Source organism: Pseudomaricurvus albidus (genome assembly GCF_018863235.1).
In the GTDB taxonomy this organism is placed as follows: Bacteria; Pseudomonadota; Gammaproteobacteria; order Pseudomonadales; family Cellvibrionaceae; genus Pseudomaricurvus; species Pseudomaricurvus albidus.
Genome location: NZ_JAHKRS010000009.1, coordinates 57672 through 173014 on the forward strand (window position 1 = coordinate 57672; position 115343 = coordinate 173014).

The 115343-nt window shown below is 49.9% G+C and carries 98 protein-coding genes (2 of these 98 cut by a window edge); 61 read left to right on the plus strand and 37 right to left on the minus strand.

Annotation, left to right across the window (positions count from 1 at the left end):
• The 13 genes from murD to KOI40_RS14425 all read left to right on the plus strand — a co-directional run.
• On the plus strand, positions 1 to 192 hold the 3' end of the coding sequence (gene murD / locus KOI40_RS14365) for a UDP-N-acetylmuramoyl-L-alanine--D-glutamate ligase (protein ID WP_369413193.1). 1158 nt of this gene lie to the left of the window's left edge; 192 of the gene's 1350 nt are visible here — the last part of the coding sequence; the start codon falls outside the window, past its left edge; the stop codon is at positions 190 to 192.
• Positions 189 to 1433 (plus strand): putative lipid II flippase FtsW, encoded by a 1245-nt coding sequence (gene ftsW, locus KOI40_RS14370; RefSeq protein ID WP_216098222.1) that lies wholly within the window; start codon positions 189 to 191, stop codon positions 1431 to 1433. The genes murD and ftsW overlap by 4 nt, the downstream gene beginning before the upstream one ends.
• Before the next feature lies 1 nt (position 1434).
• A complete protein-coding gene (gene murG / locus KOI40_RS14375; RefSeq protein ID WP_233710289.1) occupies positions 1435 to 2565 on the plus strand; it encodes an undecaprenyldiphospho-muramoylpentapeptide beta-N-acetylglucosaminyltransferase in 1131 nt (376 codons plus the stop codon).
• Positions 2558 to 4051, plus strand: a complete 1494-nt coding sequence (gene murC / locus KOI40_RS14380; RefSeq protein ID WP_500797033.1) for a UDP-N-acetylmuramate--L-alanine ligase — start codon at positions 2558 to 2560, stop codon at positions 4049 to 4051. The genes murG and murC overlap by 8 nt, the downstream gene beginning before the upstream one ends.
• A 139-nt stretch (positions 4052 to 4190) precedes the next feature.
• The gene (locus tag KOI40_RS14385) at positions 4191 to 5117 is read left to right on the plus strand and encodes a D-alanine--D-alanine ligase (RefSeq protein WP_216098223.1); all 927 of its coding nucleotides are present in this window, start codon (positions 4191 to 4193) and stop codon (positions 5115 to 5117) included.
• Between the two features lie 7 nt (positions 5118 to 5124).
• Positions 5125 to 5976, plus strand: coding sequence for a cell division protein FtsQ/DivIB (locus tag KOI40_RS14390; RefSeq protein ID WP_216098224.1), 852 nt, complete (start codon positions 5125 to 5127; stop codon positions 5974 to 5976).
• Positions 5977 to 6090: 114 nt separating this feature from the next.
• The gene (ftsA, locus tag KOI40_RS14395; RefSeq protein WP_216098225.1) at positions 6091 to 7332 is read left to right on the plus strand and encodes a cell division protein FtsA; all 1242 of its coding nucleotides are present in this window, start codon (positions 6091 to 6093) and stop codon (positions 7330 to 7332) included.
• 100 nt (positions 7333 to 7432) lie between these two features.
• Complete coding sequence (ftsZ, locus tag KOI40_RS14400) at positions 7433 to 8602, plus strand: cell division protein FtsZ (protein WP_216098226.1); 1170 nt, start codon at positions 7433 to 7435, stop codon at positions 8600 to 8602.
• A gap of 577 nt (positions 8603 to 9179) precedes the next feature.
• Entirely contained in the window at positions 9180 to 10091 is a 912-nt protein-coding gene (lpxC, locus tag KOI40_RS14405; RefSeq protein WP_216098227.1) for a UDP-3-O-acyl-N-acetylglucosamine deacetylase, read from the plus strand.
• A 478-nt stretch (positions 10092 to 10569) separates the two neighbouring features.
• Entirely contained in the window at positions 10570 to 11502 is a 933-nt protein-coding gene (locus tag KOI40_RS14410) for a M23 family metallopeptidase (protein ID WP_216098228.1), read from the plus strand.
• Between the two features lie 287 nt (positions 11503 to 11789).
• Entirely contained in the window at positions 11790 to 14537 is a 2748-nt protein-coding gene (gene secA / locus KOI40_RS14415) for a preprotein translocase subunit SecA (RefSeq protein ID WP_216098229.1), read from the plus strand.
• Positions 14538 to 14637: 100 nt separating this feature from the next.
• Positions 14638 to 15858 carry a bifunctional glutamate N-acetyltransferase/amino-acid acetyltransferase ArgJ gene (gene argJ / locus KOI40_RS14420; protein ID WP_216098230.1) on the plus strand — a complete coding sequence of 407 codons (1221 nt, stop codon included), beginning with the start codon at positions 14638 to 14640 and terminating at the stop codon, positions 15856 to 15858.
• 18 nt (positions 15859 to 15876) lie between these two features.
• On the plus strand, positions 15877 to 16815 hold the full coding sequence (locus KOI40_RS14425; protein ID WP_216098231.1) for a Nudix family hydrolase: 939 nt from the start codon (positions 15877 to 15879) through the stop codon (positions 16813 to 16815).
• Between the two features lie 34 nt (positions 16816 to 16849).
• On the opposite strand, the gene yacG is transcribed toward KOI40_RS14425, so the two are convergent.
• The 5 genes from yacG to pilB are packed head-to-tail and all read right to left on the minus strand — an operon-like array spanning position 16850 to position 21555.
• On the minus strand, positions 16850 to 17044 hold the full coding sequence (gene yacG / locus KOI40_RS14430; protein WP_216098232.1) for a DNA gyrase inhibitor YacG: 195 nt from the start codon (positions 17042 to 17044) through the stop codon (positions 16850 to 16852).
• Between the two features lie 30 nt (positions 17045 to 17074).
• Positions 17075 to 17680, minus strand: a complete 606-nt coding sequence (coaE, locus tag KOI40_RS14435; RefSeq protein ID WP_216098233.1) for a dephospho-CoA kinase — start codon at positions 17678 to 17680, stop codon at positions 17075 to 17077.
• 30 nt (positions 17681 to 17710) lie between these two features.
• Positions 17711 to 18592, minus strand: a complete 882-nt coding sequence (locus KOI40_RS14440; RefSeq protein WP_216098234.1) for a prepilin peptidase — start codon at positions 18590 to 18592, stop codon at positions 17711 to 17713.
• Positions 18593 to 18610: 18 nt separating this feature from the next.
• Positions 18611 to 19822, minus strand: a complete 1212-nt coding sequence (locus KOI40_RS14445) for a type II secretion system F family protein (protein ID WP_216098235.1) — start codon at positions 19820 to 19822, stop codon at positions 18611 to 18613.
• A gap of 5 nt (positions 19823 to 19827) precedes the next feature.
• Positions 19828 to 21555, minus strand: coding sequence for a type IV-A pilus assembly ATPase PilB (pilB, locus tag KOI40_RS14450; protein WP_216098236.1), 1728 nt, complete (start codon positions 21553 to 21555; stop codon positions 19828 to 19830).
• A gap of 363 nt (positions 21556 to 21918) precedes the next feature.
• On the opposite strand from pilB, the gene KOI40_RS14455 reads away from it, so the two are divergent.
• From KOI40_RS14455 to KOI40_RS14510, 12 genes are all read left to right on the plus strand, one after another.
• Complete coding sequence (locus KOI40_RS14455; protein ID WP_216098237.1) at positions 21919 to 22356, plus strand: pilin; 438 nt, start codon at positions 21919 to 21921, stop codon at positions 22354 to 22356.
• 148 nt (positions 22357 to 22504) lie between these two features.
• Complete coding sequence (locus tag KOI40_RS14460; RefSeq protein WP_216098238.1) at positions 22505 to 24427, plus strand: tetratricopeptide repeat protein; 1923 nt, start codon at positions 22505 to 22507, stop codon at positions 24425 to 24427.
• Positions 24428 to 24452: 25 nt separating this feature from the next.
• Complete coding sequence (locus KOI40_RS14465; protein WP_216098239.1) at positions 24453 to 25310, plus strand: glycosyltransferase family 2 protein; 858 nt, start codon at positions 24453 to 24455, stop codon at positions 25308 to 25310.
• A gap of 39 nt (positions 25311 to 25349) precedes the next feature.
• On the plus strand, positions 25350 to 27062 hold the full coding sequence (locus KOI40_RS14470; RefSeq protein ID WP_216098240.1) for an ABC transporter ATP-binding protein: 1713 nt from the start codon (positions 25350 to 25352) through the stop codon (positions 27060 to 27062).
• 80 nt (positions 27063 to 27142) lie between these two features.
• Positions 27143 to 28141, plus strand: a complete 999-nt coding sequence (gene pseB / locus KOI40_RS14475) for a UDP-N-acetylglucosamine 4,6-dehydratase (inverting) (protein WP_216098241.1) — start codon at positions 27143 to 27145, stop codon at positions 28139 to 28141.
• Between the two features lie 2 nt (positions 28142 to 28143).
• Complete coding sequence (gene pseC / locus KOI40_RS14480; RefSeq protein WP_216098242.1) at positions 28144 to 29304, plus strand: UDP-4-amino-4,6-dideoxy-N-acetyl-beta-L-altrosamine transaminase; 1161 nt, start codon at positions 28144 to 28146, stop codon at positions 29302 to 29304.
• Positions 29301 to 30002, plus strand: a complete 702-nt coding sequence (gene pseF, locus KOI40_RS14485) for a pseudaminic acid cytidylyltransferase (RefSeq protein ID WP_216098243.1) — start codon at positions 29301 to 29303, stop codon at positions 30000 to 30002. The genes pseC and pseF overlap by 4 nt, the downstream gene beginning before the upstream one ends.
• The gene (gene pseG, locus KOI40_RS14490) at positions 29999 to 31102 is read left to right on the plus strand and encodes a UDP-2,4-diacetamido-2,4,6-trideoxy-beta-L-altropyranose hydrolase (protein WP_216098244.1); all 1104 of its coding nucleotides are present in this window, start codon (positions 29999 to 30001) and stop codon (positions 31100 to 31102) included. The genes pseF and pseG overlap by 4 nt, the downstream gene beginning before the upstream one ends.
• 16 nt (positions 31103 to 31118) lie before the next feature.
• Complete coding sequence (gene pseH, locus KOI40_RS14495; protein WP_233710290.1) at positions 31119 to 31628, plus strand: UDP-4-amino-4,6-dideoxy-N-acetyl-beta-L-altrosamine N-acetyltransferase; 510 nt, start codon at positions 31119 to 31121, stop codon at positions 31626 to 31628.
• A 3-nt stretch (positions 31629 to 31631) separates the two neighbouring features.
• Positions 31632 to 32690: a pseudaminic acid synthase gene (pseI, locus tag KOI40_RS14500; RefSeq protein ID WP_216098245.1), complete on the plus strand. Its 1059-nt coding sequence runs from the start codon at positions 31632 to 31634 to the stop codon at positions 32688 to 32690.
• Between the two features lie 56 nt (positions 32691 to 32746).
• On the plus strand, positions 32747 to 34015 hold the full coding sequence (locus KOI40_RS14505) for a hypothetical protein (RefSeq protein WP_216098246.1): 1269 nt from the start codon (positions 32747 to 32749) through the stop codon (positions 34013 to 34015).
• Positions 34016 to 34071: 56 nt separating this feature from the next.
• Entirely contained in the window at positions 34072 to 35169 is a 1098-nt protein-coding gene (locus KOI40_RS14510; RefSeq protein WP_216098247.1) for a glycosyltransferase family 4 protein, read from the plus strand.
• A 52-nt stretch (positions 35170 to 35221) separates the two neighbouring features.
• Here KOI40_RS14510 and KOI40_RS14515 read toward each other — a convergent pair whose 3' ends face one another.
• The 4 genes from KOI40_RS14515 to KOI40_RS14530 all read right to left on the minus strand — a co-directional run bounded on the left by KOI40_RS14515 (position 35222) and on the right by KOI40_RS14530 (position 39945).
• Complete coding sequence (locus KOI40_RS14515) at positions 35222 to 36361, minus strand: glycosyltransferase family 4 protein (RefSeq protein WP_216098248.1); 1140 nt, start codon at positions 36359 to 36361, stop codon at positions 35222 to 35224.
• A 27-nt stretch (positions 36362 to 36388) separates the two neighbouring features.
• The gene (locus KOI40_RS14520; protein WP_216098249.1) at positions 36389 to 38362 is read right to left on the minus strand and encodes an acyltransferase family protein; all 1974 of its coding nucleotides are present in this window, start codon (positions 38360 to 38362) and stop codon (positions 36389 to 36391) included.
• 82 nt (positions 38363 to 38444) lie between these two features.
• Positions 38445 to 39302 carry a carboxylating nicotinate-nucleotide diphosphorylase gene (gene nadC, locus KOI40_RS14525; RefSeq protein ID WP_216098250.1) on the minus strand — a complete coding sequence of 286 codons (858 nt, stop codon included), beginning with the start codon at positions 39300 to 39302 and terminating at the stop codon, positions 38445 to 38447.
• A 94-nt stretch (positions 39303 to 39396) separates the two neighbouring features.
• Complete coding sequence (locus tag KOI40_RS14530; protein ID WP_233710291.1) at positions 39397 to 39945, minus strand: retropepsin-like aspartic protease family protein; 549 nt, start codon at positions 39943 to 39945, stop codon at positions 39397 to 39399.
• Between the two features lie 342 nt (positions 39946 to 40287).
• Here KOI40_RS14530 and KOI40_RS14535 point away from each other — a divergent pair, with 342 nt between their 5' ends.
• The 4 genes from KOI40_RS14535 (at position 40288) to KOI40_RS14550 (ending at position 45450) form a co-directional block, all read left to right on the plus strand.
• On the plus strand, positions 40288 to 42780 hold the full coding sequence (locus KOI40_RS14535; RefSeq protein ID WP_216098251.1) for a DUF1631 domain-containing protein: 2493 nt from the start codon (positions 40288 to 40290) through the stop codon (positions 42778 to 42780).
• Between the two features lie 136 nt (positions 42781 to 42916).
• On the plus strand, positions 42917 to 43468 hold the full coding sequence (gene ampD, locus KOI40_RS14540; protein WP_216098252.1) for a 1,6-anhydro-N-acetylmuramyl-L-alanine amidase AmpD: 552 nt from the start codon (positions 42917 to 42919) through the stop codon (positions 43466 to 43468).
• 112 nt (positions 43469 to 43580) lie between these two features.
• Positions 43581 to 44417, plus strand: coding sequence for a regulatory signaling modulator protein AmpE (gene ampE / locus KOI40_RS14545; RefSeq protein WP_216098253.1), 837 nt, complete (start codon positions 43581 to 43583; stop codon positions 44415 to 44417).
• A 550-nt stretch (positions 44418 to 44967) separates the two neighbouring features.
• Complete coding sequence (locus KOI40_RS14550; RefSeq protein WP_216098254.1) at positions 44968 to 45450, plus strand: YajQ family cyclic di-GMP-binding protein; 483 nt, start codon at positions 44968 to 44970, stop codon at positions 45448 to 45450.
• 198 nt (positions 45451 to 45648) lie between these two features.
• Here KOI40_RS14550 and KOI40_RS14555 read toward each other — a convergent pair whose 3' ends face one another.
• Positions 45649 to 46647: an ABC transporter permease gene (locus KOI40_RS14555; RefSeq protein WP_216098255.1), complete on the minus strand. Its 999-nt coding sequence runs from the start codon at positions 46645 to 46647 to the stop codon at positions 45649 to 45651.
• Between the two features lie 75 nt (positions 46648 to 46722).
• The gene (locus tag KOI40_RS14560) at positions 46723 to 47601 is read right to left on the minus strand and encodes an ABC transporter ATP-binding protein (protein ID WP_216098256.1); all 879 of its coding nucleotides are present in this window, start codon (positions 47599 to 47601) and stop codon (positions 46723 to 46725) included.
• Between the two features lie 239 nt (positions 47602 to 47840).
• Between KOI40_RS14560 and KOI40_RS14565 the strand changes: the two genes are divergently transcribed.
• The 5 genes from KOI40_RS14565 to groL all read left to right on the plus strand — a co-directional run bounded on the left by KOI40_RS14565 (position 47841) and on the right by groL (position 53365).
• Positions 47841 to 49199: an AmpG family muropeptide MFS transporter gene (locus KOI40_RS14565; protein WP_216098257.1), complete on the plus strand. Its 1359-nt coding sequence runs from the start codon at positions 47841 to 47843 to the stop codon at positions 49197 to 49199.
• A gap of 112 nt (positions 49200 to 49311) precedes the next feature.
• The gene (locus KOI40_RS14570) at positions 49312 to 50409 is read left to right on the plus strand and encodes a DUF481 domain-containing protein (RefSeq protein ID WP_216098258.1); all 1098 of its coding nucleotides are present in this window, start codon (positions 49312 to 49314) and stop codon (positions 50407 to 50409) included.
• A 170-nt stretch (positions 50410 to 50579) separates the two neighbouring features.
• Positions 50580 to 51077: an FxsA family protein gene (locus KOI40_RS14575; RefSeq protein ID WP_216098259.1), complete on the plus strand. Its 498-nt coding sequence runs from the start codon at positions 50580 to 50582 to the stop codon at positions 51075 to 51077.
• Between the two features lie 240 nt (positions 51078 to 51317).
• Positions 51318 to 51611 (plus strand): co-chaperone GroES, encoded by a 294-nt coding sequence (locus KOI40_RS14580; protein WP_216098260.1) that lies wholly within the window; start codon positions 51318 to 51320, stop codon positions 51609 to 51611.
• Positions 51612 to 51718: 107 nt separating this feature from the next.
• On the plus strand, positions 51719 to 53365 hold the full coding sequence (groL, locus tag KOI40_RS14585) for a chaperonin GroEL (protein ID WP_216098261.1): 1647 nt from the start codon (positions 51719 to 51721) through the stop codon (positions 53363 to 53365).
• A gap of 219 nt (positions 53366 to 53584) precedes the next feature.
• Here the strand turns inward: groL and KOI40_RS14590 are convergent, their stop codons facing one another.
• Entirely contained in the window at positions 53585 to 53995 is a 411-nt protein-coding gene (locus KOI40_RS14590; protein ID WP_216098262.1) for a hypothetical protein, read from the minus strand.
• A gap of 210 nt (positions 53996 to 54205) precedes the next feature.
• Here KOI40_RS14590 and KOI40_RS14595 point away from each other — a divergent pair, with 210 nt between their 5' ends.
• From KOI40_RS14595 to KOI40_RS14615, 5 genes are all read left to right on the plus strand, one after another.
• A complete protein-coding gene (locus tag KOI40_RS14595; protein WP_216098263.1) occupies positions 54206 to 54937 on the plus strand; it encodes a response regulator in 732 nt (243 codons plus the stop codon).
• Entirely contained in the window at positions 54934 to 56382 is a 1449-nt protein-coding gene (locus tag KOI40_RS14600) for an ATP-binding protein (protein WP_216098264.1), read from the plus strand. Before KOI40_RS14595 ends, KOI40_RS14600 begins: the two co-directional genes overlap by 4 nt.
• Positions 56383 to 56829: 447 nt before the next feature.
• Positions 56830 to 57414, plus strand: coding sequence for a superoxide dismutase [Fe] (gene sodB / locus KOI40_RS14605; RefSeq protein ID WP_216098265.1), 585 nt, complete (start codon positions 56830 to 56832; stop codon positions 57412 to 57414).
• A 201-nt stretch (positions 57415 to 57615) separates the two neighbouring features.
• Positions 57616 to 58254, plus strand: a complete 639-nt coding sequence (locus KOI40_RS14610) for a urate hydroxylase PuuD (protein WP_216098266.1) — start codon at positions 57616 to 57618, stop codon at positions 58252 to 58254.
• A 244-nt stretch (positions 58255 to 58498) separates the two neighbouring features.
• The gene (locus KOI40_RS14615) at positions 58499 to 59353 is read left to right on the plus strand and encodes a LapA family protein (protein ID WP_216098267.1); all 855 of its coding nucleotides are present in this window, start codon (positions 58499 to 58501) and stop codon (positions 59351 to 59353) included.
• 84 nt (positions 59354 to 59437) lie between these two features.
• On the opposite strand, the gene KOI40_RS14620 is transcribed toward KOI40_RS14615, so the two are convergent.
• Positions 59438 to 59746, minus strand: coding sequence for a Lar family restriction alleviation protein (locus tag KOI40_RS14620; RefSeq protein WP_216098268.1), 309 nt, complete (start codon positions 59744 to 59746; stop codon positions 59438 to 59440).
• A gap of 470 nt (positions 59747 to 60216) precedes the next feature.
• Here KOI40_RS14620 and KOI40_RS14625 point away from each other — a divergent pair, with 470 nt between their 5' ends.
• Positions 60217 to 61734, plus strand: a complete 1518-nt coding sequence (locus KOI40_RS14625) for a fumarate hydratase (RefSeq protein WP_216098269.1) — start codon at positions 60217 to 60219, stop codon at positions 61732 to 61734.
• A gap of 114 nt (positions 61735 to 61848) precedes the next feature.
• Positions 61849 to 62190 carry a 4a-hydroxytetrahydrobiopterin dehydratase gene (locus KOI40_RS14630; RefSeq protein WP_216098270.1) on the plus strand — a complete coding sequence of 114 codons (342 nt, stop codon included), beginning with the start codon at positions 61849 to 61851 and terminating at the stop codon, positions 62188 to 62190.
• A gap of 56 nt (positions 62191 to 62246) precedes the next feature.
• On the opposite strand, the gene KOI40_RS14635 is transcribed toward KOI40_RS14630, so the two are convergent.
• The 8 genes from KOI40_RS14635 to KOI40_RS14670 form a co-directional block, all read right to left on the minus strand.
• Positions 62247 to 62960 (minus strand): electron transport complex subunit E, encoded by a 714-nt coding sequence (locus KOI40_RS14635; RefSeq protein WP_216098271.1) that lies wholly within the window; start codon positions 62958 to 62960, stop codon positions 62247 to 62249.
• A gap of 11 nt (positions 62961 to 62971) precedes the next feature.
• Positions 62972 to 63661 carry an electron transport complex subunit RsxG gene (rsxG, locus tag KOI40_RS14640; RefSeq protein WP_216098272.1) on the minus strand — a complete coding sequence of 230 codons (690 nt, stop codon included), beginning with the start codon at positions 63659 to 63661 and terminating at the stop codon, positions 62972 to 62974.
• A 2-nt stretch (positions 63662 to 63663) separates the two neighbouring features.
• Positions 63664 to 64725 carry an electron transport complex subunit RsxD gene (rsxD, locus tag KOI40_RS14645; protein WP_216098273.1) on the minus strand — a complete coding sequence of 354 codons (1062 nt, stop codon included), beginning with the start codon at positions 64723 to 64725 and terminating at the stop codon, positions 63664 to 63666.
• A 55-nt stretch (positions 64726 to 64780) separates the two neighbouring features.
• A complete protein-coding gene (gene rsxC / locus KOI40_RS14650) occupies positions 64781 to 67387 on the minus strand; it encodes an electron transport complex subunit RsxC (protein WP_216098274.1) in 2607 nt (868 codons plus the stop codon).
• Positions 67384 to 68007: an electron transport complex subunit RsxB gene (gene rsxB, locus KOI40_RS14655; protein WP_216098275.1), complete on the minus strand. Its 624-nt coding sequence runs from the start codon at positions 68005 to 68007 to the stop codon at positions 67384 to 67386. Before rsxB ends, rsxC begins: the two co-directional genes overlap by 4 nt.
• 26 nt (positions 68008 to 68033) lie before the next feature.
• Positions 68034 to 68609, minus strand: coding sequence for an electron transport complex subunit RsxA (gene rsxA, locus KOI40_RS14660; protein ID WP_216098276.1), 576 nt, complete (start codon positions 68607 to 68609; stop codon positions 68034 to 68036).
• Positions 68610 to 68809: 200 nt separating this feature from the next.
• The gene (metG, locus tag KOI40_RS14665) at positions 68810 to 70861 is read right to left on the minus strand and encodes a methionine--tRNA ligase (RefSeq protein ID WP_216098277.1); all 2052 of its coding nucleotides are present in this window, start codon (positions 70859 to 70861) and stop codon (positions 68810 to 68812) included.
• A 234-nt stretch (positions 70862 to 71095) separates the two neighbouring features.
• Entirely contained in the window at positions 71096 to 73465 is a 2370-nt protein-coding gene (locus KOI40_RS14670) for a TonB-dependent receptor domain-containing protein (protein ID WP_369413194.1), read from the minus strand.
• 293 nt (positions 73466 to 73758) lie between these two features.
• Here KOI40_RS14670 and apbC point away from each other — a divergent pair, with 293 nt between their 5' ends.
• Positions 73759 to 74868: an iron-sulfur cluster carrier protein ApbC gene (apbC, locus tag KOI40_RS14675; protein ID WP_216098278.1), complete on the plus strand. Its 1110-nt coding sequence runs from the start codon at positions 73759 to 73761 to the stop codon at positions 74866 to 74868.
• 22 nt (positions 74869 to 74890) lie between these two features.
• Here the strand turns inward: apbC and KOI40_RS14680 are convergent, their stop codons facing one another.
• Positions 74891 to 75364 carry a deoxycytidylate deaminase gene (locus KOI40_RS14680; protein WP_216098279.1) on the minus strand — a complete coding sequence of 158 codons (474 nt, stop codon included), beginning with the start codon at positions 75362 to 75364 and terminating at the stop codon, positions 74891 to 74893.
• A 182-nt stretch (positions 75365 to 75546) separates the two neighbouring features.
• On the opposite strand from KOI40_RS14680, the gene KOI40_RS14685 reads away from it, so the two are divergent.
• The 5 genes from KOI40_RS14685 (at position 75547) to KOI40_RS14705 (ending at position 80440) form a co-directional block, all read left to right on the plus strand.
• Entirely contained in the window at positions 75547 to 76740 is a 1194-nt protein-coding gene (locus KOI40_RS14685) for a BaiN/RdsA family NAD(P)/FAD-dependent oxidoreductase (RefSeq protein WP_216098280.1), read from the plus strand.
• Positions 76741 to 77090: 350 nt separating this feature from the next.
• Positions 77091 to 77693 (plus strand): SCO family protein, encoded by a 603-nt coding sequence (locus KOI40_RS14690; RefSeq protein WP_216098281.1) that lies wholly within the window; start codon positions 77091 to 77093, stop codon positions 77691 to 77693.
• A gap of 1 nt (position 77694) precedes the next feature.
• Positions 77695 to 79194 (plus strand): methyl-accepting chemotaxis protein, encoded by a 1500-nt coding sequence (locus KOI40_RS14695; protein WP_216098282.1) that lies wholly within the window; start codon positions 77695 to 77697, stop codon positions 79192 to 79194.
• Positions 79195 to 79382: 188 nt separating this feature from the next.
• Positions 79383 to 80243, plus strand: coding sequence for a VOC family protein (locus tag KOI40_RS14700; protein WP_216098283.1), 861 nt, complete (start codon positions 79383 to 79385; stop codon positions 80241 to 80243).
• Positions 80240 to 80440, plus strand: a complete 201-nt coding sequence (locus tag KOI40_RS14705; RefSeq protein WP_216098284.1) for a hypothetical protein — start codon at positions 80240 to 80242, stop codon at positions 80438 to 80440. The genes KOI40_RS14700 and KOI40_RS14705 overlap by 4 nt, the downstream gene beginning before the upstream one ends.
• A gap of 18 nt (positions 80441 to 80458) precedes the next feature.
• Here the strand turns inward: KOI40_RS14705 and putP are convergent, their stop codons facing one another.
• The 9 genes from putP to KOI40_RS14750 form a co-directional block, all read right to left on the minus strand.
• Entirely contained in the window at positions 80459 to 81919 is a 1461-nt protein-coding gene (putP, locus tag KOI40_RS14710) for a sodium/proline symporter PutP (protein ID WP_216098285.1), read from the minus strand.
• A 94-nt stretch (positions 81920 to 82013) separates the two neighbouring features.
• On the minus strand, positions 82014 to 83054 hold the full coding sequence (locus tag KOI40_RS14715) for a PA2778 family cysteine peptidase (protein ID WP_216098286.1): 1041 nt from the start codon (positions 83052 to 83054) through the stop codon (positions 82014 to 82016).
• 10 nt (positions 83055 to 83064) lie between these two features.
• The gene (locus tag KOI40_RS14720; RefSeq protein ID WP_216098287.1) at positions 83065 to 83466 is read right to left on the minus strand and encodes a PA2779 family protein; all 402 of its coding nucleotides are present in this window, start codon (positions 83464 to 83466) and stop codon (positions 83065 to 83067) included.
• Positions 83467 to 83680: 214 nt separating this feature from the next.
• The gene (locus KOI40_RS14725; RefSeq protein WP_216098288.1) at positions 83681 to 84571 is read right to left on the minus strand and encodes an alpha/beta fold hydrolase; all 891 of its coding nucleotides are present in this window, start codon (positions 84569 to 84571) and stop codon (positions 83681 to 83683) included.
• A gap of 437 nt (positions 84572 to 85008) precedes the next feature.
• Complete coding sequence (locus KOI40_RS14730) at positions 85009 to 85800, minus strand: enoyl-CoA hydratase/isomerase family protein (protein WP_216098289.1); 792 nt, start codon at positions 85798 to 85800, stop codon at positions 85009 to 85011.
• 61 nt (positions 85801 to 85861) lie between these two features.
• A complete protein-coding gene (locus tag KOI40_RS14735) occupies positions 85862 to 87001 on the minus strand; it encodes a CaiB/BaiF CoA transferase family protein (protein WP_216098290.1) in 1140 nt (379 codons plus the stop codon).
• Positions 87002 to 87107: 106 nt separating this feature from the next.
• Complete coding sequence (locus KOI40_RS14740; protein ID WP_216098291.1) at positions 87108 to 87878, minus strand: SDR family NAD(P)-dependent oxidoreductase; 771 nt, start codon at positions 87876 to 87878, stop codon at positions 87108 to 87110.
• Positions 87879 to 87952: 74 nt separating this feature from the next.
• Complete coding sequence (locus tag KOI40_RS14745) at positions 87953 to 90124, minus strand: 3-hydroxyacyl-CoA dehydrogenase NAD-binding domain-containing protein (RefSeq protein ID WP_216098292.1); 2172 nt, start codon at positions 90122 to 90124, stop codon at positions 87953 to 87955.
• Positions 90125 to 90167: 43 nt separating this feature from the next.
• Positions 90168 to 91376, minus strand: a complete 1209-nt coding sequence (locus KOI40_RS14750) for an acetyl-CoA C-acetyltransferase (RefSeq protein WP_216098293.1) — start codon at positions 91374 to 91376, stop codon at positions 90168 to 90170.
• Between the two features lie 236 nt (positions 91377 to 91612).
• On the opposite strand from KOI40_RS14750, the gene KOI40_RS14755 reads away from it, so the two are divergent.
• The 5 genes from KOI40_RS14755 to KOI40_RS14775 all read left to right on the plus strand — a co-directional run bounded on the left by KOI40_RS14755 (position 91613) and on the right by KOI40_RS14775 (position 96735).
• Positions 91613 to 92662, plus strand: coding sequence for an AraC family transcriptional regulator (locus tag KOI40_RS14755; protein ID WP_216098294.1), 1050 nt, complete (start codon positions 91613 to 91615; stop codon positions 92660 to 92662).
• 96 nt (positions 92663 to 92758) lie between these two features.
• On the plus strand, positions 92759 to 94306 hold the full coding sequence (locus KOI40_RS14760) for a 2-isopropylmalate synthase (protein WP_216098295.1): 1548 nt from the start codon (positions 92759 to 92761) through the stop codon (positions 94304 to 94306).
• Between the two features lie 21 nt (positions 94307 to 94327).
• The gene (locus KOI40_RS14765; RefSeq protein ID WP_216098296.1) at positions 94328 to 95215 is read left to right on the plus strand and encodes a hypothetical protein; all 888 of its coding nucleotides are present in this window, start codon (positions 94328 to 94330) and stop codon (positions 95213 to 95215) included.
• Positions 95216 to 95300: 85 nt separating this feature from the next.
• Positions 95301 to 95774, plus strand: coding sequence for a ribosomal protein S18-alanine N-acetyltransferase (gene rimI / locus KOI40_RS14770; protein WP_216098297.1), 474 nt, complete (start codon positions 95301 to 95303; stop codon positions 95772 to 95774).
• Positions 95775 to 96156: 382 nt separating this feature from the next.
• Entirely contained in the window at positions 96157 to 96735 is a 579-nt protein-coding gene (locus tag KOI40_RS14775; RefSeq protein ID WP_216098298.1) for an ANTAR domain-containing response regulator, read from the plus strand.
• A gap of 87 nt (positions 96736 to 96822) precedes the next feature.
• On the opposite strand, the gene KOI40_RS14780 is transcribed toward KOI40_RS14775, so the two are convergent.
• Positions 96823 to 97530 carry a type IV pili methyl-accepting chemotaxis transducer N-terminal domain-containing protein gene (locus KOI40_RS14780; RefSeq protein WP_216098299.1) on the minus strand — a complete coding sequence of 236 codons (708 nt, stop codon included), beginning with the start codon at positions 97528 to 97530 and terminating at the stop codon, positions 96823 to 96825.
• Positions 97531 to 98281: 751 nt separating this feature from the next.
• Here KOI40_RS14780 and KOI40_RS14785 point away from each other — a divergent pair.
• The 5 genes from KOI40_RS14785 (at position 98282) to KOI40_RS14805 (ending at position 104386) form a co-directional block, all read left to right on the plus strand.
• Positions 98282 to 99103: a hypothetical protein gene (locus KOI40_RS14785; RefSeq protein ID WP_216098300.1), complete on the plus strand. Its 822-nt coding sequence runs from the start codon at positions 98282 to 98284 to the stop codon at positions 99101 to 99103.
• Positions 99104 to 99852: 749 nt separating this feature from the next.
• Entirely contained in the window at positions 99853 to 101196 is a 1344-nt protein-coding gene (locus KOI40_RS14790) for a CmpA/NrtA family ABC transporter substrate-binding protein (RefSeq protein WP_233710308.1), read from the plus strand.
• Between the two features lie 35 nt (positions 101197 to 101231).
• Positions 101232 to 102230 carry an ABC transporter permease gene (locus tag KOI40_RS14795; RefSeq protein WP_216098302.1) on the plus strand — a complete coding sequence of 333 codons (999 nt, stop codon included), beginning with the start codon at positions 101232 to 101234 and terminating at the stop codon, positions 102228 to 102230.
• Between the two features lie 45 nt (positions 102231 to 102275).
• Positions 102276 to 103115: an ABC transporter ATP-binding protein gene (locus KOI40_RS14800; protein ID WP_216098303.1), complete on the plus strand. Its 840-nt coding sequence runs from the start codon at positions 102276 to 102278 to the stop codon at positions 103113 to 103115.
• 86 nt (positions 103116 to 103201) lie between these two features.
• A complete protein-coding gene (locus KOI40_RS14805) occupies positions 103202 to 104386 on the plus strand; it encodes an alginate export family protein (protein ID WP_233710295.1) in 1185 nt (394 codons plus the stop codon).
• Positions 104387 to 104491: 105 nt separating this feature from the next.
• Here KOI40_RS14805 and KOI40_RS14810 read toward each other — a convergent pair whose 3' ends face one another.
• Positions 104492 to 105388 (minus strand): kinase, encoded by an 897-nt coding sequence (locus tag KOI40_RS14810; RefSeq protein ID WP_216098304.1) that lies wholly within the window; start codon positions 105386 to 105388, stop codon positions 104492 to 104494.
• Between the two features lie 118 nt (positions 105389 to 105506).
• On the opposite strand from KOI40_RS14810, the gene nhaC reads away from it, so the two are divergent.
• Positions 105507 to 106985 (plus strand): Na+/H+ antiporter NhaC, encoded by a 1479-nt coding sequence (nhaC, locus tag KOI40_RS14815; RefSeq protein WP_216098305.1) that lies wholly within the window; start codon positions 105507 to 105509, stop codon positions 106983 to 106985.
• Here nhaC and KOI40_RS14820 read toward each other — a convergent pair.
• On the minus strand, positions 106982 to 107845 hold the full coding sequence (locus KOI40_RS14820) for a LysR substrate-binding domain-containing protein (protein ID WP_216098306.1): 864 nt from the start codon (positions 107843 to 107845) through the stop codon (positions 106982 to 106984). The two genes, nhaC and KOI40_RS14820, sit on opposite strands and share 4 nt — an antisense overlap.
• A 155-nt stretch (positions 107846 to 108000) precedes the next feature.
• Here KOI40_RS14820 and KOI40_RS14825 point away from each other — a divergent pair, with 155 nt between their 5' ends.
• Positions 108001 to 108360, plus strand: coding sequence for a MaoP family protein (locus tag KOI40_RS14825; protein WP_216098307.1), 360 nt, complete (start codon positions 108001 to 108003; stop codon positions 108358 to 108360).
• A 102-nt stretch (positions 108361 to 108462) separates the two neighbouring features.
• On the opposite strand, the gene KOI40_RS14830 is transcribed toward KOI40_RS14825, so the two are convergent.
• From KOI40_RS14830 to KOI40_RS14840, 3 genes are read right to left on the minus strand one after another with little or no spacing between them, the layout of a single operon-like run.
• Positions 108463 to 108999 (minus strand): response regulator transcription factor, encoded by a 537-nt coding sequence (locus KOI40_RS14830; RefSeq protein ID WP_216098308.1) that lies wholly within the window; start codon positions 108997 to 108999, stop codon positions 108463 to 108465.
• Between the two features lie 3 nt (positions 109000 to 109002).
• Complete coding sequence (locus KOI40_RS14835; protein ID WP_216098309.1) at positions 109003 to 110301, minus strand: sensor histidine kinase; 1299 nt, start codon at positions 110299 to 110301, stop codon at positions 109003 to 109005.
• Positions 110302 to 110358: 57 nt separating this feature from the next.
• Positions 110359 to 112464, minus strand: coding sequence for a TonB-dependent receptor plug domain-containing protein (locus tag KOI40_RS14840; RefSeq protein ID WP_216098310.1), 2106 nt, complete (start codon positions 112462 to 112464; stop codon positions 110359 to 110361).
• A 247-nt stretch (positions 112465 to 112711) separates the two neighbouring features.
• On the opposite strand from KOI40_RS14840, the gene KOI40_RS14845 reads away from it, so the two are divergent.
• A complete protein-coding gene (locus KOI40_RS14845; protein WP_216098311.1) occupies positions 112712 to 114070 on the plus strand; it encodes an MATE family efflux transporter in 1359 nt (452 codons plus the stop codon).
• A 422-nt stretch (positions 114071 to 114492) separates the two neighbouring features.
• Positions 114493 to 115343 carry the 5' portion of an ABC transporter transmembrane domain-containing protein gene (locus tag KOI40_RS14850; RefSeq protein WP_216098312.1) on the plus strand. It continues 769 nt past the right edge of the window, so only the first 851 of its 1620 coding nucleotides appear in the window; it begins with the start codon at positions 114493 to 114495; its stop codon lies beyond the right edge, outside the window.

A 115343-nucleotide genomic window follows, 5' to 3' on the forward strand; every position in this document is an offset into this window, starting at 1 on the left:
GCACAGTTTGAAGGGCTTCTGCCCACACGTTCGGCCACAACCATGCAGGAAGCGGTAGAACTTGCTGCACAACAAGCTGAAGCCGGCGACGATGTACTGTTATCACCTGCCTGTGCCAGTTTTGATATGTATAAAGGATTTGAGGATCGCGGAGATCACTTTGTACGGGTTGTAAAGGAGGTTGTTGCATGAACAGCATGTTGAAACCTGCCTTAAATTCTACAGCCTGGATGGACGCTATTAACTGGCAGCTGTTGACGTTGACGATGGTGCTGTCGTCCATAGGATTCGTTATGGTGACTTCGGCTTCCATGACTTTCGCTGAGGAGAACTACAACGACGCCTGGTTTTTTTCCGTACGCTATGCGGTGTACTGGATGCTTGGGATGGTTGGCGCTGTTCTGATCGCTTCAGTTCCGACGATTATCTGGGAAAAATACGGAAGCCTGTTTTTGATTCTGGCCTTGGTGATGTTGACTCTGGTATTGATCCCGGGGATTGGCCGTAAAGTGAACGGCAGTCAACGCTGGTTGCAATTGGGCCCGTTTGGTATCCAGGCCTCTGAGGTGGTGAAATTCTGCACCATTGTTTTCTATGCCAGTTTCCTGGCCCGTCGGGGGCAGGAAACATTGGGTGATTGGCGAGGGGTTTTCAAGCCCTTGCTGGTATTGGGGATGATGATTTTCCTGTTGCTGCTGGAGCCTGACTTCGGTGCCTCGGTGGTTTTAGCCTGTACTGTAATGGCCATGTTGTTTGTGGCCGGAGTGCGTTTGTGGCAATTCATTTTGTTATTTGCCGCTGCATTGGGCGGGTTGATTCTGATCGCCACCTTGTCACCTTACCGCATGCAGCGTTTGATCACGTTCCTGGATCCTTGGGCGGATCAGTTTAACAGTGGCTATCAGTTAACCCAGTCCTTGATCGCTTTTGGGCGTGGTCAGTGGACCGGCCTTGGGTTGGGTAACAGTGTACAGAAGTTGTTTTATCTGCCCGAAGCGCATACCGACTTTATCTTCGCCATCATTGCGGAAGAATTCGGCTTGGTTGGTGTCGCTGTTGTTATAGGAACATTTATTGCCCTGGTGATTTGTATCCTGAATATTGCTCAGCGGGCTATGGCTGCCGACAAGGTATTTGCCAGTTTTGCAACCTTTGGTGTGGCGGTGATGTTTGCCGGACAGGCTTTTATCAATGTAGGAGTGGCTTCTGGTTTGTTGCCTACCAAAGGCCTGACCATGCCGTTTATCAGCTACGGTGGCAGTAGTTTGCTGGCATCCTGCGCCTTAATGGCACTGGTTTTACGAATTGACTGGGAAATGCGGATAGAAGCTTTAAACCCACCGAAAAAGGTTTCAGGCAAATCTCGGCGCACCACCAGTAATATGCGCCAGCAAAATTTGTCTTCGGTTTCCGATACCGGGGAGGCCGTTTGATATGGAAAAGGTAGTTGAGCAAGTGCAGGCGGATGACACTCAATCCCAGATGAATATCGTCATCATGGCGGGGGGGACTGGCGGACACGTATTTCCCGCACTGGCCGTGGCAGAAAAGTTACGCAACAAAGGCGCCAAATTGAGCTGGTTGGGTACTGCCCGAGGTATTGAAGCTCAGCTCGTGCCGGCAGCTGATATTCCTCTGCATTGTCTGGATATTGAAGGTGTCCGGGGCAAGGGCATCTTGTCAAAATTGAAAGCCCCATTTTTGCTGATTGGTGCGGTATGGCAAGCGCGCAAGATCTTAAAGCGCGAAAAAGCTGATGTGGTACTGGGATTAGGCGGCTTTGCCTCAGGTCCCGGTGGTGTTGCTGCCTGGTTATTGAGAAAACCGGTGCTAATTCATGAGCAAAACGCGATTGCCGGAACTACAAATCGTTGGTTGTCGAAAGTGGCAAGTTGCGTGATGGAAGCGTTTCCCAACAGTTTGCCTAATGCAAAACACGTTGGAAATCCTGTGCGAGAGTCGATTGCCAAGGTTGCACCACTGGAGATCGATAAAGACCGTCCTCTTAAAATACTGGTTCTGGGAGGAAGCCTGGGTGCTTTGGCTCTGAATGAAATGATTCCGGTAGCGATTCGGCACTTGCCATTGAATATGCGGCCAGAAGTGAAGCATCAGACCGGTAAGCGTCATCTGGATGTTACCAGGAAAAATTATCAGGATGCAGGCGTGGTCGCTGAGGTGCTGGATTTTATCGACGACATGGCTGCTGTGTATGAATGGGCGGATGTAGTGATTTGTCGCGCAGGGGCGTTAACCGTTTCTGAATTGACTCTGGCCGGGAGAGGGGCATTGCTGGTGCCTTATCCCTATGCCATCGATGACCACCAAACCTTCAATGCCCAATGGCTGGAAGACAATGGTGCTGGAATCGTGAAACAGCAGCGTGACCTGACGGTTGAGGACCTTGCAGACTTTATCCGCAATGTTTCAGAAGATCGGGAACAGCTGCTTGTGATGGCGCAACATGCGAAAGCGTTGGCGATGCCTGAGGCGGCCAATGATGTGGCTGAAATGTGTGAAAAAGCCGCTTGCGGTATAGAGAATAGAGGCGGCTCAAATGGATAAGCAGAATATGAAAACGGCCAGTAGCGGTATCAACAAATACACCAGTGAAGTGCCGGAAATGCGACGCATCAAACGTATCCACTTTATCGGTATTGGTGGAGCGGGGATGAGCGGCATTGCAGAGGTCTTGTTGAATCAGGGATATAACATCTCAGGTTCCGATCTGCGTGAGTCCAATGTTACTCAGCGTTTACAGAGTAAAGGCGCAATCATTTATATCGGTCACAGTGAGTCAAACGTCGAAGCGGCCGATGTGGTGGTTAATTCTTCCGCTGTGGATGAAAACAACCCTGAAATGCAGGGAGCCAGGGATCGTCGTATCCCAATTGTACGCCGTGCAGAAATGCTGGGTGAGTTGATGCGATATCGTCACGGCATCGCAATAGCAGGCACCCACGGTAAAACCACGACCACCAGTCTCATGGCTTCTGTGCTGGCTGCCGGTGATCGGGATCCGACTTTTGTCATCGGCGGTTTGCTGAACAGTGCCGGAGCTAATGCCCAATTGGGGGCCAGCCGCTATCTGGTGGCTGAAGCCGATGAAAGTGACGCATCATTTCTGCACCTTCAGCCGATGGTTGCTGTGGTGACCAATATTGATGCGGATCACATGGATACTTATGAAGGTGATTTTTCAAAAGTGAAAAAGACCTTTGTGGAGTTTCTGCATAACTTGCCGTTCTACGGTCTGGCTGTGGTGTGTGGCGATGATCCCGTCGTGCAGGAAATTATTCCAGAAATTTCCCGTCCCATTGTTACCTACGGTTTTGAGGAGGGTAATGATTTTCGCGCGGTGAATGTGGTGCAAACAGCACTCTCGACCCGATTCACTGCACAGCGTCCTGATGGATTGGCCGACCTTGAGGTTACGGTCAATATGCCGGGGCAGCACAACGTGCTGAATGCCTTGGCAACCGTTGCTGTGGCTACTGATGAAGGTCTGGAAGACAGTGCGATTCAACAGGGATTAGAGAATTTTCAGGGTGTTGGCCGCCGCTTTCAGGTTTACGGTGAATACCCGGTCGTTGACAAACTGGCTGCAAATGATAAAGAGCAAGCTACGGCTACGGGAACAGCGATGCTGGTTGATGATTACGGACATCACCCCCGTGAAGTGGCGGCAACGGTTGCGGCTATCCGCGACGGTTGGCCTGAGCGTCGTTTGTTAATGATCTATCAGCCTCATCGCTATACGCGAACTCGGGATCTTTATGAGGACTTCGTGGATGTATTGTCCCACGTGGATGCGTTGATCATGTTGGAAGTGTATAGCGCAGGTGAAGACCCAATTCCGGGTGCAGATAGCAGGCACTTGTGTCGCAGTATTCGCGGTCGCGGACAGGTGGAACCTGTATTTGTGGAAGGTATTGATGGTGTCCCTGAAGTGGTGGCGGATCTCGTGCAGCCCGGAGACATAGTGCTGACTCAGGGGGCGGGTAATGTGGGTTTGCTGGCAGTTGAATTGGCCAAACGCAAACTGCAGTAACAGTTAATGGTATAGAAACAAAGGCTAGTGAATCGGCCATGTCTAAAGTGTCGCAGGTGAGCTAAAGAGTCGTAAAGAAAGCTGCGATAAGATCGACAACGATATGGCTAAACAAGCGTAATAAAGAGTAGACACGGTTATGAAAAGTGTAAATTCACAAGATTTCGGACGAGTCGCCGTTTTGTATGGCGGCCAGTCGGCTGAGCGTGAAGTCTCTCTGAACAGTGGTAAAGCAATTTATGATGCTTTGATTCGTCAGGGCGTTGATGCGTTTTTGATTGATGTTGACAAAAATATCGTAGAGCGGCTGCTGAAAGAAACTGTTGACCGTGTATTTATCGCATTACACGGGCCTGGTGGCGAGGATGGACGTATCCAGGCGTTGTTGGAGTTCATGGGATTGCCCTATACCGGCAGTGGTGTACAGGCTTCTTCCCTGGCCATGGATAAATGGCGAACCAAACAGATATTTACCGCCGCTGGCATCTCGACTCCGGAGTATCGGAAATTGGATGCCGGGAATCTTGATCGTGTTGTCGCAGAGATCGGTGAGTCACTTATGGTGAAACCCGCACACGAGGGTTCCAGTATTGGTATGTCAAAGGTGGCGAGTCGTGCAGAGCTGGATAGTGCGTATCAGGAAGCTGCAAAATTCGACAGCAGTGTCTTCGCTGAGCAAGTCATTGAAGGTGCGGAATATACTGTGGCTGTTTTGAATGGTGAAGCTTTACCTGCTATTCGTCTGGAAACAGATCATCAGTTCTATGACTACAACGCCAAATACATCGCCAATGACACCCGCTATTTGTGCCCCTGTGGTTTGTCAGATGTGGATGAGAAACGTCTGGCCAAGTTGTCTGTCGAGGCTTTTGAATCTCTGGGGTGCAGCGGTTGGGGACGTGTCGACTTTATGGCAGATAAAGATGGCAATTTTTACACGCTTGAGGTGAATACTGTACCGGGCATGACGGATCATAGCCTTGTGCCGATGGCAGCCAAGGCCAAAGGTTTAACGTTTGATGATCTTGTGATCACCATTTTAAAGCAAACCCAGATAGCGAGCTGATTACCGGATGGCCATAGTACGCAGCCAGAGCAATGTTCGTGAAGGTAGACAAACTGCCCAGCGAAACACTGCCGGAAAAAACCGGGCTGTGGGCGTACGTGGCGCAAGTCGTACTGGTAATAAAGCCGGTGGTGCTGCAGGAAAAAAAATACTTCGCTGGCTTGGTGTTTTAAGTGTTTTATCTATAGCGGCCTTGGGTTTCTATGGTGTAGGGCACTGGGTTTTAGGTCAGTTGGATCGCCCTGTGACCAGTGTGAAAATAAACGGTGAGTTCTCCCGTGTTTCGCAAAAAGTTGTAGCGGAGTCGGTGTATGACTCTATGGCAGACAGTTTTATGAGACTGGATTTGAAAGAAATTCAGTTTCGTCTGGAAGAAAAACCCTGGATTGATCATGTTCGAGTGGCTCGCCGCTGGCCTGATCAGCTGGAAGTGACCGTTATTGAGCACAAGCCTATTGCCCGTTGGGGCGAAAGTGATGCTTTGAATCATCGGGGAGAGGTGATCCGTCTAAGCAATCAGGAGACGGATAAACAATTACTGAAGGGGTTGCCTCAGCTCAGCGGTGAGGAAGGTATGGAGCAGGAGATGATGGCTCAGTATCAGACATTGAATAAAATGCTGGCCGAACATGGGATGTTGGTAAAACAGCTGGCCTGTAGTGCCGCAAAAAGCTGGACGATTACATTAAGTGATGGTGTTGTGGTCCGTATTGGTCGGGATGACATGATTGCGAAAATGGGGCGATTTTTGACCGTTTATAAATCTCAGCTGCAGACACGTTGGGCGGAGCTGAGCAGTGTAGATCTCAGGTACTACAACGGTGTTGCTGTTCAGTGGCGTGAGCCAGCAAGTGCATAAGCGGATTGAAGAAATGATAAAGCTGGAATTTATAACGAAGCATATGCTACACGGAAGCAGTTGCAGAAAAGATAACGACAACAGGGCAGTTCAGCCTAAAAGTGAGGTTGTGTAATGGCAGCGGCAAATGAAAGTCGAATGGTTGTTGGCTTGGATATCGGCACTTCCAAAGTGGTTGCCATTGTTGGAGAACTGTCTACAGATGGTGAACTGGAGATTATTGGAATTGGTTCGCATCGATCTTCCGGCCTCAAGAAGGGGGTAGTCGTTAACATTGAGTCGACTGTGCAATCCATTCAGAGAGCAATCGAAGAAGCAGAGTTAATGGCAGGTTGCCAGATTCACTCTGTGTATGCGGGTATCGCCGGTAGCCATATTCGCAGTCTGAATTCTCACGGTATTGTGGCGATCAAGGACCGTGAGGTGTTCAGTCAGGATTTGGATCGGGTTATCGATGCAGCTCAGGCTGTGGCTATTCCTGCGGATCAGAAGATTTTGCACATCCTGCCTCAGGAATACCTGATCGATGAACAGGAGGGCGTAAAAGAGCCATTGGGTATGTCCGGTGTTCGTCTGGAAGCAAAAGTTCATCTGGTCACCTGTGCAGTTAATGCCGCCCAAAATATTGAAAAGTGTATCCGTCGTTGCGGACTGGAAGTTGAAGACATCATTCTGGAACAACTGGCATCGAGCTACTCCGTTCTGACCGAAGATGAAAAAGAGTTGGGCGTATGTATGGTTGATATCGGTGGTGGTACCACTGATATTGCGATCTTTACCGAGGGAGCCATCCGTCATACCGGTGTGATTCCTATTGCGGGTGATCAGGTTACCAATGACATTGCCATGGCGTTACGTACTCCTACGCCTCATGCAGAAGAAATTAAAATCAAATATGCCTGTGCTTTGGCCAAGTTGACCGGGCCTGACGAGACCATCAAGGTGCCCAGTGTCGGTGACCGTGAACCAAGAGATTTGTCCCGACAAGCTTTGGCAGAGGTGGTCGAACCACGTTATGACGAGCTGTTTACTCTGGTACAGGCGGAGTTGCGTCGCAGCGGATTTGAAGACCTGGTGGCTGCCGGCATCGTGTTGACTGGCGGAACATCAAAAATGGAAGGTGTTATTGAACTGGCTGAAGAAATTTTCCACATGCCGGTACGCCTTGGAACACCACAGAACGTAAGGGGGTTGAGCGATATTGTTAATAATCCAATTTATTCAACCGGCGTTGGCCTTTTGCAGTATGCGAAGCGCCAACAAAATGAAGGTCGTGTCGCGCAGTATCCGGTAAAAACCGATAGCGGCAATAACTGGTGGGAGAAAGTGAAAACCTGGTTTCAGGGAAACTTTTAACAGTGATGTTAAACCATTTGTATCAGTAGACTTTTAGCAACAAAACTTAATCAAGTGTTAGTGAAATCAATTTAGTTTGTCAGGGAAAAGGGGAAAAACCATGTCAAAGTTCGAACTAGTCGATAGCGTACCTTCTAATGCAGTCATTAAAGTAGTTGGTGTCGGTGGTGGTGGTGGTAACGCTGTCAAACACATGATCTCCAATGACGTAGAAGGTGTAGAATTTATTTGTGCCAACACCGATGCACAGGCTCTGAAAGACGTTGAAGCACGCACTGTGCTGCAGCTTGGTAATGCGATTACCAAAGGCCTGGGCGCGGGTGCAAACCCGGAGGTTGGTCGTGAAGCAGCGATGGAGGATCGTGAGCGCATTGCAGAAGTTCTGGAAGGTGCTGATATGGTCTTTATTACTGCCGGTATGGGTGGTGGTACTGGTACCGGCGGTGCACCAGTTGTTGCCGAAGTGGCAAAAGAGCTGGGGATTCTGACCGTTGCTGTAGTGACCAAACCATTTCCTTTCGAAGGTAAAAAACGTCTGGCAATTGCCGAGGCCGGTATTCGTGAGCTGCAGGAACGTGTTGACTCATTGATTACAATTCCTAATGAAAAACTCCTGGCAGTACTGGGGAAAACCACCACATTGCTGGATGCCTTCAAGGCGGCAAATGATGTGCTGCTGGGTGCGGTTCAGGGTATTGCCGATCTGATTATGCGCCCTGGTATGATTAACGTTGACTTTGCTGACGTACGCACTGTTATGTCTGAAATGGGTATGGCCATGATGGGTACCGGTATCGCTCAGGGTGAGAACCGTGCCCGTGAAGCTGCCGAAGCTGCTATCCGCAGTCCTTTGCTGGAAGATATTAACCTGCAGGGTGCGCGCGGTATTCTGGTTAACATTACTGCCGGTCTGGATCTGTCTCTGGGCGAGTTCTCTGAAGTTGGTGATACCGTTGAAGAGTTCGCATCAGAAGGTGCCACAGTTGTTGTCGGTACAGTAATTGATCCGGAAATGAGTGATGAGCTGCGAGTGACGGTTGTCGCAACCGGTTTGGGTGAGCCTGTGGCAGCGGTAAAACCAGAGCCTACCAAAGTAGTTGTAGACAATACCCGTCGCAGTGGCGGACAGCCAGATTACGCGGCACTGGATCGTCCTACTGTAATGCGTAATCAACCCACACAGCGCGGATCAGCAGTGCAAAAGCCAATGGAAGAAAAGGATATGGAATATCTGGATATTCCTGCATTCCTTCGTCGCCAGGCAGACTAGGAGTCTGCCTGGGCAGTGAACTGTTTATATAGGTCAAGTTGTGTATAGACAGTGAACTCTGTTGTGGCAGGCAGGGTCTCTACTGGAAATGGTTCGATTTTGAGACTTAAGGCTTTTGGTATCCGAAAGGCTCAATCAATAGATACCAAGCAGCATCGGTGAACAGTGAATGTACGACTGCTGTAACCGGGTTTGAGTACGGCCTTGCGATTGTTGTATCGCGTTTGTGTCCGTTGAGGCACTAACGCACAGTTCGTAAGCCGTTATAGGGCCAGGTTGCCAGTAGAGTAGCCTTTGTTGAGTGTTTGAAAATTGGTCTGCAATATTGCCAAAGTTAATAATGAATCATGAGAAGTCATTTATTGGTAATGAGCAGCTTGTTAATAGATTTAAATGAGTTCAGGCAGTTTGCGCTTTTGCACCCGTCGGTTTGGGTCTTTTCGCGGACGCTGTGCCCCCTCACAGAGCAAGGAAGCGAGTCTGAGCCCAGTTAAAAAGTTATAAGTTGTTGGTTTATAGGTACTAACTTTGGTAATATTGTTCGATTAACTGCTCCATACTTTGGTAATACACATCAATGATTAGACAGCGTACGCTTAAAAATGCTATTCGAGCCACCGGTGTAGGCCTTCATACAGGTGAGAAAATCTACCTGACATTACTGCCTGCCCCAGTAGATACCGGAATTGTATTTCGCCGTGTGGATTTGGACCCTGTGGTCGAAATTCAGGCTAAAGCTGAAAATGTGGGTGACACGACCCTGTCCACAACCCTGGTGAAAGGTGATGTGCGGGTTTCCACTGTTGAGCATCTGCTATCAGCGATTGCCGGTATGGGTATTGATAACGCCATCGTTGAGGTGAGTGCTGCAGAAGTTCCGATTATGGATGGCAGCGCCGGTCCGTTTGTTTTCCTGATTCAGTCAGCTGGTATCGAGGAGCAGGCGGCAGCGAAGAAGTTTATTCGTATCAAGCGTCCGGTGGTTGTGGAAGATGGCGATAAAGTAGCCAGTTTCCTGCCATTTGATGGTTTTAAGGTTTCTTTTTCCATCGATTTTGATCACCCTGTGTTCAAAGGGCGTACACTCGATGCGTCAGTCGATTTCTCAAGTACTTCTTTTGTGAAAGAGGTCAGTCGTGCCCGTACCTTCGGGTTTATGCACGAAATCGAATATTTGCGTTCAAAAGGGCTGGCCAAGGGCGGTAGTGTGGATAACGCTATTGTTGTGGATGAGTACCGAATTCTGAACGAAGATGGCTTGCGCTACGAAGACGAGTTCGTAAAACACAAGATTCTGGACGCCATCGGTGATTTGTACCTCTTGGGTAATAGCCTGATTGGCGAATTTAAGGCCCATAAGTCTGGTCACGCCTTGAATAACAAGTCGTTACGTCAGTTGATCGCTCAGGAAGACGCTTGGGAAGTGGTGACTTTTGAAGACGAAAGTAAGGCACCTATTTCCTACGTTAAGCCAGTGTTGGCGGTCTGATCAGGCCAGCTTGCTCTGGATTTGGTCCATGCGGCCAAAAGAGAATTCCCAAGGCGGTATTTGTTAAGCTCTCTGGAGTCCTTTGTCGGGCTCCAGAGTCATTCTTGTCCCTCTTGCCCCCGCCTTTTTCCTGAATGCCCCTGTTTCTGGGTGTCTACCCCCATTTTTGATTCCAATAAGTATTGGTAATTCCTTATTTTATATGCCATATTGGCCGGCACGCTATCTTGTAGTTTGCCGGTTTTATGCTACCTGAAGGTTCAGTTTCGCCGGTATTGGCCGCTAACCTTACAACGATTGTCTTGGCTAAAGACGATCGTGATCTCGGTAAAGGTAGTGGGCTAACTTAGGTGGCCTGGAATGGATGCCAAAACAACAATAAGGACCTTATATCTTTAGGGCGCCAGTGTGCGTATTTGCTTATTTGATTTGAAATAAGCCATTGTCTGAATTTTTTGACAAAGCGGGACCCAGCACAGTGAAAATCATTGTCGTCAGCAAACATCATGGTCGAACACGAAGCTTTACCCTGGGTGGGTGGACTCGTGCGCTTTTGTCCGTGTGTTTATTGGGTATTCCCGTTGGACTGGGTGTTTGGGTCAATCAAGAACTCAATCACAGTGAAGGCGCTGACCTGTTTACCGGCGATTCTGCCCGAGCCTGGAGCGAAGCCCTTGCTAACCAGGAAGACGAAATAAAAGAGACCCGACAGCACGCTCAGGAGCAGTTGTCTGCATTGACGTTGCGAATGGCGGAGCTGCAGGCGCGATTGCTGCGGTTGGATGCTCTGGGTGAACGGTTGACCAATATCGCCAAGTTGGATCAGGGTGAATTTGATTTCAGTCAGCCTCCGGCCCTCGGTGGGCCGGAAAGTGCGGCTCTGGGCGAGGCATTTGAGCCGCCTGAATTCATTCAGGTAATTGATCAGCTGACCGATCAAATTGCCAACCGCGAACAACAGCTGGATACTCTCGAAGCCCTGTTGGCCAAGCGCAAAATCCAGCGGGATGTCTTTATTGCAGGGCGACCGATCAAGAAAGGGTGGATGTCATCCCGCTATGGTCGCCGAACTGATCCCTTTAGCGGGCATATCGCCTGGCACAATGGTTTGGATTTCGCCGGCAAACAAGGCTCGGACGTGATTTCTGTGGCTGCAGGCGTTGTGACCTGGGCCAGTGAGCGCCATGGGTATGGCAAGTTGGTCGAGATCAATCACGGCAATGGCTACACTACGCGTTATGGCCATAGTGCTGACATCCTGGTGAATGTGGGTGATGTGGTCAAAAAAGGCCAGGTTGTTGCTTTGATGGGCTCTACCGGGCGTTCCACCGGTCCTCATGTTCACTTTGAAGTTTACAAGCATGGTCGCGCTGTCGATCCTGCTGCCTATATTCATCGAACAATCCGCTAATTCCTATCTTTTGCTTGCTTCCGCAAGCACCTTTCGGTTTACTTGTGCCTTTTGCGCGCAGAGCGCCTTTGGCGCATACATCAACATTTCTGTGTTTGAATTTGACTGCCAGATTAACCCGGCAGGTTTTGTAACTTAGCAAAGACAGTTTCACTGACTTTGGTGAAGTGGTTAGGCGAAAGCCTGGACTTTGAGCGTAAGTGTTTGACGCAGCTCCACTTTTTTAATTACTCCTATTCAGACGTCAGCGACGTGCAGCAAACAGTTTAAAAAATTCGGTATTACTCATGATTGGTAAATTGGTCAAATCTGTGTTCGGGTCAAAAAATGATCGCGAACTCAAGCGTATGGGAAAGTTAGTCAAGCGAATTAATGAGCTTGAACCTGAGCTGGAAGCTCTCTCTGATACTCAGCTGAAACTGAAATCCACAGAGTTTAAAGAGCGCTTTCAAAAAGGTGAGACCCTGGACAGTTTGTTGCCGGAAGCCTTTGCCGCCGCTCGTGAAGCGAGTCGCAGAGCTTTGGGTATGCGACATTTTGATGTTCAGCTGATCGGCGGCATCACCCTGCATGAAGGGCGTATCGCTGAAATGCGTACTGGTGAGGGTAAGACGTTGATGTCGACTCTCGCGGCATACCTGAATGCCTTGTCTGGCAAGGGCGTACACATTGTAACGGTGAACGATTATCTGGCCAGTCGCGATGCCGAGTGGATGCGCCCTCTGTATGAGGCACTGGGGCTCAAGGTGGGCGTTATCCAGTCGATGCAGGACCCGGTGCTCAAACACGAAGCCTATCAGGCGGACATCACCTACGGAACCAACAACGAATTCGGTTTCGATTACCTGCGGGATAATATGGCGTTGCGTCTGGAAGACAAGATGCAGCGTCCGCTGAACTTTGCGATCGTCGATGAGGTGGACTCGATCCTGATCGATGAGGCGCGTACACCGCTTATTATCTCTGGTGCCGCTGAAGACAGTTCTCGGATGTATCAGCAGATGAATCTGCTGATTCCCAAACTGAGCAAACAGCTAAGTGACGGCGAGGAGATTACCCTGCCTGGTGATTACATCCTGGACGAAAAAAGTCGCACGGTTGAACTCACCGAAGCGGGTCATCAAAAAGTTGAAGATATGCTGATTGAAGTTGGTCTGCTGCAACCGGAAGACAGCCTCTATTCAGCCATGAATCTAAACCTGCTGCACCATGTCCACGCAGCATTAAAAGCACACGTTCTGTTTCAGCGGGATGTTGATTACATCATTCAGGACAATCAGGTGGTCTTGGTTGATGAGCATACGGGTCGTACCATGCCGGGGCGCCGTCTGTCCGAAGGCTTGCATCAGGCAATTGAAGCCAAAGAAGGGGTATCGATTCAGAATGAGAGTCAGACTCTGGCTTCAACAACATTCCAGAACTACTTCCGCCTGTTTCCAAAACTTTCCGGCATGACCGGTACCGCTGATACCGAAGCGTTTGAGTTCCGCCAGACCTACGGCCTGGATGTGGTGGTGATTCCCACCAACAAGCCTATTGCCCGGAAGGATTACAACGATCTGGTGTACCTGACGACGGAAGAGAAGTTTCAGGCGATTGCTGAAGCGGTTAAAGAGTTGCAAGAGGAAGGCAAGCCGGTTCTGGTTGGTACTGCCTCCGTTGAGGCATCTGAAGAGATGTCTTCTCGTTTGAAAAAGGCGGGTATCAAGCATCAGGTACTGAACGCCAAATTCCACGAAAAAGAAGCATCCATTATTGCTCAGGCCGGTCGTCCGGGAGCGGTAACGATTGCAACGAATATGGCAGGTCGTGGTACGGATATCGTGCTCGGGGGTAATTTCGACGCTGAAGTGGCGGAAATGGATAACCCAAGCGAAGAGCAGATTGAAAAAGCCCGCGAAGCCTGGAAAAAGCGTAATGCAGAAGTCTTGGAGGCGGGCGGACTGCATATCATCGGTACCGAGCGTCATGAATCACGCCGTATCGATAATCAGTTGCGCGGTCGCGCCGGGCGTCAGGGTGATCCGGGTATGTCCCGTTTCTATCTGTCGATGGAAGATAACCTGATGCGTATCTTCGCGTCCGATCGCGTGCGTGGCTTCATGCAGGCGCTGGGCATGGAAAACGGTGAGGCCATTGAGCATCGCATGGTGACCAATGCGATTGAAAAGGCCCAGCGCAAGGTTGAAGGTCGCAACTTTGATATTCGTAAGCAATTGCTGGAATACGATGATGTGGCCAATGACCAGCGCCAGGTGGTCTATCAGCAACGTAACGAACTGCTTGAATCTGATGATATAGCCGAGGCGATCACAGCCATCCGCTACGATGTGGTTGTGGATACCGTTGCAGGATTTATCCCGCCACAAAGTCTGGAAGAGCAGTGGGATATTCCTGGGTTGGAACAGCATCTGGAGTCCGACTTCGGTTTGCGTTTGCCAATCGGGCAGTGGCTGGAAGAAGACAAAAAACTTCACGAAGAGAGTCTGAGGGACAGAATTCTCGAAGAGCTGCAGAAAGCCTACGATGAGAAGTGTGAGCGCTTTGGGCCGGTTATGCGGGAAGTTGAGCGTCAAATCATGCTCAATGTGCTGGACATGCTCTGGAAAGAGCATCTGGCCAACATGGATCACCTGCGTCAGGGCATTGGCTTGCGGGCTTTCGCTCAGAAAAACCCGAAACAGGAATACAAGCGCGAGTCTTTCGAGCTGTTCCAGCAAATGCTGGATAACCTGAAGACCGAGGTTATCCGCATGCTCGCGAGAGTAGAGCCGGTAACCGAGGAAGAAATGACTCTGATGGAAGAGCAGCGTCGTCAAGCCATGGAGCTGGAGCAAAAACGTATGCAATTAGAGCATGCGCAAGCTTCGGGATTGGCGGCAGCACCAGAAGCTGACGCCATGGCAGAGGCTGGCCAAGAGGGTGTTCCCGAGGCGAAACCTTTTGTCCGGGAAAATGCTAAAATCGGACGCAACGATGCCTGCCCCTGTGGGTCGGGTAAAAAATTCAAACAATGTCATGGCCGGTTGGGCTGATTTTCGCTCAGGGCAGACACATTTATTCGAATGACAGGCTTCGCAAATCGGTTGTCTTTTATCGATTGACAGCCTCTCAGCGATTGAACAGGTAACGAATATGGCAGTGGGTCATTACCCTTTTCCTCAAATGGTTGCAGTTCCCGGTGTGCAATGGGGGACGGCAAGTGCAGGTATTAAAACGCCGGGGCGAATTGATCTGGTGGTTATGGGGCTGGCAGAAGGCAGTCGTGTTGCTGGAGTCTTCACCAAGAATGCTTTTTGTGCAGCTCCGGTGACTGTATCGAAAGAACATCTCGCCGCCGGAAATATTCGTTATCTGATTACCAACTCAGGTAATGCGAATGCCTGTACCGGTGCAGAGGGGATGTCCGATGCGCGTCTGACTTGTAACAAGCTGGCAGAAGCGGCTGGTGTTAAAGGTCAGCAGGTGTTGCCGTTCTCAACCGGGGTTATTGGTGAGCGTCTGCCAATGGCCAGATTGCTGGCGGCTTTGCCCCAGGCTCTGAATAATCTTGCCGATGATGGCTGGGCTGAGGCTGCCAAGGGTATTATGACCACGGATACCCGACCGAAAGGCGCGACAGTCCAGTTTGAGTTCGAAGGTGAAACCATTATTGTCAGCGGAATTGCCAAAGGCTCTGGCATGATCAAGCCCAACATGGCAACCATGCTGGCGTATGTTGCGACCAATGCCAAAGTGAGCCAGCCTCTGCTGGATCAGTTGGCGAAAAAGGCTTCTGATCAGTCGTTTAACCGAATTACGGTGGATGGTGACACCTCGACAAACGATTCGTGCATGTTGATCGCTACCGGGCAAACCAGTCTGCCGGAAGTCGACAACACCCAAGGTGAGCTATTCGCCAAGCTGTATAACGCGGTAGTCTCCGTTCATATTCAATTGGCGCAAAGCATCATCAGTGATGGTGAGGGTGCGACCAAATTCGTCACTGTCCAAGTGGAAGGCGCAACCACCAAGCCGGAAGCCCTGCAGGTGGCCTACGCTGTGGCTCAGTCCCCGCTGGTTAAGACCGCTCTGTTTGCCTCTGACCCGAACTGGGGCCGTATTGTGGCAGCTATTGGTTATGCCGGTGTAGAAGACCTGAAAGCTGAAGCCGTCAAGGTGTGGCTCGGTGATGTACTGATTGTCGAAAATGGCGGCCGGGCAATTACCTATACCGAAGAGCAAGGCCAGGTGGTCATGGATCGTGAAGAGATTATGATCCGTATCGATTTGGGCCGCGGCAGTTCCAAGGAGCGTGTCTGGACTACCGATCTCTCCAACGATTACATCAAGATCAATGCGGAGTACCGCAGCTAGTCCCTGACTCATTGACGTATGACCAAAGTTGTCCATGTAGCCGCTGGCGTGATTCGCAATAGCAGTGGTCAAATCCTTATTGCCAAACGCCCCGATGATACGGATCAGGGTGGTTTGTGGGAGTTTCCCGGTGGGAAGCTTGAGCCGGGGGAGTCGGTACAATCCGCTCTGATACGTGAGTTACAGGAAGAGCTGGGGATAAATTCCACAGAGCTTTCCCCGCTGATTCAAATTCGCCACGATTACCCTGATAAGTCGGTCCTGCTGGATGTGTGGAATGTCACAGCCTTTGACGGTGAAGCGCATGGCCGCGAAGGTCAGCCGGTAAAGTGGGTTGAAGCAAGTGCGCTTTCTAAGTACCAGTTTCCGGCCGCTAACGTCCCCATCGTGACCGCAGCCCAATTGCCGCCACGACTATTGATTACTCGGGACACACAGGATTTGGATGAGTGTCTGAAAGGCGTAACTGCAGCTATTGAGCAGGGGATTACCTTGATCCAGTTGCGGCAGAAACAGTGGACGCCGGATCAGTGGTATGAATATTTACCTGCGATTAAAACGCTCTGCCAGCAAGCTGGCGCTCAGCTTGTTTTGAATACACCGCCTGCAAATCTGGCGTCCGCTGCCGATGGTTTGCATCTCACCAGTGATGACTTACACCGCAGCGATTCCTTCACTCGCTCTCAGGATCAATGGTTGAGTGCAGCGTGTCACAGTCCCGCAGACATACGGCAGGCTGAGGTCTTGGGTGTGGACTTTATTACCCTCTCTCCGGTGCAGCCAACCCAAACTCATCCAGACACCTCGGAATTAGGCTGGGACACGTTTGAAGCTTGGGTAAAAGACGCCAAACTGCCGGTGTATGCTCTGGGCGGACTCGGTGATCAGGAGGTTGAGGCCAGTATTCAGCGAGGCGGGCAGGGAGTGGCTGCCATCAGTGCCTGGTGGCCAGAGTAGGAGTGATTCGCTCAGTATTCATAAAAGCTTGGTGTTACTGCTGGGGATCCTCAAGATCCTGTGACAACACGTCATCGTAAATGGAGTTCCCTTTGATTTTGTGGCTCTCACTGGCCCATTCGCCAAGATCAATCAGTTTGCAGCGCTCGCTGCAAAAAGGCCGAAAAGGGTACTTCTCAGAATATTCAATCTCGGTCTGACAGGTAGGGCATTTCAGTTTGGTAACCATGACGCTTTCTGTATCCAATCTTGGCGGTTTTCAGGAATCCTGTGATGACATTTCCAGATACTTCTGATGCAGAGTATCTACTTGCTGATGCAGTTGTTCAAGGCTGCCGTCGTTCACAATCACATCATCCGCACTGTCCAGACGCTGCTGGCGGCTAGCCTGGGCTGCCATAATCGCCTTTACCTGATCTGGTGAGTTGTTGTCGCGGTTTACTGTGCGTTCCAATTGCAGTTCTTCAGGTACGTCGACCACCAAAACCCGCTGTGTCAGTTGATTCTGACCGCTTTCTACCAATAAGGGCGACACTAACAGAGCATAAGGTGATGTGGCGTTGCGTAAACCACTGAGGATCTCTTCCCGAATCAGCGGGTGTGTCAAAGCTTCCAGCCATTTCCGCTCGGCGGGATCCTTGAAGACCGCAGTGCGCAATTTGGCGCGGTCCAGAGTGCCGTCGGTTTGCAATATGTCGGAACCAAAGTGCTCGGCAATTTTGGCCAGTGCAGGGCGTCCCGGTTCCACAATAACCCGTGACGCTACATCGGCATCCACAACCACAATACCCAGCTCGGCAAAGCGATCAGAGACGGCCGTTTTGCCGCTGCCAATGCCCCCGGTGACTCCCACTACAAACGTCATTCTTTTTCTAACTCTTTATTGGGGCTCAAGTTACTGAAACCCGGCAATCTGAAAATAAGTCTGGGTAATCAGATCACCCCACAGAAAGGCAATCCATCCGGCAATGGCCAGGTAGGGGCCAAAGGGAATGGGGACATTTTTGTCGCGTCCCATAATCAGTATGCCAGCTATACCAATCACTGCGCCCACCAAAGATGACAGGATGATCACCAGCGGCAGAGCTTGCCAGCCCATCCAGGCGCCCAGAGCGGCCAGCAGCTTAAAGTCGCCGTAGCCCATGCCTTCCTTACCGGTCAGCAGCTTAAAGAGCCAAAAAACACTCCACAGCACCATGTAACCAGCAATAGCTCCATAAACCGCTGAATTCAGATCCGTAAACAGGCCCTGACTGTTAATCAAAATACCCAGCCACAGCAAGGGCAGGGTAATACTATCCGGAAGTAATTGATGGTCAACATCAATCATGGTGAGCGCTATCAATGCCCAGGTCAGCAGCAAGGCTGCCAGTGCCTGCTCAGTAAAGCCGAATTGGAAGGCGATAAAGCCACTAAGCACCCCGGTAACCAGCTCAATGGTTGGGTAGCGAATGCTGATGGGCTCAGAGCACTGGCTGCATCTTCCTTTCAGCAGCAAATAACTGATGATCGGTACATTGTGCCAGGGCTTGATCGGAGTTTTGCATTTGGGGCAGTGGGAGTCGGGCTTAAGCAGATTGTAGGTCGCTGGCTGCTTGTCTGACGCAGGATTTTCAATTTCCAGCAAGTCACAGCATTCCCGCTGCCAGGTGTTCTGCATCATCTTCGGAACGCGGTGAATCACCACATTCAAAAAGCTGCCGACCATCAGACCAAAAATAACGGTGAGTGTAATAAAAAGGCCGGCGTATTCGCCGGCCAGAGTTTCAGGTTGCATAATAAGATCTGTCCGTATTTATACGACTTGTCCGATCTGGAAGATAGGCAGGTACATGGCAATCATCAGGCCGCCGACCAGAACGCCCAATACCGACATAATCATGGGTTCGAGAAGTGAGGTCAGGCTGTCTACCAGGTTGTCCACCATCTCTTCATAGTAGCTAGCGACTTTGTCGAGCATTTCATCAAGCGCACCTGACTCTTCACCAATGGCTGTCATTTGTAACAGCATCGAGGGGAATATGCCTGATTTTCTTAGGGATGTGTTCAGGGGAACACCTGTGGCAACTTCATCGCGCACGCTCAGCACAGCTTTTTCATAGACAGAGTTACCTGTAGCGCCAGCAACAGATTCCAAGGCATCGATAAGCGGAACACCCGCTGCAAAAGTTGTAGCCAAGGTACGTGAAAAGCGGGCAATGATAGAGTTGTAAACAATGTCACCGAATACCGGTAACTTTAGAGTGAGCTTGTCGATGGAGTCAGAGAAGGGTTTGCTGCGTCGCCTCGCTTCAACAAAAGCATAGAAAGCTAATGCTCCTGCAACAAGAATAATAAACCACCACTCCTGTACGAGTTCTGATAAATGAAGTACAAATAAAGTAAATGCTGGTAGATCGGCGCCAAAGCTGCTGAATGTTTCCGCAAATTGGGGAACTACTTTGACTAATAGAATGCCAGTAACAATTACAGCGACGACAATTACGGCAATAGGGTAGGTCAGAGCTTTTTTGATTTTAGCTTTAATCGCCTCAGTTTTTTCTTTGTAAGTGGCAATCCGGTCAAGCATGGTTTCAAGTGCACCCGACTGCTCGCCAGATTCTACGAGGTTGCAAAACAGGTCATCAAAGTACTTGGGGTGTTTCTCCAGAGCGGACGCGAAGCTTGTGCCGGAGGCCACTTCCTCTCTAATGGACATAATCAGGTCTCGGAGAGTGGGGTTGTCTACCCCTTCCGCAACAATCTCGAAGCTCTGCACCAGTGGCACACCGGCTTTCATCATTGTGGCCATCTGGCGGGTGAAGACGGCAATGTCTTGCGGTTTGATAGCTTTTCCGCCCCCAAATAAGGGCTTAGGCTTTTTACGCACAGTTCGGGCATTAATACCCTGTTTAACGAGTTGGGCCTTGACGAGCGACGAGCTGGCTCCAGTAACTTCCCCTTCGACCTTTGCTCCTTTTTTGTCTACACCCTTGTAGATGAATACGCTATTGGTTGCGGTTGCCATATTGCTTAATCCTTGGTCACACGGTTGGCTTCTTCAAGGCTGGTAAGGCCCTGCGCGGCCTTACGCAAGGCTGAAATCCGTAAGTTATTAAAGCCAGCTTCTCGGGCGGCATCAGCAATCTGAATAGCATTGCCGCCTTCCATTATAATGCGGGATATTGTGTCAGTGATGCGAACTACTTCATAGACCCCAACGCGACCTTTATAACCTTTTGAGCACTTTGGGCAACCCACGGGATGGAATAACTGGAACTCTTCTCGAGGGATACCTATGTTGTCGAAGCCTTCTTGGGACAGAATTTCATCAGGAATGTCCGTTGCCGGCTTTTTACAGGCGGGGCAGAGTCTGCGAGCCAGCCGCTGGGCAATAATCAGGCTGACGGTTGTGGCTACGTTAAAGGCCGGTACACCCATGTTCAGTAAGCGGGTCAGGGTTTCCGGTGCGCTGTTGGTGTGAAGGGTGGACAGCACGAGGTGGCCGGTTTGAGCTGCCTTGATGCCAATTTCAGCGGTTTCCAGATCCCGAATCTCCCCCACCATGACAATATCCGGGTCTTGACGAAGGAATGAACGCAAGGCTTCGGCGAAGGTCAGGCCCACTTTGTTGTTCACATTGACCTGGTTAATGCCTTCCAGATTAATTTCTACGGGGTCTTCCGCGGTTGAGATGTTGCGTTCGCTGGTGTTAAGAATGTTCAACCCCGTATAGAGTGAAACGGTCTTGCCTGAACCCGTCGGGCCGGTCACCAGGATCATGCCCTGCGGCTGCTCCAACGCTTCCATAAACAGTTTTTTCTGGTCGTCTTCATAGCCAAGAGCATCAATACCCAGCTTGGCACTGCTGGGGTCAAGGATTCGCAAGACAATTTTTTCACCAAACAGTGTCGGCAGGGTGTTAACCCGAAAGTCGATCGCTCGATTCTTGGTGATTTTCAACTTGATACGACCATCTTGTGGGATGCGTCGTTCAGAAATGTCCATCTGCGACATCACTTTAAGTCTTGCAGCCAGTCGAGTTGCCAGGGCAGTGGGAGGCTTGGCCATTTCTTCCAGAATGCCGTCGGTGCGAAACCTTACCCGGTAAGACTTTTCATAAGGTTCAAAATGGATATCTGAAGCGCCTATTTTAATGGCATCCAAAAGTACCTTGTTGATGAATTTTACAATAGGAGCTTCATCAACTTCGGATGAGTCATGCTCTTTGCCTCCAGCTTCATCGACAGCTTCGACATCCAGCCCGTCCAGAGCCTCATCGTCAAGCCCTCCCAGAGTGTCACCGATGGACTCTTCCTGCTGGTTTAAAAAGGCTTCCAGTGCTGCTTCGAGTTTATTGGCTTCTACCAATACGGCGTCAGTATTCAGGCCTGTATTGAATTTGACTTCATCCAGAGCGTGCAGGTTTGTGGGGTCGGCCAAGGCAAGAAATAACCGGTTGCCCCGCTTAAACAAGGGAAGGGTCTGATGTTTGCTCAATAGTTTAAGGTCGACCAGACCGCCGGGAAGAATGCTTGTGTTGATGCAGTCCAGATCGAAAATAGGGGTCCCGAACTCATCCGAAGCTGCGTTGGCTATGATGCTGGGTGAAACGTCGTGACCTTTAATAAGTTCAAGCACGAAGGAAGTCTTCTGACTGCGAGATGTTTTTTGTGCCTCGTGGGCAGTTTCTTCATCAATAGTGCCATCAGCGACTAAGCGTCGGGCAAGGCCGCTTAAAGCCATTACCGGTGTGTTCATGCCATATCCATGTCGTAATAAATGGTAAGGTGTATCTTAGCAACCTGTTGCATTGCATATGTTGATTTAAAATCGAGAGAAAACACCTAACCGATTGTTAAGCTGTTAGTTTTCCTAAATCTAACACTATTTATCGGTGAATTGTAATCCTTGGACTATATTTGCCGGTGCGAGATCAACAGTATGACAAAAATTGTCACATAGTGATTTTAGGTGGCAGGCTTGACTGGGTTGGATGCTTAAAATGTATCTACAGGCTTGATATTTTGGTGGTGTTTGAATTTGGCACGTAGTTTGCTTTGAGTCTGTTTGCGAAAACAGTTTTTTGCAGAACCAACAAGACTATTTAGGAGAATGAGACTAATGAAACAGGTGCAAAAAGGTTTTACCTTGATTGAATTGATGATCGTTGTGGCGATTATCGGTATTTTGGCTGCGGTGGCTCTGCCTGCTTATCAGGATTACACCATTCGTGCAAAAATGTCTGAAGTAATTGGTTTGGCCGCAGCGGCTAAAACTTCAGTTTCTGAGTACTATGTTACTATGGGCTTTATGCCTACGGGTGCAGGTACCGCAGGTGTCAACGAAAACGCTGCTCAAAGTACCTACGTTTCGCAAATTGCTTATAATGACCAAGCTACCAATGTTGGCCGTATTACTTATACTATTGCTAACCTGTCTCCTGCTACGGGTAACTTGGCTTTCCAAGGGACTGGCTCTGCGAATGGCGTTCAGTGGGATTGTACTTCTACTTCAGGTACTACAGTTCTTCCGAAGTATTTGCCGGCCAACTGCCGTTAATTACTTTTATTTTTAAAAGCCTCCCATGGGGAGGCTTTTTTTTGTCTATTTGATTCAGGCTGAGATAAACAGTTAATAAGTGTATCTGAGTATTAAAAATGATGACTGTATTCTTGGTCGGAGGGGGAGGTGTCGCATGCAGTGTGGTTTGAAATTTGATACTCCTTTCTATGAGTGGTGTTTGTTAGGTGGGTTATTGCTTGTAACGTTTATTACTGGGGTGGTATATCTTGGTGGCTTGCCGGGTGCGTTCATGCTGGATGATTTTCATTCTCTTGGGGGAATTGCGCTTTATGGGGGGGTGGAAGACTTTCAGGGGGTTTTGAGGTATTTATTTGGTAATGATGGCTTGCAGTGGTCTCGCTCTTTTGCCTATCTCTCCTTTTTAGTGGATGACCAGTATTGGCCTTCTTTTCCTGGGCAATACAAACTGACGAATATTGCTATACATCTTATTACTGGACTGTTTATATTTTTATTTTTACGTGCGCTTTTAGGTTTGTTGTTAGTACGTAAGAAAGCTGTGTTTTTGGCTGTTTTATCAGCTAGCTTGTGGTTGTTGCACCCGTTACATGTTTCTACCACTTTATATGTTGTGCAACGCATGACCCAGTTGGCAACGTTGTTTGTTGTTCTTGCAATGACATTTCATGTATATGCGTTGAAGGCGAAAACTTATAGAGGCTTTGTTGTTTATATTCTCTTGGCTGTCATTAGTGGATTGTTGGGAGTTTTGAGTAAAGAGAGTGCGCTAACTGGAGTATGGCTGATGGCCTTAATCTGTGCATTTTTCTTCAAGAGAGAAGACTTCAGCCTACGGCTACAAAATGTTTATAGCTTAATGCTTATTGGGGCAGCCGTTAGCCTGTTTGTTTTATTTGTTCTTGATGCTGTGGGATCCAGTTTTGATTTCAGGGTGTTTGATCAATGGGAGCGCTTGGCTATCCAGGGAATGGTTTTGGCCAAATATTTGCAATACTGGGTCTGGCCATGGGGAGCAGATATGGGGCTTTTCCATGATGATATCGAGCAGTTGTTGGTTGTTAATGGGGTGGGCTGGCAAGTTTCTTGGTGGTTACTGCATTTGTTTTTATTGTGTATGGCTGGGGCGATTAGAAAATCGGCGCCGGTGGTTTCATTTGGTATATGCTTTTTTTATTTGTCGCACATCATTGAATCGACAATATGGCCGTTAGAGTTGATGTTTGAGCATCGTAATTATCTGCCTGTCGTTGGTTTGGCGCTCATATTTGGAACTGCGTTATTAAAGCTCAATGAGTTCGTAAAGTCCAAGGGGCTTCCGGTGCTCGGGGGAGGGATAATCTTTTTATATGTGGGATTGCTTTTAATTCCACTTATACACCGGGTATCGATCTGGTCTGATTATAGAGTTGCTGCATTCAAGTGGGCATATGAACATCCGTTATCTGTTAGAGCTCAGTTGTCCGTAGCTACAATTTTATCTTCTGCGGGAATGGTTCCAATGGCGGTAGATAAGTTGCATGAAGTGTATGAGCAGATGCCTCGGCTATCAATTCGATTGCAGCAGCTAAATTTACAGTGTACGGAAAATGTGTCACAAGAACATAGTGTTAAGCTAACGCGTGAAGAAGTTTATCGGAGTCCGTTTGATTCAGGGCTTGTCTTTCACCTTAATGAGGCGCGTAAGAGAGGTCAGCTCACGTGTGTAGAAAATTATTTCGACGGGTTTGATATTCCTTGGCTGTTCGACACGATATTAAATAAGCCTGACCTTTTGGCGAGTTCCAGATTTCATGCGTCATTTTTAGATATGGTAGGGCATTATTATGTTGAGAATTATAACTTTACTGATGCTGTAATTGTTTGGGAGAAAATGTACGAGGTGCAACCTACCATTGATACCGCCTTACGGTTAGCTGATTTATATGTTCAGGGGGGTAATTTTGAACAGGCACAGATATATATTGATGTGGCAAAAGTTATGGATGGAAATAGATGGTACAAGGATGATCGCAGAAGGAAACAGATTGGTAAGCTGCAGTTTTCAGTTGACTATTTAAAGCAACAGAAACAGCTTTTAGTGCAATGATCGATAGAATTTATGTGGTTAAATTATGCCGAAGAGTCTAACAATAGTTATCCCAGCTAAAAATGAAGCGGATGGCTTATCCAAACTACTTCCATCTCTAGTTGTTATGTTTCCTGATGCGCAGATTGTGGTCGTGAATGATGGTTCGACTGATAATACTGAAAAGGTAGCACTAAGTCATAAGGTTGAAGTTGTTAATTCCCCATATTCTATGGGAAATGGGGCTGCTATAAAACGGGGTGCTCGTGCGGCGCGAGGCAGTACTATTGTTTTTATGGATGGGGATGGCCAGCATGATCCGGAAGATATTCCTAAGCTTTTGAATGAGTTGAAAAAAGGCTTCGATATGGTTGTTGGAGCTCGACAGGCAGGCTCTCAGGCCAGCTTTGGTCGGGGTGTGGCCAATGGGTTTTATAATAAATTGGCCAGTTTGATGGCTGGGCATCGTATAGATGATCTGACATCGGGGTTTCGAGCAGTACGCACTGATAAATTTCGTGAATTCCTGTATTTACTTCCAAATGGTTTTTCGTATCCAACGACTTCAACGATGGCTTTTTTTCGAGCGGGTTACGGTGTGAGTTACGTGCCTATTCATGCTGCGGAGCGGATTGGAAAAAGTCATATAAAGCCTCTTAAGGATGGAGTCCGGTTTTTGATGATTATCTTTAAAATTGGGACGCTATACTCACCGCTTAAATTGTTCGTACCGTTTGCGGCAACTATGTTTTTTATGGCTAGTGCATGGTATGGGTATACCTACAGCTCTACGGGTAAATTCACGAATATGAGTGCGTTGTTGTATACGGGCAGTGTTATGGTGTTTTTGATGGGGCTGATTTCTGAGCAAATAACTGCGTTAATGTATAAGGATCGTGAGTAATCAGAGAGTAACGTTTATGGAAAAAGAATAAGTATTTAGATGAAATCTGACCTAAAAAAAATATGGAGTGTATTGACTCCACTCGAGCGCCGTAAGTCGTTAGTGATGATTATTTTGATTATCCTGATGGCGTTGATGGAAACTGTTGGAGTGGTGTCGATTATGCCGTTCCTTTCTGTGCTGGCTAGACCTGACTTTATTCATGAGAATTCGGTTTTAGAGTGGCTGTTCAATCGCTTTGCTTTTTCTGATGATGCCGAATTTATCGTTGTTCTGGGTGTGGTTTCTATTGTGTTGGTTGTGGGGTCTTCGGCTTTTAAGAGCATCACTCTACATTTGGTAAATCGTTTTACTTATTTATTACGTCATAGTATCAGTACTAGGCTACTTTCTAGTTACCTGTGCCAGCCCTATGAGTTTTTTCTGAAATATAACCCTAATGAGCTGAGTAGTAATGTGTTGTCAGAGGTTGATCAGCTGCAAAATGGCCTGATCAAACCTCTATCTCAATTAATTGCACAAGGGGCAGTAGCATTGGCTATTATGATGTTATTGCTAATATATAACCCGTGGATTGCTATTAGCGCAGCGGTGGTAATCGGTTTGTTGTATGGCATGATTTATGTTTTAGTGCGCAAGCGTTTAAGTCGTACAGGCCATACTAGGCAAGTTGCGAATAATGAGCGCTTTAAGGCATGTGGTGAAGTCTTAGGGGGTATTAAAAATGTAAAAGTTACTCATTCAGCTGAAGTTTACCAAAAACAGTTTCAATATCCGTCTTGGGAATATTCGCGCCATCAGGCCAACGCAGAAACTTTAAGCCAATCGCCATTATATATGGTGGAAACGGTTGGTTATACAGGACTCATTATCCTGGCTCTGATTCTGATAAGTCAAACTAATGACATAGCTGTAGTATTACCTACACTTGGCCTGTATGGATTTGCTGCTTATCGGCTGCTGCCCTCAGCACAAATCATGTATCGTGGGTTTGCCCAACTTAAGTTTTCATCTTCGGCACTGACCGAAATATATGAGCATTTGACCCTGCCACCGAGCGAACAGAGGCCAGCTAAAACCTTGTTGGTGCCAAAAAAAGAAATCCGCCTGAAAAACATAAAGTTTGCTTACCCTTCTGTCTCAGATAAACCTGTGCTGGAAAACTTTGATTTGGTTGTTTCGGCGAATACCACTGTTGGTATTGTTGGAAAAAGTGGTTCGGGAAAGAGTACAGTTATGGATCTTTTATTAGGCTTGCTTGAGCCGCAAGAGGGGATGCTTAGTGTAGATGGGATAGTAATCACGGGAGATAATCTTAGCGATTGGCAGGCGGCAATTGGTTATGTACCGCAACATATTTATTTGGCGGACACTAGTATCGCAGAGAATATCGCTTTTGGATTATCTTTAGAGGAAGTAGATATGGAGGCTGTCCAGCAGGCTGCCCGAATTGCGCAAATACATGATTTTATTGTTGATGAGCTGCCAGCAGGTTACAAAACCACTGTAGGGGATAGAGGGATACGGTTATCTGGAGGGCAAAAGCAGCGTATTGGTATTGCTCGTGCTCTTTATCACGATCCGCCTGTATTGTTCTTTGATGAAGCAACGAGCGCCCTGGATATCACAACAGAAGAGATCTTGAATGAGGCAATTGATGAGCTTTCTGGCAGTAAGACTATCGTGGTGATTGCTCATCGAGAGGCATCTCTGCGTCGGTGTCAACAGCATATACGGTTGGGTAAGGACTAAGGCATTGGGTTGTAAGATCGTTTCCTTAGGTAAGTATCTTTTAGGTGGACACATATACCTATTGTCATTAGAGAATGACTATGTTTAGCAATAGTACTATTTTGGTTACCGGTGGCACTGGTTCATTTGGCAATACCTTTATTCCCATGACCCTTGCTAAATATAACCCCAAGAAAATTATCGTCTTCTCACGTGATGAGATGAAGCAATGGGATATGGCCAAGAAATTTAAGGATGATAAACGCATACGATTCTTTATTGGGGATGTGCGAGACAAAGACCGGCTCTACCGTGCCTTGGATGGCGTAGATTATGTGGTGCATGCTGCAGCAACTAAAATTGTACCAACTGCCGAATACAATCCTTTCGAGTGCGTTAAAACTAATATTAACGGCGCCATGAATCTCATTGATGCATGTATTGATAAGGGTGTTAAGGGAGTTGTTGCTCTTTCCACTGATAAAGCTAGCAGTCCAATTAATTTGTATGGTGCGACAAAGTTGGCTTCTGACAAACTGTTTGTGGCTGGCAATTCATACTCTGGTGAACACGGTACTCGCTTTTCCGTCGTACGTTATGGAAATGTTATGGGGTCTCGCGGCTCAGTTATTCCCTTTTTTCTGTCACAAAAAAACAAGGGAGTGTTACCCATCACTGATGAGCGGATGACTCGTTTCATGATCTCATTGGAGGAGGGGGTTGAGTTGGTTTGGCATGCCTTTGAGGATATGGAAGGTGGTGAAGTTTACGTAAAAAAAATTCCGTCGATGAAAATAACTGATTTGGCTCGCGTTGTTGCTCCTGAGGCCATTCAGGAAGTGGTGGGCATTCGTCCAGGTGAAAAGCTACATGAGCAGATGATCAGTGCCGAAGATGCTTACTATACTTACGAATATCCAGATCACTTCAAAATTCTACCGACCATCAATAATTGGTCAATCTGCCCTACACGTATCAAAGATGGGAAGAAAGTGCCGGAAGGTTTCGTCTATGCCAGTGACACCAACAGTGACTGGATGAGTAACGCCGAATTGCAGGCTTGGATTGATGCGAACAGGGAAAAAATCGGGAGTATCTGAGCATGATTCCCTACGGTAAGCAGGATATAACCGAAGCGGATATAGAAGCCGTGGTGTCAGTCCTTCAGTCTGACTTTCTTACTCAGGGTCCGATGGTTCCACGATTTGAAAAGCTTGTTGCTGACTACGTAGGTGCCCAGCATTCGCTTGCGGTAAATAGTGCCACTTCAGCATTGCACATTGCCTGCCTTGCTTTGGGGCTGGAAAAAGGAGATTGGTTGTGGACAACGCCAATAACCTTTGTCGCTTCTGCGAATTGTGGATTGTACTGCGGTGCCAAAGTCGATTTTGTTGATATTGATTCTAAAACCTACAATCTGTGTCCTGTTGCCTTGCAGGCTAAGTTGGAGCAAGCCGAACGAGAAGGTCGTGTACCTAAAGTGGTTGTCGCTGTCCATCTCTGTGGCCAATCTTGTGATATGGCAGCTATTCATGCTTTGGGGCAGCGGTATGGCTTTAAAATAATTGAAGATGCATCGCACGCTATTGGGGGAAAGTACAGAGGGGGATTCATTGGTGGGGGTCATTTTAGTGATATAACGGTGTTCAGCTTTCATCCAGTAAAAATTATAACCACCGCAGAGGGTGGTATGGCGCTGACAAACGATGAGAGTCTGGCTAATCGCATGGCATTGTTGAGAAGTCATGGCGTCACCCGTGATCCAGCATTGATGACACATGAGCCGGATGGCTCCTGGTACTACCAGCAAGTCGACCTGGGTTTCAACTATAGAATGACTGAACTACAGGCAGCCCTGGGTGTGAGTCAAATGGAGCGCTTAAGTAATTTTGTGATCCGGCGTCATCAGTTGGCAAATCGTTATGATGAGCTGCTAGCTGATCTGCCTGTAGTGAGTCCGTGGCAACACCAGGACAGCTATTCCGGGCGACACCTGTACGTCATTCGTCTGCAGCTGGATGAAATATGTAAAAGCCACCATCAGGTCTTTGATACTCTGCGCGAACTGGGTATTGGTGTGAATGTGCACTACATCCCTGTACACACCCAACCGTATTACCAGCAAATGGGATTCAAATTTGGGGATTATCCAGAAGCAGAACGGTATTACGCCGAAGCAATTAGTTTGCCAATGTTCCAAACGATGACAGATTCTCAACAGGATGAAGTGGTCGCCGCTTTGCGCAAGGCCATTGGTGTATGAGGCTAGCAATCATTCCTGCTCGTGGCGGTAGTAAGCGCATTCCACGCAAAAATATCAAGATATTTTGCGGAAAGCCAATGATCGCTTGGTCTATTGAGGCTGCTTTGAAGAGTGGCTGTTTTGATAAGGTTGTTGTCTCTACTGATGACACGGAAATTTCTGAAGTGGCGCGTGAGTATGGAGCTAACGTGCCTTTCGTGCGACCTGCCGAACTATCTGACGATTATACTGGAACTATTCCAGTAGTTAGGCATGCCATTGAATGGCTGGAGTCGCACACAGGTATATCCATACAGAACGTGTGCTGTTTATACGCAACAGCGCCTTTTGTCCTGCCAGAAGATTTACGTAATGGCTTATCGCTGTTGGCCGAGCAGGGTTGTGACTATGCCTTTTCTGTCACAAGCTATTCTTATCCTATACAACGTGCTCTACGTTTGACTCCGGGAGGTAGGGTAGATATGTTCATCCCTGAAAACTTCAATGCCCGTTCACAGGACTTGGAAGAAGCCTACCATGACGCTGGGCAGTTCTATTGGGGGCGTGCAGAAGCCTGGAAGAAGGGGCGCATTATTTTTTCACCTGACTCTGTACCGATACATCTGCCGCGTCACAGGGTTCAGGATATAGATACCCCTGAGGATTGGGAGCGAGCGCAATGGATGTTTCAGGCATGGCAGGCGCAGTCAGCTCAATGAAATCCAAGGCAGTCTTCCGGACTGATGCATCACTGGATATAGGCACTGGGCATGTAATGCGCTGTCTGACGTTGGCTGATGCCTTACGAAAGAGAGGATGTGAGTGTTACTTCATCTGTCGTGAGCACTCGGGCCATCTGATTGAATTTATCCGAGCAAAAGGATATCACGTATACCCCTTGCCCTATTCACAGGCAACTTCCACCAGCTATTCTGAAAATGAGGAGGCGGCTCTCGGTCATGCTGCATGGTTGGGAGGCTCCCAGCAAGAAGATGCGGCTGCGTGCAAAAAAATACTGTTAAATATAAAACCACAGTGGTTAATAGTTGATCATTATGCATTGGATAATTGTTGGGAAGAGATAGTGAAGCCATGCTGTGAGAGGCTGATGGTTATTGATGATTTGGCTGACCGCATGCATCAATGTGATCTGCTGTTGGATCAGACTTTCGGTCGCCAAATAGAGGAATATGCCCCCTTGGTGCCAGCTAGCTGTACAGTCTTGTGCGGAGCACATTATGCGCTGCTACGTCCAGAATTTTCGGAGTGGCGATCGTACAGCCTTCACCGCAGAGAAACTCCCGAATTGAAGCAAATTTTAGTGACTATGGGTGGTGTAGATAAGAATAACGCCACTGGACTTATTCTTGATGCATTGGGTAAAGCTGATTTGCCGGGTGGATGTCAGATTGCAGTAGTCATGGGGGCTACCGCTCCTTGGTTAGACACTGTCCGCCAACAAGCGCAATCACTATCACATCCCACTAATATTCTTACAGGTGTGAATAATATGGCTCAATTAATGGCTAACAGTGATCTGGCTATAGGAGCTGCTGGTGCAACTTCCTGGGAGCGGTGCTGTCTGGGTTTACCCACGGTTATGATAGAGTTAGCGGAAAATCAGCGTCAGGTTGCCCACGGCTTGGTTCTGGTTGGAGCAGTTAACGCGCTTTCATCTGGGGTGCAAATAACCGTAGAGCTACCGAACGTATTGTCGGCTCTCATCGGATCAAAAGGAGAGCTCGAGAAGATGAGCAGAGCTGCTGCGCAGGTGACTGACGGTCTTGGTGTTCAGGCCGTCATCGGTCATTTGAGATAGTGTTATGGAAGGTCCTATGGCTCAGAGAATACGAGTAATGGAGCAAGACGACTTACAGCAGGTTCTCGCTTGGCGAAATTCCCCTTCTGTGCGCCGCTTTATGTATACACAGCATAAAATCAGCTTGGCAGAGCATACACATTGGTTTGAGCGGGCTTCACTGGATTGTAAACGTCACCTTCTGATATTCGAACAAGAAGAAAGAGCACAAGGGTTTATCAGTTTTCATGAAGTGTCAGCCGGTGGTATTGCTGATTGGGGATTTTATACCGCTCCTGATGCCCCTAAAGGAACTGGAAAGCAGTTAGGTATCAGTGCATTGATGCACGCATTTGCTCGGTTGGGGCTGCATAAAATATGTGGTCAAGCGCTTGCCTTTAATGAGCGATCCATACAGTTTCATCTTCGCCTAGGCTTCCGACAAGAAGGGATTTTGCGTGAACAGTACTTTGATGGCGAGAAGTACCATTCCGTTACTTGTTTTGGTCTGCTCGCTAATGAGTGGCAAGTGACTACAGAGAGATAACCAATGAATAATATTCCCTCGATCAGTATTGCCGGGCGTCGTATTGCAATTGATAGTCCGCCGTACATCATTGCTGAGCTATCTGCCAATCATAATGGTAGCCTGGAAACTGCATTAAGAATTATTGAAGAGGCCAAAACAGCTGGAGCTGATGCGGTGAAGCTGCAAACCTATACGGCGGACACCATCACTCTGGATTGTGATTCCGAGGAATTTAAGATCCACGGCGGACTGTGGAACGGTAAAACGTTATACCAGCTGTACGAGGAGGCCCACACTCCATGGGACTGGCATAAACCGTTATTCGAGCATGCCCGTAATTTGGGGATCACTATCTTCAGTTCACCGTTCGACAACACGGCAGTGGATCTTTTGGAGGATCTCAATGCGCCAGCCTACAAGATTGCCTCCTTCGAGGCGGTCGATCTACCTTTGATTAAGTATGTGGCCAGTACTGGAAAACCGATGATTATTTCTACGGGTATGGCGGATGCAGAAGAAATTGGCGAAGCTATCGAGGCGGCTCGTGAAGGCGGCTGTAAAGAGTTAGCAATATTGCATTGTGTGAGTGGTTATCCAGCACCGGCAGCGGATTACAATCTACGTACTATTCCGGATATGATTGAGCGTTTTGGCTTGGTGACGGGCTTGTCAGATCATACTCTCGATAATACCACGGCTATTGCCAGTGTTGCTCTCGGAGCTCCTATTATTGAAAAGCATTTTACTCTAGATCGAAATGGCGGTGGGCCTGATGACAGCTTTTCCCTTGAGCCAGAAGAACTGGCAGCTCTATGCCGTGACACTAAATCTGCCTGGTCAGCTATGGGGGATATAATCTACCGGAGAAAATCTAGTGAGCAAGGTAATGAGCATTTTCGAAGATCTTTATATTTTGTAAAAGGGATGAGTGCTGGTGAAATCGTTGTGGCGGACTGCGTTCGTAGTGTTCGACCAGGACTCGGGATATCGCCAAAATATTTTGATGAGGTGATCGGAAAAAAAGTGCTGTGTGATATTGACTTTGCAACCCCCGTTAGTTGGGGAGTTTTGGAAGATTGATTGCGTTAAGATACTGGCTCGACATATGATCTATTCCAAAAATACATACATATTTTATGAAGATATTTAAACCTGAATCAGGTGTGTCCAAAATTCTGCAGTTAGTCCATGCTTTTATGTGTCTAAAGAATGATAGCTCTCTTAAGAGTATTCCCAAATGCGATATTCTTATTATTTGTCATGAAGGAGACCGGGCAGCCTTAAAGCAGGGGCTTAGATATTCTCAGTTGTCGGATAGCCTTGGCGATTATCTTGAGGCGAAAGGGGCTGCTATAGGTTCTGTGACTATTGGACTTGCTGGTTGTTCTCCTAATCAGTTGTATCGTAAACCTCTTGCGCTTAATCGTTACATGATTTTTTATTCGATGCTAAGAAGTTTTGGCTTTAAAAACTGTGCCCATAATTTCTTGGCTCGTGTATTTGAGAAGATTATTCATTATAGTGAATGTAAGACCATTATCACTCAGCAATCTTGGCGTGGTGTTGTGTATGCAGCTAGTAAGAGTAATATACCTATATATTTGCTAATTCACGGTATCGGCTACCCTGAACCTGATAGAGGACATAAAGGAGAGGATCCATTTGCCTTTCCTGATTTTTATCTATCTCTTGATGAGATTACTACAAATTCTTTGTCAACATTGGTTCCACTACAGCGCATTGTACAGACTGCGCATCCTTGGTTGCGTCAGTTTGAAAGTGTAAAAGATACCGATTGCTCTGATTGGAGATTAAAATCTAGTTTGATAGAAGGTATAGAAAGCTACAAAAAAGTTACTCTATTAACATTGCAGTATGGGTATGACGGAGAGTTTCCAGTTTTTGAGGGGATTATACCAAATGGAATTGTGCACGAAGAGGTCGTTTCTGCGATAGTTGAAACAGAGAAAGAGGTTGCTTGGTTAGTTAGATTGCATCCAAGGCAGCAAGCAAAGAGGCAATACGAAAAACATCGTGATTTTGTGAGCAGCATGGAAGAGAGATATCCTAATGTTTTCTTTTCAGGTCTCTCGCAGGCTCCTTTGCCAGCTCTATTGAGGGTAGTAGACAATCATGTCACGATGATTAGTATGTCTTGCTATGAGGCGGCTTGGTGTAATGTTCCAAGTTTGGTTCTTTGTCCTACTACTTTTCCCGGTAAAAAGCATGAAAAGTATTTTAGCGATCTGGAAGGTGTCGGAGCTGTAGTGAAGGGGAATTTGGAGGCTAAGGAAATTGCTCAATGGGTGAAGTCTAGTTCTAAAATGTCGGATGGTTTTATTGGTGTTCGTTATCAAGAAGATGAATCAATAGAGCATATTTTACGATCTGCGAAAATTTGTTGAGCTGCGATAGTTGAAGTTTTATAGGGAAAAAGTAAATACTTTAGTAAGGTCTTTTTGTGAATATTATTTTCGTCTTTAAGCGTTTCTATACGGGGAAAGACGTTATTAATCACCAGTTTGGGCGTTTGTATGAGTTTCCTAGTCAGTTAGCTCGTTTAGGACATCATGTTACAATAATTTGTTTTGATTATCGTAATGGTAGTTCGGTAGATGGGTTTACGGAAAGCTTTGGGGCTGGCTTCGTTGAATGGATTACGGTTTCTTTTTCAGATTTTTGGAAGTTTAATATATCCAAAATTTATCAGCGTTTAAAGACGAGTGGTGCAAATCTAGTGGTTGGTTCGTCCGACATTCCCTCTCTTTGGGTTGCAAGAAGACTGGCAATAAAGTTGGCAGTGCCTTATGTGGTGGACCTATATGATAACTATGAGAGTTTTGGGCAGGCTCGTATTCCTGGTTTCTTGGAGGTGTTATACCGTTGTGTACGGGCGGCAGATCTTGTGGTTACGGTTGGAAGAGATTTAAAAGAAAAAGTGCATCTTTCCTATAAACCTGCTTGTCCCGTAATCGTTATAAATAATGGTGTGGGGCAGACCAGTTTCTTTCGTGGTGACCGAAAAGAAGCCAGAAAAAAACTTGGATTGCCTCTTGATCAGAAGTTGATTGGTACTGCGGGCACACTATCTAGGATGAAGGGGGTAGATACAGTTTATGATGCTTGGAAAGAAATAGAATTTGCTACTGAGGATGTCTGTCTGGTACTTGCAGGTCGTGAAGGTGCCAACTTTCCTGTTCCTCAAGGTGACAGGGTGTTCTATCTTGGGGAGTTGTTAGAAGAGCAAGTTGGTGAGCTCTTTCGTGCATTGGATGTGGGAATCGTTCCAGCACATAATTCAGGGTTCGGACGTTACTGTTTTCCACAAAAGTTATATGAAATGGTATCTTGTGGTCTTCCTATCGTAGGTGCACGAGTTGGTTCTATTGCGCAACTTTTACGAAATCAACCAGAGACCTTATTTGAACCGGGCAGCGTGGCGGAGCTAACGGCTGTATTGCGAAAACAACTTCGGGATTGTGTGGCTGCTGATGTAAAACCTAAGACATGGGTTGAGTTAGTTCGGGGCCTAGAATCACATTTACTAAGGTTGATCTAGTTCGAAGAGAGCAAGCTGTCTGTTTTACGTCAAATAGAGGTGAATAGAAGCTTTAAATGTTTTTGGTTAAAGCGTTGTGAATCAAATTGCCGAAGTTGCTCCAGGAGAACGAGCTGGAAAAATCTTTTATCTCGTTAAATAATGCAGGTTGGCGTAACAGCTCAGTTATTTTTTTACTCATTTCAGTGTAATTATTTGTTTCTATTAAATATCCGGATTTACCTTGCTGGACTGCATCGATAATTCCTCCGGTGGCAAAGGCAATGGTCGGCAATCCATGTGCAGCAGCTTCAATAGCAACCATGCCAAAGCCTTCAGGATCATCGGGGATATGACGTACAGGAAATACATGTACATCGGCAGTTTCGTAGGCGGTGGCAAGTTGGACTTTGTCAGTGATGACACCTAGAAACTTAATGTTCCCATCAACGCCAGATTGTTTTGCTAGGGTTAGAATACTTTCTACTGTTTGAATGCTGGCTCCTAAGGAGTTCTTTGGAGCTTCGCCAATTACTACCAATATGGCGTTGGGCACAGTTTGTACTATTTTGGGTAATGCTAGTTCAACAAATTCACGCAACCCTTTTCTCGTTGTCAAACGGCCCACCGAAAGCAGGACTTTCTTGTTGGTTAAATTGTGCTGCGCTTTGAACTTGTCAATGTCTTCTTCTGTTTGTGGTGCCTCAGGTAGGCTGACACCTGGATGGACAATTGCAATTTTTGATTTGTCTAAACCGGCGGACACTGCTAGCTTCTTGGTCGGTGTACTATTAACAATGATGGTGTCCATCTTTTTGAATGAAAGTGGCCAAAAACGTTGATACAGATTATTTTTAACGGTGATGTCGAAACCGTGTAAATAGACAGCTGATTTTGAGCTACTTAATTTGCTGGACAACCAAGCTAAAGGGGCGGTGAGGCCGCTGCCAGCCAGAGTTATATCGGGTCTCCAGAGTAAGGATAGCCATAGTGTCTTGCAGAAGGCTACCATTAAAAAAAGGGGCAAAGGTTTGAGAGGGGCTTCATGGAGTTCCACGTGTTGAGGTTTGATAGTCGCCGCCCCTTTGGGGCCAATGACCTTTACCTCTGCATATTTAGATAATTCATCAGCCATGTGCCAGTTTAACCGTTCCATGCCGCCGACCAACGGTGGCAGATTGCGAGTAATGATAAGTATACGGGAGCGTGCCATGGTTGTTGTATCTCGTTGTTTGAACCGTTAGTTATTCAAGTGTAGGCTCGGTTGACTGTCTTGAAGTCTTTGGTGGAGTTCACTTTTTAGTGACTGTACAAAAGTATCTGTTAAGTGCCTACTGTCCCGAAAGACAACAATCCCATCCTTGGTGACTGCCGAACAAGTATTGTTAGGGCAGACTTTTTCGCTTAGGTCTATAACTTGCATATTACTGTATGGTTGGGCTGCAGCTTCTAGATGACTGGAAACTTTTTTCGTTTGGGCTAGATGAGCTGGTTCAGTACAAGTGTCTGAACTTAATTTACCGTTTTGTAACAATTGCATGCTCAGGCAGGTGGGGCCATCAAAACTAAGATTTGGTGTACCTGCAATTATAAAAGTTTGTATTGTTGCTTTCGCCAATCGATCATATATACGTTTGCTGCCCTGAACCCATTCACTAGAACTAAATGGGTATGTGGAAGCACTACCAACAAACACGACGTCTGGCTTCATGTCTTCGATTTTAGTTAAAACTTCATCTCTCCATTCACTGCAAACAGTAAACACTTTTCCAATTCGTTGGTAGAAATAATTTTCATCAACCATTGGGCACGATGATTTTGTAAATACTATAACTTCCCACTCTGGAGATGGATAGATTGATTGTAAAGCTGTAAACCACTGAGCACCTATACTATCAGCTAGAATTACCATGGTGTATTCAGCTTGTTCGGAGTTGAATGTACAGGGTTGAACTTTAGCGTCTCTAAACCAGCTATCACAGTTCATGGTATATATAACCGGCATGTCTATACGAGCGTTAGCTAGTGAGTTTCTTTGGTTAGACGTTTCTATGCTTTGGCTGTTGACTAAGATATTCAGAGGGATCATGACAATCATTGCTAAAGCGGAGGCCATTATGATGGTGCGATAATGTGCCTTTGAGGTCTTCATTTTCCACAGGGGCTTTTCTATAAATCTGTAGCTTATTGCACTTACTATAAGTGTGGTTGTCAGCAGGATACCAATACCATATGAATTTCTAGTGAGATCTGCAAAATTTCCAAGTATTAGTATGGGCCAGTGCCATAAGTAGAGTGAGTAAGAGCGATCACCGATCCACTTCAAGATAGGATTGTTTAAAAGAAGGTGAGAGTTATTGGGTGTTCGATCACCTGTTGCAAGTAATAATGCAGCTCCAATAGACGGTAAGAGACTCCAGTAACCTGGGTAGGCCATATTTTGATTGAAGAATATGGAGCTAGTTAGAATTAAGCTAATGCCTAAAATTCCAAAATAGAAGGAGTAGCTTGCGAACTTTGGTGAGGCGATTTGTGATGAACGAGTCTTTAAATAGTATACCAGCGCGCCGAGAGAAAACTGCCAAATTCGAGAGGGCATCAAATAAAATGCCGTATTCGCGTTATATTGAGTCCAAATGATTGAGATAAAGACGCCAGCAAGTGTTAATGCTATGAAGAATGTTGAAATCTTATTCTTTAAATATCTGCTGTTAAATAGACCCAGGATTAATAAGGGCCAAATAATATAAAACTGTTCTTCGACACCCAGAGACCATGTATGCAAAAAAAGGTCTTTAGTAGCTAACTCGTCAAAATAACTAACCTCCTGGAAGCTAAAAAATAAATTGCTAGTCCAAGTTGCTGCGTAAGGTAGAGATCTCAGTAATGTTCTAGCATCACTATCAGAAAGAAAAACTTCAGCTGCCACTATTGATGCAAGTAACATTGTAATCAGTGCTGGTAGTAATCGTTTGAAGCGACGAGAGTAAAAACCAATAAAACTGATGTTTTTGCTTTGCTGATATTCGTTTATTAACAGGCCGCTGATTAAATAACCTGAAATAACGAAAAATATATCAACCCCTACGTAGCCACCTGTAAAAGGTGAAATATTAGCATGACAAAAAATGACTAACAGAACTGCAATTGCTCTTAAGCCTTGAATGTCGGTTCGAAAGTAGAGTTTATTTGGGGTGGGCGGGACCGATTCCATGTTATTAAATTATTATTCCGTTAATATATTCTAGAACGTTAGTGTGGGGCCGTCATTGATGGTTTTGTTTCCACTTGTTTGCTTACATCTTAAACCGCATCGACAAATCCACCGCCTTACAATCCTTTGTCAGCGCACCAATCGAAATATAATCCACCCCGGTCTCGGCAATCGGTCGCAGGGTCTCATCCGTAATGCCGCCAGACGCTTCCAGCTTGGTGTTGCCGTTTTGAGCTTTGTTGAATTGCACCGCTTCACGCATATCATCGAGGGAGAAGTTGTCCAGCATGATGATGTCGGCACCGGCTGTCAGGGCTTCTTTGAATTCAGTGAGGTTTTCCACTTCAACTTCAACCGGCTTGTTGGGTTCCTGCTGTTTGGCAGTGGTGATGGCCTGGGTAATTCCGCCGCAGGCGGCAATGTGGTTTTCTTTGATCAGGAAGGCGTCGTAGAGGCCGATGCGATGGTTGTAGCAGTTGCCGCAGGTGACGGCGTATTTTTGGGCGCTGCGCAATCCTGGGATGGTTTTGCGGGTGTCCAGCAGTTTCACGCCGGTGCCTTCGACCAGTTTGGCGTAGCGGTTGCTGACGGTCGCTGTGGCGGACAGCAGTTGCAGGAAGTTCAGGGCGGTGCGTTCTCCGGTTAGCAGGGAGCGGGCGCTGCCTTTTAGGCTGAACAGCGGTGAGTTTGCACTGACGTGATCGCCATCGGCGACGTGCCAGGTAACGTTGACGCTGTTGTCCAGTTGTCTGAACACTTCGTTGACCCATTCGACACCGGCGATTACGCAATCATCCCGGGTGATAATGGTAGCTTCGCCGGGCTCGTTTTCAGGGATCAGGCGGGCGGTAATGTCGCCATCCTTGATATCCTCTGCCAGTGCGAATTTCACACTGTGTTGCAGGTCTTCGAGAAGTCCGGGAATGCTTGAATTGATCATGTTGGGCCTGTGAGTTAGCTGGCAATCTTTGGTAGAAGCGATGCTGGATTCTATCAGTAATTCTTGGACAGTACACCGTGAGGAATGGCGCATATTACTGCATTCTTGTGTCCTGTCTCAAAATCAGTTGCCCGTTGCGCTGCTGAAAATCGATGGAGCGCAGGGCGCTCATGCCCAGCAGGACGCCATCGCCGTCCATACCGGGGTTGATGCTGGCACGTACGTTACGCAGGCGGATGCTACCCAGTTGCAGGTTGTCCAATTCGGTGGCGTAAACGCGCACGCTGCCATTGGCTGTGTATGCTGTGGCGGCGCGGCCGCGTTTCAGGCCCAGTTCATTGGCCAGTTTTGCTGGAATGACCACATCCGTGGCACCGGTATCCAGCAGAAAGGTGACGGACTGGCCGTTGATTTGGCCATTAGCGACGTAGTGGTGCTGACGGTTACTGTCGAGGATGACTTCCCGATATTGGGCATTTTCTGAGCTGATTGGATTGCTGTTGGGGTTAATTTGTTGATGTTCCCAGTTGCCGAAGCCCCATGTCAGTAGCCCGAGAGCCAGCAGCCAAAAGATCACCAGCATGCCCCGACCCATGGTGCGGGTGTCGCTGTTGTTGCCGGTGTTTTTATCAGAAGGGTGCATGGTTTGCCTGAATGCCTCTGGGATGTGGGTGGAGCGATTGGCGCGCTATTATTTCCAAGTCTAGATTGTGACTCAAAAGGCAAAAAAGATTATAAAAAACCAGTCTTCTTATATCAGAATGTGATGGTTGTCCCGAATACGTTTTTTGCAACTGGTGTGGTAGCCCAGCTCCATTATAATCCGACAGGATTGCGGAATTAGGCGACTTTTTTCAGTATGCCGAATCGGCTCCTGAATACAAGACCCAATGGGCAATCCTCTTCAGTCTGGCGCGAGCGATTTCAAGAGTGCGCCGGATAGCCAAAAGTCAGTGATTACACACCTAATATGCGGGGCAAGACGGTGTTTGACGATTCGCAGAACTCCAACACAGCCAAAAAAAACACGGCGAGCAATGTCGTTTCTATTGGTAGTGGCACGAATGTCAGCCAGAAACGCTCTGCTCAAGCGTCTTTGGCTCGCTTGCCGGCGCCCATACATCGCGTTCGTGAAAAAGCCACCGGATTGTTTCAGCAAACCCTAAGGAATTTGTTTGACGGGGCCGATGATGCCCTGTTTGACCTCGCCGACAAGGCCACCAGCAATCAGGATCAAAACACGTACTTTGAGGCCATGCGTGAAGTGCGCCTTAAGCGTCGCGAGGCAGAAAAGAATTTCTTTCTGGGCCTGGATAAAGCCTATTCCAATTTGTTGCGGGTGGTACCCGAGAACGACAATGGCTTTGCTCACCACCTGTCACTGGATGATCTGACACTGGTCGACAACGACCAGCTTGAATTTCAGGTGGCGGTTGAGCGCATGATCGCCAGAGTGCTTGATCAGTGTGCTGAATCTGTTCAGCATATCGCCCTGCGATTGGACAGTCTGGTACCGGCCAAGGTTTACCAGCAAAACAACCCGGTTGGACCGGATGTTTTGTGCAGCAGTTTCTGGGGTGTTGTTGAACCGCTGGACGTGGATATCAAGGCAAAGCTGGTTCTGTTAAAGCTGTTTGATAAAGCGGTGATGGCTCAGCTGGGTAAAATTTATACGGTGCTGAATAACGTGCTTATTCAGCAAAAAGTGCTTCCTTCTCTTACGACTCAGGAAGACCGTCGCCAGCGTCGACATCAAACTTCTCCGGTAATGTCTTCTCCACAGGGAGGCCAGCAGCCGGTCGCTCACTCTCAAATACAGGGTCAGGCAAGCTCCGCGGAGCAGGCCGGTTACAGTGGTCACGATCACGATCACGATCAGGGTCAGTCGCCAGTGCTGGATCAGCTCCGTACATTGCTGGCTCCCGGTGAGGCAGGGCAGGCTCAGCCCGTCAGTCAGGCAGTTCAAACGGCCAGTGCCTATGAGCTGGCTAATGTGTTGACATCTCTGCAGCAGAATCATGTTTTAAGAGAGCCACTGGTTCAATCTGGTCCCATCAAACTGCTGGACCTCTCCCAATTGACCCAATTGGTTCAGCAGCCACTGGGCGGTGGCAAGTCACTGTCTGCGGTGGATCAGGATGTCATGAACCTGATCAATATGTTGTTCCAGTTTATTCTGGACGACCGCAACCTTGCGGCACCCATGCAGTCGTTGCTGGCGCGCTTGCAAATCCCTCTATTGAAAGTGGCTGTTGTCGATAAGTCGTTCTTTAACCGTTCGGCTCATCCTGCACGTCGTTTGTTGAATGAGCTGGCAACGGCGGCTCTGGGATGGCAAGAGCCCGAGAAGGGGCTTGAAAAGGATCCTCTGTTCAAGAAAGTAGCCTCTACGGTTGAAGCGGTCATTGCAGATTTTGATGAGGATGTTGCGATCTTTGATGGTTTGCTGACCGACTTTATGGCGTTTATTGAGAAAGAGCGTCGGCGTGCGACCGTGTTGGAAAGACGTACCCTGGATGCAGAAGATGGAAAGGCCAAGTCTGAGTTTGCCCGCTCGCTGGTCAGTGAGCAGTTGCAGGCGCAAATTGCCGGAAGTGACTTGCCGCAGAGTGTCTGCGATATTCTGGAAGGACCCTGGCACAACCTGATGTTCCTGCTGGTGTTGAAACATGGTACGGACAGTGACGCCTGGCAGAACGCTTGTCAGGTGGTTGAGGATCTGATCTGGTCCGTCACTGGTGTGGTCGATGCAGAAGCCCGCAAACAATTGATGGCCATGTTGCCCAGTTTGCTGAAGCGCCTGCGTCAGGGCTTTGAAGTGATTTCATACAACCCTTTTGAAATGAATAAACTGCTTCAGCGATTGGAGGCCGAGCACTTGCGGCTGATGCGAGGCCAGCCAGAAAAACCGCCAGCCAGAGAGCCCGTAGTGGCATCACCGCCAGTAGCCGGGGCAGAAACAGAAAGCACTGAGAAACATGCAGCCACTCAGTCAGCCAAGGCGACAAACGAAGCCGATGAAGCCGGTGGTGAATCTGTAGTTGAAACTCTAGCTGAAACTGTAGTTGATGTAGTTGAAGCTGCAGATAATCATGATGCCGTAGTTATAGACGATAGGGTTATTGAAGATAAGGCTATTGAAGATACGGCCATTGAAGAAAAACCCGAACAGCCAAAGCCAGAGGTGTCTGCAGCCTGGTTAGTGCAAGTTGATCGCTTTGCTCAGGGATCCTGGTTTGAAGTTTCAGAACCGGGGAGTGCGGTTTTTCGTTGTCGTCTGGCCGCAGTGATCAAAAAAGTCGACAAGTACATCTTCGTTAACCGTAACGGTATGAAGGTGGCAGAAAAAACACGCATAGAATTGGCACAGGCCTTGGAGCAAGGCGTGTTTACGGTTCTTGATGATGGCATGTTGTTTGATCGTGCCCTGGAATCAGTGATTGGTGATTTGCGTCAATCGCGAGGCCATCGCAGTTAATTAACGACCGAACTCTTTTCGGGTTTGTGTTCTGCTACTGGTGGACAGGCTCGCAGTTGTGTAATCTTCTGCGATGACTTCACGTTCTTCAGATACGACACCTTCTCAGGGGGCGCAGCCTTCCCAAAAGCCTTGGATGATCACTGCCGAGGGCTGGCTGGAGACCTCAAACTCCGTTCCGTCGCCGAATTTTGATGATCGCCCGGATCTTTCCGACATTTCACTTCTGGTTATTCACAATATCAGTTTGCCGCCGGGGCAGTTTGGGACTGGATGTGTAGAGCAGTTTTTCTGTAATCAACTGGATCACTCGGCACACCCCTTCTTCGAAGAAATTGAAGGTGTACGTGTGTCTTCCCACTTCTTCATTGATCGTATTGGGACAGTGACGCAATTTGTACCGACGGTCGCCCGCGCCTGGCATGCGGGACTTTCTTGCTTTGAGGGGCGAGCAGCCTGCAATGATTTTTCTATTGGTATAGAACTGGAAGGAACGGATGAGCAGCCTTACACTGATGAGCAGTACATCAGTTTGCTAAAGCTCACTGATGCGCTGATGACACGTCATCCACAGATAACGCCTGTGCGAATTACCGGCCATAGTGATATTGCCCCCGGGCGTAAAACTGATCCTGGCCCCTGTTTTGACTGGAAGCGTTTTCGTGCCGGGGTTAAAAGGCAAGGTTAATAATGTAAAACCTTGCCCTGGTCTGGGCATTTCACATTCAGGATATTGCACATTTGCGGGCAGTTAGAATCAACAATGCCAGCCCGAGCCAGCGGAAGGAGGGAGAGAATAGATGACCTTTGTTGCCATTATTGCAGTGTTTGTACTGGTTCAATATTGGGGTACCGCGGAGGCCTTTCATCACGATGGCTGGTTTCGGACCTGGATGAAAACGACCCGAAAATGGTTTCCGCAAGCGGGGTTGCAAGTCTTTGCCCAGGTATTCTTACCGGTACTGGGGTTGTGGGTAGTATTGTCCCTGCTAAAAACCAGCCTGGTGTGGTTGTATTTTCTGGTTTCAATACCCTTGTTGTTATACAGCCTGGGGCGTGGCAACTACACCGAATGGCTGGAGGGTTATTGTGACGCATATCACCGCAACGATAATGAGGTTGCCTGTGATTACGCAGAACGCCTGGGGGTCGATATCGAGTCCTGCGCAGATTGGCCCTCTTTGCATGAGCAGGTATTGCGACGGGCCGGATATTTAGGGTTCGAGCGCTGGTTTGCCGCTATCTTCTGGTTTGTCATACTGGGCGCAGTGGGTTCTGTGCTCTATCGTCTGGCATCTCTGGCCAGCCACAGTAATGGGCAACCGGATGAGGTAAAAGTACTCTGCGCCAGACTGTGTTGGTTACTGGAGTGGCCGGTAGTGCGTTTGTTGGGTCTGACCTTTGCTCTGACAGGAAATTTTGTCGGATGTATCGATTACTGGAAACAGTGCCTTTTAACAACGGATGTCAGTACAGAGCAAGTGATGGAAACCTGTATCCATGGCTCTTTGAATGTCAATAGCCGGGAATTGTCCTCGCAGGGGATCACAGAGCAGGAGATTGAAGCCTTGATCCCTCTGCTGAGTCGAAGCTTAATCTTGTGGCTTTGCGTGCTGGCGGTCTTTTCTGTCGTGTAAATTCTCAGTTGATTAGCAATTGAACAAGTTTGATTGACGTGCATGATAAGGCCCAAAATGGGTTTTTATTCCATTTTGATGGTCTGATAACAATATTCTTTTAAAGATTCTCAAAATCGCACGCTGGGAGCTACTGCTGCCCCGACCTTACGGGGTATGTGAGCGGTTGCAAACTGGTTGGCCCTTTGTTTATATGGCTTTCGCGCTATCAACAATTTCGCTCTAAGGGGGCGAAAAAGGTTGACCCTTACACTCGGCCGGGAATATTATGGAAGAACTTACCGGCAGGGCTGTATATGTATACAGTTCTCCTCGCCTTGCACGGATGCGCCACTAACACAGCACTTGAGCTGAAGCTTTAGAGCCCTGTCGGTAAGCTCTTCTCAAGTTTTCCTAATCGAACTGCCATCTTGCCCGTATTCTCTCCCATCTGTGTCTTTGGCCAGACTGTTTGTTTCGTATCCATCTGTTCGGGTTCGCTCCTGACTTGTGTTTATCCGTATTCTGCTATGATGCGCGTTTTGCATAGTTTGGCAGGGAGGAACCGCCGATGCCGTCGTTTGATATTGTTTCCGAAGTGGATAAACACCATTTGACCAATGCGGTCGATCAGGCCAATCGGCTGATCAGCACGCGTTTTGACTTCAAAGGCGTGGCGGCCAAGTTTGAGCGCAATGATTTTGTGGTTACCTTATGGGCAGAAGTGGATTTTCAGTTGGAGCAGATGCTGGATGTACTGAAAAGTGCGCTGTACAAGAACAAGATTGATATTGCCTGTCTGGATGAAGGGGATATGACCGCTTATGGCAAACAGGTGAAGCAGGAAATTAATGTTCGGACAGGGTTGGACAGTGATCTGTGCCGCAAAATCGTCAAACTGATTAAAACAGAAAAGTTAAAAGTCCAGGCCCAGATGCAGGGAGATCAGGTGCGGGTGACGGGTAAAAAACGGGATGATTTACAGCAAGTCATGGCGCTTTTGCGGGAAGCAAAACTGGAAATGCCTTTGCAATATACGAATTTCAGGGATTAATCCGCGAAAGCGGGGAATCCAAGGCCTAGGAAGGATTCTGGCCTTGGATACCATGACTTATAGCCTGCCAACTTGCCTGGCAGCACGCATTTTGCGGCTGCGGGATTTGTCAGTCAGCCCTGTCTCCTTGCGACCCTGTCGATGTGATTTGCGGACTATGCAAACTGATTAAGAAAGGCCCGGGCATGATGTCGCGGGTTATTCTGTTCGCCATTTGAACAGTTTTGCTGACATCGTCAAAAAGATCAGGGTCATGGCGCATAAAATCAGCAGGTGGGGCGTGACGTCGCCCAGGGTCGCACCTTCGACCATAACCTCCCGCGCAGCCTTAACCATGTGGGTGAGAGGTAACACCTGAGCGGCCTGACTCATCCAGTGTGGAGCACCATCCAGGGAGAACCACACTTCCGATAGCAGCAACATGGGAAAGGTTAAAAAGTTCAGCAATCCGTTGGCGACTTCTTCGTTGGCCAGACGACTGGCCACAATCAGGCCCAGTGACAACAGGCAGAGATTGCCAGCCAGTGATATCAACAACAAGGTCCAATAACTGCCCAACATCAGGAAGTCGATAAAGAAATCACTGACGACATAGAGGATGATACTGACGGCAAGCATAATGATCAGTCTGGACAGCATCTGTGCGGCAAGAAACTTAAAGGGGGATACCGGAGCTGCCTGCAAGCGTTTCAGGACTCCGTTTTTACGATAGCGAACGATCACGTAGCCCACGCCAAAGAGGGCGCTGAACATCAGGTTCATGCCCAATACCCCGGGGATCACCCAATCCACATAGCGCACTTTGCGGCCGCTGACCTCTTCTCCTGACCAGCTGTTGTCCTCGGTCGTCAGAATATCACGCAGAACTTTGGCATTCTGGGATTCCGGGTTATAGAGGTAGCGCTGACTTTGATCGGTATAGATGAGCAGATCAATCTGATGATGACGAACCTTCTGCTGGCCTTCTTGCAAATCTGCAAAGGTGACGGTCTGTATGTAGTCACTGTTGAGGATGATGGGAGGTGCCTCGGAATCGGGATAGAGACCCACTTTAAACAGTGGGGCTTCCTTTCCGGAAAAGGCCATGGCTACCACCGCAATGATCAATGGTGGCATGACAAAGGACCAGATCAGCGAGCCTCTGTCGCGGTAATATTCTTTGGTGCGTGCCCAGAACAGGGCTGACAATTGATTCAAGGTGCTTCTCTCTTACATATGGTCGGGCTAGGGACGAGGAGTGCGGTGATCCGCAGACCATGCAACGGTGTGGGTTTATTCCCGCAAACTGTGTCCGGTCAGCTTGAGAAACAGATCGTCCAGTGTCGGGTTGCGAACTTGCAGGGAATGCAATTGGGCGCCGGCCTGGATGAGCTGTTGCAGGGTTTCCTCCACCGAGGTGCTCTCGATAGTGATCTGTGTGGAGTCCCGGGTGTCATTTTCCGGCATAAATTCTTGTGGAAGATCCTGACGGTCCAGACAGACAAATACATGATCAAAGTGATTGTGCAGCAGCCTGGCTGGAGAGCCTTCAGCGATGATCTGGCCGTGGTCAACAATCACCAGATGATCACAGAGCTGTTCGGCCTCGTCCATGTAGTGGGTGGTTAATACCACGGTCTTTCCCTGCGCCTTGATCTTTTTGATCAGGTGCCAGAAATTGCGGCGTGACTGTGGGTCCAGGCCAGTGGTCGGTTCATCGAGAAAAATAATGTCGGGATCGTTGACCAGTGCAAGCGCCAGCAGCAGTCGCTGTTTCTGACCACCGGAGAGTTTGGATGCCTGCTGATGGATAAACTCACTCAGATGACATTGTTCAATCAAGGTGTCCAGCGGCAGAGTGTGCTCGTAAAAGCTGGAAAATAACACAAGCACTTCTTTAACCGTCAGATAATCCATTAACGCGGTCGACTGAAATTGAATACCGGCTTCCTGTTTGAAAGCGGGGTTGTTGCTAATGCCTTTATAGAGGATCTCACCGCTGGTGGCGGGGGTGATGCCTTCCATCATTTCGATGGTTGTCGTTTTACCGGCGCCGTTGGGACCGAGCAGCCCAAAGCAGATGCCCTGAGGGATTGAGAAAGACAGGCCGTTGACGGCCTTGACGGTCTTGTAGTGCTTGGTGATGTCCCGGACTTCGATGATGGGCTGCATGGCCTTCTCCCTGATGTACGCCACCCAGTATATCAGTGCTTACCCCGGGAGGCGTTTCTGATTTATAAAAAGAGATCCCGTGGGCAAGGGGATAATTGTGAAATGCCGAACAAAAGGCTGGTCGGTCCATTTTCTTTCTGGGTTTGCTTCCCATGTTCTGCTAGTGTGGAGGTGATAGGATCATTTTACGTTCAGTAGAGTTGGTCTTTTATTCAATGATCCTGCTAAGTTTTTAGAGTATGTCAGCCGTCAAACCTACCTGGTCCGAATCTTTTCTGGTTTACCTCAAACCTCGTGTCATCACCATGATGTTCCTGGGCTTTGCGGCCGGGCTACCCCTCTTGCTGGTTTTCTCCACACTCTCCGCCTGGCTGCGGGATATGGGGGTGAGTCTCAGTGCGATTGGCTTTTTTGGCTGGATCGGTATCACCTATTCCATCAAGGTGTTATGGGCACCAGTGGTTGATCATGTGCGTCTTCCTGTCTTGGGCGCGCTCCTGGGACAGCGGCGGAGCTGGATATTGCTGGGGCAGCTGGGGATCATTGTCGGAGTGCTCGGACTTTCGGTGGCCGACCCGAAAGCGCACTTGGGGCTGGTGGCTGCTCTGGCTTTATTGGTGGCATTTTCTTCAGCGACACAGGACGTGGCCATCGACGCTTACCGGATTGAAGCGGTGATACAGGAATATCAGGGAGCCATGTCTTCGACTTATATTCTGGGCTATCGCCTCGCCATGTTGGTGGCGGGAGCAGGGTCTTTATATATCGCCCAGTTTGTATCCTGGCCGGCAGCTTATGTCGTGATGGCCGCTCTGATGGGGATAGGTGTCATCACGGTATTGATCATTGAGGAGCCCGAACGTGAGGATCTTAATGCACGAGATCTCACGGGCTCGAGCACCGAAGAGCTGGAAGAAGCCCTGCATCATCAACTGCACGTCGACTCTCTGTCGGGGAAATTTGCCGACGGATTGCGCTGGTTCGTGGATGCCGTTGTGGCACCGTTTGTGGATTTTTTCAAGCGCAATGGGCGTTTTGCGCTGGTGATTTTGCTGTTTATCGGGTTGTTCCGGCTCAGTGATATTGTGATGGGCATTATGGCAAACCCCTTCTATCTGGACCTGGGATTCAGCAAGGCGGATATCGCATCCATTGGTAAAGTCTTTGGCTTTTTTATGACCATTGTCGGCTCTTTTCTCGGCGGTGTACTGGTTGTGCGATACGGAGTTTTCAAGCCCCTGGTGGCAGGGGCCACTATGGTCGCGCTAACCAACTTGCTGTTTGCACAGTTGTCACTGATTGGCCCCGACCTTACGTGGCTGGCACTGGTGATCAGTGCAGATAACCTCAGTGGCGGCTTTTCCAATGCGGTGTTTGTGGCCTATTTGTCAGGGTTGACCAACCGTTCCTACACCGCAACTCAATATGCCTTGTTCAGTTCCATCATGACCCTGCCGGGCAAATTCATCAGTGGCTTCTCAGGCATCATTGTCAGTTACAGCAGCTATACGTTCTTTTTTACCTATGCGGCCATTATGGGGGTTCCTGCTATCTTGCTGGCGATATATCTTTTGCGGCAATCCCAACGGCCAGGTTAAGCCATTTTTGTCGTCAGTTTTCTGCCGCGCAGTTTTTCAAATGCGGCTCCTTCCGCTAGACTGTACGGCAATTTGTGTTTTTATAACTGATACTTTAAGACTGAAATTATTTATGCAGAATTTCTTGATGAAACCGCTGGCGGCAGGTCTGTTGGCCGGGTTGGCGGTTAGTTATACCGGTTTATCTCTGGCTGAACAGCAAGCGGACGCTTCAAAACCCCCAGTGACAGAACTGGTCTTGACGAACGGAGATCGAATCAAAGGGACCTTGGTCAGCGTGAATCCCTCATCTCTGGTGTGGAAATCCGACAGCTTCGGGCAGCTGACCATCGACAAAAAGAAAGTCGCCAATTTCAACACTGTGAAGAAAGTCAAAGTGCAAGGTGTTGAAGACCCCTGTGTCATTCAGGGCATGGAGGGGTATTACCTGAACTACATCTGTGGAACGGATGAAAACGATCAGGAGCTTCATTCTATTGCTCTGGTTGCTCTTGATTCCATTGTGCCGATTGTTGCAAATGCCGACAAACCACGTTCAACCGGTAAGATTGCCCTGTCGGGAACCTTTCAGCGGGGTAATACGGTAGAAGATGACCTCGAAATCGATGGTTCCACCTCCTACCGCAATGGCGATTGGCGTCACACCGGCACGCTGGACTATGACAGTGACTCCACCGATGATGTGCCTGCAGATATTGATTACGATCTGACCTATCGCCTGGATCGCTTTGTCACCGAACGCTGGTATTGGTACAACGAGCTGGGCTACGGTCAGGAAGAGTCCAAAGACGTCGACGAGCGTTACATTTATGGCATGGGTGCCGGTATCCAGTTATGGGAAGATCCGAATTCGGCTCTGGCGCTTGAAAACGGTATTGAATACAAGAAAGAACTTCTCGATCCATCGGACGAAGATTTGCTGAATCCGGATTGGGTTTCCAGAACCGAGGTGGTTTACTATCGTTTCTCCACGGATTTCCGTTACAAGCTGCCGTTCTCTGCGGAGTTTTTTCACACCAACGAGGTCCTTTACTCGCTGCAGGACAGTGAAAACTGGGAGCTCAGTGCCGACTTCGGTTTGAGCGTTCCTCTGGGGGTTGGTTTGTTCTCTGAGTACAAGTTTGAATACGACTACGATAACCAGCCGTCCTCTCCGGAAGCTGATAAGGAAGATACCAAGTGGACCATTGGTATTGGTTATAATTGGTAGTTGTCCTCAGTTTAGCGTTGTTTGACGCATTTCTTTGCTTTACCGGGGGAGTGGGGCGATTAGATTCGCCCGCCTCACCGGTAAAGATCCGTTAAAGCCTCTTGTAATTCGATCCTCTGGCTCCAAATTAACCAGTAACGCCCGTCTTTCAATGAGCGAATGAGGAACTCATGCCATTTTTGTTGTTATTTATCATCGTCCCGGTAATCGAAATGTGGGTGCTCATTGAGGTGGGCTCGCAAATAGGGGCGATGGCGACCATTGGCCTGGTGCTTCTGACCGCCATGCTGGGGCTGGCTTTGCTGCGCAAGCAGGGCGCCAGCGCCCTGCTTCGAGCCAACCAGCGGATGGAGGCTGGTCAGCTGCCGGCTGAGGAGATGGTTGAGGGCATCTTTCTCGCGGTAGGCGGGGCATTGTTGCTGACACCGGGGTTTGTGACCGATGCACTGGGCTTTGCCTGTCTGATTCCCGGTTTGCGCCAGTGGTTAATTGGCAAGGCCTTCAGGAAGGTGATTTTTCGTGCCAGCAGCGGAGCTGCCGGTTTTTCGGGCTTTTCCGGGTATCAGTCCGGTCATGGCCCGGGGCGTGATTCCCAGTCCGGGGATATTATTGAAGGCGAATTCAGACGCCAGGATCCCTCCGGTCGGTCACGAGATCGATTGCCCTGAAGCCTGCAAAGGCGCCAATGAGCAAGTTTTTTCCCTGATTTGAATTTTTTTTCTTTGGGGGTGTTGAAATCCTTTTATCCAGCCCCATTTCCCTATCACTTAGTTTTTATCGCCCCAGGCTATCAGCCTGGGGTTGGTGCTCCAGTTTGACAGCTGGTTTGTGAAACTGGGGTTTATTTGAAACGAATGAGCTAAACAGCTCGAATTGGTCCAGAAATAGACGTTTTGGAGAAGAAATAGATGAATATTCGTCCTCTACACGACCGTGTTGTGGTTCGCCGCAAGGAAGAAGAAGCAACTTCTGCTGGTGGTATTGTGCTGCCTGGTTCAGCACAGGAAAAGCCAAATCAAGGCGTTGTTGTTGCCGTAGGTAATGGCCGCGTTTTGGAGAATGGTGAAGTTCGCCCGGTAGACGTAAAAGTGGGTGACACTGTTGTATTCGGCAAGTATGCCGGCAGTGACACCATCAGCGTCGATGGCGAAGATCTGGTTATCCTGAGCGAAAGCGACATCAAGGCAGTGATCGAAGGGTAATTCGGCGAGCCGGATTCAATGGTCATGAGCAGAGGGTTCATTGATGAATGACACTCATCTGCCACTTGATAGATTCAAACATAAGATAGAAACGGAGCTAACGAATAATGGCTGCTAAAATTGTAAAATTCGGTGACGAAGCTCGCCAAGGCATGCTGGCTGGTGTAAACATTCTGGCTGATGCAGTAAAAACAACTCTGGGTCCTAAAGGCCGTAACGTTGTTTTGGACAAGTCTTTTGGTTCTCCTACTGTGACCAAAGATGGTGTGTCTGTAGCAAAAGAAATCGAGCTGAAAGACAAGTTCGAGAACATGGGCGCACAAATGGTTAAAGAAGTGGCTTCCAAGGCATCTGACGATGCTGGTGACGGTACCACCACTGCAACTGTTCTGGCTCAGGCTATCGTTAACGAAGGTCTGAAAAGCGTTGCTGCTGGCATGAACCCAATGGACCTGAAGCGCGGTATCGATAAAGCCACTGCTGCAGCTGTTGAGTACATTCGCTCTGTAGCTCAACCTTGTTCCGACACCAAGGCGATTGCTCAGGTAGGTACGATTTCTGCCAACTCCGATGCTTCTATCGGCGACATCATCGCTGAAGCCATGGAAAAAGTGGGTAAAGAAGGCGTTATCACTGTTGAAGAAGGTCAGGCTCTGCAAAACGAGCTGGACGTGGTTGAAGGTATGCAGTTCGACCGCGGTTACCTGTCTCCTTACTTCATCACCAATCAGGAAAACATGAGTGTTGAGCAAGATGCTCCTTTCATCCTGTTGGTTGACAAGAAAATCTCCAACATCCGTGAGTTGCTGCCAACTCTGGAAGCGGTAGCGAAAGCTGGTAAGCCTCTGGTGATTATCGCTGAAGATATCGAAGGCGAAGCTCTGGCGACTCTGGTTGTAAACAACATGCGTGGCATCGTGAAGGTTGCTGCCTGTAAAGCTCCTGGTTTTGGTGATCGTCGCAAAGCCATGCTGCAGGATATCGCTATCCTGACTGGCGCTACTGTGATTTCTGAAGAAGTGGGTCTGGATCTGGAATCTACCACTCTGGAGCACCTGGGTACTGCCAAGCGTGTGACCATGAGCAAAGAAAACACTGTGATTGTTGATGGTGCCGGCGCTGCAGCTGACATCGAAGCTCGCGTAGGTCAGATCCGTGCTCAAATCGAAGAATCATCTTCCGATTACGACCGTGAAAAACTGCAAGAGCGTGTGGCCAAACTGGCTGGCGGTGTTGCGGTCATCAAAGTCGGTGCTGTAACTGAAGTTGAAATGAAAGAGAAAAAAGCTCGCGTAGAAGATGCCCTGCATGCGACTCGCGCTGCGGTTGAAGAAGGTGTTGTACCTGGTGGTGGTACTGCGTTGATCCGTGCGGTTGCAGCGATTGCCGACCTGACTGGTGATAACGAAGACCAGAACGCGGGTATTGCGATTGCTCGTCGTGCCATGGAAGCGCCTCTGCGTCAGATCGTAACCAACGCTGGTGACGAAGCTTCTGTTGTAGCAGACAAGATCAAGCAAGGCGAAGGTAACTTCGGTTACAACGCTGGTACCGGTGTTTACGGCGATATGCTGGAAATGGGCATCCTGGATCCTGCCAAAGTAACTCGTACTGCTCTGCAGGCTGCGGGTTCTATCGCTGGTCTGATGATTACCACTGAAGCCATGGTTGCCGATGCACCTTCTGAAGATGGTGCTGGTATGCCTGATATGGGTGGCATGGGTGGTATGGGCGGAATGCCTGGCATGATGTAAATGCATGCCCAGTAGCGGTCTTTTCACCCAATCTCTGCGTTGGGTGAGAGCTGCTGGTGCTCATGTACTTTATTTACATTGCGCTCCAGGTCTCTCACCCGCCTTGATCTTGGGAAAAAATCCTCGCTACTGACCACGCATTAAGTGCCTTTCAGGTACAAAAAAAACGGCCCGCTATTTTGTAGCGGGCCGTTTTTGTTAGAGCGGGGGAAGTGTGGTTTATTGATCTTTCTTCATCTGCTCGCGCTTTTCTTTGCGTTCAAGCATTTTTTCATACATCTCTACAGGCATGCCGTTTTTGGCGACTTCTTTGGTTTCAACCAGTGAGTCGTCCTGGGTTACGATTTCAACGGTGTAACCTGTCTTGGTTTGGGTGATTTTCCCGACTTTCAAATTGGGGTTGCCTTTCATGATCAGGCGGGCCTCGTTAAGAGTACGGATCTGATCGGCGGTGTATTCGCGATCCATCATCTCTTTCATTCCCTTGTGGCCGCCCATCATGCCGCTGTGATCTCTCATCATGCCTTGGCCTCTGTCACAACCGTCTTTTTGTCCCCGGTCGCCGGCAAGGGCAATGCCGGAAGTCATGGATGCTGCAAGCAGTGAAGCGATAATCAGTGATTTTTTCATTGGAAGACTCCTTTGCCGTCTCGTTAAGGTGAGTCTATTCAACCATGCAGGTGTCGAAAAACTATCTCCGGAACGTGCTAATGTGTACCAAATTGTATCAGTGCCCATGCCGTTACAGGCGCCAGATACACTTTGTTACAGGTGCTCGAAGACGGGCCTTGTATACTGTTGAGCACAGATAAACCGTAGGCAGGTAGAAAAGGTCGGTGTATGTCACAAACACACATTCTGGTGGTGGATGATCATCAGGAGATCAGGGAGCTTCTCAGCACCTATTTGACGCAGCATGATTTCAAGGTGACTGCGGCAGAAAACGGCGCACAAATGCGAGATCTGCTGGAGGCCGGTGGAATTGATCTGATTGTGCTGGATTTGATGATGCCGGGTGAAGATGGCCTGAGTCTCTGTCGTCACGTTCAGGAAATCGGTGGTCCGCCTGTCATTATGCTGACCGCCATGAGTGAAGATGCTGATTGTGTGGTCGGTCTGGAGATCGGGGCTGATGATTACGTCACCAAGCCGTTTGTACCACGAGTGTTGTTAGCGCGCATTAAAGCGGTACTGCGTCGTCAGACTACAGCTGCTGACAGTGAAAAAGAGACGGTGCGAAGCGGAGGGGCGGGGCAGTACTGGACCTTTCAGCAATGGACCCTGGATTCCAACCAGCGACAACTGACTCACCGGGATGGCTTGTTGGTGCCTTTAAGCACGGCGGAGTTCAAACTGTTGGAGGTGTTTATCCATAATCCCCAGCAGGTGCTCAGTCGGGATCAATTACTGACCCTTACCAAGGGGCGAGAAGCGGATCCTTTTGACCGCAGTATTGATAATCAGGTCAGTCGCCTGCGCAAAAAAGTGGAAGATGATCCACACAACCCGGTATTGATTAAGACGGTATGGGGTGGTGGCTATATGTTTTCAGCTGCGGTGACAGTCTCATGACTGGTGTAACCTTTAACGGTGTGTGGCAAAAGCTCTGGCCGCGCAAGCTGCTGACGCAGATGGTCATTTTAGTGGTGCTGGCTCTGATACTGGCTCAGGGAATCAGCCTGTGGATTCTGTCTTCGGCTTATCGTTCGGCCATGCTGGATAACTCGGAGCGCCATATCATCCGTCAGTTTGCCTCGGCGGTGGTGCTTATGGAGCAAACTTCACCGCAATTGCACCAAAACATTCTTCGTGCCTGGCGTCGCCCGGGTCAATACTTCTTTATTAGCGATCAGTTGCCGGAAGAATTGAGCACACCAGTAGTGACGATGCCCGAAAAGCGGATGTCACAAGCACTGGTGCGATGGCTGGGTGATGACTATCAGGGGCGGGTGCGGGTATTTCTCGAGCTGGATGAGCGCAAAACAAAAGAGCGCCGTGACGAGATGGAATCCAGAGTTGCTGAGGAAAGGAGACCTGACGCCAAGAACTGGCATCGGCCGCGATTACCGGTTCGGCAATTGATGATAGCGGTTCACCTGGAGGATCAGCGCTGGTTTGTAGGGCGTATGGCTGCCCCGGACTTTTCACCGCTGGCGGCGCGCCACACACTGACATTTGTGGTTGTGGCGAGTGTTTTGGTGTTGTTGGTGGTGTTCTGGCAATTGCGCAAGATCACTCGTCCATTATCAAAGCTGGCCCGCGCGGCGAATGATTTGGGGCGGGGTAAAGATGTTGCTCCACTGGCGGAAGAGGGGCCATATGATGTTCGGGAAACCCTGGTTGCCTTTAATCGCATGAATGACCGGATTCAGCGTTATGTATCGGATCGTACCCGTATGCTGGCCGCCTTGTCCCATGATTTGCGAACGCCCATGACCAGTATGCGGTTGCGTTTGGAATTAATGGCACCCGGTGAGGAGCGAGATAAATTGTTGGCCAGTCTCGATGAGATGCAGCAAATGTCTGAAGCCTCACTGGATTTTGTACGTCAATCCGGTGATGTGGAGACCACGCAATCTGTGGACCTAAGTGCTTTGCTGGACAGCCTGTGCGAGGATTTAAGTGACTTGGGGATGCCGGTGAGCTGTGCCGAGTCGGATCAGATTGTGCTTGATGTAAGATCTGTCAGCCTTAAACGCGCTTTGCGTAACGTGATAGAAAACGCCGTTAAATATGGCGGACGTGCGGATGTCCGATTAGTCCGTCGTGAACGCAATATTGTGATTGAAGTCTCCGACACAGGCCCTGGTATTCCTGAAGACAGACAGGCTTCGGTCTTTGAGCCTTTCGTGAGGGTCGAAGAATCCCGCAGCAGGAATACCGGCGGCATGGGGCTGGGTTTGTCCATCGCTCGACAGATCATTGCGAGTCATGGCGGTAATATCCATTTGCATAACCGCATCGAGCAGGGCGATCACAAGGGACTGACGGTCGAAATTATTTTGCCACAGGGCTAATGCACAGGTGAGATTCTCCGACTATGCTGGATTTGTGCTGTTGCCCGCTGATTAATTCTGCCTACTGCCTTCTTATTTGTGCTCTGAAGCTTTAAAATAAGGGCAGTTTTACTCGGGTATTTGACGCTAATCCCTTGTTTTTTATGGGGGTTTTAAGAGCTTTGACTCGGCAGCGATGCACTGAAAAGCATCGGGCGCCAGTGACTTTGTTCTCCCCGGGTAAATAGAAATCAATGAGACTGATAAAGCGAGTCAATAGTCAGATCATTGCTTCGTCACAGAAGTCAGGCATAGTAAAGGGCTCGGATGTGTAGTTTGAATGATCGTTGTGAACTAGGGTTTCAACAATAGTTTTTCAGGATTGTTTGGTACTGCTGTCCGAATGCTGCCTCAAGCTGTGATGAAAACAACTTACCGTGAGTTAACCGATATATAAGGAAGAGATCTATGTCTATCGAATTGCCAGCATTGCCATACGCACAAGACGCTTTAGCGCCACATATCTCCGCTGAGACTCTTGAGTACCACTACGGCAAGCACCACAAAACCTATGTGGACAAACTGAATGGCTTGATTCCGGGCACTGAGTTCGAAGGCAAGAGCCTGGAAGACATCGTTAAAACTTCTACTGGCGGTGTATTTAACAACGCAGCTCAAATCTGGAACCACACCTTCTACTGGAACTGCCTGAGCCCTAACGGTGGCGGTGAAGCGACTGGTGCAGTGGCTGACGCCATCAACGCTGCGTTTGGTTCTTTTGAAGCGTTCAAAGAAGAATTCACAAACTCAGCCATCAATAACTTCGGTTCTTCCTGGACCTGGTTGGTGAAAAAAGCTGACGGCTCTGTAGCCATCGTTAACACCAGCAATGCTGCTACGCCTTTGACCGACGAGAGCGTAACCCCAATTCTGACTGTAGACCTTTGGGAGCATGCGTATTACATTGATTACCGCAATGCTCGTCCTAACTACATGAATGCCTTCTGGTCATTGGTGAACTGGGACTTTGTTAACGCTAACTTCTCTGCTTAAGCAGTCAAGTTATGCTGCCGGCTTATCTTAAAGCTGGCAGGGTTAACGAATAAAAAGAGGGCCTTGGTCCTCTTTTTTTATGCGTAGTGTTTTTCCGGGGGCGTTGTGGCTTTGAGTGAGTCCTACAAGGCAACAAAGGCCCCTTGGCATTGCATTGAGTTTCTACACAATAATAATTGATCACCGTTTAAGGAGTGAATCATGGTTTTAATGGATTTTATTTTTCGCTGGTTGCATGTGTTGTTCGGGATTACCTGGATCGGGTTGCTCTATTACTTCAACTTTATCCAAGGGGGGTATTTTAAAAAGGCAACGGCTGAAGGTTTGAAAGACGCCAAGGAAAAGTTGGCTCCGGATGCGCTTTGGTGGTTCCGCTGGGGAGCGATGCTCACCTTTATCACAGGTGTTCTGCTGCTGGTGGGTGTCAAAATGTCTTATGGCTCCTTTAATGCCTATATTGTGGCCGGTGCGACCTTAGGGACCATCATGTTCCTGAATGTCTGGCTGATCATCTGGCCCAATCAGAAAATTGCTCTGGGTATGGTTGACGGGGATGGCCCGGCTGCAGCGGGCAAGGCTTTACTGGCTTCCCGAACCAATACGCTGTTTTCCGCGCCTCTGGTGTTTTTTATGTTGGCTGGTCCTCATTTTGCCACTGGTGGTGGCTACGGTCAGGCTGCGTCAGGTTCTACAGGCTTGTGGGTGGTGCTGGCTCTTATCGCTGCTCTGGAAGTGAATGCTATTGCCGGTAAGCAAGGTCCATTGGCTTCTGTGATGGGCGTGATTCATTGCAGTATTGCACTGGCTTTGGTGATGGCGGCGCTGGTAATGTACGTCTAAGCAGATGTTTTTGGCGGGTGTTAGCCCTTTGGAAAACCATCTGTACCGTGACTGAATAAAGCCGGGCTCTGCCCGGTTTTTTCCGAATAGGGTGTTTTTTTCAGCTTCCATCGTCATTTTTGAGGTTTGGGATGTCAATATACTCAGGCGTTTGATATAACCACTGTTTTACAGGGGTTGGTTGTTATCTGGCCCAGGTAAGTATGTATTTTTCAGTTTTTAGCTAATCGCTTTGAGGAATAGAATGACCGTTGATCGCAAGGAGCCGACCTTATCCGGTCTGGGCTCTACCCGTGAAGAACCTGCGGTATCTCCGTCCAGTTCTCCGTCGTCAAAACCTGCGCAATCCACCGCCAAATCTCCTGCTCAGGGAGCGTCAGCGTCAGGTAGGGGCGACCGGCGCAATGGATCGTCCAGTCCGCGGCCGGCGCCTGTGTCTTCGTCGCGGGGACAGGCAAAATCTCCTCTGGTGCCGTTTGCGTTGATACTGGCGTTAACGGGGTTGGGGTTGGCTGGTTTTTCCTATTGGCAGTTGGTCAAGGTTCAGCATCAGGCCAGTGCGGCTGAGAAGCGTATTGAAGAGTTGGAGCAGCGACTTGCCTTGTCGGATGATGAGTCCAGCCAATCGGTAACGGCGTTGCAGGCCAATTTGCGTGAAACGCGCAAACAATTGGATGTGGCAAGCAACGAGATTCGCAAGTTATGGGATACCCGCAATGTGAATAAAAAAGGCATTGCGGACAATAAAGCTCAGTTGGCGGCGGTGGCTAAATCGGCCAAGAGCGCTTCCAGTGCCGCTGCTTCAGCAACCAAGTTGGCGCAATCCCAAGAAAAGAACTGGAAGGCGCTCAGCGACAATATTTCCCTTCAGGGTGAGCAACTGAATCTGTTGTCCGATGCAACTGACAGCCAGAAAAAGCAAATGCGTGAGTTGATCGATCAGGCAAATAAAGTCGACACTCAAATGCAGCAGCTGAAAACCGATCTGGCCCGCAGAGTGAAGCGCAATGAAGATGCGATTGAGGCCATCGATGCCTATCGCCGGACGGTGAATCGCGACATTCTGGATTTGAAGCGGCAGCTGAATCCCGGCCTGTAGTAAGCAAAAATCATGTTTTGGATACACCGCCTAAAGCCCCTCTATTGAGGGGCTTTTTGTTATGAGGCAACAAAACTCAGTGGGCTAATGTTCAAGTTCCAGTTTGGTTGCGCCCTTGTGTTTGAACGGTCCGTATCTCAGTGCGCTGGCCAGGTTTCTCACCGCGTCTTCCAATTCATGCAGGTGGCCATGGACCTGGACATTACTGGCCGTACGGGCGCTGCGCAGGAGTTTGGAGGTGTGGTTCCATTCCTGCAAGGCATCCTCCAGCTTTCTTCGGTGAGGTCCGGTGGACTTGCAGGTCTGGCAGGTCACAGAGTGAGATAGCAGGTGATGACTGATGTGCAGGTGCCCGCTGTCACAAAAAGGGCATGGCTCAATCAGAGACGCCATAATAAGATCTCCATTAATGGTGTTGGATTAGTTATTGAAATCGAGCTGTTATGAAACGCGTATGTTTGCGTGGAAGCGTGTTTTTTTGAGGGAGTCGGGTCTGTGCCGGAAGGGATACCCGGAGGGTTAGGAAGGTGTCGGACTTCTGCCGAGCGTGTCATTGGATAGCAAACATCATTGAGTGAAAAGCACCCCAATATCCACTGGTTGTCAGATTTAAGTCTAGAGTGGCTGTTCGTGAATGCAAGAAATTGGGTGAAATTTGTTCAAGGTTGCGGGGTGTGATGAAAATCCACAGGATTATCGGGCAAGACACCACAAAGTAGATGGATATTCGTTCGACCGGATTTTTATTGGTATCGCAAAGGCGGCCGGACAAACTCGCCCAGCTGGTGTAAAATCGGCCGCTAACCGTGATAGGGACGCACACAGTCCTTCGATTCTGACAACCTGAGTGAGAGATGTAGCCGATGACTACGGTAATTCGCAAAGACGACCTGATTGACAGCATCACCGATGCACTTCAGTTCATTTCCTACTACCACCCGAAAGATTTTATCCAGGCCATGAACGCCGCTTACGAGCGTGAAGCCAGTCCGGCAGCCAAGGATGCAATGGCTCAAATTTTGATCAATTCTCGCATGTGTGCCGAAGGCCACCGTCCGATTTGTCAGGATACCGGTATTGTCAGCGTCATCATGAAAATTGGTATGAATGTGCAGTGGGATACCGATTGCAGCATCGAAGACATGATCAACGAAGGTGTGAGCCGCGCTTACAACCATCCAGACAACAAGTTGCGTGCCTCTGTTCTGGCCGATCCGGACGGCGCTCGCAAAAACACGGGTGACAACACGCCCGCCATGATCACCTACAAGATGGTGCCTGGCGACAAGGTGGATGTGCACGTAGTCGCGAAAGGCGGTGGTTCTGAAGCCAAGACCAAGTTTGCGATGTTGAACCCGTCTGACTCTGTCGTGGACTGGGTATTAAGCGTCCTGCCCACCATGGGTGCAGGCTGGTGTCCACCGGGTATCCTGGGTATCGGTATTGGCGGTACGGCCGATAAAGCCATGGCCATGGCGAAAGAAGCCCTGTTGGATCCGATTGATATTCAGGATCTGCAAGAGCGCGGCGCCAGCACACGTGCTGAAGAACTGCGTCTGGAGTTGATGGAAAAGGTGAACAATCTGGGCATTGGTGCACAGGGGCTGGGTGGTCTGACTACGGTTCTGGATGTCAAAGTTAAAGATTGCCCGACCCACGCTGCCAACAAGCCGATTGCGATTATTCCTAACTGTGCCGCGACCCGTTTGTGCAAATTTACCCTGGACGGTTCAGGCCCTGCGCTGCAAACGCCCCCAAGTCTGGATGACTGGCCTGAAATTACCTGGGAAGTGGGTAATGCCCGCCGTGTGAACCTGGACGAAATCACCAAAGAAGATGTTGCCGAGTGGCAGCCAGGTGAAACCATTCTGTTGTCCGGCAAATTGCTGACCGGCCGCGACGCAGCCCACAAGCGTATGGTCGATATGATCGCCAAAGGCGAAGAGCTGCCAGTGGATTTCACCAACCGCATGATTTACTACGTAGGCCCTGTTGATCCTATTGAAGGTGAAGTTGTGGGGCCTGCAGGTCCGACCACTGCAACCCGTATGGATAAGTTCACCCGTACCATGTTGGAAAAAACCGGTCTGATCGGCATGGTGGGCAAAGCCGAGCGCGGTGTGATGGCTATCGAAGCCATTAAAGACAACAAGGCTGTGTACCTGATGGCTGTGGGTGGTTCTGCTTATCTGGTGTCCAAAGCCATTAAAGCCTCTAAAGTGGTTGGCTTTGAAGATCTGGGAATGGAAGCCATTTATGAATTCACCATCAAGGACATGCCAGTAACGGTTGCGGTCGATGTGAAAGGTGAATCTGTTCACCAGACAGGCCCGCAAATCTGGAAGGCCAAAATCGAAGAAGGTGCTATCGAGGTTCAGTAATTGCTGACCTCGTGCGTCGCACTGTGAAAACCGGGCATTGCCCGGTTTTTTTATGTCTCAGTGAACTTGATTTAGTGAGCTACACTGAGAGTAACCATTGTTTGGGAGAAGATTATGAAGTCACTGGCCGGAGAAGCCTGTACCACCTGCCGAGCGGATGCCCCGCAAGTTCCGCAAGAGGATCAGCAGGCGTTACTGCAGCAGCTGGCAGGTTGGTCGGTGGTTTCCAAAGATGGGATAAATCAGTTAGAGAAGGTCTTTCCCTTTAAAGATTTTAATCAGGCGCTGGACTTTGCCAATGCGGTTGGCGAGCTGGCCGAAGGGGCGAATCATCATCCCGCTATTTTAGTCGAGTGGGGCAAGACTACAGTGACCTGGTGGACTCATACCATTCAGGGATTGCATCGCAACGATTTTGTGATGGCTGCAAAGACGGATTATTTGCACGGTAAATAATCCGTCTGCGATTGTATCTTTTAAAAATCAGTGGGTGCCTTAAACACCGGTGTGTTTTAAGAGATTGTCCCCGTAGTGCGCACGCGCTTACTGCCCTTCACGACAGGAGTGGTCTTTTTCGCTTTCTCGCGTTTTTCCACTTCTGCATCAATCAGGTTCTTAATCGCAATCAAAAAGCCTGTGACGATAAAAGCACCCGGTGGCAGGATAGCGACGAGGAAGCCGGGATAGTCATCGAACAGGGTAATTTTCCAGTGCTCAGCCATAGGGCCCAGTAGCAGATTCATGTCAGCGAACAGGGTGCCATGGCCAAGTACTTCACGAATAGCCCCCACAGCGACCAGCACCAGAGCGAATCCCATCCCCATCATAAAACCGTCAACCGCAGAGGCCGGCACATTGTTTTTACTGGCAAAGGCGTCGGCGCGTCCGAGGATGGCGCAGTTGGTCACAATCAGAGGGATAAAAATACCCAGTATTTGATACAGCTCGAAGGTGTAGGCCTTCATCAGCAGTTCGGTACAGGTTGTAAAAGAAGCAATGATCATCACAAAAACGGGCAAGCGTACCGCGTCACTCACCGTTCTGCGGATCAGTGATACCGCAATGTTGGAACCCACCAGAACCAGTATGGTGGCCAGCCCCAATCCCAGGGCATTTACGACACTGCCACTGACGGCCAGTAATGGACACAGCCCCAGCAGCTGAACCAGAGCCGGGTTGTTTTTCCATAAGCCATTGTGAGTGATTTCTGAGTAGCTAGTCGTCATGATGGTATCGCTCAGTTGTCAGCTGTATCTGATGAGGAGTCGTTGGATGCAGTGGTGTGCGCATCACTCTTGCCAGTGGTCTCGGGCTTTAATCCCAGAGGATCGGCTTCTGCGTAATATTGCAGGGCTTCCTTAACCTTTTTAACAACGGCACGCGGGGTGATGGTGGCGCCGGTGAACTGATCAAATTCACCACCGTCTTTTTTGACGGCCCACTCTTCAGCGGCAGGCTGACCCAGGGATTTGCCGTTAAAGCCCAGGATCCAGGAGCTCTTTTTCAGCTCGACCTTGTCACCCAGCCCCGGTGTTTCGTTGTGGGACAGCACTCTGACGCCCGCGACGGTTCCATCGGCGTTGATGCCGATGATCAGTTTGATGTCGCCGCTGTAGCCGTCGGGTGCGACAGCGGGAATGATTGCTGCTACCGGCGTGTCGTGGTCTCGGGCGATGTTAATCTCACCACCTTCTTTCAGCCCCAGTAGTGGCCAGTACTCAGGCTCTATGGTGACAGTATCGACCAGAAGATCGTTGTTGTGACGATCTAAGGGCACAATTTCCAGCAGAGCTTTTTGCGCTGCCTCGCGTTCAGCTGCGGCAATACGATCGCGTGTACCCGCCTGTGTTCCTGCCAGAATAGCAGCGGTAATAAGGGCAAACAAACCCAGTAACAGGCTGTTTTTACTGATGGAAAGACCCAGCATGTTCAGTCCTTTTTCTCGGTGGCGCGACGGGCTTTGTCGTGGCCATAAGTGCGCGGCAGCGTGTAATAGTCGATAAAAGGCGCTGCAAAATTCATCAACAGTACTGCAAAGGCGACTGCATCAGGGTAGTTGCCCCAGACGCGAATGACGTAGACCAGTATGCCGATGCCGGCACCATAGAACAGTCTGCCTTTGGTACTGACTGCCGACGAAACGGGATCTGTGGCGATAAAAAACGCGCCCAGCATGGTGGCGCCGGAGAGCAGGTGGAAGTAGGGTGAGCCGCCACTGTGTGAGCTGCCGCCGTCGTAAAAGGCCAAAGACAGGATGAAAATGGTAGCCAGCATGCTGACCGGAGTGTGCCAGGTGAAAATCTTGCGATACAGCAAATACACCCCGCCCAGCAAAAAGGCCAGGTTAACCCACTCCCACCCAGCGCCAGCCCAGCGGCCGGTAGCAAAGATGGGTTCAGAGTTGTACAGGTGTTCGACAAGCTGTGAATTATTGTGCTTAAACACATCCAGAGGTGTGGCACCGGTAAAGGCGTCGATACTGCCAGCGCCTGTAAAGATGTGCTGCAGTGCTATCCAGGGGCCAAGCGGTCCCTGACCGTCTTCAAGCATGGTGCGTGGAATTGCCCACTGGGTCATTTCCACAGGAAAGGAGATCAGCAATATCACATAGCCGACCATGGCGGGATTGAATGGGTTGTAACCCATGCCACCATACAGATGTTTGGCAAGAATGATTGCCGAAGCGGTACCGACGACGACGATCCACCAAGGGCAGTAGGGGGGCAGAGCCAGACCCAGCAGAACACCGGTGACCACGGCGCTGTAATCTTTGAGGAAGAAACCAACAGGACGGTTGCGCAGTTTCAGAACAGCGGCTTCGCAGGCTATTGCCGTGATGGAGGCCATCACCACATTTATCAGTGTGCCGGGGCCGAAGAAATAGCTCAGGGTTATCAAACCGGGCACGCAGGCAAGTATGACTTGCTTCATTACGTCGCCGGTATCGCCCGCACGGGTGGTGTGCGGCGATGTCATTTTCATAAAGGCCATAGTGTTTCCTGTTGGCGCTGCTGTCCCCGCTGTGCGGGGTGTCGTCATAAGGCTGTTAAGCGTTGCTCAATTCTTGCTTTGCCTGTTCTAACTTGGCTTCTGTCTTCTCAACACCCGTTTTAAAGGCGTCCAGATTGGGATCGTCTTCGGCTTCAGCCTTGGCGAGTCGCTGTCTGGCTTTTTCCAGACGGGTTTCAAGCGAGGCAATCTGATCCCGCAGCTTGTCCTCTGGCGACATGTTGGCCAGAGCTTCTGCCTTTGCCTTGGCTTTTTCGATGGCGGCTGTGGCTGCATCAGGCTGTTCAGGTGTTTCTTCTGCTTTAGACGAGGCCGTTGGTTGATCGTCCAGTTCCGGAGCCTTGGGGTTGATTGCTCTCAATTCGTCACGCAGTTTGTCGCGTTTGCTGAGCATCTTGTCCAACCCAAGTTGCAGGGCGTCAACGGTATCGGCGTTGTCAGCTTTGGCTTTTTCGAGCTTGGCTTGAGCCTTTTCCAAACGACCTGCCATGCTGTTGAGCTGATCCCGAAGCTTGTCCTCCGGAGACATACTGGCCTGCTGAGCCGCTTTGGCTTTGGCTCGCTCAATGGCGGCCGCCGCGGCATCCTGTTCTTCAGGTGCGGGTGCGGCAGGAGCCGATGGCGCCAACTCGGCGAGTTCTTTCTCGGCGGTTGCGATTTTCTCTTTGAGTTTGTCGACACCGGTTTGCAGTGCCTCAACCTTGTCGGAATTTTCTGCCTGGGCGGTTGCCAGCTTTTCTTCGGCCTTGGCGAGACGTCCGTTTAACGATTCGATGTTGGCTTTCAGCTTCTCGTCCGGTGCCATGGTCATTTTCGCTTGCGCGCGGGCAATGGCAGCTGCAACCGGATCGTTTGGATCGGTGGCGGCCGGGGCCCTATCAGTGGCTTCGGCAACGATTTCGGTGGGCACGGGTTTAAAGTCGGCCAGCTTGTTTTGCGTTTCCTGCAGTTTCAGCTCGGCTTGCTTGATTTGAGCTGCCAGGCGGTCTTTCATGTCGCCCTCGGCTTCGGCATGACGCTGCTGAAGTTTTTCCAATCGGCCTTCGGCGCTGGTGACGGCTCGCTGCAGTTTGGATTTTTGCTCTTCAGGCGTGGCCTGTTTGGCCTTGGCGCTGGCCATGGCGGTGGCAACGATGTCGACTTTGTCTGCGTGCGATGCCGGTTTTACGCCCGCAGCTTTTTCCGCTTCCTGTTTTTGCTTGGCGAGTTCTGCCGCTTTTTTGCGGGCCAGACGCTTGGCTTCTTTTTCTGCTTCTGCTTTGGCGATACGTTCCTGACGGAACTCAAAGCGCTTGCGTGAGCGATCGGATTTCTCTTTATCGATCGCCATTTGCCGCATGGTGCCTTTGGCCGCACGGTAGTACTGCACCAGCGGGATGTTGCTGGGGCAGACAAAGGAGCAGGCGCCGCACTCGATACAATCCTTGATGTTCTGGGCTTCGAGACGGTCGTATTCTTCCGCTGCCGCGTACCAGTACATTTGTTGTGGCAGCAGGCTGGCGGGACAGGCCTCGGCGCACATGCCGCAGCGAATACACGCCTGGGCCGGTGGCGGTGGCGGCAATTCTTTTTTGGTGGGCGCCAGAATGCAGTTGGTGGTCTTGACCACCGGTACGTCATCCTGCTCCAGGGCGTACCCCATCATGGGGCCGCCAACGATCAGGCGCATGGCTTTCTTTTCGACAAAGCCGTGTTCAGCCAGCACGTGATGGATCGGTGTCCCCAGACGTACCAGAATATTGCGCTGGGTTTCCAAAGCCTGGCCCACAACCGTGGTGATACGTTCGATCAGGGGCTTGCCAAAGCGTACTGCTTCATAGGCTGCGACGGCTGTTCCCACGTTTTGCAATACAATACCAATATCAGACGGTAATCCGCCGGAAGGCACTTCCTTGCCGGTGAGGATTTGAATCAGCTGTTTTTCGCCGCCGGACGGGTATTTTGTGGGGAAGCTCACCACTTCAATGTTGGTGCCTTGTGCTGCCTGAGTGACAGCGGCAATGGCTTTGGGTTTGTTGTCTTCAATGCCGATAACAACCCGTTCAGGATTACCCAGCAGGTGAGCCAGCAGCTGGGTGCCTCGGATGATGTCCTCCGGGCGGGTTTGCATGAGGATATCGTCGGCGGTGATGTAGGGCTCACACTCAGTGCCGTTGAGAATCAGTGTGTCGATTGGCTGGTTTGCACGTGGGCTCAGTTTTACCGCAGTGGGGAAACCCGCGCCTCCCATGCCGGTAATGCCCGCATTGCGAATTTTTTGTACCAGCGTGTCTCTGTCCAGTGACAGGTAGTCTTCACAGGTTTCAAAGTCGGCGAACTCATCTTTGCCGTCGGCCGCGATCACAATGCAGGGGCCACTTAACCCGGAAGGGTGTGGCAAGGTACGATCTTCAATGGCAGTTACGGTACCGGATGTGGAGGCGTGAACCGGAGCACTGATCATGCCTTTTGCTTCGGCAATTTTTTGTCCGCCAAGAACACGGTCACCGACAGCAACAACAGGTTTCGCGGGAGCGCCGATATGCTGGCTGAGCGGAAAAATCAGTTCGTCCGGCAGGCTGATTTCGCCGAGAGGCAATTGCAGGGACTGGCTTTTATTTTCTTCCGGGTGGATTCCACCGGGGATCGACCAAATTTTTGTCACGCGGCCGCTCCATCTTTATCGGGGTGTTTATCGGTGGCAATGATCTGAATGTTTTCAACAACTGCCGGGGGCTTGTTCCATTTCCAGTCACTCAGACCGGATTCCACAGGCAGCATATCGATGCAATCTACCGGGCAGGGCTCTACACAGAGGTCGCAGCCGGTGCACTCATCGGCAATGACGGTATGCATCTGTTTGGCCGCGCCCAGAATGGCATCCATCGGGCAGGCCTGAATGCACTTGGTGCAGCCAATACATTCATCTTCACGGATGTAAGCGACGGTCTTAACTTCGGATTCTTCGCCGTGTTCTTCATCCAGTGTTGGGGCTTCGACATCCAGCAGGTCGGCAATGGCGTTGATGGTCGCCTGTCCTCCGGGAGGACATTTGTTGATGGCGTCGCCATTGGCAATGGCCTCGGCGTAGGGGCGACAACCCGGATAGCTGCATTGTCCGCACTGGGTTTGGGGCAAGAGCTCGTCCAGCTGATCCACAATGGGGTCGCCTTCGACTTTAAACTGAACGGCGGCATAGCCCAGTACGGCACCAAACACCAGAGACAGTGCTACCAGTGCAGCCAGAGCCGCCAGAAATGGATGTGTCAGAAGATATTCGTACATAGTTGTCTACAATATTCAGCCGGTGCTCAGACCAGACCGCTAAAGCCCATGAAGGCCAGCGACATCAGGCCTGCGGTTATCATGCCGATAGCGGCACCTTTAAAAGGCACGGGCACGTCAGCCACAGCGAGACGCTCGCGCATGGCAGAAAAGAGAATTAACACAAAGGAAAAGCCCAGGGCGGCACCGAACCCATAGAGAGCCGACTCCGTAAAGGTATGGGCTTTGGCGGTATTTTGCAGAGCCACACCCAAAACGGCACAGTTGGTGGTAATCAGGGGCAGAAAGACGCCCAGTACGCGATACAGCAGCGGGCTGGTTTTCTCGATAAACATCTTGGCGAACTGTACAACCACAGCGATCACCAAAATAAAGGCGATGGTCTTGAGGTATTCGAGTCCGAGTGGGGCCAGGATAAAGTTGTGTACCAGATAACTGCAGATCGAGGCCAACGTCAGTACAAACGTGGTCGCCCCACCCATACCAATGGCTGTTTCCAGTTTATTGGAAACACCCATGAAGGGGCACAGGCCCAGAAACTGGACCAGTACAAAGTTGTTGACCAGGATCGTGCTGATCAATATCACCACAAAGTCTGTCATAGTTCAGGCTCATCACCGGTTAACCGGTTGTCATAATAGGCAGTTTCCGGTGCAAAACCGGAAGCCTTACAATTTTAATGGTTTAATTAGTATCTTGTTAACGGTTTTGCCGATAAGGGTTATTGGCTGAGTTACTTGCGCATAATCCGTCATTGCGAGGACCAGTGTCGCCCGGTTCCTCGCAATGACGAATGGAAGGCTTACATCACTCGCTGGCCAGGTTTGGCGCCTGAATGGGGTTCAAGCAAGTAGATTTCTTTCTTGCCCGGACCCGCAGCCAACACCATGCCTTCAGAAACACCGAATTTCATCTTGCGCGGAGCCAAATTTGCCACCATTACGGTCAGCTTGCCCTCGAGGTCTTCTGGCTGGTATGCACTTTTGATACCGGAGAACACGTTTCGGGTTTCGCCACCGAGATCCAGCGTCAGGCGCAAGAGCTTGTCAGCGCCCTCCACATGCTCGGCTTTGGCAATCAGAGCGACACGTAGATCCACTTTTGCAAAATCGTCAAAGTTGATTTCATCGGCGATGGGCTCTTTGGCCAGTTCGGTGTCCGCTGCTGCCGGTTTGTCGGTTTGAGCTTCCAGTGTCGCCAGAGCTTCTTTGCTGGCTTCCAGCATGGCGTCTACTTTTTCTTTCTCGATACGAGTCAGTAGCGGCTTAAACTTGTTGATGCTTTCGCCACCGCGGAATGCCACCGGAGCGTTCCAGCTCAGAGTCTCATTCAAAAACTCTTCTGCGCTCGCCGCCAAAGCGGGAATGACAGGCTTCAGCCAGGTCAGCAGTGCGCGGAACATGTTGACGCCCAGAGTACAGATGTCCAGCACCTGTTGTTCGGTACCTTCTTCTTTAGCCAGCGACCAGGGCGCTTGTGCGGCAATGTACTCGTTGGCTGCGTCGGCCAGAGCCATGATTTCGCGCATGGCTTTGCCAAACTCGCGATTCTCATAGAAGTTGGCAATCACTTGATCGGCCTCGACAAATCGCTGCCACAGGCTTTCGTCAGCGACGGTAGTAGATAAGGTGCCACCACTTTTCTGGATAAACTTCGCGGTGCGGCTGGCAATGTTGACGACCTTGCCGACCAGATCGCTGTTTACGCGCTGAATGAAGTCTTCCAGGTTGAGGTCGAGATCGTCCACACCGCTGCTGAGCTTGGCGGCGAAGTAATAGCGCAGGTATTCGGGATTCAGGTAGTCCAGATAGGTGCGGGCATTGATGAATGTGCCGCGGGATTTGGACATCTTCTTGCCGTTGACGGTCAGGAAACCGTGGACGCACACTTTGGTCGGCGTGCGGAACTGGGCAGAACTGAGCATGGCTGGCCAGAACAGGGCGTGGAAGTTGACAATGTCTTTACCGATGAAGTGGTAAACCTCGCAATCGGAATCCGGTTTCCAGTAGTCGTTGAACGTGGCGGCAACGTCCACGCCTTCCTGCTTGCTCAGATAGTTTTTGAAGCTCGCCAGGTAACCAATGGGGGCGTCCAGCCAGACATAGAAGAACTTGTTTTTTTCGCCGGGGATTTCAAAGCCGAAGTAGGGCGCATCCCGGGAGATATCCCATTCCTGCAGGCCGGAATCGAGCCATTCAGACAGTTTGTTTGCCACTTCGTCCTGCAGGTGACCGGCACGGGTCCACTCTTTCAGAAAGCCTTCAAACTCGGGCAGTTTGAAGAAAAAGTGCTCGGATTCTTTCTCAATGGGCGTCGCGCCGGAGATCACAGATTTCGGATTGATCAACTCGGTGGGTGAGTAGGTCGCCCCGCAGGCTTCGCAGTTGTCGCCGTACTGGTCATCGGCTTTACACTTGGGGCAGCTGCCCTTGATGTAGCGGTCGGCCAGGAAGAGTTCTTTCTCGGGGTCGAACGCCTGGGTAATTTTGCGGCTGGCAATGTGGCCATTGGCCTTGAGCTTCTCGTAGATGTAAGAGGACAGCTCGCGATTTTCTTCCGAGTGGGTGGAGTGAAAATTGTCGAAATTCACGAGAAAATCGGCGAAATCCTTCTCATGCTCGGCTTTTACATTGGCAATTTGTTGTTCCGGCGTCAGCCCCAGCTGCTCAGCTTTGAGCATGATGGCGGTGCCGTGAGCGTCGTCCGCGCAGACGTAGGTGCAGTCGTGACCGCGCATCTTCTGAAATCGCACCCAGATGTCCGTTTGGATGTACTCCACCAGGTGCCCCAGGTGAATGGAGCCGTTGGCGTAAGGCAGTGCGCTGGTAACCAGAATTTTACGACGCTCAGTCATAACAGTTGCTATCTCGCTTCGGGTGAATGATGGGACTGGCCAACAACAGCCATATCCCGGAAAAATGGCGGCGAACTATAGCATTTTTTGCAGGGTAAATCAGTGCCAAAGGCGAAATAGGAAGGGAATTCAGCGGGTTGCTTTGGAAAGAAGCGAGGAGCTAAGAAAAGAGGGGGGCCGGCAGAAGTCCTGCCAGCCCAAAACGAGCCCCAGTGGAGCAGGGGGAATTTTGATTTAGAAAGTCATTTGCAGGGTCAGCCAGTAATTGCGGCCGGCGTCCTTGACGTTGTAGTCATCGGTAAAGACGACTTCGCTGACCGCGCCGCGCCCGGTTACCATGGTGTAGACACCGTCGCCATTAAGGTCTGTGAACTGTGTGGTGTAGGTGGTGAAATCCTCATCCAAAAGGTTGTTCACGCGTCCAAACAGGCTGAGATTCTCTGTGATGTCATAGCGAATACCCAGGTTCAGAATTTCGTAGTTTTTGAAGTAGCGGGCTTTGTCTTCCTCGATGTCCCATTCCCGATAGCGGTCAGAGCGTAATTCTGCCTGTAGTGACAGGGACAGGTTGTCCAGCGCCTGCCAATCGAGACTGAGGTTGGCCATATGCTCGGCGGTGTTGGTCAGGGGTTGACCTTCTTCGGCGCCACTCATCTGTTCACTGTCGGTCCAGGTGTAGTTGGCCTTGAATGTCCAGTTGTCGGTAATCATGTAGCGTCCAGCCAGCTCAATCCCCTGAATATCGACTTCATCAATATTCACTTTTTTAGTGCTTCTGGAGTTGAAGTCCGATAGCCCGGCATTGGCATAGGATCCTGTGATGCCACAATCCTGAGCGGAACTGCAGGGCTGAGAGCTGATTTTGTCTTCAAATTTGGTGTTGAAGTAGGTGATGTTGAAATTGTGCCCGTTCAGCGAATTCCAGTAGAGGGCAATTTCGCTGTTGACGCTGGTTTCGGGTTCCAGATCCGGATTGCCGTAAAGAGGGATGGTGCCCTGGCCGCCAAAACCGGTAATACCGTCGTAGAGATCGGTGGTTTTCGGAGTTTTGTAACCGGTACTGACTCCACCTTTCAGGGTCCAGCTGTCAGACAGGGAGTACACACCGTACAAGCGGGGAGAGACCTGGCTGCCAAACACATCATGTTCGTCGTAACGTACACCGGCAGTGATTGTCAGCGGCGTTACTGGCGTCCAGCTGTCTTCCACAAACAGGGAGTACATCTCCTGATCCTGTACGCCACCGGGCTGGTCTTTCTCGGTTCCAAAAACACTGTCTTCAAGTTCGCCATCTATGAGCTGGCCGCCGATGACCAGCACGTGGCTACCAAACGCTTCCAGGGGAATATTGACGTTGGCGTCCAGAGTGTATTGATTGCTTTTCAAGGTACGTTCAGGGCGCGGCAGGAAGGTGTCTTCGGCCAGTGCTCGGCGTTCTGCCTCGCTCATGCCGGCGTAGTTGCCGGTGCCGTCTTGCATTTCCTGAAGCTCGAGTCGCTCATCGACGGTCAGGGGCAGTGTGCGGCCCTCGTTGGCGCTATCGACATAAGACAGGGCAACATAGCTGGTACCAAAGCTCCAGTCGCCTTCGTGGGTGACAGACCACCAGTCGCGGGTGAATTTTTGATCGGCGGCATAGCCCGAGCGGCCTCGTGACCACAGGGCATCGATATTGTCCTTGGTGCCCAGAGGGTAGCTGATTTCCCCGCTGTCTGGATCAACTACCGGAGTGTTGTCGTAGATCTGCTCGGAGGTGTCATAGTCAAAGCGCAGGGTTTGACGTTCGTCGAGAACATAGGTCAGTGTAAAGCCGTATTCTTCAGTGGTGCTGTCTACGGTGCGACCACCACCACCAAAACCGGTGGTGCGTATATGGACATCGCCATTGGGATCAACTGCAGGCTCAAATTGTGGTGAGGAAGCTTTGCTTTCGTAATGGCTGCCACGCAATCCCAGAGAGAGCACGTTTTCAATCAATGGGCCACTGATTGAAAAATTCCCCTGGTATTCGTCACCGAAATCATTGTTCTCCTGGACGGTGCCGCCCAGATTAATGGCGCCATGCCAGCTGTCTGCGGTTTTTTTGGTGATCACGTTGACAACGCCACCCATGGCGTCGGCACCATAAAGGGTAGAGGCTGGTCCACGGATAATCTCGATGCGCTCAATGGACTCGGCTGGTGGCATATGTCCGAAGGCGTTGCCGCCGAAATTGTTGGGGTAGATGTCACCGTGATTGTTCTGGCGTTTGCCATCGATCAGAAGCAGGGTGTAATCCCCCGACAGGCCGCGCATGCTGACTTGGGCTTGTCCGGTTTTATCGCGCTCAGTACCAATATCAATACCTTCCTGATATTTCAGAATGTCGACCAGATTGGCGTGTGGACGCGATAGAACATCATCTTGTGAGATCACTGAAATACTGGCAGGGGCATCCGGAATTTTCTGTTCGTACCCGGTTGCTGAGACAACAATTTCTTCATCATATTTAGAGATGGTAGTGGTTTTAATGTCCGTATCGGATGCCAGTGTGTGCCAGCTGGCCGACATGGCTATGGCGATTGATAAGGTATTCCGTGTGCACCTTGAAAGCTTCTTGTTCACTGATTGTATCCCCCGCAATTTCAGTAATGTTCTACTTGATTTTGATGATGCTTATTATAATGATAATAATTATCAATTGTAAATGGAGTTGAGCAGGGAAGTTGGTTGCAGTCCATGAAGGAATGGCCTGAATAGTTCCTGACTCAGCAATTTATGCATTTGGCCAGGTAAATTGATCCATTTTCTGATGATATTTTGGTAATGTGCTGCCTTCTGTTTTGCTCTCTAGGCTAAGTGGCTAGATCAATGCGCCTTAAGCCCCCCAAAACCCTGCGTGATTACTGAGGAATTCCATGTCTGACGCTGCCAACCCCATCCTGCCCTCTCAAATTGAATCCCGGGTTCTGTCATTACCGCTCCCGGAGCTGAATGCTACCGTTGGTGAATTGGGGCAGGTCGAAAGCGTGAGCGTCACCGATGGCAAGGTCGAATTGGTGATACTTCTGGGATTTCCTGCACAGGGTTTGTTGCAGAGTCTGAGTGAATCTATCTGGGAGGCAATCAAAGACCTGCCTGGGGTGGAGCGTGTGGCGGTGGATATCGGCTGGAAGGTTCAGCCGGGACCGGTAGCGGACCCTGGCGCTGCCATCCCCCACGTGAAAAACATTCTGGCGGTGGCTTCCGGTAAAGGTGGTGTGGGAAAATCCACCACAGCAATCAATTTGGCACTGGCTTTACGGGCAGAAGGTGCGGTTGTCGGAATTCTGGATGCGGATATCTATGGCCCCAGTATTCCGGCGATGCTGGGCGTAGGAAACCAGCGCCCGGCACTGGAGAAAGGGCCTCAGGGACAAATGCTGGTGCCCATTGAGGCGCACGGTATTTATTCCATTTCCATGGGCTATCTGGTGACTGAACAAACTCCCATGGTTTGGCGTGGGCCGATGGCCAGTGGTGCCTTGCAGCAGTTGCTGGCCCAGACTCTGTGGCCTGATCTGGACTATCTGATCATCGATATGCCTCCCGGTACTGGTGATATTCAATTGACCCTGTCGCAAAAAGTCCCGGTAACGGGCTCAGTCGTTGTGACCACCCCTCAGGATATTGCCCTGTTGGACGCGCAAAAGGGCATCGAAATGTTCCGCAAGGTACATGTACCGGTGCTGGGAGTGATAGAAAATATGGCCACACACATTTGTTCAAACTGTGGCCACGAAGAGCATATTTTTGGCGAAGGGGGTGGTCAGCGCATCGCCAGTGATTATCAGACTCAATTACTGGGGGCTTTACCGTTGAATTTGTCCATTCGTCAGCAGGCCGACGGTGGTTGTCCCACTGTCGCTGCTGATCCGGAATCGGAGTTGTCGATGATCTATCGCGGGATTGCGACTCGGGTTGCAGCGGAGCTGGCCAAGTCGGTAGGGCAGACATCGGCGCCGATTATCGAAACCACCGATGACTGAGGTGTATTAACAAGCGGAAAGCCTACTGGTTGTCGTAGGTTTCTATGCGGTCTTCCAAAACGGTCAGGCTGACACCGGCCTGCTCGAACATTTCACGGGTTTCCTGAGCGGCGTGGTAGCGGTTTTTGGCTACTACATGCTTGATGCCGCAGCTGATGATCAGCATCGCGCAAACCCGACAAGGTTCCATCTTGCAGTAGAGTGTACTGCCTTCCAGAGAAATTCCGTGTCTGGCGGCCTGACATATGGCGTTCTGCTCCGCGTGGATGGTGCGCATGCAGTGCTGACGGGTGGTACCATCATCGTCGATCACCTGTTTCATCAGGTGGCCTGCGTCATCGCAGTGCGGCAGGCCGGAAGGTGAGCCTACGTAACCAGTAGAGATAATGCGTTTGTCCCGGACAATGATGCAGCCTGAGCGGCCTCGGTCACAAGTGGCTCGCGTTGCCACGGTGTCCATCATATGGATAAAGTAGTCGTCCCAATCTGGTCTCATGCCTGTTTACCTGCTTGATGTCGGTGGTTGGAATTCAGGGGGATTGCCTGTTTTATCATCGAAAGCGGCCGCGAGTATAGCAGGTGAGTGAAGAAAGTTAATGGGGCTACCCTGATGAATAATGCTATGGCCCACCATACCGTGATAGCTGCCTTGGCAGCACTGTTGAGAGAATGTGCACTATGAATGATGTAAAGGCGGTTGATGTTCTGATTATCGGGGCCGGGGCCGCTGGTTTGATGTGTGCGATCACTGCCGGTCAGCGTGGTCGTAATGTCATGGTTGTCGATCACGCGAACAAGGTCGGTAAAAAGATACTGATGTCAGGTGGCGGTCGTTGTAACTTCACGAATATGTACGCCGAGCCCGATAACTATCTGAGTGAGAACCCTCACTTTTTTAAATCGGCGTTGGCCCGTTATACCCAGTGGGATTTTATCGAACTGGTCAACAAGCATCAGATTCCTTATCACGAAAAGAAGCTGGGGCAACTGTTTTGCGATAATAAAGCCAGTGATATTGTGGAAATGTTATTGGCTGAATGCGATCAGGCAGGAGCGTTGGTACAGACCCACTGCAGTATTGAATCGGTGACTTATGACGAGCAGATGTCGCGCTACTGTGTTGACACTTCCCTTGGAACCATAACTGCCGAATCTTTGGTTGTTGCGACCGGAGGACTGTCAATTCCGACCATGGGGGCAACGGGTTTGGGGTACGAACTTGCCGAGCAGTTTGGTTTGCGCTTACTGCCTCGCTCGGCTGGATTGGTTCCTTTTACCTTATCGAAAGAGCAATTGCTTCCTTTCACGACGCTGGTAGGCAGCTCTGCTGATGTCAGAGTGACCTGCGGTGATCAAAGTTTCCGTGAGAACTTGTTGTTTACACATCGTGGTTTAAGTGGGCCTGTGATTTTACAAATTTCCTCGTATTGGCAGCCGGGTCAATCCATTGAGATTGATTGGTGCCCTGACATGGATTTGTCAGATTATCTGTTGAATGCAAAAAATGATCGGCCCAAGGCAGAGTTAAAAACCGTATTGGGTAACCTGCATACTAAAAGCTGGGCAAGTGTATTTTGCGAGCATTGGTTGAGCAATCAGCCAATGAACACTTACAGCGAAAATCAGTTAGAGGACATTGCCGAAAAGCTGCACTGTTGGAAAATTCTTCCCGCTGGAACGGAAGGTTATCGCACGGCAGAGGTGACACTGGGCGGGGTGAATACCGATGATTTGTCTTCCAAGACCATGGAAGCCAAATCACAGAAAGGACTGTATTTTATTGGAGAGGTTGTTGATGTAACCGGCTGGTTGGGTGGTTACAATTTTCAGTTTGCCTGGGCTTCCGGTTATGCTGCGGGTTGCTTTGTTTAGTTTGTTACCTCTGTAGGGTATTGCAGAAATATTATTCAGAGCCAGTCGCCCAGGCTGGCTTTTGTTTAACTGGTACGATCGTTCAGGTTTTTTTCTGGGTTAACTCCAAGGTTCAACACCTCTGCTTGAATGGCTTTTTGTTGTTGTGGATCAAATGTTATAAAAATCAGGGTGTAATAACTGTCGGTTCTTCGTTCTCTTGGTTATTCAAGATTTCAAAATCAGTTTCTAAAGTTATGGGTATGCTGGTCGAAAACACCATGCAGGCCAAGGCAGGTCATTAGAATGAAGCGGCTTCCGCAATTGACGGGAGAAATCATGAATTCACTCTCTTTGATCTGTGGCCAGTTATGTTCCGTAAACATTTTCTTTCAATAGTGTGTTTGTTACTGGCTATAGCTGCACTTCCTCTAGCTCTGTGGGCCACACTCAATGTTCGCGGCAGCTATGGTGTCGAAACCGAACTTGAGTTGACGCCTTTTCGGTGGCACTCAATAGAGGGTTCTCAATCTTCTCTTTCCTCATTAGATCATTCGTTAACGCTCATGTTTATGGGGTATTTGTCTTGTGAGGATGTATGTCCTGCGATGTTAGGGACTCTTTTTTCGGCTGCAGAGAAGCAAGGCCTATTTGATAAGGTCGGTTTTCTATTTCTATCAGTTGACCCCAAAAGGGATACCCAAGAATTGAGAAAAGCGGTTGTTGATAGCGTGGGTGACCAGGTGTATTCCGGTGTGCTGAATGCGCCAGACCTTTATCGTCTTCGCCATGAGTTGAATGATCCTGAAGCTGATTCTTCAAGCCCTGAATCTCACAGCGGTAATTTATACCTGCTGGATAAACATTATCGTGTGCTGAAGATTTATCCCTATTCGTCGATCGATGCAGCGAAGCTCAGTCTGGATCTTGAGCAAATTTTGTTGAACCTTAATCCTGATTTCAACCGAGGTTAGTATGTCCCTGATGTCCGAAAGAATGTTGCAGAATGATAAGAAAATAATTGTTCTGCTTGCCTTGCAATGGCCTGTACTGGTCGCATCCGGTTTTATGGGAGCAAAACTGCTTTGGTTTTCAGCGTTAGGTGGTGGGTTGCTTACGGCAATTGCGGGGCTGTGCTATTTTGTCTTGCGGGGTACACAGCTCTTCAGTGTGGCTGCGGCCATTATCATGATGAGCTTTTCTGCGTTATTGATTCAGTCACAGCTCGGTATGGTTGAAATGCATTTCCATATCTTTGCAATGATGGCCGTGTTTCTTGTTTATGAAAGCTGGAAACCTATTATTGCTGCGCTGGTGACAGTAGCAGTGCATCATTTAAGCTTTACTTACTTGCAGCTTGGAGGTGCCCGATGGCTGGATATGCCATTAATGGCCTTTGCAAACAACTGTTCATGGTCTCTGACATTTGTGCACGCAGCTTTTGCCGCTTCAGAAGCATTGATTCTCAGTGTTTTGGCTGAAAGTTTGCGACAGCGAAGCCGTGCAGACGCAGATATCATTGCCGCAGTTGAAAAAGTGGCTGAAGAGGGCGACTTGACCGTTGAGATTTCCAATTCCAAAAGTCAGTCTGCTGTATCCGTTAACGGAATGATAAAGCGGTTGTCGGAGGTGTTCAGGGGCTTCTCTGAACACGCAGAAGCAATGGATCGGCTGGGAGAGGTGATGGCCAATATCACTCAGCAAGCGAATCTCAGTATCAGCGCACAAAATCAACAGTCTCATGATATTGCGCATGCGACGGAGGAAATGCAATGCAGCATTTCTGAGGTGGGTAATAGCAGTCGTGAGTCCGCTGGCTTGTCTCTGGGATTAACTTCAGAAGTGGGCTCTGCTAATGAAGAAATGAACACCATTGTGGAAGAGATTCGTAGCCTTGAACGAGAAATGCAAATGGTGTCGGAATCTCTGGGGTTGGTTCACAATGACACCGTCGCCGTAGCTGGAATTTTAGAAGATATTACGGCTATTTCAGAGCAGACGAACCTGCTGGCTTTGAATGCAGCTATCGAAGCTGCTCGTGCTGGAGAATTTGGTCGTGGTTTTTCGGTGGTTGCTGATGAAGTTCGGGTTTTGGCTGGACGAACCAATCGATCTGCTAACGATGTGCGCGAAGTAATTAAAAGATTAAATGAAAGTGTAGACGATACTGTTAAATCCATGTCGAACAGCACGGGAAAACTGGAAGAATACTCTTCCAGAATCCTTCACGTAAGTGGGAAAATGGCACATATGTCGCAAGAGGCAGAGGCGGCATATACCCAATCCCATCTTATTGCGCAGGCTCTTGGTGAACAAACGGAGGCCATGTGCAAGATCGGTGAGAATAGCGCGCTGATCAATCAAGAGGGACAACAGCTAGGACAACTTACAGCTCAAATCAGTGAGGAAGCTGAGACACTACGGCGTGTTACTGAAGCTAATAAAGAGTTTATTAGCAGTTTTCGGTATCAATGATGCTTTCATGGAGTGGTGCTTTCCGAACTTCTGAGACTTTTTGCAGTGTATTTGATTGTTCAACCTGCAAATGCCAACAGTTCACTTGCGAATATCCATCGGCTATCTAGTATTGTTAGAAAGGTCTGCGTAATCATTCCCTTCAGTTTTTGTGCGGCCTCAATAACGCCATTCAGGAGATGCCATTCGTGGAAAAGGTCGGTCAAAACCGTAAGATCAGACGATACACCGCAACGCTGTTGATATTGTCGGTTATCTTTTTGGCAGCTTGTGAAAGTGTCATCTCCAAGATGCCGCCAGTTGCGGCCAGCAATAATCAGGTGGTCGTCTGGCACGATCTGTTGAGCCCCAATGTACTTCGCAGTCGGCAGTTTATGGAGGGCGTGTTGGGCTGGAAAACCAAATCCGACAATACCTATAGCACCCTCTATGGTCGTCGTGGGCAGGTGGTTGGAGGAATCTTTGATACCCAGGCGATGGACTGGGACCTGCAAGCCGGCGGTTGGTTGTTGTCGCTGAGCACCTCGGATCTTGATGCAACCCTGAAAAAGATACTTGAGAAGGGCGGGCGGCTGTTACAGCCAGCTCAAGACATTCCCGATCGGGGGTATTCTGCATTGGTGGCTGATCCTCAGGGCGCGGTGTTTAATCTTGTTGAATTGTCACCTTCACAAGAGTCCGGTGAATCCGTGGATAGCGATACCTGGATTTGGTATGAGCTGATTACTGCTCAACCTGCAGTAGCCGCAGCCTGGTATGCAAATGTTTTTCAATTGGAAGTTGTTGATCTTGAAGGTGGTCGCAAACTGCTGAAAAAAGACGGAGTGGACGTAGCCACCGTATCCGTAAACAACTTTGAGGATTCGAGAAATCAGTGGCTTGCGGTGGTTGCTGTGAGTGACTTTGAAAATACGGTTGTCAATGTATCGCGAGAGGGTGGGCGAGTAGCCCTGGTTTTGCCATCCCCGGCGGGCAACGGCAAGCTGGCATTGGTGCAAGATCCCACAGGTGCGGCTTTGATTCTGCAGGAACAGGAGGTGTCTCCATGAAACAGCGAGTTCAAGACAAAAACACCATAGGCAAGCGTCTTCGTTTAATGGTGCTGTCCGTGACAGGTATCCTTGCGCTGTCGGGGTGCACGGTGACCCCCCATGCCAATCTTGGATTGGACATGAACTACTACAATGGCAGTTTTCATATTGAGCCGACTGCACATGTTGGAGTTTATGGACGTCCTCGTTATTGAATATACCTATCGGACATGTCAGGAGCGTGCTTGTTTGATAAATTCTGCGCCATTGTTCTGAACCGGCGTCAGCAGACTCACTACGACTATGGCTATAACTGCAAACAAAAAGCCGGGCACGATTTCGTAAAGTTCAAACAGGCCGCCCTGTAACTGTTTCCAGGTCACAACGGTAACGCCGCCCACCAGAATTCCCGCCAGACAACCAAATTTATTCATTCTTGGCCAATACAGGGACAGCAGTACCGCGGGGCCAAAAGCGGCTCCAAAGCCCGCCCATGCATAGGCTACAAGCCCCAACACTGAACGCTCAGGGTCCAGTGCCAGATACCAGGCGATAATGGCTACCAGAACCACAGTAATACGCCCGATGCGAACCAGAGCCTCACTGCTGACATCGGGCTGGATCAGTGGCCTGTAAACATCTTCAGCCAGTACAGAAGAACAGACCAGTAATTGAGAGTCCGCAGTGGACATAATGGCTGCGAGAATCGCTGCCAGTAATACCCCGGCAACCACTGGATGAAAAATGGTACTTTGAACCAGAGACATGAATACGGTTTCCGGGTCTTCCAGTGGCGTGTCAAAGTAACCAATCCCTGCGACACCCACTAAAAAGGCACCGCCAAGGCCCAGAGCTGTCCAGGATGCGGCAATACGTCGGGCGTATGGGATTTCCTGGCGGTTTTTAATGCCTTTAAATCGAGCCAGAATATGGGGTTGGCCAAAGTAGCCCATCCCCCAGGCGACCAGCGAGACGATACCGAGCCAGCCCAGGGGTGAACCTTCGGCATTGGTGAGCGGATCGAGCAGGGCCGGGTTTTTGCTGGCCAGTAGTTCGTTGGGTGATTGTCCCACCAGAATAAGCACCATGATGGGAACAATGACCAGTGCCACAACCATCAGCAAGCCCTGAATCAAATCTGTCCACACCACGGCCAGATAGCCGCCAAACATGGTGTAAGACACTACTGCGAGAGTGCCGAGGCTGACAGCCCAGCGGTAATCAATTCCAAACACACTCTCGAACAATTTGCCTCCGGCAACCAATCCCGAACTGGTGTAAAAGGTAAAAAACAGGAGGATAAAAAAGGCCGAAATCGAGCGGATTACCAGTTTGTCGCCAAAGCGATTACTGAAATAGTCCGGCAGTGTCAGACTGTCGTTGGCGTACTGCGACAGACTGCGTAATCTGGGTGCGACCAGCAGCCAGTTAAGATAAGTGCCGACGAATAACCCTGCGGCCATCCAGGATGCTTCCCAGCCCGCCGCATAGGCATAACCGGGCATGCCAAGCAGTAACCAGCCCGACATGTCCGAGGCTCCCGCCGATAAGGCAGAAGGCCAGGCCCCGAGAGATCGCCCACCGAGGACGTAATCTGATAAGTTGTGAGTGCGTCGATATGACCAAATACCGATGCCGAGCATAAGGGAGATGTACACAACAAATGTCAGGATGACGGCAAGGTTTTCATTCATGGAACGTCTCGCTCGTTTAAAGGCACCAGGCTAACGATGTAAGCGTTCGATTGTTGGTAGCCAGCAACCCAGGGATACTGACTATCAAGTATAGCTATTCCTCAGAAGGTGCTATTTGTGCAGGGCATGGTGGTATTTGGCAAACGGGATCTCCATTGATCTTGTCTGCGTTTGGTCTGGATGAAAGGTCGAGTGATTTCCTGCTCAGTTCAGTGACGGATTGGCTGAACTCCTGTGCCTCTGGTTGCAAGGCCTGTGCACATTTAACCGCCTGCAATGCCGATTGAGGGCAGGACAGCGCAGAGAGGGTATAGCCAAGATTGTTCCATTGAACGGCAGACAAGGGCGGGGGACTTTCTGCAAGCCAGCGTTTGGCGATTGAGTATTGTTGCTCGTTGTAAGCGATATTCGCGAGTCCCAATCGAGCAAGCCTTTGCGTTTCCGCGATATTTGACCACTGATTGAGAGCTGCGACATAAGCCTGCCTGGCGGCTTCCGGGTGCTGATGTTCGAGATCGGATGCAGCCTTTAAGTAAGGCGTTGGTTCTGCGCTGGCGGGAATTTGATCGGCGGACACGATGACAATTCCCCATCGCTCAGCTCGGCTCCAGGTGTTGAGAAATGATTTAAAGGGAGTGTGGCGGCGAGGTTCGTTGCCAGATCTCAGTAGCAGTGACCGGGTCTGTAGATCGTAGCCCACGATCACGGCAAAGTGCCACTGTGGCCACCAGCTCAGCCCCAGATTTTGCATCACCAGTACCGGATTGCCAGCGGCTACTTCTTGAAGGATAGGAACCAGCTGCTTGTCAATTGGGTAGACCAGCAATCCGTGCGAACGAGCCTGGGCCGTCAATTCGATTGACAGTGTCCCTTGTTTTTCGGGAATGTAGAGAAGAGGCTCCAGCTGCTCGGCACTGACTTTTATCTGGCGATAATTGAGCACGGTGGCAAGACTGGCGGGGCCGCATTGTTCTTGTCGTTGAGAAAAAAAAGGAACATCTGCGAGCTCTGCCTGAAGCGGCAGTTGCAATTGGTTTACGACGTCGGAAAGATTGTCGGGGCTGCGGTTGAGAGATCCGCAGCCCACCAGAAACAGGCCGCACAGTAGCCCGATCAGACCAGAGAGACGGGGCATGGAGTGGAGGTTACCGGTTGATGCATTTCACAAAGGTAAACAGGTCGGTTGCGCACAGCATATCGGTAATAATAAAGACAACAAATATGACCAGCAGCACTCCCACAACTCCCTGACCGGCTGGCATGTTGGCCAGTTCGGTGTTTAGTTGAGCCAGTTCATCGGCATTCAGTGTGGCAATGCGCTGTTCAATTTCGGCTGGATCGACACCCATTCCCGTCAGTTGATCACGTACACCTTCCTGATTTAAGGCTTCCATTAAACGTGCGCGGTCGTACTCGACAAATTCCTGGCTAACGGCCTGTTGGGTGGTCACCATACCAGCCTGAGCTGATACGCTGAGCAGACTGGTAGAAACCAGCAGTAAACTTAACAACAATGCGAAAAAACGGTTGCTTTTAGCAAGTTTCATGTTTCGCCTCACAAATTAAATTGATTTATAAAACAAGGGAATAGCTATCTCTCTGGTTAATAAGTTATAGGTGATAGCTTTGTTGAAATCAATTTCTCTGGGGCAATATGATCGCTCATTCACAGTCTGAGAGGGCGCCGTTAGCAGAATTCAAGGGATGCGAACTGCATCAAATCCTGAAAGATGCAGTTTTGATCGCTCCTCAGCCTTCTTGTCAGGCTAAACGCCGAGTCAGGGAACCGATAAGTTCACAAAGTTTGGGGAGGAATTCTTCGGGCAAATCATGAGCCATCCCCTCAATGGCATGAAACTCTGATTGAGGAATATTGTTGGCTGTGTCCTTGCCACACTCTATCGGGATCAGAGGATCGTCGGTACCGTGAATCACCAGGGCGGGGATTGTCAGTTTCTGCAGTTGTTTGCGACGGTCAGGTGTACAGATTGAGGCCAGCAAATGTCTGAAAATGCCTGCAGGGTAATAACTTCTTTTTACGGCAGCATGACATTTCTCTTTTAGGACTTCGTCGGATATTGGGTATCCCGGACTCATGATGGCTTTCCAGCCTTGCATATTGTTGAGAACAATTTCTTCAATGCTGGCATCCTTGGATGCTTTATTAGTCAGGGCAGCGGTTGCTTCCGGTTTGGCTCTTGGCAGTTTGGGATTTCCCGTTGTTGACATGATGGACGTCAGTGAAAGCGCTCTTTGCGGAAAGTGAATAGCCATCAGCTGTGCAATCATACCCCCCATGGAAACGCCAACGAAGTGAGCTTGTGGAATCTTCAAAAAGTCCAGAAGGCCTATAGCATCCTTGGCCATATCCATAAGTGTATACGGAAGTTTAGGTTTTAAACCCAATTGATGTCGTATGATGGCCCAGGTGAAATTGGGGGATTTGATGTTATCCATTTTTGTGGATAAACCAACATCGCGATTGTCGTAACGAATCACGAAATGACCATGATCAGCCAGGTTTTGACAGAGTTTCTCGGGCCATTGAATCAGTTGTGAGCCCAGCCCCATAATTAACAAAATTGCAGGTTTTGCTTGGTCGCCAAATGTTTCATATTCAAGAGTTAGGCCGTCTAATACAGCTTTTGCCATGGGAGTTTCCGAACCTATATGAGGTTATAAATACTCATGCTGTTTGCATGGGGTTGCATGAACCAACATTCTCAAAATGAGCTGTAGCTATCTGAGCCAGAAGCACACGTTGCGGGTTCGTTGGCTTGTAAGTCCAAAACCCTGAGATATGGTGCTTTAGACTGAGCTGGGGAATATCCTACCTTGAACAAAAAGCGTGTGGCCAAACTATCAGGGGCTTTGGCGAGAGGCTTGTATCTGATGATCCTGAAGAAGGGGTGGGCTGAATAATTTCAGGCAAATTTATACAATAGAACTTGAGATGGAGAACTTTTGGCGTGGTTTTTGGTCGCGGGTGGTTGTTCTGAATAATGAATGCGGCTGGCATCGTTTTTGACAAGGTACCAGCCGCATTGGGCTCTTGTATTCTACAAAAGCTGTCAGTCAGCGGGTTGGAATTACACGCCCTTGAATTCCGGCTTGCGTTTTTCAAAGAAAGCGCTGGCGCCCTCTTTAAAATCCTGACTGCGGTAGGCGGTATTTTGCACAACAGCTTCTTTATCCAGGCAGTAATCCAGGTTTTCTGAGGCCGCTGCCTGAAGGATCTCTTTCGATAAGCGCAGTGTAAGAGGCGCTTGCTCGGTAAGGATTGAGGCCCACTCCAGTGCATCATTCAATAAGTTCTCACTGGACACTACTCGGTTAGCCAGACCGACTTTCTCGCACTGCTCGGCGGGTAGTCGCTGAGAAAAAGCAATCATCTCATAGGCTTTTTTGGATCCCAGGTAGGATTGCAGGAATTTATGCGAGCCGCCATCGGGAATCAGGCTAATGGCGCCAAATGCTGAGTAGAGAAAGGCATCCTCAGCCATCATCATCAAATCACAAGCCATGGCCAGTGAACCACCAATGCCCGCAGCGGCTCCATGAACAACGCTAATGACGGGCTTGGGAGTGTCAGTGATTGCCTTGATTAGAGGATTGTATTCGTGACGGATAAGATCTGTAATAAATCCGTCTTCGTCACTGCCAGGCGATATTTCACCGAGGTCTGCGCCTGCACAAAACCCTTTTCCCGCACCCGCCAGCAATATGACACGTACCTGGTCATCTTCCCCGGCCTGCTGGAAAGCGGCCAACAGTTCTGTACGCATTTGTTTGTTGAGCGAGTTACGAACCTCAGGGCGGTTCATGGTAATGATGGCGATATGGTTAGTTACTTCATAAGTCAGTGCTTCAAAGCTGCTCATAACAGAGTCCTTTTTCGTGATGCTTTTTGTTGTAGGTTGGAAGTTGCAATCGGTGATGCGATTATTGCACCGCCCCCTGATCGATCAGTGTCTGAATATCGTCGCTGGACAAGCCCAGGTCTTCAAGGACAACCCGGGTATCATGTCCGCTGGGACGTTGACCATGCGCCACTTCAGATTTTGTGCGGCTGAATCGGGGGGCAGGAGCGGGTTGTTTGTAACCGTCCAGTTCGATGTAGACATCACGCTCCTGGTTGTGGGGGTAGTCAAAGGCTTCATAAGCACTGAGCACGGGTGAAAAACAGGCGTCGGTATGCTCCAGTAAGGCACACCATTCGTCGCGGGTCTTTTCTTTCATCACTTCCGTGAGAATGGCTTTTTTCTCTTCCCATTGATCCATGTCGTTTTGGGTTTCCAGATTGAAAATTTCCGGATCCAGTCCGCCTTTTTCGACCAGAGTCATGAAAAATTGTGGTTCGATAGCGCCGATCGCGACGTACTTGCCGTCTTTTGTTTCGTAGGTGTCGTAATAAAAGGCGCCGCCATCGAGCATGTTCACACCACGCTCGTTAAAATCCCACATTTTTGAAGCATGGAAGCTGTGGCACATCCACATCAGATTGGTCGCACCGTCCACCATGGCTGCATCGACGACCTGGCCCTTGCCTGAATTTTTAGCTTCCAGCAGTGCTGCCAAAACGCCGCTGACCAAAAACATGGTGCCGCCACCAAAATCACCGACCAGATTCATTGGTACTACAGGTTTTTGACCTTTCACACCGATTGCATGTAAAGCGCCGGTGATAGAGATGTAGTTGATGTCGTGCCCGGCGTTTTGAGCCAGAGGACCGGTCTGTCCCCAGCCCGTCATACGGCCATAAACCAGGGCGGGGTTTACTGCCTGACAATCTTCAGGGCCGATTCCCAGTTTTTCGGTGACACCGGGACGAAAACCTTCGATCAATACATCGGCTGAAGCAATCAGTTTCATCAGAGCTTTACGGCCTTCTTCGCTTTTAAGATTGACCACAATGGATTTCTTTCCCCGGCGGCTTATGTCTTGCCCGTAAAGAGCGGGAGGGTTGCCTCCGCGATCAATGCAGATAACCTCGGCACCCATGTCAGCCAAAATCATGCCTGCCATGGGGCACGGGCCTAAACCCGCTAGCTCAATTACCCGGTAACCTGACAATGGGCCCATAATAAACTCCGGAAACGTAGTGTTATGCCATGTAAAAAGCCCGTAGTACGGACGCAAAGGTTTGGGCGGTGCGCAGGCACTGCCCTGATGGTTGTGAGACGCTATCTTACTTGGGTTGCATGCGAACTGCAGCGTCCATACGGATGACTTCACCGTTGATGTAATCGTTGTCTACGATATGCAGGGACAGCTTGGCGATCTCGGCGGGTCTGCCCAAACGTTTTGGATACACGGTTGAGGCTTCCAGGGACTTGTAGTAAGACTCCTCAATCGAATCAAACAGCGGAGTATGAATCAGGCCGGGAGCGATGGTGTTCACGCGAATGCCGTAAGGTGCCAGTTCGCGAGCCATAGGCAGTGTCATGCCAACAATAGCGCCTTTGGTGGCAGAGTAGGCGACCTGACCGATCTGACCTTCGTAGGCGGCAACCGAAGCGGTATTGATGATTACGCCACGGCTACCGTCTTCGTTGACGGGCTCATTCTGGGCCATTTTCTCAGCGGCCAGACGTGCGACGTTGAAGGTGCCCACCTGATTAATCATGACAATTTTCATGTACAGATCAATGGGGTGAGGGCCTTTGGAGCCGTAGGTTTTACACGCCGGGCCGATACCGGCGTAATTGTTGACGATGTGCAGGGCGCCGAACCTGTCTACAGTGGCATCGATAGCGGTTTGTACGGAAGCTTCGTCGGCCACGTCCACGTTAAAGTAAGCAACCTTATCCCCGAGACGATCGGCAACGGCCTGTCCGGCTTCTTCGTTCAAATCAAAAATAGCCACATTGGCGCCTTTGGCGGCGTAGAGTTCCACTGTGCCCAGACCCAGGCCGGATGCGCCTCCGGTGACAATAGCGGTTTTGCCTGCAATATCCATTTTATTCTCCTGATGGTTGTGGGGGTGATGTTAATTACATCACCCGAAAGTGTTGTGAAATTGTTATTCCGCGTTTATTGAAACGTTCCGCCATCTTTGGCCTTGTCGATCACATTTGCGGGTGGTGTAAAGCGAGCGCCATACTGTTCAGCCAGTTCGTTGGCCCGAGAAACAAACGCTGCCGGTCCGGTTTCATTGTTGTATTCGTAAGTATTAACAAACTGGATGAAACCGCCTGTCCAGGTCGGTGCGCCAATACCCAAAAGAGAGCCGACATTACCCTCAGCAACAGAGCGAAGAACACCTTCCTGCAGGCACTTCAGGCTTTCAATAACCTGGCGAAACAGAATGCGATCTTTCATGTCCTGGTTGGCGATTGACACGTTCGGCTTGTGGTACAACTCATAGAGTTTTGGCCACACAGCCTTGCTGCCGTCTTCTGCGTATTCGTAGAAACCGCCACCGTGATGGCGGCCGCCGCGGTTAAAGTCCCTGACCATGCTTTCACAGACGTCAATGCCGACACTGCAGTCGCTTTTGCTGCCCAATACCCCCATGTTGCGGTGAGTCTCAGCGGCTTTGCGGGTCAGTTCCTGACTGACTTCATCCTGAATGGTCAGCGGTCCCACAGGCATACCCACCTGCTTGCCCATGGCATCAATCAACACGGGATCAGCTCCCTCGGTCAGAAGGCGTGCACCTTCGTCCAGATAGGTGAAGAACACCCGAGAGGTGAAAAATCCCAGTGAGTCGTTCACCACAATGGCGGTCTTGCGAATTTGTCGGGTGTAGTCGAACGCTTTGGCGAGAGTTTCATCGCTGGTTTTTTCACCGCAGATAATTTCGACCAGAGGCATCTTGTCTACCGGCGAGAAAAAGTGAATGCCAATAAAGTTTTCCGGTTTGGCGCTGGCTTCTGCCAGCTGGCTGATGGGCAGGGTAGAGGTGTTGCTGCCGTAAATGCCGCCTTCTGCCAAATAGCCTTCCGCTTCTTTGGTGACGTTGTTTTTCAGTTCGATGTTTTCAAACACGGCTTCAATGATCAGGTCACAGCCTTGCAAATCTGCATAATCCTTGGTGGCTTTAATCAGACCGAGTACCTTGGTTTTGTCGGCTTCGGTTTTGCGACCGCGCTGGATTTGTTTGTCCAGCAGTTTTGCGGTGTAGGCTTTGCCTTTTTCTGCGGCTTCCAGGCTGATGTCTTTCAACACTACTTCAATGCCGGCCATTGCTGAGCTAAAGGTAATGCCCTGACCCATCATGCCGGCACCGAGAATACCGACTTTTTTCACTTTGCTGGGTTCAATGCCTTTTGGGCGTGCTGCGCCACCGTTGACACTGTTCATTTGAAAAAAGCCGGAAGTGATGATGTTTTTGGCTTCCGCAGTGGTGTTCAGGAAGGCAAACCCGCGTGACTCAATACGCAAGGCGGTATCAAAGTCTACTGTCATGGTGTCACCGGCCACGGCCAGAATTCGCTCTGGGGCCGGCAGCAGACCACGGGTTTTTTTAATGGTCATTGGAGTCGCCATGGCCAGGATATTTAATACCGTCTTGCTGGTCGCGTCGCCTCCGGGAATCTTGTGTCCTTGAATGTCCCAGGGTTGAGCCCAGGCTTCCGGGTTGGCCTTGATCCAGTTTTTGGCGCTTGCTACCAGTTTGTCTGCATCGTCGACCAGCTCGTTCACGTAGCCAACTTCAACTGCTTCAGAGGCATTCAACCGCTTGCCTTCCAGCAGGAATGGCAGCGCTTTCTCCAGGCCCAGCAGGTGGATGGAACGAACCACGCCACCACCGCCGGGTAGCAAACCGAGGGTCACTTCAGGAAGACCAATCTGAACTTGTGGCGAGTTGAGAGCAATGCGATAGTTACAGGCCAGGCAGATTTCCAGACCACCACCCAGTGCTGCGCCATTGATCGCAGCGACTACGGGCACTTCCAGTTTTTCCAGACCGCGCAGAGGGGCTTTGATCTTGTCCTCCAGGGTGCGGAACTGGGCTTCTTCTTCGCCTTTGGGCACTGAGGACAATTCGCGCAGATCACCCCCGGCAAAAAACGTGCTTTTGGCAGATGCCAGTACAACTCCGGTTAAATCGCTTTCAGCTTGCAGTCTGGTGACAGTCGCCAGCATGGCATCCCGATATTGGCTGTTCATGGCATTGACCGGGCCATCCAAATCCATGGTGATGGTGACGATGCCGTCGGTGTCTTTCTCGTAGATAAAACCGTGTAGGTTCTCACTCATGATCTATTACCTTGTTTATTCTGTTTTTTCTTCAGGGAGATTGTTAAACGCGTTCGATGATGGTGGCGATACCCATGCCGCCTCCGACGCAGAGAGCAATCAAGCCGCGTTTTTTGTTGCGACGTTCCAGTTCATCCAGCATGGTGCTGACCAACATGGCTCCGGTGGCCCCCAAGGGATGCCCCATGGCGATAGCGCCGCCGTTAACGTTGGTAACGTCGTGAGAAATATCGAGATCCTGCATGAAACGCAGGGCGACAGAAGCAAAGGCTTCGTTGATTTCGAACAGATCAATGTCGGCGGTTGTCATGCCTGCCTTTAATAATACTTTCCTGGCGGCAGGACCAGGTCCGGTCAACATGATGGTTGGATCAGTCGCCAGCACAGCTGTCGCCACAATGCGGGCGCGTGGGATCAGGTTCAAATCCTTGCCGGCTTTTTCACTACCGATCAATACCGCTGAAGAGCCATCGACAATACCTGAGGAATTGCCGGGGGTGTGAACGTGATTGATGGCAGGCAGCTGCGGGTACTTGCGCAGCATCATGTCATCAAAACCAAGATTGCCCATGGATTCGAAAGATGGGCGCAGTTTGCCAAGTACTTCCATGGTGGTGTTGGGCTTGATGAAGTCATCTTTCTCCAGCACGGTCACGCCGTTCAGGTCTTTTACCGGAACCACTGAACGATCAAAGTAGCCACTTGCCTGAGCGTGAGCGGCACGCTGTTGCGAGGCCAGGGCAAAAGCATCGACGTTTTCGCGGCTCCATCCACCGATGGTGGCTATGGTGTCGGCACCAATACCCTGAGGCACGATACCGTCATGCATTGTGACTTCCGGATCATACATCCAGGCGCCGCCGGAGCTGCCCATAGGTACACGGGACATGGACTCCACGCCACCGGCAACCACCAGATCTTCCCACCCGGAAGCGATTTTCATGGCAGCCATATTGACGGCTTCCAGGCCAGAAGCACAGAAGCGATCCAGTTGTACGCCGGGCACGCTTTCATCCCAATCAGCAAACTGGACAATGCTTTTGGCGACATCGCCACCCTGCTCGGCGGTGGGGGTCACACAGCCCATTACCACATCGTCCACCTGGCTGGTATCCAGATCGTGTCTCTGTTGTAGCTCCTTCAGGAGGCTGGCACCGAGAGCAACCGGTTTAACCTCATGAAGAGAACCGTCAGCTTTCCCTTTGCTGCGCGGGGTTCTGACAGCGTCGTATATATAGGCGGTATGTGGCATTACGAGATCCTGTTGGTTTTATCTGTTTATCGTAAAAAGAGGGAGCTGATACCCACTTGCTATCGATGGGTTTTAGCGATAACGTGCATTTTTTTCATTATTGTTTGCCAAATGCCCCTTAATCAAGGATCTATTTGGACAATAGTGTGCAGTTTGTTCCGTTTTAAGGCTGGGGCAATGGTGCGCCGATATTGATGAATTTTAGTCGACAGGTTAAAAAAGGTGGGTAGAACACATTGAGTGACGTCAGCAATACACAAGAGATATCCGTACCCAGTTATTTTCTCAGGGCGGTTGTGAAGAATGCTCCGTCAAAAGGTATTGACGTGCCAGGCCTGGTGCGGCGGGCTCATATTCCTCCGCGCCTGTTCGTCGGCAGTAATGCACGTGTGACCGTGGAACAGTATGCCCGGTTACAGGCGATCACGATGCGTGAGATGAATGATGAGGCTCTGGGCTACTGCCGATTGCCGCTGAAGGTGGGTACCTGGTCAGCAGTGTGCCACTGGGTGATTCATGTTCGTACCCTCAGTCAGGCACTGAAACGATTTTGTCTGTTTTACTCGCTGCTTGAGCGAGGGCTGAAAACCGAGTTGAGCACCAATGAAGACACCCTGACCATACATTTTTCTCCCTGGGAAAAAGGGGAGTCCATCGAACCATTCGCCTATGAGTTGTTTATGTTTGGCCTGCATCGGTTGACCTCTTGGTTAACCGAAGACAGCTTGCCTATCCAGCAGGTGCGGTTAAATTTCCCGGAACCGGAACACAGCCAGGAGTATCGAGCGATGTTTCCCGGTGCCGAAAGGGTATTTTGTGACGAGAGGGAGCCTGACACGGGATGCTCTTTAACGTTTGACCGGCGAGTAATGGAGCTGCCAATCAAACAAACCCCTGAATCTTTATCCAATTTTCTGCGTCAGCCACTGCTGAATGTGATGGTGAATGACTACAATCAACAAAGTTGGAGCGCCAAAACCCGTGCTGTTCTTAGACAGCGTTTAAGCAGTATTCCCACGTTGGTGGAAGTGGCCGAAGAGCTGGAAATTCATCCCAAGAAGCTGCGTCGCAAGCTGGAGGCTGAAGGTATCGGTTATGGTGATCTGAAAAGCCAGCTGAGGCGGGATATTGCCATTCGTCACCTTACCAAAAGCAGTGAGGCGATTGAGCAAATTGCCTATCTTACCGGCTTTTCGGAAACCTGTACCTTTACCCGGGCCTTCAAGCGTTGGACAGGCGTGACGCCATTCACCTACAGGAAGCGAGCGAAAAGCGCTAATAACTAGGGTATCCTATAGCCAGTTGATAACGCACAAAATGCACAATGAGAACTGACTCTTGATTGGGTCTGGAACAGTCTGCAGAGAGAATACGAGATCACTATGAGCACACACAAAGATAAATTGGTTATTTTTGATACTACCCTGCGCGACGGGGAGCAAAGCCCGGGCGCGTCCATGACCAAAGACGAGAAAGTACGTATTGGCAAGATGCTGGAAAAGATGCGCGTCGATGTGATCGAAGCGGGTTTTGCCATTGCCAGTCCCGGTGATTTCGAGGCGGTAAAAGCTGTCGCTCAAGCTGTGAAAGATTCCACAGTGTGCAGCCTGGCACGGGCGGTTCGTGCGGATATTGAACGCGCGGGTGAGGCTCTGAAAAACGCCAATTCCGGTCGTATTCATACGTTTATTGCCACCTCGCCGATTCACATGAAGTACAAGTTGCAGATGGAGCCGGATGCAGTGCTGGCGCAGGCTGTTGAGGCGGTGAAGATTGCCCGCAATCTGTCTGAAGACGTAGAGTTTTCCCTTGAGGATGGCAGCCGTACCGAGCCCGACTTTATGTACCGCATTATCGAAGCGGTCATCGCTGCGGGTGCCAGTACCATCAATATCCCGGACACCGTCGGCTATGGCACTCCTGAAGAGTACGGAGCCTTGTTTAAGAATGTGCTGAACCATGTTCCCAATGCCGACAAAGCGATTTTCTCTACCCACTGCCACAACGATCTGGGGCTGGCGGTGGCTAACTCCCTGGCAGCGGTGATGAATGGTGTGCGTCAGGTAGAATGCACCATCAACGGTCTCGGGGAGAGAGCGGGTAACGCCTCACTGGAAGAAATTGTCATGGCGGTACAGACACGCAAAGACTTCTATCCCGTCGAGACCACCATCGATACCCGTCATATTGTGCCAACGTCCCGTTTGGTGGCCAGCGTGACCGGATTCCCGGTACAGCCGAACAAGGCGATTGTAGGAGCCAATGCCTTTGCCCATGAATCCGGCATTCACCAGGACGGTGTCCTCAAGCACCGCGAGACTTACGAGATCATGAAGGCAGAAGACGTGGGCTGGAATGCCAACAAACTGGTCCTGGGTAAGCACTCCGGTCGGGCTGCGGTAAGAGCCAGGTTTGAAGAGTTGGGGGTGACCTTCGACTCACCGGAAGCCCTCAATGATGCCTTCAAGCGCTTTAAGGATCTGGCGGACAAAAAGCATGAGATCTTTGACGAAGATCTGCAGGCTCTGGTCTCCGATGTGAAGGCTGAAAGCGTCGATGAGATCTATCGCTTTGTCGGAATGGAAGTCAATTGTAAAACAGGCCAGAAGCCCAGAGCAGAGTTGACGTTTACCCGACTTGGTCAATCCGTGACCACTTCGTCGGAGGGGAGTGGCCCTGTTGATGCGGTGTTTAAAGCCATCGAAAAAGAGGTCAACAGTCAGTCGGCGCTAGAACTCTACTCGGTTAACGCCATTACTGCGGGTACTGAAGCGCAGGGTGATGTTACCGTGCGGTTGGCCAGAAACGGCGAGATCGTCAATGGTGTCGGTGCCGATACCGATGTGGTGGCTGCGTCTGCAAAAGCCTACTTGCACGCTCTGAATCTGTTAGAATCCGAGGGCCGTGCACATCCGCAACGGGGTGTGTGACCTGATTAACGAAGATTCACTATGAATGAAATCCAGCGCCAGCAATATTTAGACGCCCTTGGCATCGACAGTTATATGCCTCGCTGGATTTTGCCTGTGGCACCGGCGCCGGTTTCCTGTGAGCCGGTTCTGCCGGTAAATGATGCACCAAGCCTGGAAGCCACTCCGGTTTCTGTGCCGAGTGTCGACGAACATACCGGCTCGCCGGCAGTCACAGCTTCCAATACTCGGGAAGCGACGGCTACTGGCGAGACTGCGGCACCGGCCACAGCCGGGACGGTGGTCAGCAGTCTTGCTGAAATTGTTGATAAGGTGAAGGCGCCTGCCAGTCCTGCTTCTCCAGTTACCGATTCTTCAGGTAGCTTGGGTTCTGCCGGCAAGGCAACACCAGAGCAGCAGACTACCGCAGTCGAGGTGGACCCTCATTTCTCGCTGAGCCTGTGGCGTGTCAGTGAGGATTTGGTCATTGTGGACAGTCGCCATGCAGAATTGGCTTTGCCCACTGAACCGCTGCTGGCCAATATCCTGTTTGCGCTGGGGCTGCCCCGTCAACCTCTGGCCCGGGCCGAGGTGTTGCGCTGGCCCATGTACGATCACCGTCTGGCGCCAAAGGGAGAGGCGGCTGCACGGGAAACGGTGCTGGCCATGCTGGAGGGAAAACTTGAGGCTCAACCCGCCCGTTACCTCTTATTGATGGGGGCTGAGGCCTGTCATTTTGTACTGCCTGCGGATCTGTTGCCTGAAAACGGTGATGCGGAAGTATCCTACAAGGCGATGCAGGGCAGGGCACTCACAATTGAAGCGCTGCAGGCAACTGCTATCGTAGTGCCCAGTTTGTGTGACATGCTGCAACAACCCGAACTGAAAGCCGTCACCTGGCGATCAATCCAACCCCTGCGACAGTCTTAGGTGGATTTCAACCTCTGCACACCTTGTCAGCACCGATCTGAGTATTAAAGCACCTATGGCTTCATCCGAGATCTGCTCTGTTCCTGTGTCACTCGTAACAGCTAAACAGTTGCCGTTAGTGGCTTCTCCTTTGCCAGAGGAGGCTCTGGATGCGGTGCATCAGCTGGAAACCCGGGCTCACTCCCACCCCTGGAGTCGTTCCCTGCTGGAATCGGGCTTGTCCCGATATCATTGCTGGGGCATTCAGACAAATGAACAATGGATAGGGTTTGCCATAGTCTCTGTCGTGGTGGGTGAGGCAGAGCTGCTGGATTTTGTCGTATCCCCGGACTATCAGGGGCAAGGTGTGGGCGGCTGTTTCATGGATTGGTTGCTGGAGCAGGTGGCCACGCTGGCTGATCGGTTCTATCTCGAGGTGCGTGCCTCCAATGCTCCGGCGATTGCTCTTTACCAGAATGCCGGTTTTGTAGAAGTCGGGCTGCGTCCTGATTACTACCCCGCAGCCAAGGGGCGTGAGGACGCGGTGTTAATGGCGATGGAATTGTTTGCGGCATCCTGAAACCTGAAAGTCATATCAATTTGAGCACTTTCCTGCACCAGAATGGTGTGTTTTTTTGAGTTTCTCGCGGACTTGTCAGATTCTGAAAATTATTACCTCTGTCGTCATGCTGTTTTATTGTGCGGTGGATTGTCATTTTGCATTAATGTGAGTCATTTTTTTCTCCGTTGATATCCTCCTTTCCCCCGAAGACCAAGGAGTGGAACGGTTTTTCCAGACTGGCACAGTTTTGGCTTTATTTTCTCGGCTTTAATGTTATTCACGGTTTCAGTTGGGTCAGAATTGAGCTCAACGGATCAGGGTGGGCTGTTCATTGGTAAGGGCGAGATTAAAAGATCGGTCGGGACGCAGAGCACCGTTGGGTGTCGTCTGCTCTGAGCCTGTGTCCGTATTGCTCCTGGATGCGGATCCTGAAAGGGCCACCGCATTGCGGCGTGGTCTGGAAGATTCAGGCTATTGCCTGCTGGCCAAAATTCGTGACAACGCTCAATTGCTGAAACAGGTGGAAAGCCTGAATCCTGATATCCTGGTGATCGGTACCGATTATCCGGACGATATGTTGTTGCAACAACTGTTGCTGATTCGGGATTTGTCTCCCAAACCTGTCATCATGTTTGCTGAAAAGGAAGCTCCGAAACTGATCGAACAGGTGGTGAAGTCCGGAGTTAACGCCTTTGTCGTCAACGATATTCAACCCCATCGTTTGCGGTCGATTATCAATATTGCGGCTGCTCGATTTAAAGAAACTCAGGTGCTCAGAAGCGAGTTGGAGTCCACTCGTACTCAACTGGCTGACAGGAAAAAAATTGATAAAGCCAAAGGTCTGTTAATGAAGGCCAAGGGTTATTCTGAGGATGAGGCCTACCGTACTTTGCGCAAGATGGCGATGGATAAAGGACAATCCTTGTCGGCAGCCGCAGAGTCTATAACGGATGTTCTGTCCGTATTGGAATCCAACTGATTACAATCGCTATTAACGGATAGTGTTCGCTTTCAGGGTTGGCATTTAGCCGGCGCCAGCAAAATTCAGGCGCCGGTTTGTTCCGAATTATTCAGACAACAGCTCTGCGTATTGTCCGGTGATAATGTTCATGCCTCGTAGCATGGCATCTGTGGTTCCTGTAACGACGTGTACTAACCGTTTTCCGGACAGGCTCATTGCACCATCGAATCCTTTTAAGGCGTATTTAAATTGTCCCGTGACTTTCTGAAGTTGAGTCCTGATTTTCGGAGTGTTGAGCGAGCTTTCAGACAGGTAGGTCAATACGTTTTCATATTCTGCCAGATCCTCATAAAGCAAAGCGGTCGCATTCTCTGTATTTATTCCCCACTGTGCCGCCAAAAAGTTCTTGGCGATTCGCTGGGAAAGCATTCTTTGTCGGCCAGACAGGTTAATGATCTCAGCTTTCTGAGTTGCGGATAGCTTTTCCAGTTGAGAAACATATTCGTTGGCTTCTTTTAGCAGGGTGTTGCTCTGTTCCAGTAGAATAGTTCCGGAGTCTTTGTTGACTTCGCCCTGTGCCAGTTGTTTATAGGGAAGCCAGAGGGCTTCCACTCGGAGTGCCTGTTGATGCAGGGGCTTGGCTGCGGGATAGTTTTTCAGGCTTACCAGGTTGCGATCAAATTCCTTGATGGCTCGCTGGAGCTGCTCATCGCTTCGCGCAGAGTCTGGTTTGAGCCCTTTGAGAAAATAAGACTGGGCAATCCGTTGGGACAGCATGCGTTGCCGACCCGCCATGTTGATGGCTTCACCCATGGAGTGAATCGTCAGTAGACTACTCTGCTCAGATGTTCCCAGAGTAGAGTAGGCATTAAGAGACATTAAAGATATAAAAGTGATTAGAAGTGCCCTTATGGCAAAGCCTAGTGATGGCTGGCTTTTTATAAGCCCTGGATTAAAAAAAGACATGGCATTCTCTCGGTGATTAAATTGTTCCGCGTTTATGTGTATGCGGTGATATTGTGAAATGCTTGTAATGCAAATAGTTAGCCAAAAGTTAAAGCCTGATGATCAGGGTTAAGGCATTAATATGGTGCGCGTGGCTTTAGGGTGGGGCGTCAAAAGCCTGATCGGGAAAATATATTGTCAGAAACGTCGAAAGAGACAGAAAAACAGCCCAATTTATTGGGCTAAAAACCGGGTGTACGATTGTACTAAATGGAATAGAATTTGCTCATTACACTGTTAGGCGTTTTATTGCAGAGTTCTGTCTCAAGGCTGAGTTCATACAGAGAATAAAAAATCTCACTCAAATTTGAAGCGGACATCTTGCGGTGGCGCTAAAAGTTTTGATTATCCAAAATCAGTATCTATAGATTTTATCAGGCGTGCTCACTCTGAGTAGAAATTGGGTGGGGGTATCAAAAGTGGGTGCGGCACCAAAAGGCGTAAAACAATAAATACCTAGCCTGTATTAACAATATTAAGCCAGTATTAACCACAGTAAATGCTGTTATAGATTATGTGGCGGCATAGGACACCTGTTACCAGTTTAAGGGAATGGTTTATGTTTGATTCATCTTCCTCCGTCACTATGTGGAGCAGTGCTGGAGCATTTGTATGCATTGTCGTGATTGCATTGCTGCTTGTGGCGCGTCGACATCGGGCTGAAAGGCAGGCAAGAGGATTGGAGTGGTTGTCCAAACTCAGAGCTCTGCTGACTCATATACAGAAACACAGAGGGATGTGCAGCGGCTATTTGAATGGCAAGACCAGCCTTAAACCGACTATTGAGCAATTGCAGCGTGAGGTGAGTCGGGATCTGTATGACATTGCCAATGTCGACATCAAGATTGAAGACAATGCGCGTTGGAAGGGGATCACTCAACACTGGGCGAGGCTGGCAGGCAACTACAAGACCTTAAGTACCGATAATTGCCTGGCACAGCACAATTACCTAATTAAAAATGTGTTGTACCTGATTGATGATCTCGCTCAGGAAAGCGATTTATTGTTGTTAACCAATAATAAAAAGAAGCCTCTTCATCGTTATTGGCGGGAGCTTTTACTGTCTGCTGAATATATTGGTCAGGCGCGGGCAATTGGTACTGGTGTATCGGCCGCTGCGTACTGTGACAGTGTGTCCAGGATTCGGCTAGGGCATCTGTGTGAAAAGATTGAACTCAACACCAAGCGGCTGTGGCGGGAAATGGGGAGTCCGGAACACCAAATGACTTCTGTTGCTGCTCTTATTGAATGTATCAACAACGAACTGATGCAAGAGCACCCAACGATCGAGCCTGGTGATTTCTTTGCCATTGCCACTTCCGCCATCGACAGCTTGCTGGAACAATTTGATGTATTGATAAAAGAGCAGCAGTGGAGCTAGCCTTCATTGCTGGATCATGTTCTACCCGCCGTTTTCCTCCCTTCGATATAGTCTGCTTTTCTCCTAATTCAAACAGCGCTCACTGAGTGTCTTGTTATTGCTGCTGGATGTCCGCTATGAGTGGCCGCCTATCATTAAATTCTCTTTCAAATCGGACGAATGCACTCTTTTGCACCGTTTGTGCGCGTAACGGGATCGCTTGTTGAATGACTCTGAAGCATTTGTTTTTGGTTTTTGTGGTTCAAGGTGGTGCTTTGTGCACTTATTCGGAACCGTTTCGGCCGAATCTTTTTTGGCCCCTATTTTTTGACCTGTTCCATTTTGGTATTTTTGGCTTTCATATGAACACAAATGGGGCTTTTGGCGCATAAAGCATTACAAACGGCCTTTTTTCAATAAAAAATACAAGCTTGGCATGACCACTGCATTGTAGATGTGGAATGAGAAAAACATAGGCTCATCGATTTGGGGCGTATGTTTAAAGATACTTGGGTTGATGCCTGATCAGTCAATGGCGACTGACAGGATCTCTTCCAGAAGAATCCAGATGTAAACTGAAACAAGAGTAAGGGGAACAACGGGGTTCCACCTTATCGAGCAAAGGCGCTCACTGGCTACCGTCAAAAGTTTTGGCGGTCTGCAGGTGAGCGCCTTTTTTGTTTCCGGATTCATAAAGGCAAATTAATAACGATTAAATCATTAACGAGGAAACATGTATGGAATGGCTAACACCTCTGAAACGTGTCGTGATGGCTGGGGTCATCGGATTCAGCGTGACGGCATCATTGTCCCAGGCTGAAGAATTGGGGTATCCGGAAAAAGAAGAGCTGAAGTTCGGCTTTATTAAGCTGACGGATATGGCGCCTATCGCTATCGCCTATGAAAAGGGTTACTTCGAAGAAGAGGGCCTGTACGTCACAATTGAAGCTCAGGCTAACTGGAAAGTGCTACTCGATGGCGTGATTGATGGCCGCCTTGATGGGGCTCATATGCTGGCAGGCCAGCCCATTGCCGCCACCATGGGGTATGGAACAAAAGCGGAAATCATTACCCCTTTCTCCATGGATTTGAATGGTAATGGCATTACGGTTTCCAATGATATTTGGGAGCAAATGAAGCCCAACATTCCGAAAATGGACGATGGTCGTCCGGTGCATCCAATCAAAGCCGATGCATTGAAACCTGTTGTTGAAAAGTACAAGCAGGAAGGCAAGCCGTTCAATATGGGCATGGTATTCCCCGTATCTACGCACAACTACGAGTTGCGTTACTGGTTGGCTGCCGGTGGTATCCACCCTGGTTACTACGCTCCTGAAAAAGGCGATACCTCGGGTCAGATTAATGCCGATGCCTTGTTGTCAGTAACCCCTCCACCACAGATGCCCTCCACTCTGGAGGCTGGCACCATCTACGGCTACTGCGTAGGTGAACCGTGGAATCAGCAGGCGGTATTCAAAGGAATTGGTGTCCCTGTGGTTACCGATTATGAAATCTGGAAAGACAATCCGGAAAAGGTTTTCGGTATTACCAAAGAGTTCGCCGAGAAGTACCCCAATACTACCATTCGCCTGACGCGTGCGCTGATTCGTGCTGCCAAGTGGTTGGATGAAAATAACAACGCAAATCGCCCGGAAGCGGTGAAAATTCTGTCCCAGTCTAACTACGTTGGCGCAGATTACGATGTGATTGCCAACAGCATGACCGGTACCTTCGAGTACGAGAAAGGCGATAAGCGTGAAGTTCCTGACTTTAACGTGTTCTTCCGTTACAACGCCACCTACCCGTATTACTCCGATGCCATCTGGTACCTCACGCAAATGCGTCGCTGGGGCCAAATCCCGACCGATAAAAGTGATGATTGGTACAAAGAGTTGGCGGCAAAAGTATATCGTCCTGACATCTATCAGGCTGCTGCTGAATCTCTGATTGAAGAGGGATTAATGTCTGCTGAAGAGTTTCCGGACTTTGCCAGTGAAGACGGTTTCCGTGAGCCGCAAACCCACTTCATTGACGACATCGTGTATGACGGCACCAAACCGAACGAGTACATCAACAAGTTTGCCATTGGCCTGAAGGCTGGCGACAAGCTTTAAGCGGTCATTTATACATAGGTAACGAGGCACAGATCATGACAACAATCACGGCACTGTTCAGTAAAATTAACGACAGTCATATTGCTTCTGAGCGCTTCAAGGGCGTGTCGGGTGATTTGGCAAAAGTCATTGTCTTTCCCATGCTGGGTATTCTGGGGTTTTTGTTGTTGTGGTCTGTTGCGGCACAAAATATTGATACCTCTCTGGGGAAGTTTCCCGGGCCAGCCTCAGTGGTTGAGCAATTTGGCAATCTTTACGAAGAGCATGTGCGCGAGCGTGAAAAGGCCGAGGCTTTCTACGAACGTCAGGAAAAACGCAATGCGGATCGCATGGCGAAAGATCCGGATTTCGTCCCAAAGATTCGGGACTATACCGGTAAAGAGACGTTTCTGGATCAGATAATCACCAGTCTGGTCACCGTTGTCAGTGGATTTCTTCTGGCTGCTGCGATTGCGATTCCTCTGGGTATTGCCGTGGGGTTGAGTAAACCCCTGAACTCTGCGGTTAATCCAATTGTTCAGATCTTCAAGCCCGTTTCTCCTCTGGCGTGGTTGCCGCTGGTGACGATGGTTGTCAGTGCTCTCTACAACACGCCGGATCCTTCGGTACCGAAATCATTCCTGAACTCCATGATCACTGTGACTCTCTGTTGTCTGTGGCCAATGGTAATCAATACCTCGGTTGGAGTGGCGTCCATTGACAGTGATTTGGTGAACGTCAGTAAGGTATTGCGTCTGCCGCCTCTGACCCACGTACGTAAAATTGTATTGCCAGCATCAATCCCGATGATCTTTACCGGCATGCGTCTGTCTTTTGGTGTTGCCTGGATGGTACTGATCGCGGCGGAGATGCTGGCTCAAAACCCGGGTCTGGGTAAGTTTGTGTGGGACGAATTCCAAAACGGAAGTTCTGACTCTCTGAGTCGCATCATGGCTGCTGTACTGGTCATTGGCTTTATTGGCTTCCTGTTGGATCGAGGCATGTTGCAAATTCAACGTTATGTCTCTTGGGATAAAGCCAGCGCCGATCGCTAAGTCAATACAACGTCAGAATCACCGTTTAAGAACAGGAGAATCAATATGAGCATTTTATTAGATATCGATCACATCGACATGGTGTTTCCGACACCCAAAGGCCCGTTTACAGCTTTGAGTGATGTGAGTCTGAAGATCAAAAAGGGAGAGTTTGTATCTCTTATTGGTCACTCAGGTTGTGGTAAATCCACGGTTCTCAACGTGGTTGCTGGACTGTATCAGGCATCGAAAGGCGGTGTGGTACTGAATGGTAAAGAAGTCAATGAGCCTGGCCCTGAGCGAGCAGTTGTCTTCCAGAACCATTCACTGCTGCCGTGGTTGAGTGCTTACGAAAACGTCGAGCTGGCCGTCGATCAGGTGTTTGGCAAGAGTAAAACCAAAGCCGAGAAAAAAGAGTGGATTGAGCACAATCTGGAATTGGTGCACATGGATCATGCCATGCATAAACGCCCGGATGAGATCTCCGGTGGTATGAAACAGCGTGTTGGTATTGCCAGAGCCTTGGCCATGCAACCAGAGATTCTGCTGATGGACGAGCCCTTCGGGGCCCTGGATGCGCTGACGCGGGCACACATGCAGGATTCATTGATGGAAATTCAGGCGGAGCTAAATAACACCGTGATCATGATTACTCACGATGTGGATGAGGCTGTGCTGCTGTCTGATCGCATTGTCATGATGACCAATGGTCCAGCGGCAACCGTTGGTGAAATTCTGGATATTAATCTGGAACGTCCCAGAGATCGGTTGTCCCTGGCAGAAGATCCGGAGTACACCCATCTGCGTTCCGAAGTTCTCAAGTTCCTGTATGAGAAACAGCGCAAGGTGGAACCGATCAGTCGTAAAAGTTTATCCGGAAGCAAGAAAAAAACGGAAGCCGCCTGAAAGTCAGGTGATTCTGAAACGTAATTCACAGTGAAGTCATAAAACTAAAAACTCAACAAAACAAACAGTATGTTAGGAGATATACCATGAAATCCATGAAGCTGAATATCCTTGGGGTGGCTGTTGCTCTGGCGTGTGGCAGTGCAATGCCTGCCTTTGCTGAGGACACTGTAACTGAGGCCCTGAAAGAAGGTGATGTGACGTTAAGTTTCCGCATGCGTAATGAGCAGGTAGAAACTGACGGTGCTGATGATGCGGATCTGACGTCTCTCAAAACCCGTCTGACGTATAGCTCAGGTGATTTTCAGGGGTTTAAAGCACTGATCGAAATGGATGATGTGACCTACATCGGTGATGACGATGAGGCAGTAGGCATTGCTGATCCTGAAGGTACCGAGATTAACCAGGCGTATTTGTCGTACACCCTGGGTGGTACTACCGCAACTTACGGTCGTCAGAGAATTTTGTTGGACAATCAGCGTTTTGTGGGTGGTGTAGGTTTCCGGCAGAATGAGCAAACCTATGATGCCTTCAGTGTACGCAACAAGAGTCTGCCTGATACTGAAATCTTCCTGTCATACGTATTCAATGTAAATCGCATCTTTGGTGAAGATGACCCGCGCGGTGATAACAAGAATGACACCTACCTGTTGAATGCCAAGTATTCAGGCTTTTCCTTCGGCAGTTTTACCGGCTATGCCTATCTGATCGATAACGAAGATGTGGTTTCGTTTTCGACCGATACTTACGGTGTTCGCTTTGCAGGTGCAACCGGTGACTTTGGTTACGCGCTGGAATATGCCACCCAGTCGGATGCTGCTGATAACCCAGCGAGCTACGATGCAGATTATATGCTGGCTGAGGGTTCCTACACGGTGGGTGGTGTGAAACTGTTGGCGGGCTATGAGGTGTTGGGTGCTGATGGCACCGATGGTCAGTTTATTACTCCGCTGGCGACGTTGCACAAATTCCAGGGGTGGGATGACAAGTTCCTGGGCGGTGGTTCCGGTAACATTCTGGGTGGTATCCGGGATATGTATTTCTCCGCGTCGACCAGTCTGGCCGGCTTCAAGTTGGCTGTGGTTTATCACGATATGGAATCGGATGATTCAGGTGCATCTGGCATGGATGACCTGGGTTCTGAAGTGGGGCTGGTGGTCGGCCGAGCCTTTGGTCCGATGAATTTCAGTGTGAAATACTCAGAGTATTCTGCGGATGATTTCAGTACTGACACGGATAAACTGTGGTTAACCGCTGAGGCGAAGTTTTAATTTCTTTCCCTGAGTCATGCGAGTTTTGGCCAGATATCTTTCATGATATCTGGCCTTTTTTACGTACGGGCCATGTCTTTCGTGTCGGCAATGACAGGAATCATTTTACAGGGCGTTGCTGAGAGGATCTGGTGAACTGAAATTGATGATTTTACGCTGTCTGTCCAGTTCCAATAGGAAATTGACGTGTGCGGGCAGGGTTTGCAAGGTGTTTTCTGTGATTCGCTGATAGTGCTGCACAAACCGTTGAATTTCCTCTCTGGACATCAAGCCCTTCCCCGTACTCTTCTGTTTGAGCTTTTCTTCCTGTTCCACCCGCCAGTTATAGACACATTCGAAAGAAGGGGCCTGTAACATGATTTTTACATCCAGTAGCCGAAACAGCTCGCGATAGCCCAGTTGCAATTGAGCATTGACGTAGTGTCGCCAATTGCCTTCCGGGTCTTCTTTTTCTTCCAGTGCATTGACCGGATCCACCAGACTGCTCATGGGTTGTGCTTCCGAACCAACACACCAGCCTTCCAGGATGACAATATCGACAGGGGCGTGACGTGAATCCCACTGATGTTGAGGTGCTCGATCATCCTGTGCTTTGTCAAAGCGGGGGATGGCTACGTTTCTGGAACTCTTGGTCAGTGCCCTCAGGGTATCCAGGGCGAGGCGAATGTCATGTGTGCCGGGCACGCCACGAGTCAGTAGCAGAGGGTGAACATCGGCCGCCAGTTTTTGACGCTCAGCTTTCGTCAGGTAAAAGTCGTCGATCGAGATGGCTACAGTATTCAGCTCAAATTCGGTATTCCACAGGGTTACCAGGGCATCCGAGAGGGTTGTTTTACCGGATCCCTGCGAGCCATTAACCCCAACAATCAAAGGGTGTGCGTCATTTTGGCGCTTTTTGGCCAGGGCTTGCGCTATGGGGCGAGCGTAGTTATCGATGGTGTCAATGTACTGAGCGGGCAGTTGGTGGCGTTCAAAAAATTGATGCAAAGCAGACTGTTGCATAAAAGGAATGTCCCTATGTCGGTCTTTTCATTAGTATACTGAACCTTAAAAGGCAGAACACTTGTAAAGCCTGAGCAATATTTGTACCGGGCTGAGTGCCCACCAGAGGAGCGGTTTGTTGGATAGTAAGAATAGTATTGAGCCCGGAGTCGATTTGGGCGATCGTCCGGATATCCCTCTGATTGTTGCCTGCTTTCCTCTTATCTTTCTGGTGGCGACGCTGAGCCTGAACGTCTTTATTTTTGGCGATGATGCTGTGGGCGGTTCAAATCAGGTACTTCTGATGGCCAGTGCGGCTGTGGCGTCCATACTGGCAGTTTTTTTTCATACCTCCTGGCAGACGATTGAAGAGGGCATCTGCAACAGTCTGAAAATCGCCATTCCCGCCATGTTGATCTTATTAATGGTTGGGGCTTTGTCCGGGGCATGGCTGCTGTCTGGCGTCATACCCACAATGATCTTCTATGGGTTGCAGTTACTCGATGCCAGTTGGTTTCTGGTATCTGCTGTTATCATCAGCGCAATTGTTGCCTTGTTTACCGGCAGTTCGTGGACAACATCAGCTACCATCGGTATTGCCCTCATGGGAATCGGTAAAGTGCTGGGGATTTCTCCGGGACTGGTGGCCGGTGCGATTATTTCTGGGGCGTACTTTGGCGATAAGATGTCCCCGTTATCGGATACGACCAATCTGGCGGCGGCTGCCACGGGTACTGAGCTGTTCACGCATATCCGCTATATGATGCTCACTACCATCCCTTCTATTACCCTGGCGCTGTTGGTGTTTGCGGTGTTGGGCGCTGGTGTTACGGAGCCAGCTGGTTTGGAATCTGATGCGATTGCCGTGACTTTGCAAGAGCATATCAATGTCTCTCCGTGGTTATTGCTGGTACCTTTATTGGTGCTGGTGATGATTTTGCGCAAGGTACCGGCTCTGCCTTCACTGTTTGCCGGAGTTGTGGCTGGGCTGGCGTTTGCATTGCTGTTTCAGCCTGAGCTGATTCGCACCATTGGTCGTGAAAACAGTGGGACAGAAGAATTTCTTCTCTATCGCGGTATCATGCAGGCCTGCTTCGGTGATGTCGCAATTCAAACGGGCAATCCCGTATTGGATGAACTGTTAACGTCTGGTGGTATTTCCGGCATGCTGGGAACCATCTGGCTGATTATTTCAGCGATGATGTTTGGTGGGGCTATGGAGGCTTCCGGTTTTCTGCAGCGCATCACTCAGGTATTGATCAGCAGGGCCAGGTCAATTCTTGGTCTGGTCGCCACCACCGCAGGTACTTGTGTATTCAGTAATGCAACTACGTCTGACCAGTATCTGTCCCTTGTAATACCCGGGCGTATGTTCACCGCAGCCTACCGCGAGCGTGGTTTGGCTTCACAAAATCTCAGCCGGACTCTGGAAGATACCGGTACGGTCACTTCGGTGTTGATTCCCTGGAATACCTGTGGAGCCTACCACGCCACGGTTCTGGGTGTGGCGACGCTCAGTTACGCGCCATTTGCCTTCTTCTGTCTGATCAGCCCGTTTATGACGTTGCTGGTGGCCGCCACGGGTTATCGGCTGGTGAAGTTACCGCAGAGAGGTTAAGTTGGCGACGGTTTTAAATCCCCGTCTCTCAGCAGGTCCACAACCGGTTGCAGTGATGGTGTGAGTGTCGAGGTGTTGCTGAATACAGCAAAGACCTCGCGACTGACACTGATAGCCCCAGTAACCGGAAAGACCTGTCGCTTCTCAATGTAAGGCGTTATCAGGGCTGTCGGAAGAAAGGCTGATCCTCCGTGTGACAGTAAAAACTCCAGAGCAATGTGACTCTGGGCTGTGTGTAATACAGGGATGACAGGTTGGGGAAACAGTCGGGCGTGTTGCAGGTTAAACGCGGTGCCCCAGTCGACAAAGATATAGCCCGTTCTGGCCAGGTCTTCTGGCGTCATCTCGGCTTCGCTGGACACCAGCACCAGTTCAATTTCTCCGATCTTAATCGCTTCCAGTTCAGCCACCTGGGGTGGGTCAAGCACCACAATCATATCCAGTCGGCCAGCCAGCAATGCACGGGTCAGTTCCTGAGCGGAGCTGATTTCTGTTCGCAGGTGAAGCCCTTCTATGGTTGCGGCCAGCCTGGGCAGGGCAGCCTGCAAGAAAGTGTCCCAGAGGTTCGAGGTCCCGCCCAATGCCAGTTGAATGTCCTGGCCTTCCGAGACTGCCACATCCTGTAGTGCGAGCTGCCAGGAGGCGAGGATGTTCTCGGCGTGAGGCAGCAATCGATCGCCGGCGGAGGTCAGCAGGATATTGTTGCGCTCGCGGGTAAACAGCGGCAGGCCAATGATCTCTTCAAGTTGGCGAATCCTGAAACTGACCGCAGATTGGGTTAAAAACAGGTTCTCAGCAGCCTGTCCAAAATGCCGGGTTCTGGAGACTTCAAGGAAGGTTCGGAGCAGTTCTGTGTTCATTGGGGGGTATATCCCGCGAGATCGTTACCGAGTGTTTCAATCAATTCTGTTTATCGAAACTACAAAAAAAAGTCATTGTACAGGCAAAAGTGGTGTAAACATAATCGCGGCAACAGGGCCTGTCTGGGTTTTTTTAAACAATCTGGGTGAACACTATGACTACACAATCACAGGATTTTGATCAAAAGGGGCGCAAGTTCTGGGGAACTGATCACTTCCCATATGGTTTTGCCAGAAGTGGTGAGTTCACTCGAGAGCAGGTGCAATTACTGGAAAATCACGGCTATGCCTATCAGGCGCTGGCTTTGGGGGAAAGATCTCCCCAGACCCCTGAAGAAGAGGACTTTGTGAAGTTCTGCCAGGGGGAAAAAGACCCGCAGACCAAGCATGAGAAGGTTTGGGATCGGTTTATGAAAAAATCCAGCCAGCGCGTTCTCTTTGTCTCGTTGGGCGCCAGCTCTAACGACGACGATGGTGCCAGTATGGCATCTTATGATGATGTGGAAGATTTCTAACCCAAGACGTCAGCGGTTGTTCTTGCGGGAAGGGTGATCGAATCCTCTGATCGTTCGTCCCGCACGCCTCTCAAAAGAGCCTGATTTATCAGGTTGCCTCAATTATTGCCTGACCGGACGCTTCTGTAATTTTCGTTGCAGTGTACGTCTGTGCATTCCCAGCGCCCGGGCGGTGGCTGATATGTTGCCATCGTTTTCGCCCAGCACCTTCTGAATGTGCTCCCATTCCAATCGGCTAACGGAAGGTGGTGTGGCCTGAATTTCAGTTTCATCATCACCGTCGCTGCTTTCAAATGCCTGCAAGATGTCGTCGGCGTCGGTGGGTTTACAGAGGTAGTGATGAGCCCCCAGTTTGATCGCCTCTACCGCAGTATTAATGCTCGAATAGCCGGTCAGGATGACGATCATCAATTCCGGTTGTAGGTGCTTGAGCTTGCGAATCAGAGGCAAACCGGACTCGTTGGCGATTTTCAGGTCCAGAACGCAGCGATCCATGGCGTGCTTCTCGCACAGCGTCAATGCCTCGGCGCTGTTGTGCGCTTCAAAGACTTCGTATCCTCGACGCCGGAAGGCTCTGGCCAGGACATGGGTTAGCGTGATGTCGTCATCTACAACCAGCAGTTTTAAGGATTCTGACATACCTCAGGCGTCCTCTGTGGTGGCGGTTAACGGCAAACTCAGAGTGGTCAGAGTACCTTTTTCGGGATGCTGCGACAGACTGACGACACCCTCATAGCGCTCAATGGCTGCGCGTGTTAGAAATAATCCCAGCCCACGTCCCTGACCTTTATCAGACACAAAGGCTTTGCCGAGATCTTCCGCAATGGCCGGGTCGATACCGGGACCTTTGTCGTGAATGGCAATGGTCAGTTTTTGATGGGTCCAGTAAACCTGTATATCAATCCCGATTGGCTCGGCATCGGCCGCGTTATTGAGCAGATTACTGATGGACTGGGCAATGGTGGGTTGCCAGCGAACCTGAACATCCGGGGAGTCCGCATCAATATGGATATTGGCTTCGACTTCGGGACGCAGCAGTAACCAGTCATCAATAATTTTGCTGCAGTGTTGTCTGACGCTATAGGTTGGCAAAATCCCGTCCTTGAGTTCGCTGGCCTGTTGATTCAGTTTGCGTAAGGTATCGGAACAGTGCGAGACCTGTGTCTGCAACAGATGTAAATCCTCTTTAAGCTCGGAAGGGGAGTCGTGCTCCGACTGCATTTCGTGCAACAGGGTTTTGATGGTGGTTAAGGGGGTTCCCAAATCGTGGGCGGTACCGGCAGCCAGTGTGGCAACAGCCATTAGCTGTTCGTCACGCAGTTTGTCTTCACGCAACTGCGCGAGGGTGGCGTCCTGCCGACGCAGTGAGCTGGCCATGGCGAGTACAAAATAACTGATCAACAGTGCACTCAGTAGAAAGTTGATCCACATTCCGATGGTGTGGATGCTAATGGCGGCTCCATGATTTTGGTGCACTGAAGCCGAATGCCCCTGGGGTGCAATATCTGGCAGGGGAATTTTGAAAAAAATCAGACTGGTATAGAGCGCCAGAGAGATCAGTACCAGTAGCCAGGTAAAATGTCGGGGCAGTGTGGCCGCAGCAATACACAGGGGTACCAGATAGTAGGAGACAAACGGGTTGTCGCCGCCACCGGAAAAAAACAAAAGCAAGCTTAAGCCCAGTACATCAATCAGCAGCTGAGTGAAAAATGCCAGCTCTGATGCACTGTGAGAAATATGCAGTAAAACCAGAGTGGCAATGGAAATCAGAGTCAGGCCCGACACAACCATCAGTAATGATCGGTAAGGCAGCGGAAGATGCAGCTGCCAGAAACAGTAACCCAGTGCCGTACAGATCATCAGCAGGAATAACCCGCGAATCAATAACAGGCGTCGCAGGTTTTCTTCGGGGGCAGAGGCGGTAAATTTAAAACTGTTCATGGCGGTATCATAAGCGACTTTCAACCCCGTCCCTAGTGTTAAGCCGCTGTGAGTCTGTTACCAGTGATAGGTGAGCCCCAGCAGCAGGCTGCGTCCCGTACCGTAGAGCCGCTGGCCGACGGCAATATCGTCGTTGCCGCTGATTCGGTTGTAACCTGCCAGATGATCCTGGTAGCGTTTGTCCGTGAGGTTGTCGATGCCTGCCCGTAACTGCAGGGCCTGAGTCATGTCGTATGTGGCGAACAGGTGTAGCAGACCGTAACCGGCAGTTTTGGCTTCCTCATTGTAGGCAGAAACATGATGTTGCTGGTCAAACACTTCGCTGATCAACTGCATTTTCCACTGGTTTTGCTGATAGTTGAGTGCCAGACGATGGTTGAGGGGGGCAATTCGGTACAGATCGTCACTGCCGTCGGTGCGTTTGCCGCGAACGTAATTCAGCGTGCCGGATAAGGACCAGTGAGGATTCAATTGCAGTCCGTATGACAGCTCACCACCATAAAGTTTGGCGTCAATGTTGTTGTACTGCAGGGCCGGTTTTCCATTGCTCATCATACTGGCAAACATGGTGATGGCGTTGTCTGTCATCATGTCGCCACTGGGTTGATAGGGGGTGCCCTGAATGTAATTGTCGACATCGCGATAGAACGTTTGCAGGGAAATGAAACCCGTGTCGCTGCGGTAATCAACGCCCAGATTCAATTCGTCAGAGGTTTCGCTGTCCAGATCCAGATTCCCCAAATAGGTATAACCGTCGGCCAGACCTCCGCTGGATTGCAGGGGTAGCCAGAGATAGCGTTCCTGGTAGGAGGGTGCTCGCTGTTTGCTGGCAAGGCTGGCATTAAGGCTCAGGGCTTCATTGATCTGGTAGGAAGTTTTGAACACAAGGTCGCGATTATGGTCAGTGATTTCACGGTCGCTGTTGTTGAAGCTCATAGCCAGCCTATTGGCCATGTTGGTCATCATGGTCATATTCATCATGCCATTCATACCACTGCCCAGGAAGGCTCCGATGTTGTCGGCGTCCATGGAAACCTTGTTGTAACGCGCCCCCAGTTCCCAGCTGAAATTACCGTGAGTTTGTTGCCATTCGGCAAAGACTCCGGTGATATTGCGTTCGGCATCGTTGAAATTCAGGATTTCAAACATGGCCATATCCGGATTGGTGATCAGGGCGCTGTGTTCGGTTTCCGAGCGATCTACGCCCATACGAATCAGGCCACTGTCCAGAGGCAGGGTGGCCATTAATTTATGCATCAATTCGCGGCCGCTGGCCTGTGTATGGCGGGGTCCCATCATGGGTTGAGGTCGCAGACTGTAGTTATCCATACCGTGGTCTACATCGGTATAGCTGCTGTTCCAGGAAAACAGAATGCCCGCAACTTGAGTGGATGCATTGAGGCTGGCCAGATTCGTATCAATGGATGTGATGTCCATGGGCAGGGCGGGGGTGCCTGAGTCTTCGGTATTGTTTTTACCCACTTTGAGATTGAGCTGGGTGTTACCCTGTCGATAACCGTAGAACACATCATTGCGCTGGCGTTCGTAAGCGGTGCCGTCAAGATCGCCACCGGAGAATGTACTGTCATCAGCGTGGTCATAGCTGCTGCTGAATCCCAGTTTGTGATGTCTGTTGGCGCCTGTGAGCTGAACGCTGGAACTACTGCCGCGGTTTTGGCTGTTCCAGATGCTGTGGATGCGGGCATCCAGTGTTGCCTGATCGCTGTCGGTGAAGTCGCCCTGATAACTGGTGGCATCGATTTGCCCTCCAAGCGTTTCCTGTCCCTGACTGACCGAGGCCGTACCACGGGTAATCTCCAGACCGTCGAGTTGAGATGCGGGGATATAGGACAGTGGTGTGTCCATGGCATTGGGGCCGCCGCTGATAATGCTCGCTCCATCAATCGACACATTCACACGGTCACCGGACAACCCGCGGTACTGGGCGATACCCGTCAGCCCGCCATTGCGATTAACGGCCGCTCCGGGCAAGGTTTTTAACGCTGCGGCGCTGTCTGCCGCCTGAACGTCTTCCACATTCAGGGCATGGCTCGCGTTGAGCGGCCAGGACTTCTCTTCAACGGATACGATGGGCAAAGACTCTGCCTGAGCTGGCAGGTGGGCAATCAGAATACCGGTGGCGAGCAGACTGCGTGTGAGCATGGAATCTTCCTGAATCAATGAGAGCTGGTGACCTGCTCCGGTTTCTCTGAGCAAATTGGTCTCAGAGGGAGGGCCGATGTTAAAGAGGTATTTTACGTCAGGGGGTGGAAGCCGAGGATGCGACACATTGTCGCAGTGGGTATTGTCCTGATGGATACGGTTCGACAGCAGCGAATTCAGTCTCTGTAGCCAATCTGTGTTTTAATAGCGCCCGCTTTTAAACCTTAATCAACATCCCGGATTATTTGTGAAGCAGTCCGTCTCTTTTACCGAAGGCCCTGTCGGGCGTCAGTTGACCCTTATGGCTCTACCCATGGTGTGGGGGCTTCTGGCCACCATGTCATTCAATGCGGTGGATACCTTTTTTGTTGCCCAGCTGGGCAGCGATTCGCTGGCAGCCATGAGCTTTACCTTTCCGGTAGTGATGTTAGTCACCAGCATGGCCATTGGACTGGGCGCGGGGACCTCATCGGTGATGGCACGACGCCTGGGCACAGGTGACGTGAACGGAGCCCGTCAAATGGCGGGTGATACTTTGTTACTCAGTTTCATCCTGTCGCTGGGCATGATGGCTCTGGGGCTGGCGACGGTGGAGCCATTGTTCCTACTGTTGGGGGCCGAGCCGCACCTGTTGCCACTGATCTCGGATTACATGACGATCTGGTATCTCAATACCCCGTTTGTCATTGTCCCCATGGTGATGTCTTCCATGATGCGGGCAACGGGCAACAACAAGTTTGCCGGCCTGTTGATGCTGATTTCCGCGCTGGTGAATGTGGTACTGGATCCGCTACTGATTTTTGGCTGGGGGCCGATTCCTCGGCTGGAAATTGCCGGAGCGGCCTGGGCGACGGTGATTACCCGAATCGGGATGACCCTGGCCTCGTTCTATTTTGTCGCGAGCAAGCTGAACCTGATGGCCTGGCCACACCGGCAGTGGGCTGGTCTGATATCCTCCTGGCGTGCGGTGTTACACATTGGTTTACCGGCAATGGGTACCAATATGATTATCCCGCTGGCAGGCGGCATAACCGTGGCGCTGGTGGCCAGTCATGGAGTTGATGCTGTGGCTGGATTCGGGGTAGCCATGCGCATTGAACCGGTGGTGTTGATAGCTTTTTATGCGGTCTCAGGTGTCATTGGCCCCTTCCTTGGACAAAATATGGCGGTTCAATATCACGCGCGACAGCAACAGCTATTGAGCACTGTGTTGAAATTCAGTCTGGTCTTTGGCTTGATTTTAGCGCTGCTGCTGTGGTTTTCAGGTAGGGTCGTGGTGTCCTGGTTCAGTGATTCTGAGCAGGTCATTGATGTCGCTGTTGCTTATTTGAGCATCGTGCCCCTCAGCTATGGCTGCGCAGGGCTGGTCATGTCCGTATCGGCGGGCTTCAATGGGTTGGGGCACCCCATGCCGGCGATGATGATCTCTGTATTGCGGGTTCTGGGCTTGTATTTACCCCTGGCTTTGGCCGGACAGTGGTTGTGGGGGCTAACCGGGCTGTTTATTGCCACTGCGAGCTGTAATGTCGTGATGGCGATATTGGGGTATTGGTGGTTGTCCTCGTATTTGGGGCAGGTTCAGGCTCAGCTAGGTTTCAGTGATTAATTCACTGACCGCTTCTTTCTAAGATCAAGTCGATGTTCTGAAGTGCTCATTGTTGTAATCACTGCACAGTTAAATATGCTATTGCTTGTTAAGTGGGTTGCACTGTTTGTGAAAACCGAATTCCCAGTGAGTGTGGGTTAAAGGGCGCACTTGCTACTATATTCAAAACAGAATGATGGGGCGTCCCCTGAGGGTAATTTGAGTGTTGGGCTGGCTACTCGAGATACGCAAGGTGTGTTTAAATATAAGTTTGGGCCTGCTTATATCTTTAAATTAAAAAGAATAAAATACACGATGGGTGCAGTAAGTCATTGAACAATTTTCCTGTGGCAAGGGTTGTTCGTGAGTTCCTATTCTTCAATTCTAACCCAATAGATAATATCGCAGGTTAAACGAAAGTAACCTTACTACAAGGAAAGCATGTGAGCGGGATTTTTCACGGTTGGACTAAGGTCTTCAAATCAATGGCCGGGCGCAAGGAAGTCTTGCTCTATTGTCTGGCAATTCACCTGTTGGGGTTGGCATTACCCCTGGCTTTATTACAAATCTATGATCGCATCCTCCCCAGCCAATCATTTGGTACTGCAACACTGTTGATATCAGGCGTCGCTTTGGCAATTCTGTTGGATGCACTGTTGCGTTATGGTCGTGTTCGCTACTTTGCCAGTTGGAGTGCGCGTTACGAGACCAAGTCGCTGCTGGATATGTTCAACCGCATGCTACGCACCGATGTGGAAGAGCTCGAAAAGAAAGGTGGCGAACGCATCAGTGAAGCGGTGCGATCTATCGCCCAAGTGCGGGATTTTGCCTCGGGCCAGGCCTTGCTGGCCCTTTATGATCTACCGTTTATTGCCGTTTATATCCTGCTTATTGCCTACGTTGCTGGTGCTCTTGCCTTGATCCCTTTGGCATTGTTTGTCATTGCGTTATTGCTGACGTTGTTGATCGTCAAGCGTGCGCTGGAGGAGTGGCGTGAAGTGGAAACATTAGGTGGTGAACGCCAGTCGCTGCTTTGGTCCGTGGCGGCTGGAGCTCCCTATTTCAAAAGTCTTGGTGCCGAGCCGCAGATAGGGCGTCGTTTTAGCGAGAGCAACCAGCGATTTCTCACAGCCAATGCCCGAAGCGAACGCTATGCTGCGGTTGTGCGTGAGAACTCCGCTTTGTTGGGACAGCTGTCCACCATACTGATTGTCTGTTTTGGTGCTCATCAGGTCATTGAAGGGCAGTTGACCACCGGTGCGCTGGCAGCAGCCACATTGTTGGCGGGTCGCTC

Bases quoted from the DNA above. Each gene is read 5' to 3' on its own strand.
- KOI40_RS14615 (WP_216098267.1), top strand. From the start codon at position 58,499: ATGACCGTTGATCGCAAGGAGCCGACCTTATCCGGTCTGGGCTCTACC.
- KOI40_RS14840 (WP_216098310.1), bottom strand. From the start codon at position 112,464: ATGCTCACACGCAGTCTGCTCGCCACCGGTATTCTGATTGCCCACCTG.
- KOI40_RS14470 (WP_216098240.1), top strand. From the start codon at position 25,350: ATGAAATCTGACCTAAAAAAAATATGGAGTGTATTGACTCCACTCGAG.
- KOI40_RS14570 (WP_216098258.1), top strand. From the start codon at position 49,312: ATGCAGAATTTCTTGATGAAACCGCTGGCGGCAGGTCTGTTGGCCGGG.
- KOI40_RS14465 (WP_216098239.1), top strand. From the start codon at position 24,453: ATGCCGAAGAGTCTAACAATAGTTATCCCAGCTAAAAATGAAGCGGAT.
- KOI40_RS14520 (WP_216098249.1), bottom strand. From the start codon at position 38,362: ATGGAATCGGTCCCGCCCACCCCAAATAAACTCTACTTTCGAACCGAC.
- ftsZ (WP_216098226.1), top strand. From the start codon at position 7,433: ATGTCAAAGTTCGAACTAGTCGATAGCGTACCTTCTAATGCAGTCATT.
- yacG (WP_216098232.1), bottom strand. From the start codon at position 17,044: ATGGTTACCAAACTGAAATGCCCTACCTGTCAGACCGAGATTGAATAT.
- KOI40_RS14785 (WP_216098300.1), top strand. From the start codon at position 98,282: ATGTTTGATTCATCTTCCTCCGTCACTATGTGGAGCAGTGCTGGAGCA.
- ftsA (WP_216098225.1), top strand. From the start codon at position 6,091: ATGGCAGCGGCAAATGAAAGTCGAATGGTTGTTGGCTTGGATATCGGC.
- sodB (WP_216098265.1), top strand. From the start codon at position 56,830: ATGTCTATCGAATTGCCAGCATTGCCATACGCACAAGACGCTTTAGCG.
- KOI40_RS14440 (WP_216098234.1), bottom strand. From the start codon at position 18,592: ATGCAACCTGAAACTCTGGCCGGCGAATACGCCGGCCTTTTTATTACA.
- KOI40_RS14425 (WP_216098231.1), top strand. From the start codon at position 15,877: ATGACCAAAGTTGTCCATGTAGCCGCTGGCGTGATTCGCAATAGCAGT.
- pseH (WP_233710290.1), top strand. From the start codon at position 31,119: ATGGCTCAGAGAATACGAGTAATGGAGCAAGACGACTTACAGCAGGTT.
- KOI40_RS14825 (WP_216098307.1), top strand. From the start codon at position 108,001: ATGACTACACAATCACAGGATTTTGATCAAAAGGGGCGCAAGTTCTGG.
- rsxG (WP_216098272.1), bottom strand. From the start codon at position 63,661: ATGCTGGGTCTTTCCATCAGTAAAAACAGCCTGTTACTGGGTTTGTTT.
- secA (WP_216098229.1), top strand. From the start codon at position 11,790: ATGATTGGTAAATTGGTCAAATCTGTGTTCGGGTCAAAAAATGATCGC.
- KOI40_RS14795 (WP_216098302.1), top strand. From the start codon at position 101,232: ATGACAACAATCACGGCACTGTTCAGTAAAATTAACGACAGTCATATT.
- pseG (WP_216098244.1), top strand. From the start codon at position 29,999: ATGAAATCCAAGGCAGTCTTCCGGACTGATGCATCACTGGATATAGGC.
- KOI40_RS14680 (WP_216098279.1), bottom strand. From the start codon at position 75,364: ATGAGACCAGATTGGGACGACTACTTTATCCATATGATGGACACCGTG.
- KOI40_RS14740 (WP_216098291.1), bottom strand. From the start codon at position 87,878: ATGGATATTGCAGGCAAAACCGCTATTGTCACCGGAGGCGCATCCGGC.
- KOI40_RS14445 (WP_216098235.1), bottom strand. From the start codon at position 19,822: ATGGCAACCGCAACCAATAGCGTATTCATCTACAAGGGTGTAGACAAA.
- KOI40_RS14790 (WP_233710308.1), top strand. From the start codon at position 99,853: ATGGCTGGGGTCATCGGATTCAGCGTGACGGCATCATTGTCCCAGGCT.
- KOI40_RS14390 (WP_216098224.1), top strand. From the start codon at position 5,125: ATGGCCATAGTACGCAGCCAGAGCAATGTTCGTGAAGGTAGACAAACT.
- KOI40_RS14565 (WP_216098257.1), top strand. From the start codon at position 47,841: ATGTCAGCCGTCAAACCTACCTGGTCCGAATCTTTTCTGGTTTACCTC.
- groL (WP_216098261.1), top strand. From the start codon at position 51,719: ATGGCTGCTAAAATTGTAAAATTCGGTGACGAAGCTCGCCAAGGCATG.
- nadC (WP_216098250.1), bottom strand. From the start codon at position 39,302: ATGATCAATTCAAGCATTCCCGGACTTCTCGAAGACCTGCAACACAGT.
- pseC (WP_216098242.1), top strand. From the start codon at position 28,144: ATGATTCCCTACGGTAAGCAGGATATAACCGAAGCGGATATAGAAGCC.
- KOI40_RS14765 (WP_216098296.1), top strand. From the start codon at position 94,328: ATGAATGAAATCCAGCGCCAGCAATATTTAGACGCCCTTGGCATCGAC.
- KOI40_RS14805 (WP_233710295.1), top strand. From the start codon at position 103,202: ATGAAATCCATGAAGCTGAATATCCTTGGGGTGGCTGTTGCTCTGGCG.
- apbC (WP_216098278.1), top strand. From the start codon at position 73,759: ATGTCTGACGCTGCCAACCCCATCCTGCCCTCTCAAATTGAATCCCGG.
- ftsW (WP_216098222.1), top strand. From the start codon at position 189: ATGAACAGCATGTTGAAACCTGCCTTAAATTCTACAGCCTGGATGGAC.
- KOI40_RS14715 (WP_216098286.1), bottom strand. From the start codon at position 83,054: ATGCCCCGTCTCTCTGGTCTGATCGGGCTACTGTGCGGCCTGTTTCTG.
- pilB (WP_216098236.1), bottom strand. From the start codon at position 21,555: ATGAACACACCGGTAATGGCTTTAAGCGGCCTTGCCCGACGCTTAGTC.
- KOI40_RS14725 (WP_216098288.1), bottom strand. From the start codon at position 84,571: ATGGCAAAAGCTGTATTAGACGGCCTAACTCTTGAATATGAAACATTT.
- KOI40_RS14505 (WP_216098246.1), top strand. From the start codon at position 32,747: ATGAAGATATTTAAACCTGAATCAGGTGTGTCCAAAATTCTGCAGTTA.
- KOI40_RS14690 (WP_216098281.1), top strand. From the start codon at position 77,091: ATGTTCCGTAAACATTTTCTTTCAATAGTGTGTTTGTTACTGGCTATA.
- KOI40_RS14610 (WP_216098266.1), top strand. From the start codon at position 57,616: ATGGTTTTAATGGATTTTATTTTTCGCTGGTTGCATGTGTTGTTCGGG.
- murC (WP_500797033.1), top strand. From the start codon at position 2,558: ATGGATAAGCAGAATATGAAAACGGCCAGTAGCGGTATCAACAAATAC.
- KOI40_RS14560 (WP_216098256.1), bottom strand. From the start codon at position 47,601: ATGCAGCCCATCATCGAAGTCCGGGACATCACCAAGCACTACAAGACC.
- pseB (WP_216098241.1), top strand. From the start codon at position 27,143: ATGTTTAGCAATAGTACTATTTTGGTTACCGGTGGCACTGGTTCATTT.
- KOI40_RS14595 (WP_216098263.1), top strand. From the start codon at position 54,206: ATGTCACAAACACACATTCTGGTGGTGGATGATCATCAGGAGATCAGG.
- ampE (WP_216098253.1), top strand. From the start codon at position 43,581: ATGACCTTTGTTGCCATTATTGCAGTGTTTGTACTGGTTCAATATTGG.
- KOI40_RS14580 (WP_216098260.1), top strand. From the start codon at position 51,318: ATGAATATTCGTCCTCTACACGACCGTGTTGTGGTTCGCCGCAAGGAA.
- KOI40_RS14600 (WP_216098264.1), top strand. From the start codon at position 54,934: ATGACTGGTGTAACCTTTAACGGTGTGTGGCAAAAGCTCTGGCCGCGC.
- rsxD (WP_216098273.1), bottom strand. From the start codon at position 64,725: ATGGCCTTTATGAAAATGACATCGCCGCACACCACCCGTGCGGGCGAT.
- pseI (WP_216098245.1), top strand. From the start codon at position 31,632: ATGAATAATATTCCCTCGATCAGTATTGCCGGGCGTCGTATTGCAATT.
- KOI40_RS14575 (WP_216098259.1), top strand. From the start codon at position 50,580: ATGCCATTTTTGTTGTTATTTATCATCGTCCCGGTAATCGAAATGTGG.
- KOI40_RS14685 (WP_216098280.1), top strand. From the start codon at position 75,547: ATGAATGATGTAAAGGCGGTTGATGTTCTGATTATCGGGGCCGGGGCC.
- rsxB (WP_216098275.1), bottom strand. From the start codon at position 68,007: ATGTACGAATATCTTCTGACACATCCATTTCTGGCGGCTCTGGCTGCA.
- KOI40_RS14820 (WP_216098306.1), bottom strand. From the start codon at position 107,845: ATGAACACAGAACTGCTCCGAACCTTCCTTGAAGTCTCCAGAACCCGG.
- KOI40_RS14620 (WP_216098268.1), bottom strand. From the start codon at position 59,746: ATGGCGTCTCTGATTGAGCCATGCCCTTTTTGTGACAGCGGGCACCTG.
- KOI40_RS14625 (WP_216098269.1), top strand. From the start codon at position 60,217: ATGACTACGGTAATTCGCAAAGACGACCTGATTGACAGCATCACCGAT.
- KOI40_RS14735 (WP_216098290.1), bottom strand. From the start codon at position 87,001: ATGGGCCCATTGTCAGGTTACCGGGTAATTGAGCTAGCGGGTTTAGGC.
- KOI40_RS14530 (WP_233710291.1), bottom strand. From the start codon at position 39,945: ATGCACCCTTCTGATAAAAACACCGGCAACAACAGCGACACCCGCACC.
- KOI40_RS14730 (WP_216098289.1), bottom strand. From the start codon at position 85,800: ATGAGCAGCTTTGAAGCACTGACTTATGAAGTAACTAACCATATCGCC.
- argJ (WP_216098230.1), top strand. From the start codon at position 14,638: ATGGCAGTGGGTCATTACCCTTTTCCTCAAATGGTTGCAGTTCCCGGT.
- KOI40_RS14385 (WP_216098223.1), top strand. From the start codon at position 4,191: ATGAAAAGTGTAAATTCACAAGATTTCGGACGAGTCGCCGTTTTGTAT.
- pseF (WP_216098243.1), top strand. From the start codon at position 29,301: ATGAGGCTAGCAATCATTCCTGCTCGTGGCGGTAGTAAGCGCATTCCA.
- coaE (WP_216098233.1), bottom strand. From the start codon at position 17,680: ATGACGTTTGTAGTGGGAGTCACCGGGGGCATTGGCAGCGGCAAAACG.
- metG (WP_216098277.1), bottom strand. From the start codon at position 70,861: ATGACTGAGCGTCGTAAAATTCTGGTTACCAGCGCACTGCCTTACGCC.
- KOI40_RS14800 (WP_216098303.1), top strand. From the start codon at position 102,276: ATGAGCATTTTATTAGATATCGATCACATCGACATGGTGTTTCCGACA.
- KOI40_RS14590 (WP_216098262.1), bottom strand. From the start codon at position 53,995: ATGAAAAAATCACTGATTATCGCTTCACTGCTTGCAGCATCCATGACT.
- KOI40_RS14455 (WP_216098237.1), top strand. From the start codon at position 21,919: ATGAAACAGGTGCAAAAAGGTTTTACCTTGATTGAATTGATGATCGTT.
- putP (WP_216098285.1), bottom strand. From the start codon at position 81,919: ATGAATGAAAACCTTGCCGTCATCCTGACATTTGTTGTGTACATCTCC.
- KOI40_RS14550 (WP_216098254.1), top strand. From the start codon at position 44,968: ATGCCGTCGTTTGATATTGTTTCCGAAGTGGATAAACACCATTTGACC.
- KOI40_RS14695 (WP_216098282.1), top strand. From the start codon at position 77,695: ATGTCCCTGATGTCCGAAAGAATGTTGCAGAATGATAAGAAAATAATT.
- KOI40_RS14720 (WP_216098287.1), bottom strand. From the start codon at position 83,466: ATGAAACTTGCTAAAAGCAACCGTTTTTTCGCATTGTTGTTAAGTTTA.
- rsxA (WP_216098276.1), bottom strand. From the start codon at position 68,609: ATGACAGACTTTGTGGTGATATTGATCAGCACGATCCTGGTCAACAAC.
- KOI40_RS14760 (WP_216098295.1), top strand. From the start codon at position 92,759: ATGAGCACACACAAAGATAAATTGGTTATTTTTGATACTACCCTGCGC.
- murG (WP_233710289.1), top strand. From the start codon at position 1,435: ATGGAAAAGGTAGTTGAGCAAGTGCAGGCGGATGACACTCAATCCCAG.
- KOI40_RS14630 (WP_216098270.1), top strand. From the start codon at position 61,849: ATGAAGTCACTGGCCGGAGAAGCCTGTACCACCTGCCGAGCGGATGCC.
- KOI40_RS14830 (WP_216098308.1), bottom strand. From the start codon at position 108,999: ATGTCAGAATCCTTAAAACTGCTGGTTGTAGATGACGACATCACGCTA.
- KOI40_RS14705 (WP_216098284.1), top strand. From the start codon at position 80,240: ATGAAACAGCGAGTTCAAGACAAAAACACCATAGGCAAGCGTCTTCGT.
- lpxC (WP_216098227.1), top strand. From the start codon at position 9,180: ATGATTAGACAGCGTACGCTTAAAAATGCTATTCGAGCCACCGGTGTA.
- KOI40_RS14810 (WP_216098304.1), bottom strand. From the start codon at position 105,388: ATGCAACAGTCTGCTTTGCATCAATTTTTTGAACGCCACCAACTGCCC.
- KOI40_RS14745 (WP_216098292.1), bottom strand. From the start codon at position 90,124: ATGAGTGAGAACCTACACGGTTTTATCTACGAGAAAGACACCGACGGC.
- ampD (WP_216098252.1), top strand. From the start codon at position 42,917: ATGATCACTGCCGAGGGCTGGCTGGAGACCTCAAACTCCGTTCCGTCG.
- KOI40_RS14515 (WP_216098248.1), bottom strand. From the start codon at position 36,361: ATGGCACGCTCCCGTATACTTATCATTACTCGCAATCTGCCACCGTTG.
- KOI40_RS14635 (WP_216098271.1), bottom strand. From the start codon at position 62,960: ATGACGACTAGCTACTCAGAAATCACTCACAATGGCTTATGGAAAAAC.
- KOI40_RS14750 (WP_216098293.1), bottom strand. From the start codon at position 91,376: ATGCCACATACCGCCTATATATACGACGCTGTCAGAACCCCGCGCAGC.
- KOI40_RS14780 (WP_216098299.1), bottom strand. From the start codon at position 97,530: ATGGGTGAAGCCATCAACATGGCGGGTCGGCAACGCATGCTGTCCCAA.
- KOI40_RS14835 (WP_216098309.1), bottom strand. From the start codon at position 110,301: ATGAACAGTTTTAAATTTACCGCCTCTGCCCCCGAAGAAAACCTGCGA.